We start from the raw sequence: 115,343 nt of genomic DNA, 5'->3' as shown, positions 1-115,343 counted from the left end.
TGCTCGAAGAGGAGGCCGTGGTGCAGCGTGAAGCGCTGGAGGCCGCCCAGGAATCGCTGCGTTTGATCGAAAACCAGTACCGGGCCGGCATGGTCGACTTCCTGAGCGTCGCCACGGTCCAAACCACCGCACTGAACAACGAGCGCACCAATCTGACTCTGTTGGGTGATCGGTTGACCGCCAGTGTGTTGCTGATCGCCGCGCTGGGTGGTGGCTGGGACAGCCAGCAGCTGGACTTGGAGCCAGTGGTTTCGACGACGCCGAACAGGCCCTGAGCTGCATCCAGCCCAACGAAAAAGCCCCGCCGAATTGGCGGGGCTTTTTCGTTGATGCCGAAGTGTGCCGCTTAGTTGTGTTGCTTGCGGTTGACGGTTTCGGCAGCGTTGACAATGTCCGCGCCGATGACAGGTTCAAACTCTTTCCAGACTGGGCGCATCGCCTCGCGCCAGCGCTGGCGCTCTTCGGGCGTCAGCGTGATGATCTCCGATGTGCCAGCCTGACGAATTCGCTCGCGATCAGCCTTGTTCAGCTCCTCGGCCTCCTGGTTAACCATGAAGGTGACCTCGTCGATGATGGCTTCGAGCTCGGAACGAACCCTGTGTGGCATGCCCATCCAGAAGCGGGTGTTGCTGACCAGCATGTAGTCGACGACACCGTGACCACTTTCGATGATGTACGGCTGCACCGTATGCATCTTCTTGCTAAAGATGTTCGACCAGGGGTTCTCCGCACCTTGCACCGTACCGGAGCGCAGCGCGTCGTAGACATTGGCGAATGGAATTTGCTGGGTGGAAGCGCCTATCGCTCCAAATTGCGCTTCGAGCACCGCCGAAGGTTGGATTCTGAAGGTCAATCCAGATGCATCGCTCGGTTGGCGCAGCATGCGTGTCGCCGATAGCTGCTTCATGCCGTTGTGCCAATAGGCCAGGCCGGTGATGTTCTTGTCTTCCATCGCGCGCAGCAGCTGGCGCCCCTTGGAGCGTTTCTGGAAGCGATCGACTGCGTCGAGATCGTCGAACAGGAAGGGCAGGTCGAATACTTGCAGCTGTTTGGTGTACTGCTCGAATTTTGCCAGCGAGGGAGCTAGCAGTTGAACTTCATCGTTGCGTAGCGCTTCAAGTTCGTTGGCGTCGCCGAACAGCGTGGAGTTAGGGTAAACCTCTACGCGCACCTGCCCAGGCAGACGCTCTTCCGCGAGGCGCTTGAACATCAGCGCGCCCTTGCCCTTCGGGGTGTCTTCGGCCACTACGTGGGAAAACTTGATGACGATGGGCTCCGCATGGGCACATGCGCTGGCGACCGCCAGCACAAGCCCAGCAAGAGTAATGATCGGCTTCATGAAAGACTCTTTGTTCTGGTTGGGTTGGCAGTGCATCCATGCGGACCGACCGCGAGGATACTTCTAGGCTTTCAGCCGCTCCTTATGCCAAAGATAGGTGACGACTGAAAGCGCTTTCCCGAACCAACCCAACGGGAGCAAGACCGTGTCACATTTTTGCCTGGCGAACCTCCGACCGGACCGGCGCTACGCCAGCGGTGCGCGACGTCTGCGCCGGCACTTCCCAACCACCGCCGAGGGCCTTGTACAGGGCGACAACACCCTGATAGAGCTCGACTTCGGCCTGTGCCTGGGCGTCCTCAGCCACTAGCCGCTCGCGTTCCGCATCCAGCAGTACGAGGAAGTCAGCGGTACCCTCGCGATAGCGAATCCCCGCCTGTTGTGCCGCTGCGCGACTGGCCGTGGACTGACGCAGCAGCGATAGCAGGCGCTGCTGGGCGTTGGCGTAGTCGCTGAAGGCGTTCTCGGACTCTTCCAATGCCAGCAACACCTGTTGTTCATAACTGGCCAGTGCGGCATCGGCATCGGCTTCGGCGCCACGCAGGCGGGCCCGGACGCTGCCCATATCGAACGCGGCCCAGCTGATGCTCGGCGCCACGCCCCAGGCTTGCGCCGCGCTGGACCCGATCTGCGACCCGCGTCCGGCGACGAAACCAAGGAATCCCGACAAGCTCACCCGTGGAAACAGATCGGCCGTTGCCACACCGACGTCTGCGGTGGCCGCTGCCAGCTGACGTTCAGCCGCGCGTATATCCGGACGGCGGCGCAACAGTTCGCCGGGATCGCCAATGGGTAGTGCCTTGGCAATTGCCGGCAAATCTCTTGGAGATAGGTCGATGGCCAGCTGATCAGCACGCTGGCCGAGGAGGGTGGCGATACGGTTGCGGGCGCGCGTCTGCTGGGCCTGTAACTGAGGCAGGCTGGCTTCGGTTGCTGCCAGGCGCGCGTCGGCACGCAGCACGTCCAGCTCGCTGCCTACTCCGGCCTCGCGTAGCTGTTCGGTCAGTTCGTGGGAGTCGCGCTGAGTGGCCAGGTTGTCGCGAGCTATACGCTCGCGAAGCTGGGCGCCGCGCAGCTGTCCATAGGCGTCCACCAGTTCGGCAATCAGGCTGACCTGCAGCTGGTATAGATCGGCCTCGGCAGCGTCGGCTTGTGCCTCACTGGCCTCCAGGCTTCGCTGGATGCGGCCGAACAGGTCCAGCTCCCAAGCCATATCGAGTCCCAAGTCGTAGCGCTCGGCATTGACACGCTGCTCGGTCACACCCGGCTGCTGAGCTTTGCCGATGTCGGCGCTGGCGCCTGCGGTAACGGTAGGCATGCGGTCGTTGCTGACGTCATCGCGGATTGCGCGCGCTGCCCGCAGGCGTGCATAAGCGATGCGCAACTCGCGGTTTTCCGCCAGTGCTTCGCCGACCAGAGCATCAAGCGTCGAGTCTTCGAATTGTCGCCACCAGGCCGCTTCGAAGCGCGAGCGGTCGTAGTCGCTACCGGACGCATTGCTGATACGCGCCGGTTCCGGCTGCGGTGCCCGGTAATCCGGGCCTACCGCACAGGCGCTCAGTGCCAGAGTGAGCAGGGAAAGGGCGAAGAACTTCATGCGCGGGCCTCCTTGTAAACCGCTTTGCGGGCTTCCCGCTTCTCGACGAAGGCACGAATCACCAGATAGAACACCGGGGTCAGCAGCAGGCCGAAGAAGGTCACCCCGAGCATGCCGCTGAACACCGCGACACCCATGGCATGGCGCATCTCCGCACCGGCGCCGCTGGAGAGCACCAGCGGCACCACACCCATGATGAAGGCGAAGCTGGTCATCAGGATCGGTCGCAGACGCAGGCGGCAGGCTTCTAGGATCGCGGCCAGCCGGTCCATGCCTTCTTCCTGTTTATCCTTGGCGAACTCGACGATGAGGATGGCGTTCTTGCACGCCAGGCCCACCAGCACGATGAGGCCGATCTGGGTAAACACGTTGTTGTCGCTACCGGCCAGGATCACCCCGGTGATCGCCGAGAGCAGCGTCATCGGTACGATCAGGATCACCGCCAGCGGCAGGCTCCAGCTCTCGTACTGCGCGGCCAGCACCAGGAAAGCCAGCAGCACGCAAAGCGGGAAAACGAATATCGCGGTATTGCCGGCGAGGATCTGCTGATAGGTCAGCTCGGTCCATTCGTAGCTCATGCCGTTCGGCAGTTCGGCCTTGAGCAGTCGCTCCATGGCGGCCTCGGCCTGACCGGAGCTGTAGCCCGGTGCGGCTGCGCCGTTGATCTCGGCGGTGAGGAAGCCGTTGTAATGCATCACCCGGTCCGGACCAGCGCTGTCGGTGACGTTGACGAAGGTCGACAGCGGAACCATCTCCCCACGGTTGTTGCGCACCTTCAGTTGGCCTATCTGCTCGGGCGCCAGGCGAAACTTCTGATCAGCCTGGACGTTGACCTGATAGGTACGGCCGAAGCGGTTGAAGTCGTTGGCATACAGGGAGCCCAGATAGACCTGCATGGTGTCGAAGATCTCGTCGATCGGCACACCGTGGGTCTTGGCCTTTTCGCGGTCGATATCGGCATCCACCTGCGGCACGTTGACCTGGTAACTGGTGAACAGGCCGGCCAGTTCTGGGTAGTCGGCGCTCTTGGCGATGACGTTCTGCACCTGGTTGTAGAGCTCCTCGTAGCCGAGGTTGCCGCGGTCCTGCACCTGTAGGCGGAAGCCGCCGATGGTGCCCAACCCTTGTACCGGGGGTGGCGGGAAAATCGCGAGATACGCTTCCTGAATACCGCTGAACTGGCCGTTGAGCTCGGCGGCTATCGCCCCGGCGGACATGCTCTCGTCCTTACGCTGGCCGAAGTCTTTCAGGGCGACGAAGACGATGCCGCTATTCGGACTGTTGGTGAAACCGTTAATTGACAGCCCAGGGAAGGCGATGGTGTTTTCCACGCCCGGGTGCTTGCCGGCGATTTCGGACATTTTCTTGATCACATCCTCAGTGCGATCCAGCGTGGCCGCATCGGGCAGTTGAGCAAATGCGACCAGATACTGTTTGTCTTGCGGCGGCACGAAACCGGTCGGCGTGCTGGCGAAGCCCATGTAACCCAGGCCGACCAGTCCGACATAGACCACCAGGGCAATGCCGCTACCGCGCAAGATGCGTCGTACCAGACCGACGTAGCCGTGGCTGGCGCGGTCGAACATGCGATTGAACGGGGCGAACAGCCAGCCGCCAAAAATTCGATCGAGTAGACGCGAGAAGCCGTCTTTGGGCGCGTCGTGCGACCTGAGGAGCGCGGCAGCCAGTGCCGGCGAGAGGGTCAGCGAATTGAACGCCGAGATAACGGTGGAGATGGCGATCGTAAGCGCAAACTGTTGGTAGAACTGCCCGGTGAGGCCGGAAATGAACGCGGTCGGGATAAACACCGCGCAGAGCACCAAAGCCGTGGCGATGATCGGCCCGGTCACTTCCTTCATGGCCTGACGGGTCGCTTCCTCCGGCGACTTGCCGAGGCCGATGTTGCGCTCGACGTTTTCCACCACGACGATGGCATCGTCCACCACGATGCCGATGGCCAGTACCAGGCCGAAAAGCGACAGCGCGTTCAGCGAAAAACCGAGCATATGCATGACCGCAAACGTACCGATCAGCGACACCGGAACGGCAGCCAGCGGGATGATCGAGGCGCGCCAGGTCTGCAGGAACAGGATCACCACCAGCACAACCAGTACGATGGCTTCCAGCAGGGTGTGCACCACCGCTTCGATGGAGCCACGTACGAAGATGGTCGGGTCGTAGACGATTTCGTAATCCACGCCTTCCGGGAAGTCGCGCTTGAGCTCAGCCATGCGTGCCCGTACCGAATCGGAGATTTCGATGGCGTTCGAACCGGGGCGCTGGAATACCGGAATGGCGACGGCGGGTTGGTTGTTCAACAGCGAACGCAGCGCGTACTGACTGGAACCCAGCTCGACACGGGCGATGTCCCGCAGGCGGGTGATCGAGCCGTCTTCACCGGCGCGGATGATGATGTTCTCGAATTCTTCCTCGGTGACCAGCCGGCCCTGGGTGTTGATCGACAGCTGGAAGTCCGTCGCGCCCGGTGCTGGCGGTGCGCCCAACGAGCCCGCGGCAACCTGGCGGTTCTGCTCGCGGATCGCGTTGACCACGTCCGATGCGGTGAGGTTGCGCGAGGCGACCTTCTCCGGATCGAGCCAGACGCGCAACGAGTAATCGCCCATGCCGAATAGCTGCACATCACCGATGCCGTCCAGTCGCGCCAGCTCGTCCTTGACGTTGAGTGCGGCGTAGTTGGACAGGTAGAGCATGTCGTAGCGCTGATCCGGCGAGGTCAGGTGGACCACCATGGTCAGGTCCGGCGAGGCCTTGTCCACGGTCACACCGAGGCGCTGTACCTCGGTCGGCAAGGTCGGCATGGTCCGAGTAACCCTGTTTTGCACCTGCACCTGGGCGTTGTCCAGGTCAGTACCCAGTCCAAAAGTGATGGTCAGGGTCAGCTTGCCGTCGGCGGTCGCCTGGGACGACATATAGAGCATGCCTTCTACGCCGGTGATGGCCTGTTCCAGCGGCGAGGCGACGGTTTCGCCGATTACCTTGGGGTTGGCACCGGGGAAGTTGGCACGCACCACCACGGTCGGCGGGACGACTTCGGGGTACTCACTGATCGGCAGCTGGAACAGCGAGATGGCCCCGCCAATGAGGATCACCAGCGACAGCACGGCGGCGAAAATCGGCCGTTTGATGAAGAATTGCGAGAAATTCATGACGCACTCCGGGGTAGGACGCGTTAGCGCCCTGACGGATCGATCGGATTGGCGCGGCTGGCGCGCCGGAGTTCAGGACAGGTGGGTGGTAATGCTTAGCTGCTCGGGCGCTGGGCTACTGAGCGCTCGACGACCTGCGGCTTCATCGCTTCGCTGATGGCACGGTTCTGCTGGCGCAATGTGGCCAGCGTCTCCGCGTCGGCCATCGGTACCGACTCCGGCTGCACCTGGCTGCCCGGGCGCACGCGCTGCAGGCCATTGACGACGATGCTTTCGCCCTTGGCCAGGCCGCTGCGGACGATGCGCAAGCCTTCGAGCTTGGGGCCCAGTTCGACCGGGCGGTAGGCGACAGTGCCGTCTTCGGCCAGTACCAGGACGAATTTCTTGCCCAGATCCGTGCCGACGGCGACGTCCTTGATCAGCACGGCGTCGTAGGTAGCGCTGCCGACCAGCTTGAGCCGGGCATACAGGCCAGGGGTGAAGCTGCCGCCGCGGTTGTCGAATACAGCGCGGCCGCGGATGGTGCCGGTGCGCGGGTCCACCTGGTTGTCGACGAAGTTCATGCGGCCCAAATGCGGGTGGCCATCTTCGCTGGACAAGCCGAGGTAGACCGGCGTCGTCTCGCCACGATCACCGCTGCGCGCCAGATCGCGGTACTTGAGGTAGGTGCGCTCGTCCGCTTCGAAATAGGCATAGACCTTGTCGGTGGATACCAGCGTGGTCAGCAGCGCCTCGCCAGCGTTCACCAGGTTGCCAGCGGTGATTAGTGCCCGGCCGACGCGACCGTCGATAGGGGCGGTGACACGCGTGAAGGAGAGGTCCAGCTGGGCGCGATCCAGCTGCGCCTGGATCGCCGCGGTCGCCGAACGGGCCTCGCTGGCAGCGCTGACACGGGCATCAGCAAGTTCGGCCGAAATCGCATTCTTCCTTCTGCCGCAGGCGCTCCCCGCGTTCGGCTTCGGCGACGGTACGCTGTTGAGTGGCGCGGGCCTGCTGCAACTGCGCCTGCAGGCGCTTGACCTCGGCCTGGAAGGGGCGCGGATCGATTTGGAACAGTAGGTCACCTTTGTTCACCAGCGCGCCTTCCTCGAAGGCGACCTTATCGATGAAGCCAGACACGCGCGGGCGTATCTCCACCGATTCCGGCGCTTCCAGGCGACCGGTGAGTTCGTCCCATTCGGTCACCTGCTGTTCGATGACCTCCGCGACGCTGACGGCGGGCGGTGGCATTCCCGACTGGGTGGCCTCCGGTGCCTTGCCACAGGCGGCGGTGATTAGCACCGTCAGGGCAATAAGGGGAAAACGCAAGGCGTTGAAAGAACGTTCCATGCTTGACTCCGCAAGTCGGATTTGTTGATGGCAGGAGTCTGCGTGGTCAAGCCGTTCAGCAAAAATCGAACGAGGCGAAGGTGAATATCACCCGCGATGATGTTGCCGCAGGTTTCATCGATGGGACATGTGGCGAGGCGTAATGCGATGGCAATGGGAGGCGGAGTGTGCCGACCAATCAGGCTGAAAATAAGTGCGGCAGAGCACACCCCGCTCTCAGTTCGAGTTTTCGCGAGGTAAAGGTTTAGAGAAAACTTGTTAGTGCAGTGAACGGTCGTCATCAAGCCAGGCCCGGTCTCCCGGGTATCAAGGAAACCTGTAGTGAGCAGGCAAGCCCGTTCACTACAATGCTCAGGGCTGCACACCCCGTACGCGCCCGATCAACCACTGCAACCCCGCATCCCCCCCACGCCGCGCATGCCAGGCCAATTCGAACGCAAACGATGGGATATGAAACGGCGGCGGCACCGCCAACAGGTGCTGAAGATCGATATTGAGCACGCCTCGGGACGAGACGGTGAGGATCAGGTCGGTGCCTTGAATCAACTGCGGCGCCACGCCCCAATGCGGCAGGCTGACCGCCACATGCCGCCGCTCACGAATCGCCGTCAACGCCCGCTCGATTTCCGGCGTGCCGCTGCCGCGCATTTCCAGCAATACATGGGGGCGTGACACGTAAGTCGGCAGATCCAGCGTGCCACTTGCCGGTAGGCTGTTGCGGTCCACCAGGCAGGTGTAGTGCTCTTCGAACAGCGGCGTCGTGCGCAACTCGGCAGGCATGTCGGGGAAAACCCCCGCCGCTAGGTCGAGGTCGCCATTGAGCACACCATCCACCATGCCTTCACGGCTGGCCTGGATAACTTGCAGATCGATACCCGGCGCTTCATTGCGCAAAGTACGCACAAGGCCGGGCAGGAAAATCGCCGCACTGTAGTCAGACATCGCCAAACGAAATCTGCGCTTGGCTGAAGCAGGATCAAAGCGATTCGGTGCTAGCAAGGCTTGCACCTGGGCCAGGGCTTCAGCCAGTGGCGCGGCCAGTTCCAGTGCGCGAGCGGTCGGCACTAGGCTACCGCCCTGACGCACCAAAAGCGGATCGCCAAGCAGGTCACGCAAACGCGCCAGGGCGTGGCTGACCGCAGGCTGGCTCAGGTGCAGACGCTCGGCAGCGCGGGTGACGTGTTGCTCGCTGAGCAGGGCGTCGAGGATCACCAGTAAGTTGAGGTCGATGCGGCGCAGATCATTCATCAGCTGCATACTTAGCATAAGAACTTGGAATTTAAATTTGCGTGACGAATAACCTAGAGTCCAGCAAAACCTCTGGGAGATCTGAAATGACGACGTTGCATTGGGTGGGCTTTCTGACGCTGGCGATCATCGCCGGGGTGGTGGTGCCATTTCAGAGTGCGATCAACGCTAACCTCGGGCGCGGGCTTGGCCATCCGTTATGGGCCACCCTGGCGTCGCTGCTGGTGAGCATCATCGTATTGCTGCCGGTGATCCTGGCGCTACGCTTGCCGTTGCCGAACCTGACCTTTATCACCCAGGCACCGCTGTGGATGTGGGCGGGGGGCGCGTTTGGCGTGTGCTTTATTTCCTTGGCGTTGATGTTGCTGCCCAAGCTGGGCGCTTCAGGCTTTATCGCCCTGGCCATGGCCGGGCAGATCATGGCGTCGCTGGTGCTGGATCATTTCGGCCTGTTCGGCTTGGCTGAGCGCCAACTCACAACGCCCCGGGTGCTGGGTGCGTTGTTGTTGATCGGCGGGGTGGTGTTGATTCAGTTCAGCGCCTCCTCTGCACGTGTCCTGGCAACGGCGAGCTAATCAGCTTTTGTCGAGTTGCGGCAACCCAATTGTTGGCAGACGAACTGTGCGATCACGCCCGCATCGGCACGCCCGCGGAAGCGGCGGACTACGGTGACGTCATCCTGCTGACCGTGCCCTACGGGGCGACGCCGCAGGTCGGACGGGATCACGGCGCCCTGATGGCGGGCAAGATCGTGCTGAATGCCGGTAGCCCTCGACCGGAACGCGATAGCGGAGGAAGCGCGCTCGCTCGGCTCGGGCCTGGTCTCGCAACGTTTCTTGCCCGGGGCCCGGCTGGTCAAGGCCTTCAATGCCATATCGGCCTATCGCTTGCGTAGCGAGGCGCACCGGGAAGGAGACCGGCAGGCCAATCCCTCTCGCCTCGGACGACGAGCAGGCGATCAAGGTGGCCGCGCAGTTGGTAGAGGATGCCGGTTTCGATCCGGTCATCGTCGGTCCGCTCGCCAGCGCCAAACGCTTCGACTTCCAGACAGGCATCTCCACCCGGGCCTTCGGCCCACAACTACGCGAAACGCTTGGGCTCTGACGCGTCCATGGGGCGACGTCCATTCGGCTTCCTGAGTCCGCGAATTAGCGTCGGGTGAATGCAGGTGTGGCGCTTAGATGAGGGCGGCAAGCAGGACGCCCTCATGCCAGGCTTCATTCGAATCTCGTGCAGGGCCGAACTTGTTCGCCTTGGGCCGCGGTTCAGCGAACCGGTCTAACGTAGGGCCGCAGTCCTAGAGACTGTCTGGATCGCCGACGAACATCTGGATGCGCGAACGCAGCCAGCGCTCGGCGGGGTCGTTGTCCTGGGCGCCGCGCCAGGCCATGGACAGCTCGAAATCCTGGCTGGTCTGAAATGGCAGCGACTCAGCCCGCACGCCACCGTTGGCCGCCAGCGCGGCCGCGGCGTAATCCGGGACGGTGGCGATGATATCGGTTCCGGCAAGCAGGCTGGCCAGGCCGTTGAACTGTGGCACCGCCAGCACCACCTTGCGCTTGCAGCCGTGCAGGGCCAGTTCCTCGTCGATGTAACCGTTTAGATCGCCAGCGAAGGACACCATGGCATGCGGGCGGCTGCAGTAATCCTCCATGCTCAGCCGGCCAGGAATGCTGTCGGCACGTAGCAGCATGGGCTTGGGCCGACGCAGCACCTTGCGCTTGGCATTGGCTGGCAGTTCTTCGGTGTAACAGACCCCAACTGAGATCTCGCCGGAGGTGAGCAGCCCCGGCATCAGCAGATAGTTGGCGCGACGTACCACCAGCACTACGTCCGGCGCTTCTGCGCGCAGGCGGCGCAGCAGAGGGGGCAACAGCGCGAATTCCACCTCGTCGGTCAGGCCGATGCGAAACACCTGGGTGCTCGTGGCCGGGTCGAAGGTCGAGGCACGGCTGACGGCGGTGGAGATCGAATCCAGTGCCGGCGACAGCAGCTGGGCGATTTCCAGGGCGCGGGCTGTTGGCTCCATGCTGCGGCCGGTACGCACGAACAGCGGGTCATCGAATAGCGTGCGCAGTCGCGCCAGGGCAGCACTGATCGCCGGCTGGCCGAGAAACAGCTTTTCCGCGGCGCGCGTGACGCTGCGTTCGTGCATCAGCGTTTCGAAGACAATCAGCAGATTGAGGTCAACACGGCGAAGGTCGTTGCGATTCATACCTGGTTCACGTCGAGCCTGCAGCCGGAACGAGAGGCGTCCAGCTCTGGAGGTGTTGGCATTCTAGACAGCTTCGGCTGACAACGGCATGCCCGATCACGCTTTCAAAATGCACAAAGCTGCAATACGCCGCCAAGGATACATACGCAGTTCCATCATTACCGCGCATGGGAACTATCGATGGGAATCCGCGCCGTTAGCTGGAGTTGTGACGATACTGACGATAGAGTCCGTTTGCACAGTAGTAAGTGAGGGGTCGAAATGTCCCGCATCATCCGTTTTCATCAGTTCGGTCCGGCCGACGTGTTGCGCCACGAGGAGCGCGCGGTGCCGGTTGCCGGCCCTGGCGAGGTGCTGATCGGTGTTCGCGCCATCGGTGTCAGCTGGAATGACGTGCTTTGGCGCCAGGATCTTGCGCCACGCCACGCGCGTCTGCCTGCCGGGCTCGGCAGCGAAGTGGCAGGCGAGGTGCTGGCGGTGGGTGAGGGCGTCCAGGGGTTCGGCGTCGGCGATCATGTGGCCGGCTTTCCGGCTCACGACCTCAATCAGTATCCGCTCTATGCCGAACACGCATTGCTGCCGCAACAGGCTCTGGTGCACTACCCGGACATGCTCAGCGCCAGCGAGGCGGCGATCCATTACACGCCGATGCTGGTCAGCTACTTCGCGCTGGTCGAACTGGCGCAGTTGGAACCCGGCCAGTACGTGCTGATCAACCAGGCCGCGCATTGCACCGGGCCGGCAGCCGTGCAGCTGGCCAAAGCGCTTGGCGGGCGGGTGATCGCCACCTGCGATACCGCCGTGGACCGCGACTATTTACGCGAGCTGGGTGCCGAGACGGTGATCGTTACCGAGGAAGAGGACCTGGTAGGGCGTCTGCAGAAGGTCACTGACGGCCGCGGCGTGGACGTGGTGCTCGATGCCTGTGGCGGTTCGCAGATGAAGCTGCTCGGGGATGTGATAGCGCCGTTGGGCAAGCTGATTCTTTACGGCATGAACGGTGGCAACGAGACGGCGCTGCCGGTCTGTGCGGCGTTCAAGAAGAACTTCAAGTTCTTCCTGCACTGCCTGTGCGACTTCACCGGGCAGCCGGAGCTTGGTATCGAGCAGAACCGTGAAGCCGTGGAGCGTGCGTTGCAGCATATCAATCAGCTCACTGCAGACCGGCTAATCTGGCCACAGCTCGACCGGCAGTTTCCGTTCGAGCAGGCCGTTGAAGCCCACCAGTATGTAGAAAGCGGTGTACCCCGCGGGCGCGTCGTAATGACCCTGACCTGACCGCCAAGGGCCCTGCACGGGGCCCTCTCATCGCCCCGCAGAAACTTTTCTCGCGCCGTTCCAGTCCTCCGAATACAGGCTAATAACCTTGACGGAGGATTTTCCCATGGCCGAAGACAATCAGACCCTACCGCCTCAGGAGCAGCCCGAGCCCGGCAAGGAAGGGCTGATGAACCCACGCCCGGAGTACCGTGGCGAGGACTACAAGGCGGCAGGCAAGCTCGAAGGCAAGACCGCCATCATCACGGGTGGCGATAGCGGCATCGGTCGCTCAGTGGCGGTGCTGTTCGCCCGCGAGGGTGCCGATGTGGCGATTCTCTATCTCGACCAGCATCAGGACGCCGAAGAAACCCGCAAGGTGGTCGAGCAATATGGCCGCCGTTGCCTGACCTTCGCCGGTGACGTGGCCGATCGCGAAGTTTGCCGCAAGGTCATCGACGACACCCTCGCCGCGTTTGGCAAGCTCGACATTCTGGTCAACAACGCTGCCGAACAGCACCCGCAGGAAAAGCTCGAAGACATCAGCGAGGAACAGTGGGAGAAGACCTTCCGCACCAATATCTTCGGCATCTTTCAGATGACCAAGGCGGCGCTGCCGCACCTCGGCAAGGGCGCCTCGATCATCAACACCACCTCTGTGACCGCCTACAAGGGTAGCCCGCAGCTGCTGGATTATTCGGCAACCAAGGGCGCGATCACCGCATTCACCCGCTCACTGTCGATGAACCTCGCGGAGCGTGGCATTCGCGTCAATGGCGTCGCGCCAGGGCCTATCTGGACGCCCTTGATTCCGTCGACCTTCGACGCCGATGAGGTCGCCGAATTCGGCTCCAACACGCCGATGAAGCGTCCCGGCCAGCCCGACGAAGTGGCGCCGGCCTACGTCTATCTGGCGAGCAGCGATGCGGCCTACGTCAGCGGTCAGGTCATCCACGTCAACGGCGGCACCGTGGTCAACGGCTGACCCATTGCCGGGCCGCAGCACGGCCCGGCCACATCAACGCTTGGAGAACGACCATGCCACGCACGATCTGGAAAGGCGCTGTCAGTTTCGGACTGGTACATATTCCGGTAGCTCTGGTTCCGGCCACCACCCGCCAGGGCATCGACTTCGACTGGCTGGACAAACGCAGCATGGACCGGGTCGGCTACAAGCGAATCAACAAGACCACTGGCGACGATATCGAGAGCGAAAACATCGTCAAGGGCGTCGAGTACGAGAAGGGTCACTACGTCGTGATCAGCGATGACGAGATCAAAGGCGCCCACCCCAAGGCGACCCAGACCGTAGATATCGTCGCCTTCGTCGATGCCAAGGATATCTCCTTTCTCTACATCGACACGCCGTACTACCTGACGCCGGACCGCCGCGGCGAAAAAGTCTACGCGCTGCTGCGCGAAACGCTGATTCAGACCGGCAAGGTAGGCATCGCCAATGTGGTGCTGCGCAACAAGCAGCATCTGGCGGTGGTGATGCCGCTGGGCAAGGCGCTGGTGATGAACACCCTGCGCTGGGCAGACGAGGTGCGCGGCGTTGAGTACCTGGAGCTGAAGGACGAAGCGCTCGATCCTGACTTGGCCGATCGGGAGCTGGATATGGCCAAGCGGCTGGTCGAAGACATGACCGAGAAATGGAAGCCGGAACAGTACAAGGACACCTTCCAGGATCAGATTATGGATCTGGTCGAGAAGAAGGCCCGTGAAGGTAAGTTGGAAGCCGTCGGCGGGCCGGAAGAGGCGGTGGATCGGCGTTCAGCGGATGTCATTGACCTTACGGAACTGCTCAAACGCAGCCTCGCCGGCAAGCCCGCCAAGTCGCCTGCGGCCAGTACGGACGAGAAAGCCGACGACACGCCCGAAAAGGCACCGGCCAAACCGAAGACGGCTGCAAGCAAGGCCAAAACCAGCAAATCGACCACATCATCCTCGCGTACGCGCAAGGCACCGGCTGCAGCTAGCAAATCCAAGAAAGCCAGTTGATCGAGGTTGCGATGGCGACGCAGCGCAAAAGCGCCGAACGGCCGCTGGTAGGCGGCATTGGCATAAGCAGCCCGCAGCGGGTGATCGATGAGGCCAGTGGCGTTACCAAGCTGGCCTTGGCCGAGTACTACCTGTCCGTCGCCTCCTGGCTTGTGCCTCATCTGGCCGGGCGTCCGCTATCCATCGTTCGCGCACCAGAAGGCGTTGGCGGCGAGAGCTTCTTTCAACGTCATTGTGGTCGCCTGAAGATGCCGCATATGCATACATTGCCGAAGAGTCTCGACCCGGAGCATGCACGTCTGATCCAGGCGGACGACATCGGTGCCGTCATCGAGGCGGTGCAGATGGGCACCGTGGAATTTCACACCTGGAATGCACGCAGCGACCGCATCGAGCGGCCGGATCGAGTGATCTTCGATCTTGATCCCGACCCTGCGCTGCCCTGGTCGAGCATGGTCGAGGCCACCGAACTGACCTTGAACCTGCTTGAGCAGCTAGGGCTGCAGGTGTTTCTCAAGACCAGCGGCGGACGCGGCATGCATGTCGTGGTGCCGATCGATCGCCGACACGACTGGGAGCTGGTACGCCAGTTCTCCCGCTCCGTAACCGAGCGACTGGCGCGCAACGCACCCGAGCTGATCGTTGACAAGATGGGGCCGAAGAATCGGGTCGGGCGCATTTTCGTGGACTATCTGCGCAACCAGCGCGGCGCCAGCACCGTTGTTGCTTATTCCGTCCGGGCGCGTCCCGGACTCGCTGTATCCGTGCCACTCGGACGAGAAGAGCTCGCACAGATCAATGGTGCCGACCGTTGGAACACTCGCAACTTGCGTGAGCGTTTGGCTGCGCTGCGCAGTGACCCATGGGCGCGTTATGGCGCGGTTCGCCAAGGCCTCAACCGGGCGGTGTTCAAGCGGTTGGAGAAAGAATGATGTGGCTGTCGTCTGTGTGATGGCGCATCTGGATAGTTTCTGAATAGCGAGGCTGCTGATTCGGTAGCGGCAGCCGTCGCGCATCGAGCTCAGTACGGGCGGTCCGGCCGTCGGCGCCTGTGGCGAGTGGTGGCAGCCGGCCTGGCTGCGATCGGTTGCTGCCTCGAGCGCCCAATACTCGGGAACTTAACGATTCCACTCGGCTTAGCCCGACCGGCCGCCGGAAGGGCCCGCTAACGGCCGTCCAGGGCTGAACTTTCCAGGGTCCCTTGGCTCGGAAGATAGAGCCGACGAAAACTGAACCGGTCGCCTCCCGAACCGCACGTTGACGCGTCCAGAGGCGGCTCGGGCAGACCGAACCCATGCCCCAGGAGCCCCTTTCGATGAGTGATGCACAGCCTACCGCGATGATTCACCCTCGACTCGAAGAAGCCCTGCAGATGCCGCGCATAGCCATCGAATCCACCTTGCCGGTGTTGGATGAGGGGCGCTTTGCTGCCAAGGCGGTCATCGGCCATCCGGTAGTTGTGACCAGCAAGATTTTTGCTGACGGGCATGACCAGCTAGCGGCTGCCGTATGCTGGCGCGAGAAAGGTGAAACCAGCTGGCGTCGCGCGCGCCTCAAGCTGCTTGGCAACGACGCTTGGCAAGGCCAGTTCACCCCGACCCAGGTTGCCGAGCACGAGTTCGTCATCGAAGCCTGGTGGGACGTTTTCGAAACCTATCGCTACGAACTGTCCAAAAAGCACACGGCAGGCGTCCCGGTTCATCTGGAACTGGAAGAGGGTCGACTGTTGCTGGAAAAGGCCACGGCCCGCGCCCAGGGCGAGAACCGCGCTGTGCTCGACGATCTGGTGCACCGACTCGGTATGACGCACACCGACGACGAGCGCGTTTCGCTCCTGCTTGCGCCAGAAACGGCTGCGGCGATGGCCACGGCTGATCCGCGCGAGCATTGCAGTCGCAGCGCCGTGTATCCGCTGGATGTGGAGCGCCCGCTGGCGCAGTTCGCCAGCTGGTACGAGCTGTTTCCGCGCTCGGAGACCGACGACCCGAATCGGCACGGCACCTTCCGTGATGTACACAAACGCTTGCCGTCTATTCGCGACATGGGCTTCGACGTGCTGTATTTCCCGCCGATCCACCCGATTGGCCGCCAGCATCGGAAAGGGCCGAACAACAGCCTGCAGGCAGGGCCGAATGACCCGGGCAGTCCGTACGCCATTGGCGGTGAGGAGGGTGGCCACGACGCTATCCATCCTGAGCTGGGTACCCTGGATGATTTCCGTGAGCTGGTTGCGGCGGCGCGTGAGCATGGCCTGGAGATCGCTCTCGATTTCGCCATTCAGTGTTCGCAGGACCATCCCTGGCTGAAGGAACATCCAGGCTGGTTCTCCTGGCGTCCGGACGGCACCATCAAATACGCGGAGAACCCGCCGAAGAAGTATCAGGACATCGTCAACGTCGACTTCTATGCCGAAGACGCCAAGCCTAGCCTGTGGCTAGCGCTGCGTGATGTGGTCTGGCACTGGGTGGAGCAAGGCGTGAAGATCTTCCGGGTCGACAACCCCCACACCAAACCGCTGCCGTTCTGGGAATGGCTGATTGCCGATATCCGCGAGCGTGACCGCGATGTGATGTTCCTTTCCGAAGCGTTCACCCGCCCGGGAATGATGGCGCGCCTGGGCAAGGTCGGCTACAGCCAGAGCTACACCTACTTCACCTGGCGCAACACCAAGGCCGAGCTGAGCGAGTACCTGACGGAACTGAACGAACCGCCGCTGCGTGACTGCTACCGGCCGAACTTCTTCGTCAACACGCCGGACATCAACCCGTTCTTCCTGCAGGATTCTGGCCGTGCCGGCTTCCTGATTCGCGCCGCACTAGCGACCATGGGGTCGGGACTGTGGGGCATGTACTCGGGCTTCGAGCTGTGCGAGTCGGCTGCCATTCCGGGCAAGGAAGAGTATCTGGACTCCGAGAAGTACCAGATCCGTGTTCGCGACTATCACGCACCGGGCAACATCGTCGCCGAGATCGCCCAGCTCAATCGCATCCGCCGGATGAACCCGGCGCTACAGACGCACCTCGGGTTCAAGGCGTATGTGGCCTGGAACGACAATATCCTCTACTTCGGCAAGCGCACACCGGACCTGTCCAACTTCATTCTGGTCGCTATCAGCCTCGATCCGCACAACGCTCAGGAAGCGCACTTCGAGCTGCCGCTATGGGAGCTCGGCTTGCCGGATGATGCCCATACCCAGGGCGAGGACCTCATGAATGGCCATCGTTGGACCTGGTATGGCAAGACCCAATGGATGCGCATCGATCCGGCACACCTGCCGTTCGGGATCTGGCGTCTAACGGCTCAGCAGCCCGATCCGGACCTCAAGTAAATTCTAGGCTGCAGCTGTTAATTCATATAACTCAATTAGTTATGTGATCTTCCTAATGTGGATTCAGCTGTGGCCCCGCCGTTGCCCGCCGATCGAGTGCGGGGCTTCACACCGCTACAGGAATGAAGAACATGGCAAAGCCGCGCAAACCTGCCGCCTTTATCAAGGACCCGCTCTGGTACAAGGATGCGGTGGTATATCAGGTACACCTGAAGTCCTTCTATGACTCGAACAACGATGGGGTCGGCGACTTCGTCGGGCTGATCGAAAAGCTGGATTACATTGCCGATCTCGGCGTGAATACCATCTGGCTTTTGCCGTTCTATCCGTCCCCTCGACGCGACGACGGTTATGACATCGCCGATTACCGAGGCGTACATCCCGACTACGGAAATATGGCTGACGCTCGGCGTTTCATAGCCGAGGCGCACAAGCGCGGGTTGCGGGTGATCACCGAGTTGGTCATCAATCACACGTCGGACCAGCATCCATGGTTTCAGCGTGCGCGTAAGGCGAAGAAGGGTTCTGCGGCCCGAGACTTCTACGTTTGGTCGGATACCGACAAGAAGTACGATGGCACCCGGATTATCTTCCTCGATACCGAAAGCTCCAACTGGACCTGGGACCCGGTCGCCAAGCAGTATTTCTGGCACCGTTTTTATTCTCATCAACCGGATTTGAATTTCGACAATCCGCAAGTGATGAAGGCCGTGCTGGCGGTGATGCGCTACTGGCTGGACATGGGCATCGATGGGCTTCGACTGGATGCCATTCCTTACCTTGTCGAGCGCGACGGTACCAATAACGAGAATCTGCCAGAAACTCACGCGGTGCTTAAAGCCATCCGCGCCGAGATCGACGCCAATTACCCTGATCGCATGCTGCTCGCCGAGGCCAACCAGTGGCCGGAAGACACCCAGCTGTACTTCGGTGGTGAGAACGGCGGGCCGGGTGACGAGTGCCATATGGCCTTTCACTTCCCGCTGATGCCTCGCATGTACATGGCCATCGCCCAGGAAGATCGCTTCCCGATCACTGACATTCTGCGCCAAACCCCGGAAATTCCGGAGAACTGCCAGTGGGCGATTTTCCTGCGAAATCACGACGAGCTGACGCTTGAAATGGTGACCGATAGGGAGCGCGACTACCTATGGAATTACTACGCCTCGGACAAGCGCGCTCGTATCAATCTAGGCATTCGCCGCCGCCTGGCGCCGCTGTTGGAGCGCGATCGCCGACGCATCGAGTTGCTCAACTGTCTGTTGTTGTCGATGCCAGGTACGCCGGTGATCTATTACGGTGACGAGATAGGTATGGGTGACAACATCTTTCTCGGCGATCGCGACGGTGTACGCACGCCAATGCAGTGGTCGGTCGACCGTAACGGTGGATTCTCCCGTGCCGACCCGCCGAACCTGGTGCTGCCACCGGTAATGGATCCGCTTTACGGCTACTACACCATCAACGTCGAAGCCCAGCAGCGCGACCCGCACTCGCTGCTCAACTGGACACGGCGGATGCTGACCATCCGCAAGCAGTTCAAGGCGTTCGGTCGTGGCACGCTGAAAATGCTCGCGCCGAGCAACCGCCGCATTCTTGCCTACATGCGCGAGTTCACCGCGGAGAACGGCGACACCGAGATCATCTTTTGTGTGGCTAACGTCTCGCGCTCGGCGCAGGCCGCTGAGCTGGAAATGTCTCAGTACGCCGGGATGGTGCCGGTGGAGATGGTCGGCGGCAGTGCATTTCCACCGATAGGGCAGTTGCCGTATCTACTGACGTTGCCGCCGTACGGCTTTTACTGGTTCCAGCTGGCGCCAACCAACCAGATGCCGAGCTGGCACCAGGAGCCGGTGGATACCATGCCGGACTTCCAGACGCTGGTGCTCAAGCGCCTGGATACCCTGACTGCTGCCAACCGGCGCATTCTGGAAACCGAATCGCTGCCGGCTTACCTCCCCAAACGGCGCTGGTTCGCCGCCAAGGATGTGGCGATCGAGTCGGTCCGTATCAGCTACTGCGTGCCATTCGGCGATCCGAACCGCCCGGTATTGCTCAGCGAGCTGTGCGTGGAATCCGCCGGGCGCAGCGATCTTTACCAGCTGCCGCTGGGCTTTCTTGCCGAGACCGACTTCGAAGCTGCTTTGCCGCAGCAACTGGCTCTGGCCCGTGTGCGGCGGGGACCGCAGGTCGGCTTGATGACCGATGCGTTTGCACTGGAGCAATTCAGCGGCGCAGTCATCCAGGGTTTGCGCGACGAATTGGTACTGCCGTGCAACGACGGTGAGATTCGCTTCATCCCAATGCCTCAGCTGGCCGATTTGCAACTGTCGGCCAATCCGGAAGTGCGTTTCATCTCTGCTGAGCAATCCAACAGCTCGGCGATCATCGACAACTCGGTGATGATCAAATTGCTCCGCCGCGTGGCACCGGGCATTCACCCTGAACTGGAAATGGGCGGCTTCCTGACGGAACGAGGCTTTAACCACATCTCCGGCATGCTTGGTCAGGTCAGCCGTATAAACAAGCAGGGGGAGCCCGTCGCGCTGATGGTGGTTCAGCACTTCCTCGATAGTCAGGGTGATGCGTGGGTCTGGACGCTCAACAACCTGGATCGCGCAGTGCGTGACGAAATCGCCGGCGGCGTGTCGATGCACGAGAATCAGTTCAGTGCGCTGGACGAATTGCAGTCGTTCAACCGATTGCTCGGCCAGCGGCTTGGAGAAATGCACGTGGCCCTCGCTGCGCAGACCGAAGATCCGGCCTTCGCCCACGAGAGCACCAGCAAAGCGAACGCCGAGCAGTGGGCGCAGAGTGTCAGCGCTCAATTGGAGCAGGCCCTGCAAAGACTCGAGGAACACCGCGCAAGCTTTGAGCGTAAGGATGCTACGGCCCTTGGCCAGCTGCTCCCTCGTCGTGACAAGCTCGTCGAACAAGTGAAACGTCTGGCTGCTAAAACCGTTGGCGGCCTGCGAACTCGCGTGCACGGTGACTTGCACCTCGGGCAAGTGCTGGTGGTGCAGGGCGATGCTTATTTCATCGACTTCGAAGGTGAGCCGGCCCGCTCGCTGGATGAGCGGCGTGCCAAGCACAGCCCGTTCAAAGATGTTTCCGGCCTGCTGCGCTCGTTCGAGTACGCCGCAGCCATGACCATCCGCGGCGCGCAGGTCAGTGACAGTACGCCCGAAGCGCACCAGGCTCGTCAGCGCATCGCGGCCAGTTACCAGACCACCGCTCAGACTGTGTTCCTCGACGCCTATCGAGAGGCGACGGCGGAAATGCCGCATGCCTGGCGCAGCGAGGATGGCGCGAATGCTGCACTGTTGTTGTTCAGCCTTGAAAAATGCGCCTACGAGATCGTTTACGAAGCGGAGAACCGCCCAGCCTGGTTGGCCGTCCCATTACAGGGATTGCTGACTCTGGCACAACAGATTTTTGATGGAGGTTCCAATGATTGATCGCCCGGTTCTGACCATGCCAGGGGAAACCCTGATGCCCAGCGACACCGATGTAGACGCCTTGGTGCGAGCCGAACATGGCAACCCGTTTTCAGTGCTTGGGCCACACCCGGATGGCGAGGGCGTGGTGATACGCGCCTATCTGCCCAATGCGTTGGGTGCCGAGGTGCTTGACCGTGACGAGCAGCTGCTGGCTGTGATGGAACAAGGGCAGGTGCCGGGTTTCTTTTTTACCCGACTTCCGCATGCGCAACCCTACCTGCTGAAAATTCGCTGGGCGGGAGGCGAGCAGATTACCGAAGACCCCTACAGTTTCGGCCCACAACTGGGCGAGCTGGACATGCACCTGTTCTCCGAAGGCAACCACCGACAGATCGGTCGGGTGTTTGGCTCACAGGTGCTGGAAGTCGACGGCGTGCAGGGGGTTCGCTTCGCCGTGTGGGCGCCCAATGCCCGACGTGTTTCGGTGGTCGGCAGCTTCAACGGCTGGGACGGGCGCCGACATCCGATGCGGCTGCGCTTTCCCTCGGGGGTGTGGGAGCTGTTCATCCCCCGATTGCAGCCTGGCGACACCTACAAGTACGAGATTCTTGGTCCCAACGGCATCGTACCGCTTAAGGCTGACCCGATCGCGCTTGCTACGGAGCATCCGCCGGGCACCGCGTCGATCGTCGCACGGCCGCTGGATTACCAATGGAAAGACCATGGCTGGATGCAGCAGCGTACATCCCGTCAGGCCGTCAACGCCCCGATGAGCATCTACGAGTTGCATGTAGGGTCCTGGCGCCGCGACGGCGGTGATCATGGTCGCTTGTACGACTGGCACGAGCTGGCCGAGCGGCTGATTCCCTATGTAGTGGATATGGGCTTCACCCATATCGAGCTGATGCCGATCATGGAGCACCCGTTCGGGGGCTCCTGGGGCTATCAGTTGCTCTCGCAATTTGCCCCGAGTGCCCGTTACGGCAATGCCCATGATTTCGCCGCGTTCGTCGACGCCTGCCACAATGCTGGCATCGGCGTGATACTTGACTGGGTGCCGGCACACTTTCCAACTGACGCCCATGGCCTTGGTGAATTCGACGGTACGGCTCTGTACGAATACGCGCACCCGTTCGAGGGCTTCCATCAAGACTGGGACACCTACATCTACAACCTCGGCCGCACGGAGGTGCACGGCTTCATGCTGGCATCGGCCCTGCATTGGCTGCGTGAGTTTCACGTCGATGCGCTGCGGGTAGATGCTGTCGCTTCGATGCTGTATCGCGATTACTCGCGTAAAGATGGCGAGTGGATTCCGAACCGTCACGGTGGCCGCGAGAACCTAGAGGCAATCGACTTCCTGCGCCATCTGAATGACGTGGTAGCCACTGAAACCCCGGGTGCCTTGGTGATCGCCGAAGAGTCGACTGCCTTCCCTGGGGTGAGCAAGCCCACCAGCGAGGGCGGCCTCGGGTTTTCCTACAAGTGGAACATGGGCTGGATGCACGACTCGCTGGAGTACATCCAGGAAGACCCGATCAACCGGCAGTACCACCATGACAAGATGACCTTCAGCATGGTGTACGCCTATTCCGAGCACTTCGTTCTGCCGATTTCCCACGATGAAGTGGTGCATGGCAAAGGCTCGCTGGTCGACAAGATGCCGGGTGACCGCTGGCAGAAGTTCGCCAACTTGCGTGCCTACCTGTCGTTCATGTGGACGCACCCGGGCAAGAAGTTGCTATTCATGGGCAGCGAGTTCGCCCAGTGGCGTGAGTGGAACCACGACCGCGAGCTGGACTGGCATCTCCTCGAAGAGGCGGATCACCGGGGCATACAGAACGTCGTGCGCGACTTGAATCGTCTGTACAGCCAGGAGCCAGCCCTGCACGAACTGGACAGTGACCCGCAGGGCTTCCAGTGGCTGATTGGTGATGACCGCGCCAACAGCGTATTCGCCTGGCTACGCCGAAGCGCCACCGGACACCCGCTATTGGTGGTCGCTAACTTCACACCGGTAGTGCGCGAGGCCTATCGGATCGGTGTGCCGGTGGATACCAAGTGGTTGGAGGTGTTCAACAGCGATGCAGGTTGCTACGGCGGCTCCAATACCGGCAACGGCGGTGGCATGCTCGCCGAGCCGATCGAGAGTCATGGTGAAAAGGTATCGTTGTCGTTGACCTTGCCACCGCTGGGTGTGCTCGTGTTGCGGCCGCAGGTATAGAGGGGCGAACTGGAAGACCAAAAGACGCCGCCCGGGTAATCCGAGCGGCGTCTTTTGCATGTGCGGAAGAACTTTGGTGCGCAGACGTCCCACGGCATGGGTGTCGCTTGGTCAGAAAACACAGCCGTGCAATAGCGACTCACCTCCCTGAATCGCGTGCCCGAATCGGTGGGCTGAAGCCCACCCTACAGGGGCAACGTCGTGGGGCTAGACGGTTTGTAGGGGCTTCAGTCGGCTAAACGTGCACATTCGCTCTCGCCCAGTAGCAAACGTAGGGTGGGCTTTTAGCCCACCAAAGGCGCTGACTACGTTGGAGCAGGCTCCGTAATCCATTCCTCGTTCAACCCGCTTCCTGCGACGCGGGTTGCTGCTCATCTGTCTGGTTGCCGCTGCGCAGCTTCTTCGCGCGCGCTTCGAGAAGGATGTAGACCAGGGTCGCCAGCAGTAGCGGTATGAGGAAGTAGACGACCCGATAGCCGATCAGGCCGCCGACGATGGCTCCCTTGCTCATCTGGTCGGCGAGCATCGCGACGAACACCGCTTCGATGACGCCGAGGCCAGCAGGAATGTGGGTGACCACGCCAGCGATGCTGCTGATCATCAGAATTCCAAGGACCTCTGGGTAGTCCGCCTTCTGCGAAAGCATGAAGTACACCACCAGCGCCATCAGCGACCAGTTCGCGGCCCCAAGCACCAGTTGTACGAGGGCCAGTCGAAGCGATGGCAGGTGTATTTCATGACCGCGCACGGTCCAGAATCGCTGCTTGGAGAACCCGCAAAGCCCGAGGTACACCACGCATGCCAAGAGCAGACCAGCACCTACCACACGTAGTGCGGTAAAGCCGATCTCCCAGCTTGCAGGCGGCTTGATCCAGCCCATCGCGAAGATCATGCCGGCGAGCCACATGTAGCCCAGCCAGTTTGTCAGGATGCTCAAGGTGAACACCCGAGTGATTTGCGAGGGCTTCAGACCGAGACGCGAATAGAGGCGAAAGCGCAAGGCAATGCCGCCAACCCAGGCACTCAGGTTGAGGTTGAAGGCATAGCAGACGAACGTCACCGGCAGGATCTGCCTGATAGGCAGGTCATGCCGTGCATAACCCTTACCCAGCACGTCGAAGAAGCAGTACACCAGGTAGCTGCCCGCGGCAGCCGCGCCGGCCATCCAAAGCGTCTGCGCTTTATAGTTGCGCAAGGTGCTGTAGACCTCCTGCCAGTCGAGGTTACGCGCCAGGCCAATCAGCAAACCGATGACGAGGGCGAAGAAGACGTAGGTCAGAATCTTCTTGATCAGCGGCCAGCGCCGACGCCAGGCACTTTTCGGCTCGCCGTTGGAAGTCTCACTCATTGTTGATCTCGCTGCATGGGGGTGGGCACCGTATCGAGATTCGTCGTGTCGCAGTCGAGCAGTTCGAGACGCGGCTTGTGCTCGGGGAACAGGCTCACAAGTCCCGGGAAGTGCCGAAGGAAGTGAAAAATCAGAAAGGCCAGAGGGGCGCGCCACCAGAAGCCCCGGATGATTCGCTCAAGTGGAATGCGCCGGCAATCGGTCTGCAGCAGGTGGTCAAGTCGCTCGTGCAAGTGCCTATTGAAGACGTGATCACGAATGATCAGGTTGGCCTCCAGATTGAGTGACAGGCTCAGCGGATCGAGGTTGCTCGAACCCACCGTGGACCACTCGTAATCTGCCAGGGCTACCTTGCCGTGCAACGGCCGACGGCAGTATTCGTGAATCTCCACGCCGTCGCGCATCAGGTAGTTGTAGAGCATGCGAGCGCCGAACTTGGCGATGGGCATGTCGGGCTCGCCCTGAAGTATCAACCGTACCCGTACACCGCGCCGGGCCGCATTGCGAATTTCCCGCAATACGCGATAACCGGGAAAGAAGTAAGCGTTAGCAATCAATAGCCTGGAGCGTGCATCTCGAATCGCTTGCAGGTAGTGCTCTTCGATGTCATTGCGGTGTTGATCGTTGTCACGGGTGACGAACAATGCCCGTGCTTCACCACGACTGACGCCGCCGTATCCAGGTGCCTGCTGGCGCATCCGGCGGCGCCACCAGCGATGCGGTGGTTTGTCCGGTGCGATCTGGGCCAGCGCGAAGTGATGAATGTCGCGCACGACCGGGCCTTCGATCTGTAGCGCGTAATCCTGCTTGGCGCCCGGGCCGAAGTCGCCCAGATGATCGGCAGAAAAGTTGATGCCGCCAATGAAGGCCGTCTCGCCATCGACCACAACGATCTTTCGATGCATACGGCGGAAGACATTGAGCCGACGGCCCAGCAAGCGCTTGCCCGGATCGAACATGTGAATGCGCACGCCGGCCTGGGTCATGGCAGTGACGAATTCGCCGCAAAGGTCCGCCGAGCCGTAACCATCGACGGTGATATCGACGCTGGCACCGTTTTCGGCCGCTGTGATCAGCGCTTTCTGCAGCTCTGCGCCAACCTTGTCCTGAAACAGGATGAAGGTTTCCAGCAGCACCTCTTTCTTGGCCTGGGCGATGAACTCGAATACTCGAGGAAAGAACTCTTCACCGTTTTCCAGTAACTGAAGGCGATTACCGTCTCTCCAGTGGTAGCTCATATATGTATCTCCACCGCTAGGGGCAGATGATCGGACAAGTGCGTCCAGGGTTTGTTACCAAGTATTTGTGGATTGTGGCTACTGGCATTGCGCACATAAATGCGGTCTAGCCGCAGCAGCGGCCAGCGCGCTGGGAAGGTTTTTGCTACTTGGCCCTGAGACACAGCGAACACTTCGTGCAGCCCTGCACAGCGATCCAAAGTCTGCGTGGCCTTCAGCCGCCAGTCGTTGAAGTCACCAGCGACCACCACGGGTGCGCCTTTCGGAAGCGAGTCGATCAGGTCGCAGAGCAGCGCCAACTGCTGCTGGCGATGCGACTCGCGCAAGCCGAGATGCACGCAAATGGCATGAAACTCATCGTGCCCAGGCACCTGTAGCACGCTGTGCAGCAGGCCTCGCCGTTCAGGCCCGGCGATTGAGATGTCGAGGTTTTCATAGCGAATGATCGGGAATTTGGAGAGCAGGGCGTTGCCGTGGTCGCCGTCGGGGTAAACCGCGTTACGGCCGTAGGCGAAGTCGGTCCAGATGCTGTCGGCCAGAAATTCGTACTGCGGTGTGGCCGGCCAGTTGTGAAAGCGCATTGCATGCTTGTCGTGTGTACCGAGCACTTCTTGTAGAAACACGACGTCCGCTGCCACGCTACGTACGGCCTCGCGCAACTCAGGCAGGATGAACCGGCGGTTCAAGGGGGTGAAGCCCTTGTGAGTGTTCACCGTGAGAAGGCGGATAGAGTTGACCGCCGTCGCCATGTGGGCATCGAGATCGGCGCTTTCGATGGGATGGTCTTTGTCCAGAGTCAAACTTCAGCTCCTTCTAGTTGGCCGGGAGTGGCCTGCAGGTGTTTATCCAGGCCGAGCCGGTACAGCAGTTGCCGTGCGTCATAGGGCGCGCGGACCTTCACGTCGTTGTCGAAATAGCAGTAAACCTCTCGCGAACCACGTGCCCGTGGCTTTTTCGTGCTGATCAGGCGGGCATCCTTCGGCTGGCCGCCTTCGCTCCAGCTCTGGATTCGTCGGCTCCAGGCATCCAAAGCTTCATCGGTGTAACCGCTGGTATAGAGCTCTTCGGCGCCGTGCAGGCGGATGTAGATGAAGTCGCTGGTGAGGTCTTCATTGTGCGGCCACTTACCGGCGGTATCGGCCACTACCAGCGCAACCCGATATTTGCGCAGCAGGTCGATGAACTCGGGATCTACGAAACTTGCATTGCGAATCTCCACGGCGTGGCGCATGCGCCGCTTGCGGTCGATAGACAGGCAGCTGCGACCTTCCATGCGCGGCTCGCACTGTTTGGCGATCGCCAGTGCCGCCTCGGTGTCGTGGGGTAGCTGACGGAGAAACGCCTCGAACAATTCTGCATCGAACTTGAAGGACGGCGGAAACTGCCAGAGGATCGGTCCGAGTTTCTCCTTGAGCTGGAAAATCCCGGAGGCGAAAAAGTTGGCAATCGGCTTCTCCACCTCGCGCAGCCTTCGCACATGGGTGATATAGCGAGGCCCCTTGATGCTGAAGACGAAACCCTTAGGGGTGTCTGCGTACCAGTCGGCATAGCGTTCGGGGGTTTGCAGCGAATAAAACGAGCCATTGATTTCGATGCTGCTTACCGCTCGCGAAGCGAAACGCAGTTCTTTCTTCTGCGTCAGCCCTTTGGGGTAGAAGTCGCCGCGCCATGGCGCGTAGCGCCAGCCTGATATGCCGATATGAATACTCGCCATTTGCCGCCTACCTGACGATCTGCTTGGTAAGAGGGGCGTTTGCCGCTGCGTCTTTTCCTTTAAGAAAAACGAGGTTGACCGCGTTCATAAACACTCCAAATCGCCCATGCCCCGGGCTTCAATCAAAACGCCCCATGAACAGCGGGAGCCCGATAAAGCGCGGCAACATTGCCTACGCGCCCATCTGTTCCGACTTTTCCGCGCTGTAGCGGTTCATCTTTTCTCTGAAGGCAGGGGAGATTTGGAGCGCAGGGCGCGGGTGCAATGAAGGTCACGAGGGTGCTGAGTCGCACCCTGCAGGGCGGGGGAAATAGCTAGCCTGCTGGCAGGGTCCACGGCAGGTCACCAGAAAAGGCGTCGACCAGATAATCGATCATCACCCTGACCTTGGCTGGTGGACGGCGATCGGGCGGGTAGACCACGTGAATCCCACCGAGCTCGACGCAAGGCTGGTCCAGCTCAAGGGCAACCAGCTCACCACGGCGCAGGGCATTGGCGACAATGAACTGCGGCTTGTAGATCACGCCCTGGCCACCGACTGCGGCAGCCACCAGGGCTTCGCCGTTATTGGCAACGAGGTCGCCGCTGACTGCGATCCGCACCTCGCCGTTGCGACCAAAGGGCCAGACCTTGCCTGCGGCGAGGTTCGGCAGGCTGTAACCCAGGCAGTTGTGCTGACCCAGATCGGCTACGCTGCGCGGCACTCCACGTTCGTCTAGGTAGCGCGGCGAGGCACAGACCAGCAACGGGCAGTCTGCAAGCCGCCGTGCCTGCATGGAGCTGTCCTGCAGCTGGCCAATGCGAACGGCCATGTCCCAGCCGCCATCGATCAGGTCAACCCGGCTGTCGGTCAGACCGAGCTCCACTTTCACTGCCGGATGGCGGCGACTGAACTCTGGAATGAGTGGGGCGATGAAGTGCGTGCCGAACGTCAGGGGCACATTCATGCGCAGCAGTCCGGTGGCCTCGATCCGCTGCGACGCAACGCTGGCTTCGGCTTCCTCGATCTCCGGCAGTATCCGCTGACAGGCCTCCAGATAGTTGCTACCGGCCTCGGTAAGACTCAGGCGGCGCGTGCTACGGTGAAATAGCTTGACGCCCAGTCGGCTCTCCAGCGCATCGACATGCTTGCTGGCCATGGCCGGCGACATGTCCAGATGCCGCGCCGCCGCCGATAGGCTGCCGGCAGTAGCGGCGCGGACGAATACGCGCATGCCGGTGATTCGATCGAGCATCGTGGCTCCTACTTCGAGTAAAAACTGTCTGTGCTTTGTAATGGGTTCTCGCACCGCCAAGTGTAGGTCATGCTTTGCCGCATGTCCTTCCCGGAGCCCGATCATGTCTGCCAGTGCCCCAGCCGCCGACCGAACCATGCCGACGCTGTTCGTGCCTCATGGCGCCGGGCCTTGCTTCTTCATGGACTGGAACCCGCCGGATGCCTGGAACGCCATCGCTGATTTTCTCAAGGGGATTGCCGCGACACTACCGACGAAGCCCACGGCCATCGTGCTGGTATCCGGCCACTGGCTGCAGCCGACTTTCAGCGTGACCAGCGCTGCGCGGCCTGGGCTGATCTACGACTATCACGGCTTTCCAGCGCATACCTATGAACTGAGTTACCCGGCACCCGGCGATCCTCAGCTTGCTGCGCGCATTACCGCGTTGCTGGACGGCGCTTCGCTCAGTAGCCACGCAGACTCTCAGCGTGGTTTCGATCACGGCATGTTCGTCCCGCTGAAACTCATGTTTCCCAATGCGGACATCCCGGTGGTGCAGTTCTCGTTGCGCAGCGATCTCGACTCGCTCGCGCATATCCAGGCTGGCCGCGCGCTGCAATCCCTACGCGACGAAGGCGTACTGATCGTCGGTAGCGGCATGAGCTTTCACAACATGCGCGGCTATGGCGATCCACGCTTCGCTTCGATTTCCGATGAGTTCGACAATTGGCTGACCGCAGCGGTGGAATCCACCCCGCAACAGCGTGATTACGCGCTGCAGCACTGGGAAGAAGCATCCGCGGCGCGGTTATGCCATCCGCCGCGTGCTGAGGAACATCTGATCCCGCTGCTCGTGGTTGCGGGCGCGGCGACGAATTCGCAAGGGCGCAAGGTGTTCAGCGATCGTGTCATGCATACCACGCTGTCGGCCTATAGGTTTGGCTGAGGCGTACCCATTGAACAGGAGAGATGACCTATGTATCAGTCCCACGCCCGTATTACTGCGCAAGACCCCGAACGGCTGATCAAGCGGCTGTGTAACCACTGGCGGCACAAGTTTCCGGTACAGCTGGACGAGCAGGGAGGGGTAATCGAACTCCCGCTCGGTCACTGCAATCTGCAAGCGCGCCAAGGCTGGCTGGATGCGAATCTGGAATCACCTGATCAGGAGCAATTGCAGCAGCTACAAAACGTTGCCGCCGACCATCTCATTCGCATGGCTGGTGATGAGCCGTTAACCATCAACTGGCAACAGTGAGCTTTACAGCGCACTCGAAAAGGGAGACAGAAATGATCAACGACTCGCGGCAAAAATACGGCAGCGTTTCGCGGGTATTTCACTGGCTGATGGCGCTGCTGATCGTCTGGCAATTCCTCAAGCTGGGTGACCGTATCGCCGAGGGCGAGCACTGGGTCGGCCAGACATTGGTGCCCTGGCACGTCTCGCTGGGTGCTTTGCTGATGGGTCTGGTACTGCTGCGGATTGTCTGGTCAGCGACCCAGCTCAAGCAGCGCCCGTTGCATGATCCGGCCACGGCATGGCTGGTGAAGGGTGGTCACCTGGCGTTGTATGCCTGCATGGTGCTGATGCCGGTCACGGGTGTGCTGTATCTGATCGGCAATGGCTACGGAGTGAAGGTGTTTGGTATGCAACTGGTGGAAAAAGGTCCGGAAATCAGCTGGGCTGGCACAGTCGGTGGCCTGCACTCGCCGCTTGCCTGGCTGACCGTGTTGCTGGTGGTCGGCCATATCGGAGCGGCGTTGTATCACCGCCTGGTAAAACGCGATGAGATCATGCAACGCATGCTCTGACGCTGATCGCTTCGCCTATTGGCTGCTCAGCGCAAAGTTGGGCAGCGATTCCACCGGCTGGGTGAAGCGGAAGGGGATCGAGACCATGGCGTTGCCGTAGGACTTCTGCACCACGAAATGCAGGTGCGGGCCGGTACTGCGACCGGTATTGCCCGACTTGCCGAGCAGCGTGCCGACTTCGACCTTCTGCCCCGGACGCACCCGTACCGAGCCGCGACTCAGGTGCAGGTAGGCGCTGTGCGTGCCGTCATCGTGTTCAATTCGTACATAGTTGCCAGCCGGGTCGGGCAACCGCCCACCCTGGCCATCGCGGATCTTCACCACGGTACCCGCTCGGGCCGCCACGATAGGCGTGCCAGCTGGCATGGCAATGTCCACCGCATAGCGGCCGCTGGGCGAGTTGTGGCTGAAGTCACCGCCCGCCCCCTGGGATATCCGGAACGGCCCACCTTGCCAGGGCAGCGCATAGGCCGGCCCGGCTACCGAGCCGGGCCGGTTCGGTTCTGGCGAGAAGATCAGCGCGTAGCTGAACGAGTGCTTGAACATGATCGGCCCGCCAGACTGGCGCTTGCTGAGCGTTGCCACTCGGACTCGGCTGTTGGCAGGCACTGTTTTGCGGATAACCCCTTTACCGACCCCAGCGACGTTCACCATTCGTGTCAGGTGCAAGGTGACTTCCACGGGGACTTCAAGGGTGTTGCTGACGTCCATTGCTTTGCCACTGCCGGCGCGGTTGATCAACAGACGCACTGATCCTGGCTTGTCAGCGGCTTTCGCCTGGTTGCCAGAGGCGAAGGTAGACGTCAGAGGGGCAAGCCCGATCAGCAACAAAAGGGGATAGATGAGCGGTCGCAGATAGAGCATGACGTGTGATCCATCACGGAAAAGACAGGGCTGCCGGCGACGAGCAGAACGAATCCGTTGGTTGATTAAGGGGCCGCGCTGGTTTTGGGACTTGAGTCACGCGCCGAGGTTCACCGCCGCGTGTCTTTTTTTGCGAGAAGCCACCATCCCGCACCGCGGCATTGCACCGGGCGCGGGTGTTCGATCAGGTCATTCTTCCGACTTGATCAACTCAAGCAGTAGCAAGGATCGCCCGGTTACGGCGTATTCATCATTGAAGTCGAAACGCTCGGGCCGCGCGGTTGGGTGGTTGGTGTCGATCAAGCGGTTCCAGTAGATGCCTTGCGGCACTTCCGGCAGCGTGAAATTCACCAGGTCGTGGTGGGCATTGACGATCAGCAGCAAGGTAGCGTCGGACCCCGCGCGCTTGATTCCCGTTGGCTGAGCACGCCCGTCCAGCAGCATGCCCATGCAACGGTTGTGCGCGTCTTCCCACTGCTCGATGGACAGCTCCTCGGCATTTGGCGCCAGCCAGGTCACATCCTTTACACCCAGCTCTTCGTTGTAGGCGCCAACCAGGAAGCGGCTGCGGCGCAGCATCGGGTAGCGCTGCCGCAGACGGATGAGCTTGCGGGTGAAGCCCAGCAGGCCGTAGCTGTCCTCGCTGATGTCCCAGTTGACCCAGCCGATCGGGCCGTCCTGGCAATAGGCGTTGTTGTTGCCGTGCTGTGTGCGAGCAAACTCGTCGCCGGCGACGATCATCGGCGTGCCTTGTGAGAACAGTAGCGTGGCGAGGAAGTTTCGCATCTGCCGATAACGCAGATCGATAATCTCCGGGTCGTCGCTGGGGCCCTCGACGCCACAGTTCCATGACAGGTTGTTGTCACTGCCGTCGCGATTGCCCTCGTCGTTGTCCTTGTTGTGCTTCTCGTTATAGGACACCAGGTCCTTGAGGGTGAAGCCATCATGGGCGGTGATGAAGTTGATCGAGCTGAACGGCCGCCGTCCCCGCTGGTTGAACAGATCGCCAGAGCCAGTCAGGCGACTGGCGAAGTCGGCGAGCTGTCCGTCATCGCCTTTCCAGAAGGCGCGCGTGGTGTCACGGAACTGGTCGTTCCATTCCGCCCAGCCGGGCGGGAAGCCCCCGACCTGATAACCGCCGGGGCCACAGTCCCAGGGCTCGGAAATCAGCTTGGTCTTGGCCAGCACCGGGTCCTGGCGACAGGCGACGAGGAAGCCATGGCGCTCGTCAAAACCATCGTGCTCACGGCCGAGAATGGTCGCCAGATCGAAGCGGAAGCCATCCACATGCATCTCGGTGGCCCAGTAACGCAGCGAGTCGGTGACCATCTGCAGTACGCAGGGGTGGCTCATGTCCAGCGTGTTGCCGGTGCCCGAATCGTTGATGTAGTAGCGCTTGTCGTCCGGCATCAGGCGATAGTAGGAGGCGTTGTCGATGCCGCGCATCGACAGGGTCGGGCCACGCTCGTTGCCTTCGGCGGTGTGGTTGTAGACCACATCGAGAATGACCTCGAGGTCGGCGTTGTGCAGGTGCGCGACCATCTCCTTGAACTCGGTGATCTTGCCGCTGGCCAGATACTTGGGATGCGGCGCGAAGAACGCGATGCTGTTGTAACCCCAGTAGTTGGCCATGCCTTTCTCCAGCAAGTGCTGGTCCTGAACGAAGGCATGGATCGGCAGGAACTCGATCGACGAAACACCGAGCTTGCGGATGTAGTCGATCACTTCCGGGGTCTTGAATCCGGCAAACGTACCGCGTACGTCATTCGCAACGGCCGGATGCTCCATGGTGAACCCACGCACATGGGTCTCATAGATGATCGTCTGGTCCCATGGCACCTGCACCGGATGATCGCGACCCCAGGTGAATGCCGGGTCGATGATTTTGCACTTGGGCACGAATGGCGCGCTGTCGCGCTCATCGAAGCTGAGATCGCCATCAGGGTGGCCAATGGTGTAGCCGAACAGGGCTTCGGACCATTTCAGCTCGCCCACCAATTGCTTGGCGTAGGGATCGATCAGCAGTTTGTTGGGGTTGAAACGATGGCCATTTTCCGGATCGTACGGGCCATGTACGCGATACCCGTATATCTGGCCAGGATGCGCATCCGGCAGGTAACCGTGCCAGATCTCATCGGTGTACTCAGGCAGCTCGATACGCTCGAGCTCGATTTCCCCACTGGGGTCGAACAGGCACAGCTCCACCTTGGTGGCGTGGGCGGAGAAAATGGCGAAATTCACACCCAGACCGTCCCAGGTTGCCCCGAGAGGGAAGGGCGAGCCTTCACGAATCCTGGAGGGGGAAGTGACCTGTGGCGCTTGGGGCTTTTTCTTACTCATGAAATCTCCATGGGCGGATTCTGCAAGGCGTGCCGATACGAGTGTCGGCGCGGACGGTCATTCGACCGATCCAACGCCGACAAGATGCTTGCCGCCGGTCAGCTTTCTTTCTTCTTAGCACGCGGGGCGCGTGTCTTCTTGATGGCTTCGGGTGTACCTGCCTTGGCATCAGTGCCGGCCTTCGGTGCAGCACGGCTGGTGCGGGGCTTGGCGGCAGGTGCCTCTTTGGCCTCGGCTTTGGGTGTTGCGTCGGTGGGTTTGGTAGCAGCCTTGCGCGGACGGCTGGCGGGCTTGGCCGTCGCGGCACCATATTCGGCCTCGACCAGCTTGCGGGCCATCGCCCAATGGCGCTCTTCTTCGCCTTCCGGGCAACCCTCGGATTGCCAGATTTGGTAAGCGAACTCTCGGATACGTTGCTCTTCTGAACTCATTGTTGGGATTCTCCTGTTGCTTTGGTAAACGTATGCAGGACGGCCACCGACAGCCGATCCAGAACGTGCGCAGCCTCAAGGCTGGCTTGTTGGGATGTGACTGTCCCGCCGTCGAAAAGTCGCTCGAACTCACTACCGTCCAGCGCCTCGGGCAAGGCGATCCGTGTGTCGCCCCAGCGTTGTGCTGGCACCCTCGGTACGTCGCTATCGCCCAATAGCGCTGCTGCCAAGCGCGGTACCACCACGACCAGCCATTCGCCCTCCAGCTCGCGTGCGAAGGCGAGCAGGTGCTGCGCTTGTTCACCGCTTACGGCTAACGGCAGATAACGGCCCTCGCTGAATAGACGCGGGTGGCGGCGACGTAGCTGCAGTGTGCGGCTGATCAATGCCTGTTTGATGCGACCGTCGTGCCAGCTTTGCAGAAGCTGGTCAGCTGTGGCGGCGTCATCGAGGCTGGCCTGGCGGGCAGTGAAATCCACCGGGCGCCGGTTATCTGGATCGACCAGGCTGTAATCCCAGTACTCGGTGCCCTGATAGAGGTCGGGTACGCCGGGCGTGGTCATGCGCAGTAGACTTTGAACCAGGCCATTCAGCGCACCGGCGGGTGCCAAGTCGGCAGCTGCCGATGCAATTTCGTTCCGTAGTGGTGCGCCCTGACTACCAAGCAGCAGCGCTTCGACGTACCCACGGCATGCCCCTTCGTAATCGCTGTTGGGATCGCTCCAAGTGGTACGCAACTTGGCTTCACGGACGGCTTTTTCCTGCCATTGCTTGATACGAGCGCAGTACTGCTCCATCGCCGCCGTATCATCGGCGCGCAGATCGAGTGGCCAGCTGCCAAGCAGAATTTGAAAGAGCATCAGCTCATCGGCGGGAGAGGGCGCAGGTCCGTCGTCCAGCTGTTGCACGGCACTGCCTGCCAGGTCTCGCCAATGCCGGACCTTGGCGGCGAACCACTCGGCGCGCTCGCTGATTACAGCCAATCGCGCACGGGTGTCTTCACCCCGCTTATGGTCATGGGTAGCGGTGGTCAGCAGGTTGAGCGGGAAATGCTCGGCCCGCTGCGAGCACTCGTCGTGAAAGGCTTGCAGGGGTGCGCTGAAGTGCTGCGGATCGAAACCGACGTCATTGCGCGACAACAGCACGCCCGAGCGATAGCAGGCGGTGTCCTCCACGGCCTTGGCTGCAGCCGGCGAAGTCAGCTGTTGGAAGCGTGTGCAGGCATAACGACGCAGCTTGCGCAACGGCCCGCGCGGTAGTTTGCGCAGGCTTTCGCCGCCGAGCCACCGTTGCAGCTGATCGAGCAGCGGCCAATCCGCTTCGCCCAGCGTTGTGCGCGCGCCCTCCAGGGCCTGCTGGAAGAACGGCTCATCGGCCTCGCGACGACCTGGCGTAGCAATGTAGGTGCGATACACCGGGAAGTGGATAATCAGCTCCAACAATGCCCGGCGGATCGCGCCGAGGGTGATGTCGCGGGTCATCACATCGCCGCGCGCAACCTGAAGCAAGGCTTGGGCGACGGTTTCGAAGTCTCCGGCCAGTGGGCCGGTCAGTACCAGTTGGCGTGCTTGTCGGGCTTCTTCCAGGAAGTCGGTGGTGCGTCCGCTGGTTTCACTCCATAGTTCGCACAGCACTGCTTCACCAGCTGGATCGTGCTGCAGCAGCGACACCTGGTTCATGAACTCGTAACCGGTGGTGCCATCCACGCCCCAGTCATCGTGCAGGCGCTCACCACCGGCGAGGATCTTCTCGACATAGATCGGCACATGATCCTGCACGGCGTCCGCTGGGCGCCCGGCGTTCAGCCGGTCGACTCGCCGACGCAGGCGTCGGCAATAGCCGCGCGGATCAGCCAGGCCGTCGATATGGTCGATGCGCAGGCCGTCCACCAGCCCGTCGCCGATCAGCTCGAAGATCTTTGCGTGGGTTTCCTCGAACACCACCGGACGCTCGACGCGTAGGCCTCCTAACTCGTTGATGTCGAAGAAGCGCCGCCAGTTGATGTCATCGCCAGCGGTCCGCCAGCTGGCCAACCGGTAATGCTGTCGTTCGAGCAGGCTGTGCAGGCGACGGAAGCCATCTTCGGTCGTGGAGTCGTAACTGCTCAACGCCTGCTCCAGCGCTTGTCGGGTGCTGGCGTCTTCCAGCTGTTGGGCCAGCTCCGCGCGCAGCAGGCGAGCAGCCTGGTAGGGCGCCGGTTCCGTTTTCAGTGCGTCGAAATGCTGTGCCAGAGATCGCAGCTGCGGATGATCGGCCGTGCGCAACACCTCGCCGTAGCTCGGCGGGGTAATCGGGAAGCGATGCTCGTAGTGCTCGGCGTATAGCGAGCCGTTGTCGATATCCAGGCGCAGCTTGATGGTGCCTTGCTGCAATGCCTCGCCGTAGTCGCTACCGAGGAAAGGCACCAGTAACTGGCCTTCAAGCAGCGGGTCGGGTGAATTCCATTCGATATCGAAGAACTGTGCGTAGGGGCTGCGGCGGCCCCATTCGAGCACGTCGAGCCACCAGGCATTGCCGGCGCCGCCGACGGCCATGTGATTGGAGACGATATCGAGGATCAGCCCCATGCCTTTTGCGCGCAAAGCGTCGACGAGGCGCTGCAGCGCGGGTTCGCCACCCAGCTCCGGGTTGATGCGGGTGGGGTCGATCACGTCGTAGCCGTGCATCGAGCCGGGGCGTGCGGTCAGCAGCGGCGATGCATAAATGTGGCTGATGCCAAGTTCGGCGAAGTAGTCCACCAGCGCGGTGGCATCGTCGAGAGTGAAATCGCGGTGAAATTGCAGTCGCAGCGTTGCGGTAAGGGCTTTCATCGGTGCGAAGCTCCACGATGGTTACGGCGGGCTTGCGCAAATGACTCCAGGCGCCGGCGGCTAGCCGGGCTATCAAGCAGCGTTGCACTGTCGCCGGGGTAACGGCGACGCCAGTTGGGATGGGTTTCAACGATGCCGGGCATGTTGGTCTGCTCTTCCAGCCCGAGTGCATCCTCGACCGGCAGCAGCACCAGCGGCGCGGGGGTGTGGGCAAGGAAGCAGACAGCAGCATCGACTGCCTGCTCGGCGCTTAGGAGGTGTCCTGGGTTCTTGCCACTGTCTTCGCACAGGGCCTGGTTCAGTCCGGCACGTTCCTTCTCGCGTGCCTTCCATTGCTGCTCGCGATCCGATTCCTGCACCTGACCGACCTTGATGCGCCAGTCGATATCGTGGCCCTGCCACCAACCCGCGAGTGTGGGAATGTCATGCGTGGTGCTGGTTGCCAAGGCCTGAGCGGGGTACTGCGCCGCGCGCTGGAAATTTCCGTCATGGTGCTCGAACAACAGTACGCGCATGCCAAGAATGCCCCGCGCGGCAAGGACGTCACGAAAACCGGGGGGAATCGTGCCGAGGTCCTCACCAAGAATCACTGCCTGATGCCGCCAGGCTTCCAAACAGAGCAACCGCAACATGTCGTCGAACGGGAAATTGAGGTAGACGCCATGCTTCGGATTGGCTCCAGCAGGCATCACCCAGAGCCGCTTCAGACCCAGAACATGGTCGATACGCATACCGCCAGCGTGTGCAAGGTTGGCGCGTAGCATCTCGATGTAGGCGCGGAAACCATGCTGACGAAGGCCCCAAGGCGAGAATGCGGAAATACCCCAGTTCTGCCCGTCGCGGTTCATGACGTCCGGCGGTGCACCGACACTGAGCGAAGCGAGCAGCTCGGCTTGCCGACTCCAGGCTTGGCTACCGCCGCCATCGGCACCGACTGCCAGGTCCGAGATCAGGCCGATGCGCATCCCGGCGCTGCGCGCAGCGACCTGGGCGCGCTCCAAGCCGCGGGCCATCAGCCACTGGCCAAAGGCGTGGTAGCTAACCTCGTCGGCATGCTCACGGGCGAACGCTTCTACTGCTGGGCTTTCAGGAGTGCGGTAAGCCTCCGGCCAATCGTTCCAATGCTGCGTGTGGCCTTGCGCGTCACGAAGGTGCGTGTGCAGTGCTTCGAAGCGGCAGTGGTTTTCCAGCGCCTCACCGCCGCTTGCTCGAAAACTGTCGAAATCGGCCTGCAGTGCATTGCCACCCGTTTTGAAATCGTCGAACAGCTGCCGCAACAGCTGATGGCGCGACTGAGCCACTGCGGGCCAGTCGATCAGATCGAGTTGCTCCAGGCGCTGCAACTCCTCGCCGAGCCCGCAGGTTTCGATGGCCTGGCGCAGTGGCCGCTCACCCAGAATCGAGCCAGGTGCCGCATGCAGCACGTTGAAGAACAACCGGCTGGAAGGTGAGTACGGGCTGTACTGGTTGATATGCGCACCGAACATGGCATGCACCGGGCTGATGCCAAGCGCGTCGGCGCCATGGGTAGCCGCGTTGCGCACCAATGTCTCCAGGGCCTGGGTATCGCCAAGGCCGCCGTCGTTGGCCCGGCGCAGGCCATATAGCTGCACGGTCAGGCCCCAGGCGTCGGCACCGGCGATTTCTGCAACTGTCGGGCAGGAGCAGGGAGCGATGGCGATGGTCAGCTGATATTTGTCGATAGTCAGCTGGTAGTAGCCGGGCGTATCGACAGCCGGCAAATGCGCCTGCTCATCGAGCATGCCGTGCTGGACGTTGCCATCCTCCGACGTCAGCTGGAATCGACTCAGCGGAGGAAAATAGCCACCCAGGTCCAATGCCGCATGTTGGTCGCATGTCAGAAGCGGAGGGACACCGCCATGGTTGTTCTTGTGCGCAAGGATTTCCAGGCTGGCATCGATATCTTCGTCGGTTTCCGCGGCCAGCCCAAGGCAAGCTAGCACCTCGCGCAGCACAGCAGGTTCGACCCGTTGCTCGCGGTTATCGGCGTCGATCCAGTCGATGGACAGCCCGGCGGCTTCTGCCAGGCGGATTAGGGATTCGTCGCTCATGTGGCTTTCTCCAGATACAGCTTGGCCATACGAGGCGCCAACTGGTTATGCGTGTCGCCGACCGTCTCACGGCTTGCGAACAGCAGCTCGGCGGTGGCGGACGAGGCGGGAAGTGGTGCGGGTTGCCCACCAAGATTGAGCTCCAGCCGCAGCCGGCAGCCGTCGGCTAATCGCCAGTGAACGAGCACTGCCGCATCGGCCAGAACGCGTGCATCGAGGAATTGTGAGCCGGCCAGACGCGGCACGATCTCCGCATGGCGAATGCGTAGCAGCTGGCGATACAGCGCATGCCATTCGGCATGTTCCGGCTGGTGACGTGCTTCGAAGTCCGGCCGCGAATCCTCGAACGTGGACACTGCGTTCGGATCTGGAATCCGTTCGCGCGTGGCCTCGTCGGCGAATTCGGCAAACTCTGCGAATTCGTTTCGGCGGCCTTCACGCACCGCATCGGCGAGCTCGCCGTGATGGCTGGTGAAGAACAGGAAGGGCTGGCGCGAGCCCCATTCTTCGCCCATGAACAATAGTGGAACCATGGGCGATAGCAGCAATACCGCGGTTGCCGCGCGCAGTGCTTGCGGATCGGCAAGGCTGGCCAGGCGTTCGCCGAACGCTCGGTTGCCGGTCTGATCATGGTTTTGCAGGAACAGCACGAATGATGTCGGCGAGAGATGCCCGCTCGGTTCGCCCCGAGCTTCGCCGCGGCGGTTGTTCTGCCCCTGATAGATGAAGCCTTCGCCGAGAAAACGCGCCAGTTTGGCGGTTGCGTCCTGGTTGTAATCGGCGTAGTAGCCCTGGCTTTCATCGGTCAGCAGGGTGTGCAGCACGTTATGGCCGTCATCGTTCCACTGCGCAGTGAAACCCTGGGTGAGCAGAGTCGAGCGGTTATCCTCGTTCTCCAGTACCAGATGCGCATGACGCCCGGGCTCTACCGTTGCGTGCACACGCTCGGCAAGCTCAGTCAGGAAGCTGCGATCGGGGATGGCATGCACTGCATCGAAACGCAGGCCGTCGAAGCGGTAGTCCATCAGCCACATCAGCGTGTTGTCGATAAAGAAATCGCGCACTTCGCGGCGGCGGAAGTCTATGCCGTCGCCCCACGGCGTTTGCTGGTCGTGGCGGAAAAAGTGTTTGGCATAGCGGCCGAGATAATTGCCGTCCGGGCCGAAGTGGTTGTAGACCACGTCGAGGAAGACCATAAGGCCCAGCCCGTGTGCAGTATCGATGAGATGCTTGAGCTCTTCGGGGCTGCCATAGGCCGCCTCTGGCGCATAAGGCAGTACACCGTCGTAACCCCAGTTGCGGTCGCCGGGAAACTCGGCGATGGGCATCAGTTCGATTGCGGTGACGCCTAGATCGGCAAGATCAGCCAGATGCTGTTCCATTGCTGCGAAGCCGCCATAAAGGCCGACGTGCATTTCGTACAGCACGGTCTCGTGCCATGGACGACCTTGCCACTGGGTGTTGCGCCACAGGTAATTGTTGTGAGTGTCGACTACCAGGCTCGGTGCATGAATGTCGCCGGCCTGCGCGCGCGAGGCCGGGTCAGGGACATGCAGGTCGTCGTCGATAAGGAACCGATACAACGTACCGGCGCCATACGGGGCGTCGATGCTGTACCAGCCTTCTTCTGTTGCGGTCATCGGCAGCGTTTGTGCGCCTACAACGATCAGACTGACGTTTTGCGCATCGGGCGCCCAGAGTCGGAAGCGGGTAGTTCCGTCATCCAGCAACTCCGGACCGTGATGCCCTATATGGGCACGCTGCTTCTGCATTGAACAACCTCTTCAGATTAAATGACGAACCTCGCGGCGCTCACCGAGCAACTGCCGGTAGAGCACGTCGTAAGGTTCGATGGCATGGCGCCAGAAAAAGCCTGTCGCCATTGCCCGGCAGCGCATGGCGCCGAGCAGCTGCGGATGCTGATGAATCGCCAGCGCCCGCTGAACCGCTTGGTGGTAGCTGGCGGTATTGGGTTCGTTGAACAGGAAGCCGGTGACGCCGTCCTCGATGGAATCGGCCAACCCGCCTGTGCGGCGTGCAATTGGCAAAGAGGCGTAACGCTGGGCATACATCTGGCTCAGGCCGCACGGCTCGTAGCGCGACGGCATTAGCAGGAAGTCGCTGCCGGCGAACAGCCGACGCGCATCGGTTTCGTTGAATCCGATATGGGCCGCGACACGTCCAGGGTACTGGGCAGCCAGTTGACGAACCTGGTTCTCGATGTAGTGATCGCCTTGACCCAGAATCGCCAGCTGACCGCCGCCTGCGACGATGGCGTGGGCCACATCGAGCGTCAGATCCACGCCTTTTTGATGAACCAGGCGCGAAACCACGGCGAACAGGGGCGCCCCGCACTGTTCGAGGCCGAAGGATTCACGGATATAAGCGGCGTTCGCCTCCTTGCCAGTCCAGCGGCGCGCGCTGAAACCGCTTACCAGATAGGGGTCGGTTTCCGGTTCCCAGCTCTCGTCGATGCCATTGAGTAATCCACTGAGTAGCCCCTGGCGGGCTTTCATGCTGAGGAACCCCTCCATGCCACAGCCGAATTCCGGCGTGGTGATTTCCTCTGCGTAGGTAGCGCTTACGGTGGTCACTCGGTTGGCATAGGCGATACCGGCCTTGAGCAGCGAAAGCTTGCCGTAGAACTCCATGCGTTCGGGGTCGCATGCGTCCGCTGGTATGCCCAGCTGGCGCCGCTGCGACATATCGATGTTGCCCTGATAGGCCAGGTTGTGAATGGTGAAAACGCTCGGCGTATTCAGCCCACGCCAGCGCATATATGCAGGAGTCAACCCGGCTGGCCAGTCGTGAGCATGAACCAGCTCTGGTGCCCAACTGATGCAGGCGGTGCCTGCGGCAATCTCCGCCGCAGCAAGGCCCAGACGGGCGAAGCGAATCGGATTGTCCGGCCAGTCATTGCCGTGGTTATCGCCGTAGGGCGAGCCGTCGCGCTCATAAAGCTCAGGGCAGATCAGCACGTAGATGATCAGGCCGTCAGGCATGTCCATCCGCCCAATGCGGCAACCGGGTATCTCGGCATAGCCGTTGAGCGAACCGACCGTGCGAATGGCGTGCCCACTGTTTATCACTTGCGAATAACCCGGGATCAGCACGCGTACGTCATGCCGTGCGCCAAGTGCGCGGGGCAGGGCTGCAGATACATCGGCGAGACCGCCGGTCTTGACCAGATCGGTCAGCTCGGAAGTGACAAAAAGGATTTTGCGTTTGTCATCGTGGCTACTGCGAATCTGCAGGGCAGGGCGGGTAACCGGGGGTGCAACAAGTTGGGCCTTCGGTATTCCGATAGGCCGGGCGTTCACAGCGGCAATACTCATCTCGATCTCCCCAGAGCCCCGGCGTTCCAGGTGCCGGCGCCACTTACGAGCATATTTCTCCTATGCAACGATCTGATGACCGCCGCATACCATGAACACGACCAGGCTGAACTTAAGTTCTTATTTGAACTGCCACGAGGGCATGTAGGGCTGCACTGGCCCTACCAAAAACCAGACCCAGCGTCGCGGTAGAAGTTCTTAAAATCCGATCAACAGCCGCCCTGGAACTCGTACCTAGCCAACTTGTTCGGAATATAGAGCCGTTAGGCGATGACCCTCGAAATTGGCGGAGCAAGAACCATGCAAGAGATTGAGAACATCGTTGCGTTTCTCCAGCGCGAAGCGCTTGTACTGGCCACCGCCGAATCCTGTACCTGTGGGCTGATGGCATCCCTGCTAGGTGACATTCCTGGGTGCGGAAAGGTGCTCGAATGCGGTTTCGTGGTGTATTCGCCGGAGGCCAAGAACCGCTTGCTAGAGGTGAATTTCGACACCATCGAGGAGTTCGGCCTTACCAGCGAGGAGGTGGCCCGCGAGATGGCCGTAGGCGCCCTTCGTGCCGCCAGCAGCGCCAACATGGCGATCGCCAATACCGGTGTTGCGGACGATGACCAGGAGGACGAAGGAGGTACTCAGTGCTATGCGTATGCACTGAAGCGGGGCGAACGGGTGTTGGTGATGAGCGAAACGGTGCAGTTCGAGGGTGGCCGTGTGGAAATACGCAAGCAGGCCGCATGGCACGGGTTGATCCGATTGCCGGAGATGTACGTAGGGCTGCTGAAGAAGCTGCACGGTACTGCTAGCGCCTAGGTTTTACACAGGTGGTTGGCGCTCGGGCTCGACGTGCTCCGGCGGTGACATATCGACACGCTGTTTGTGCCCGACGCTTAGGTCTGCCCGAACCTGCGGCAGCGAGTGCGGGTATTGGCGCTGGATGAAGCCGAGCAGGTTCTCGCGAATGTGGCAGCGTAGATCCCAGTTGCGAGACGAATCCGGTGAGCTAACCAAAGCACGCAGCTGGATTGATTTCTCGCTGGTATCGGTCACCTGCAGCACGCAGACCCTGCCGTCCCACAGCTCCGGGACTTCCTTGCAAAGGCGCCGCAACTCTTCGCGTAGCGGCTCGAGCGGCAGCGAATAATCGGCCCAGAGAAATACCGTGCCGATCAGGCTGGAGCCACGGCGCGTCCAGTTTTGAAAGGGCTTTTCGATGAAGTACTGCAGCGGCACGACCAGCCGGCGGTCGTCCCAAATGCGGACGACTACATAGGTCCCGGTTATTTCCTCAATACGGCCCCATTCGCTCTCGACGATGACTACGTCATCGAGTCGGATCGGTTGGGTCATCGCGATCTGCAGTCCGGCAATTAGATTGGCCAGTACCGGCCTTGCCGCAAAGCCCACTGCCAGGCCTGCAAGACCCGCAGAGGCCAGCAGACTCGCGCCGAATTGGCGGGCACCGGGGAACGTCATCAGCATTGCCGCCGCGCCGATCAGCAGGACGAAGAACGTCAAGGTTCGCAGCAGGACGCGTGACTGCGTCTGGATCTGCCTAGCGCGCAGGTTGTCGACCACATTCACCGGGTTTCTAAGCTCGATGAACTGCTGCAGACCGCGCAACAGGCGCATCACTAGCCATGTCAGCGCGGCGATGATCAGCAGGGTCGTTATCTGCCGTGCTGCGTTGATCAGCAGTAAATCATTCGGAGCGGACGTCCAGACGCCTTGCAGCCCAACCAATGGCAGCAACACCCGAATGGGTTTCTCCAGGTGCTCAGACAGCTCGCGTGTGAACAGGAAAAGCCGCGCTAGGCGCAGCATGAGCGCCGTTAGCAGGCGCCCAAATAGGCTCAGTACCAGGACAACGACCAATGCGGCGATCAGCGTGCGCAGTGCTGGTTGGCTGATGTACTGATCCCATTGCAGAAGGAGGGCAGGAAGTTCGATAGCAAGGGCTCCGGTTCGCCGTTCGTCAGGGCCAGTGACCGACGACGCATGACAAAAGTTCAGGGCGTTTCCTGGCTCGGCACGCCGGACGGGTGGGCGGAACTCTTGTCGGCCAGGTCTTTCACAAAATACGAGCAGGCCGAAAAGGCGGCCCAACTTCCAGACCTAGAGGAGTAGAACCATGCAGAGTGCACAGACCGGCAACGATGTACGCGTTGAGCGCCTTGTCGAATGGCTTCGCGATGCCCATGCGATGGAAGCCCAGGCGGAAACGATGTTGAACAAGCAGGCAAGTCGTATCGAACACTACCCAGAACTCAAGGCGCGGATCGAACAGCACATAACTGAAACTCAGAACCAGGCGAAGCTGATCGAAGGATGCCTGCAGCGTTATGACAAGTCCTACTCGGGCCTCAAGGACCTGGGAGGCAAGATGATGGCGATGGGGCAGGCAATGGGCGGCATGATGGTAAATGACGAAATCGTCAAAGGCGCACAGATGGGTAACGTATTCGAGAACCTGGAGATTGCTTCCTACACCATCCTTATTGCCGCGGCCGAAGCGGTGGGTGACATGCAAACCAAGGAAGTCTGCGAACGGATTCTCTTGGAGGAGATCGCAATGGCTGATTGGCTGCGCGACCACCTGCCGGAGCTGACGCAGGCCTACCTGACCCGCGCACTAGAGCCGAACGTAGAAGCCAAGCGTTAAGCGCGAACTGCCCGGCTGATAAGAAGCCGGGCATTCCTTAACCATATTCTCGGCGCAATCAAAATCCGATGCACTGCTGGAATTGACCAATGAAACCAAGACCACTCGTCAAAACCCTGACCTTCGCTGTTCTGCATTTCGCTACAGCGTTCATCGTTGTCTACGCCCTGACTGGCAGCGTGGTACTGGGCGGTGCGGTAGCCCTTATAGAGCCGTTGTGTAATACGGTGGTTTTTTATTTTCATGAACGCGCATGGCAGCGTTTCGGTAGACAGAAGCCTGTAACGTCCCACAGCTACGGTCACGATGTATTTTTGAAATACATAGGCCGCGGCCAGGCGTCCAGCGGTCGAGTCGTTCGCACGCCACGATAAGTGTCCTCATTTACCCGGTTCGGGCGAATCGGCTTCAGGCAATGTACTGCGGGTCGCGAACATTTCAATACGCAGCTCTTGTGCCAAGCGCACCAGATTGGCGGCATCGCGACATTGATCGTAGGAAATACCTAGAACAGTGAGCTCTTCGTCCGGTGGCTCGTGGAACAGGCGCACGCTAAGCGAGCTGTCCGCATCACGGCACTCACACTGAAACGGGCGCAGATAGGTGTGCAGAATGGCTTCGATTTTGAACAGTGGAAGACGCGTATTCATAAATCCTCCCTAATGTAAGGAAGGTGACTAGAGCGCAGAACAAACCTCCACTGCGCACCCTGTTTTCCCGACGTCATTCAACCGTAGCAGTGCTGATCCGGATGTAAATGCGTCGATATGTCCATCCGGCAGATTAAGTCTTGCAAGCCCTCTACGCTGCTGGATTCAGCAATCACCGCTTGTCGGAAGGTGTCGGACAGCTGGATTCCTCTTCGCTGAACTTCATACCAGCAGGGGATGACCAAATTAAGTACGTCCTCTCGCGGAGACCCGATATGAAAAGACTGATGCTCACGTCAATCCTGAGCGCTCTGATTGCGCTCCCGGTCATGGCCCAGTTCCCCGCCGGTACCCCACGTGATGATACGGGGTCGCGGCCCAGCACCATGGGCAATCCCACTCCACAGGAAGAAGTGGAAACTAGAAAGGACCATGAAGGGCGGACGGTTATCGAAGACGGCCGGCCAGTAGCGCCACCCATGGGTGAAGACGAGAAGTCCACCGATCCCACACGCCATTCGGCACCAGGCGGTCCTAATGACACCTCCACCGATGCCGGCAAGCTGGAGTAACGGCTAGGCATCATCAGGAGATAGCCATGGCGCTCGATGACTACCAGCGCATGCGCGACTTCGCCGCCACACCTGAGCCGTCCGGCAAAGCGCGCGCGAAACCTCGCAAGGTCAAGGCGCTGCAATACTGCATCCAGAAGCACGACGCCTCACGTCTGCATTACGACTTTCGCCTGGAACTGAACGGTACGTTGAAGAGCTGGGCCATCCCCAAAGGTCCGAGCTTGGACCCTAGCGCGCGCCGGCTAGCTGTTCACGTGGAGGACCATCCGCTGGAATACGCCACGTTCGAGGGCAGCATTCCACCGGGTCATTATGGCGCTGGCGATGTGATCGTCTGGGACCGGGGCGTCTGGATACCTCAGGGCGATCCCGATGAGGCGTATCGCAAAGGCAAGCTTAAATTCACCCTGGAAGGGGAGAAACTCGCGGGCAGCTGGAATCTGGTGCGCACGCACATGGATGGCAAGAAGGAGCAGTGGTTTCTAATCAAGTCCCGTGACGAGGCGGCACGCGAGGAGGATGACTATGACGTAGTCGCGGCCGAGCCGAACAGCGTGCTCAGCGACCGCACGCTGGTCCCGCGCAACCGCGGCGCGGTCAAGCCCCGAGTGGCGGAGTCGCCGGCCAAGGCTGTCAAGGCGCCAGCCAAAAAACGAGAGCCACGCCAGCAGAGCGCAGCGGTCACGCTAGCAGGTGCTGTCCCGGCCGAGTTGCCGGAGCGCTTCAAGCCGCAGCTGGCCACACTGGTCGATTCGGTTCCAACCGGAGACTGGCGCTACGAGATCAAGTTTGACGGTTACCGCATGCTTGCCCGCATCGACGCCGGCAAGGTCGGGGTATTCACCCGCAATGGCCACGACTGGACCGCGAAAATGCCGCAGCAAGCGGCAGCTTTAGCCGCTTTGGGGTTGGAGTCTGGCTGGCTGGACGGAGAGGTGGTGGTGCCGAACGAGGAGGGCGCGCCAGACTTTCAGGCGTTGCAGAATGCGTTTGAAGCAGGGCGCAGTGGCAGCATTCTTTATTACCTGTTCGACATGCCCTATCTGAATGGCATGGATCTTCGCGAAGTCCCGTTGGAGCAGCGCCGCGTTGCGTTGCGCGAAGTGCTAGAACGAAGTGACAGCGGGCTGCTGCGTTACTCCGAGGATTTCACCGAACAGGCGGACAGCATTCTTGAAAGCGCCTGCCAGATGAAGCTGGAAGGGCTGATTGGCAAGCGCGTTGGCAGCGCTTACGTTTCCCGGCGGAGCAATAGCTGGGTGAAGATCAAGTGCAGTAATCGCCAGGAGTTCATCATCGTCGGCTACACCCAGCCAAAAGGCACACGGAGCGGTTTTGGCGCGCTGTTGCTGGGTCTGCATGACGAAAACGGGAAGCTGCTTTACGCGGGTAAGGTCGGCACCGGTTTCAATCACGCAACGCTGCAGAGCCTGCACAGGCAACTGAAAAAGCTGGAAACCGATAAAAGCCCATTGGCCAAGGCCGCACCTGCGGCTGATGTGCGCGGCGCGCAATGGCTCAAGCCGGAACTGATGTGCGAAGTCGCCTATGCGGAGATGACCCGTCAAGGCGTAGTCCGCCATTCGGTGTTTCATGGCTTGCGCTCGGATAAACCTGCCGAAGCCATCACCCGCGAGCGAGCCAAGCCCGCCAGCCGTGGCAGCTCAGCTTCTTCGAGTAGCACTTCAGCTGCGAAACGCAAAGCCGATCCCATCGGCAGCGGACTGATCAAGATTTCCAATCCAGAACGGGTCATCGACCCCAGCAGCGGCACGACCAAAATTGAGCTGGCGCGCTTTTACGCTCAGGTCGCCCCATGGACCTTGCCGCAACTGCGTGCGCGCCCGTTGGCGTTGGTCCGCGCCCCGGAAGGCATTGGTGGTGAGCTGTTCTTCCAAAAACATGCGGATAAGTTGGCGATACCGCACATCACCCAGCTGGACCCGGCCCTAGATCCTAAACACGGCGCACTTATGGTGATCGACAACGTCGAGGCGCTGGTTGGAGCTGCGCAGATGGGCACCATTGAACTGCACTGCTGGAATGCGGTGGCGCCGGAGCTGGAGCATCCAGACCGCTTTGTGCTCGACCTCGACCCCGATCCGGCGTTGCCCTGGAAACGCATGGTCGAAGCGACTCACCTGACCCAGACACTGTTGGACGAGATTGGCTTAACCTCGTTTCTCAAGACCAGCGGTGGCAAGGGTTTACATATTGTCGTACCCCTTGACCCCGTACACGACTGGGGCGAAGTAAAGAGTTTCAGCCAGGCCATCGCCAAGTACCTCGCCAAGTTGCTGCCAACGCATTTTTCTGCCGTGAGCGGGCCAAAGAACCGGGTCGGCCGCATCTTCATCGACTACCTGCGTAACAGCCGCGGCGCCAGCACCGTAGCGGCATACTCGGCGCGTACTCGAGAAGGATTGCCGGTATCCGTGCCCATCTTCCGGGAGGAGCTTGTGGAGCTGAGGGGCGCGAATCTGTGGACGGTTCGCAATCTGCTGGAACGGCTGGACGAGCTTGGCACTGACGATCCATGGGTGGACATCGCGCAGACCTCCCAGCGAATCACCGCGCAGATGCGCAAGCAGCTGGGCATGCGCTAGCTGCCGCCGCACTTTTCCCCCACCGCATCGCGACCCCGCAATACGCACTTCTGCCCGGCCAGACATCATGTCGCAGGAAAAGCAGCTGGGCAGGTAACAGCCTAAAGTCTACGATTGCCATATACCCCCATGGGTATATAGTGGCAGTGCGAGTAGTTGTCCCGCTGTGTTGCGGTACCACGCGCGATGACTGGCGTTTGAGATCCCGCCGGCTCGAAACCCGATTGCGCCCTTAGAACGACGGAGAAACAACGGTGAAAAAATTCCTAGTGGCAGCTGCCTTGTCCAGCTTTGCATCATTAGCCTTGGCAGAAAGCCAGGCTGTTACAGTCATCCTCAGTGATGCCAGCAATATGACCCAGGGAATGGCCATGGTATTGGCCAACCAGATGCAGGCCCAGGGTGCCCAGGTTGACATCCTGTTGTGTGACCAAGGAGGCGATCTAGCGCTCAAGGATGCTGGCGGCGAAGCCCTGAAGCCCAATGACGTGACGCCGGCGCAGCTGCTAGGCGCCGCCATGAAAAAGGGCGCAACTGCCTCGGTTTGTGCGTTGTACCTGCCCAACACCGGTCATGCCCCGGAGCAACTCAAGGACGGTGTCGCCGTTGCCAAGCCTGACGCCATGGCGCGTGCCATGCTGGAACCGCAGCGCAAAGTCTTCAGTTTCTAACGCTGGTGATGCGAGTAGCGCTCTACTCGCATCATTCACTCATCGAGTGAATGATGGATTCTCAGTCGTTGGCGCTTGAGTGAAGGCACGGCAATTTGGATTTGCTATGCGGCTAGCAACTGTTCCAACCGTAGGCCGACTTGCTTTGCCTGCGCAGACAGTTCGGCTATCAACTCTATGAATCGGCCCAGGGCCGCCACTTCTGCAGCTGGCAGATGCGCCTCCAACGAGATCAGTTTTATCGAAGCCTCGTCTCGACGTTGTCTGGACGAGTGTTCGATATTTATCAGTTCGTCAATCAGCGTCTGGACCAATACGGCTTCACGACCGCGGAAACGGCTCTCGAGGAGTTCATCCAGCTTCTCCATGACGGCCATAACGTGAGTGACTGTGTCTACGGCTCGCAGAAGGTGAACCCGCAGCTCGTCCTGCAACGCTATTGGGATCGTCATTTTTCGTAGTGATACAAGGCGAGCGGCTTCTCTGCTGCAGTTCGCCAGCCCACATTGCACGTGAAGCAGGTCGATGATGTCGCTGCGCGGTATCGGCATGAACAATGTGGTCGGTAGATGCAGGCAAATATCCCTGGCAATTCTCTCGCCCTCCTGGCCCAAGTCCTGGATCTGCCGTTCTGCCTTCTGGACTGCTTCCCAATCCTTATCCAGCGCGCTTCGCAGCAGCGGTAGGAGCAATTTAACGGCGGTGTGGAGCTGGGCGAAATGATAGCGCAGCTGCTTGAAAGGGGAACGGGCTATAAGTCCGCACAAAGCGTTATCAGGCATACAAGACTCCCGGTAATCGAGCACGATGGTGCGTGATCCGATTGAGGCCCTGTCCTATTGCAATTGAATGACATCAGCACCCACTGGCAGCAATAGTCGTTACGACGGCCGTGGCGGCACCGCATGCCGACGGCAACCTCATCTAGCTCCACCCTCGCCGGGCTCAGTTATTTCGCTATCGGGTAGATGCGTGAAGCCGTGCGCATCGACTTGTCAGGAACGTTGCAGGTGCCGGGGTAGGGCCGAATGGCCGCGCAGGAGGCTCCAGGCGGACCTGCATCTGGGTGACGCCTGTTAAGCACTGGGCAACACCGTCTCAGGAGTTGAGAGGTTGCGCTGGCTGCTTCGCTCGGCCATGATCGGCGGCCGCCTTAATAAGGCCTGCGTTCCCAGTTGCCAAAAGTCGAGTACAACCCTTGTAGAAACCAGCCAATGCGCTTCTCCACACCTCGGCTGCACCGAGGCTTGAGCGCGTCGTTTCCTGCAAAGCGCTGGATGCGTCGCGTGTTTACATGGACATGGTTTTTCTATGAGTTCTGGAAAGTACCGATTTCTTCCTTCTTGCCTGTCTGCCATCGCTCTTGCGGCTGTCTTCACCAGCGCTTGGTGGTTTTATCCTGATCGACCTGTCTCTGGGTTCGTTGTGTACTCAAACGACGGGCTGGTCGATGCTTCCGCACCGTTCTACAGCACTCGTTTCGCATCCTCTGATCTGAATGAGTTCGTGCACGCGTCTTCGGTGACTTCCTTGCCGGACGGTGGACTGATGGCTGTCTGGTTTGCAGGCTCAAGAGAGGGCGCGGCGGATGTGCAGATTCGGAGTGCCCGGTACGATGCGACTGCGCAAGAGTGGGGCAGCGAGCTGATCCTGGCCACGCGGGAGTCGACTCAGGAGGCGACCCAGAAGCACATACGCAAGCTGGGAAATCCCGTCATTGCGCTGGCTCCGGATAACAAGTTGTGGCTTTTCTACGTGTCAGTATCGATTGGCGGTTGGGCTGGAAGCGCTATCAACGCGATGTACTCGGACGATCTTGGCGAAACCTGGTCGATACCGAAGCAACTGATCACCACCCCATTCCTGAATATCAGCACACTCGTACGCAACGCTCCGGTATTCCATCGCGACGGAACAATCGGGCTGCCTGTTTACCATGAGTTTCTGGGCAAGTTTGCCGAGTATCTCTACATCAGCCCGGCCGGCGACGTCATTGGGAAAAGTCGAATCAGCAAGGGTACGGATTCGCTGCAGCCCACAGTAGTGCCGATGGATGAGCAAAGAGCCATCGCGATGTTGCGGTATGCAGGCGCCTCCCACCACAAAGTACTCGCCAGTCGTACCGAGGACGCAGGGCGAACCTGGAGCGAGCCTTATCCTATTGATCCCTCCAATCCGAACTCTGCGCTCGCAGCTGTAGCCACACCAAGTCATGGACTGCTGGTCGCGCTGAACGATCTCGAGGATGGGCGCTTCCGCCTCCGCTTGATGGAAACCAACTCCGGCCTAGAGCTCTGGAAGCCGGTATTCAACCTTGACGAATCGCCGGATCCGGAGGGCAACCCGTTCAGCCCACAGGCATACCGGGAAATCATCGGTGACAAGTTCCGCCTCTCCAGCGGAGCTCAACGCCTGCCGCTGGTAGACGAATTTCTGGCCAATCTGGATAGACGAGTTTGTAGCGCCCACGGCTGCGATTTCGAGTACGAGTATCCGTACTTCATTCGCAGCGCTGACGGCCTCTACCATCTCGTCTATTCCTAGAATAACACCTTCATCAAACACGTCAGCTTCAATGATGCCTGGCTTGAGGAGCAGCTCTAATGCCTGAGCTTTGGCAAGCGCATCTCACCTTTGCGTTACTCGCGTTCGTCGTCCTTCCTGATTTCGGTCTGAGCCGGTTTTTCAAAGGGACTGGCCTGGCGTTGCTTCTCGCGGCCAGCTTCATTCCCGTCGATGGTCTGGCGCTGGCTGCGTACATGCGCAGTTTCACCGATGACGTAGCTATTACGACCCTGGTCGCGCTGGTGTTTTTCGCAGCGGTGCGTATGCGCTTGGTGGCACCGCCAAGCCAAAGTGCGCGCGTTCAACTGTTGCTGTTGATGGGCGGGCTGTCGCTCTTTCTCTATCCGGCGACAATGGGCATGGCCTACTTTGATCCTTATCAGCTCGGTTACAGCCCACGCCCTCTGATTTTGCTTATAGGTGTGGCTGCTTTGGGCTTGTTGGCGCTGAAGAACTGGTTGGGGGTATGCATGCTGGGCCTGGCAACACTGGCTTTCAGTCTGGGTCTCAAGCCTTCCCCTAATTATTGGGACTATCTGCTTGACCCCTTTATCGCATTGTTCAGCCTAGGTGCACTGGCTGTTTATGCCGCCAAGATGCTTCTGCGCCAGCTCAGTGCACAGCAGGATTCCAAAAAGCCGGTGCGCCTCTGAGGCGGGCTTGCAATATTTGACGATTCAATAAATTGAGGTTTCGGATAATGGGTTGGCTCCACTCGCGGCGCTTGCACTACTGGTTTGGCGCGGTAGCAATTCTGTTCGTTGCGCTTGCAGTGTTGCGCGGAATTTTCTTCGTTGGCTTCTCTGGGTTTGAAACCAGCGCGCTAAGCGAAATCGAAGCCGTATCGGAGACGCTCGGAATCGGTCTGCGTTTCGACCTTCGTCTGGCCATCCTGCTGATGTTGCCTATCGCACTGCTGGCATGGCTCCCCGTATGGAACCTGACCCGCTCGCGTGCAGTTCGCTGGCTCGCACGTCTCTACCTGGCGTTGGCACTTGGTGCGGTGTTGCTGGTTTACATCATTGACTTCGGGCATTACGCCTATCTTGGCGTGCGTATCAATGCCACGGTTTTGCGCTTTCTCGAAGACGCGCAGATCTCTACCGACATGGTCTGGCAAACCTATCCGGTGGTGTGGATCACGCTCGCTTGGGTAGCGGCCACGGCTCTGGTTTGGTCGCTACTGGTACGCTTTGAACGGGTCACGCTGGATCGCCCCGCCAAACCGATCAGTCGCCTTTCGCTGACCTGGGGAAGTGCGGCAATGGTTGTGGTTGTTTTCATGGGCATCCTCGGTCGGACCGAGAACCTCAACCTAGAAAACCCCGTACCGCTACGCTGGAGCGACGCCTTCTTCTCTGGCGACAACCAGATTGCAGCGCTTGGTCTGAATCCCGTGATCTTCCTCTATGACACGCTCAAGGTGCCCAACCAACCATATGACCGGGAGCAGGTCGAGGCCCATTACGACATCGTCAGCCGTTACCTTGGCGTCGACCACCCCGATGCCGGTACGCTGAATTTCAGCCGGGAGGAGGGCGCTCAGCCGTATGCGATTGCCGGCGACCAACGTCCGAACGTCGTCTTCGTCATGCTTGAGTCGCTGGGAACCAGCGCAGTCGGCGCCTACGGTAATCCACTAAATCCAACTCCCAACATTGATCGGCTGGCCAAGCAAAGTTGGTTCTTCAAGAGCTTCTACGTTCCCGTTACCGGCACTGCGAAAACCGTCTGGGCCAGTATTTCCGGAGTACCGGATGTTTCACGGCAGGAAACCGCGACCCGCAACCCGCTGATCACTCGCCAACATAGCCTGGTGAATGCCCTGCAGGGCTATGACAAGTACTACATGATTGGTGGCAACTCCGGCTGGGCCAATATGAACGCCTTGATCCGCCAGAGCATCGACGATGTCCAGTTGCTCGAAGAGCGACACTGGAAATCGCCCATGGTGGATGTGTGGGGAGTCTCCGATTTGGATCTGTTCAAGGAGAGCGACCGCATATTACGGGCGCAAGAGGAGGGCAAGCCGTTTTTTGCCTATATCCAGACTGCTGGCAATCATCGACCGTTCACCATCCCCAAGCAGAACGATGGCTTCGAAGTGCTCGATCTCCCGCTTGAGACGGTGCAGGGCGCAGGTTCTCGTAGCGTGGCGCAATACAATGCGGTCCGCCTGCTGGACTTCAATATCGGGCGGCTGATGGAAATCGCGCAGGAAGGCGGCTGGTATGACAACACCATCTTCGTCATGTTTGGCGACCACAACACCCGTATCAGCCAGATCCCTCACATGCCACCAGCATTCGAGAAGCTCGGGCTTGAGAGTAATCATGTCCCGTTACTGATCCATGCGCCCAAGTTGCTGGAGCCGAAAGTAATAGAAGAAGCCGTGGGCCTGGTCGACTTGCTGCCGAGCGTGCTCGGCATGGCTGGAATGGAGTATCGCAATGGTGCCATGGGGCGCGACATCCAGCAGCCGGCTCCCGAAGGCGAGCGAGTGGTTCCGCTGGTTCTCAGGGAGGGAACGTTTCCTCTGATCGGCGGAGTGACCAAGGATTTTCTACTACAGATGCAGCACGATGGCAGCCAGCCGACCCTGCACGACCTCGCTTCGCAGGAGCCCTTGGAGAACGTTGCCGACCAGCATCCGGTGGAGTTCAAGCGCTTGGAAGCGTTGACACGTGGCTTACATGAAACCTCGCGGCTCATGCTCTATCAAAACGTCAGAAAAGACTGAACATCCTGCCGGGTACATCCTTGCAGGTTCCTTTCGTTCTCTTTGCGTGGAATCTCCCAGGCGCCATGCACTACCTGACGATGCTATAGCTCAAGTCCGCATCCCTGATGAACCGGTATGGCGCACATCAGTTCAACGTTGGTCGCTGTCGGCAGTTAATCGGAGTGACCCGGAACAGGGCAAAGCCGTATTCGGCCTGAGCTGTAGCCAATCGCCAGCACCTTGTCGTCATGGCTCCAGGCCATCGTGGTTACCCCGGAGTCGTCAAGTAGCCCCGCCAGGGGAACGCCTTGCTGGAGGTCGAATATATATACCAGTCCATCTTCTCCACCGCTGGCAACACGGGTATCGGCGTGACTGAAGCGCACCGAGCTGATGGGCTTGGAGTGCACCGGTAGCACGGCTGGCTCCTTACTTTGCGGCCCTTTTCCGGCGCAGTCCCAGATGATCAGGTCCTGCCCGCCGCCCGTTGCGAAGAAACGACCGTCGGCGCTCCAGCTCAGATGTTTGACCTTGGTCGGATAGCCACTCATTTGAAAATCTTCGCCGCTCTGCAGGTACCAGAGATGGATCGAGCTGTCCTGGCAGCCTGCCGCTATGAACCGGTTATCCGGGCTGACCGAGAGACTCAGCAGCGAATCCTTCCATGGAAAGAACCGAGTGGGTGACGTCCGCTCTAGGGACCAGCTGTTGACCACGCCGTAACAGCTGCTCATCAGGGTGCCGTCAGGCAGCCATCGCAGTCCGGTCACGGTGCTTCCGGTTGGATCTAAAGCATGGCGAAGCGAGCCTTCGCAGTCCCACAGTTGGATCTGTCGGCCGGCAGCAGACGCCAGGAGTCCTTCATCGGACCAGCAGAGAAATTCCACCCAGCTACGACCGCTATCGAGCGTACGCAAGGTATCGCCCGTCTGCGGGTCCCATAAGCGGATGCCTCCCTGCTGCCCACCACTAGCGAGCAGCGCGCCATCCGGCGACCACGCCATCGCGCTGGTGCCCAACCCGTGAACGCACTGACGCCATATGAGGCTTCCATCGAGTGTGTCGAAGACGGCAACCGAACCGTCGGCATAGGCCGCGGCGAGCAATGTATCGTCCGGCGACCAGCACAGGCTGTTCAGATGCTCTTCGCCCTCGGCTTGCCACAAGCTTTGCAGGCGATGTACCGGTACCGAATCATTCATACCAGGCAACCCTTCAGTCCCGCCGTCAGCTCGTCCCGATCAAGGTTACGGCCGATGAAGACAATTTCCGTTTGGCGTTTTTCATTGGACTGCCAAGGGCGATCCGGCCCGCCGTCCAGCAGCATATGCACCGCCTGGAAGACGAAACGTCTGTTGTCCTTGGCAATATTAAGGATGCCTTTTGTGCGCAGGATGTCCTGGCCCTTGGAGGCCAGCAGCGGGCCGAGCCAGCGGTTAACTTTCTCTTCCGACAGAGCCCCTTCAAGCGTAATGCCGACTGATGTGATCTCGTCGTCGTGGCTATGGGCCGCAGCGAACTCCCGATGCTTGCTCGGCTCAAGGCGAGCGCCAGACTTCTGCAGCCTCAGGCCAAATTCCTCTGGGCTATGTTCGGTGAACAGCGCGTAGAAGCCATCTGTCGGGACCAGCAGCGTTACGGTTCTTTCGCCGGTTTCAGGAACCTTGAGATTCACGACTCGACGATCCGGCACCCATTTCGCTCCGGCGGTTGCGCGCTTGCCTTCGCGACCGAAGGCTAGCTCGGCAATGCTGATCGCCTTTTCCAGGTCGGCGTCAGAGTCGCTGCTCAGCGGTATTAGCATCGCGCCGATGAAGGGATCCGGACCCTCACCGTAGGAAAGCTCGACGGCGCCTGCTGGCAAGTGCCAGGCCCCGACCCATTCGAACGGATATTCCTTCTGCAAGAAATCCGGACGTTGCTCCAGGACCCGGTCCAGATCGAAGCCACCCAGATCCATGACCGTGGGGATGTCGATATCGGCGTTGACGGTGCGGTGTATCTGCGCCAGGGCATTCATTTTGCGAATGCGTGCTTCCAGCTCCTCGAGCTGACTTGGCTCAACGAGGTCGGATTTGTTTAGCAGGATGACGTCAGCAAAAGCGATCTGTTCGCGGACTTCATTGCTCTGCTCAAGGTGCAATAGGACATGGTGGGCATCCACAACCGTGACGATGCCGTCCAGTTTCAGCATTTCGCGAATTTCGTCGTCGACGAAAAAGGTCTGCGCGACTGGCCCGGGATCGGCCATGCCGGTGGTCTCGACGAGGATGTGGTCGAACTTGTCCCGGCGGCGCATCAGGTTGCCGAGGATGCGGATGAGGTCGCCGCGCACGGTGCAGCAGATGCACCCGTTATTCATTTCAAAGACTTCTTCGTCGGCATTGATAACCAACGCGTCGTCGATGCCTATTTCACCGAATTCGTTCTCGATCACGCCAATGCGCATGCCGTGCTGCTTGCTTAGAATGTGATTGAGCAGGGTTGTTTTACCAGCGCCTAGAAAGCCGGTGAGGATAGTGACAGGCACTTTGTCGACTGATGTCATGGTGCGTCTCCGAAAGAAAGTTTCGGTTACGATATAACATTGGCGTGTCGATCGTTAACGGTTCGTTGCTTGTCGGCCCTGTCTTGCCCCGCATGTTGGGGGACGGGATAGAGCCCATGAGGTGTCGGTGCCCAGTGAAACTCTGTATCAAACGCACGTTCAAGGCTGCCGGACGCGCGAATTGATCGAGGCGTGCCGACATCAAGTAGATGCCCCCCGGCAATCACGGCAATGCGGTCGGCAAAACGCATCGCCAGGCCTAGGTCATGCAGCACCAGCAACATCGAACAGGCGGGCGACAATCTGCGCAAGTAATGCATCAGGCTAAGCTGATGACCGATATCCAGTGCCGCCGTCGGCTCATCGGCTAGCAGAATCGGCGACCTTGCGGCCAGCGCCCATCCTATTGCCGCTCGAGCATGTTCTCCGCCTGAGAGCTGCGACAGTCGTCGCGTCAGCAGCCGGTCTATATCCAGCGAGGCTGTCAGCTCGTCGTCCACTGTTATCGATGCGACTGACCGTTGCGCGGCAAAGCCGCGGCTGGCACCAAGGCGTAACAGTTCACCAACGTCGAGGTCCCATTGGCTGCGGAATGCTTGCGGCAGGTAGGCGAGCAGGCGCGCGCGTTGCAGTGGGTCGACCTCAGGTATCAGCCGCCCGTCCAGATGTACCTTTCCGGCACTAGGCTTGAGCAATCCAGCCATACATTGCAGGGCCGTGCTCTTTCCCGATCCGTTCGGCCCAACCAAGACCAAAAGCTCCCCAGCCTGCAACTGCAGCCGGAAGTCTTCCAGCACCACTCGGCCCGACCGTTCTACAAAAAGGCCATCGGCTAACAAACGGCACGCTGGTTTCATGGCGAAGGCCTCGCGCGGACTAACAGCAATATGAAGAACGGGGCGCCCAGCAGAGCCGTTAGCAAGCCCAGGGGGATTTCGGCAGGGGGCAATAGGGCTCTCGCCAGGCCGTCCAGTAGCGCCAGCAAGGCACCAGAGACCAAGGCGCTTGCCAACAGGAGATGCCGGTGCGCAGGCCCGAGAATCCAGCGAACCGCATGGGGCGCGACCAATCCGACAAATCCGACCAGGCCGCCCCAGGACACTGCCAGGGCCGTTATCGCCGCTGCGAGCATCAGGGCTCGGTTAACGAAGGCCCGTGGGTTGAGCCCCATGCTTTGCGCAACCTGATCGCCCAGACCGAGTAGATCGAGGCCATGGGCCAGGCGGAGAGCCAGCACCACAGACACTGCCGTCAGTGAGGCCAGCAGGGCCAGTGACGACCAATCCGGCGTGTGGATTCCGCCGAGGGTCCAGCTCAGCACAACCTGAAGATTCACCGTTTCGTCGGCGAGTGCCAGCAACATCAGGCTGCGTACCGCTCCGAGCAAAGCGGCTACGGCAATGCCTGCCAGCAACAGGCCGCTGGTATCAGTGATGCGCGTTAATCTCGTGATCGAAAGGACCAAGAGCGTTGCACCCCAAGCACCAAGGAAGGCGAGCAATGGCAAGGAGAGGGCGACTGACAGGGGTAGCGGCACCAATAGTGCAATCGCCGCCCCGACAGCCGCGCCGGGCGCGCTTCCGAGCAGATAGGGTTCGGCTAGCGGGTTGCGAAATACCCCTTGGAACAACACCCCGGCCAATCCCAGGCAGGCGCCGACGCAAAACGCTGCGAGTACCCGAGGAAGACGCCAGTGCACAAGCAGCAGGCTGAATGGTGAATCTGCCGCACCCAATAGTTGTGCGAGGTCGACAGGATTGATCAGCTCAGGCCCGAGCCATAACCCCATGGCAATTGCGGGCAGAGGCAGCAGGCAGATCAGGCGGTAGCGCTGGTCGCGGGTCATGGTCGTGGACTCGGCGTGGTTTGCTTGCCGAAGGCGTCTGGGTGCAGTTGGCGGGCGAGTTGTTCGACGCCGTCGACCACTCGCGGCCCAGGAATCAACAGCAGGGCGCTGGGCATCGCGGAAACCTTGCCGTCTCGAACCGCGTCGATGGTTTCCCACCCAGGCCGTTTGGCCAGGGTATCAATACGCTCTGGCGGGCCTGCCAGAATGATATGCGCCGGTGCTGCGCGTAGTACCGATTCGCCGCCCACCTGGCTGAGCGTACTGCCGGCAAGAGCGTTCTTGCCGCCTGCCAGGCGTAGGATGTCCGCGGTATAGGTCCCGTCGCGTACGCTCAAGTAGGTGCCGCGATCGCTCGCGGCGGTTTCCAGATAGACCCGTACCGGGGAGCGCCGTTGAAGCCTTTGGCGAACCGCCGCAATCCGCGACTCCAGGCCGGCGATCAGTTGCGCGGCCTCGCTCTCGTTGCCGGTCGCTGTGCCGAGCAGGCGAATATTTTCCATCACCATATTCAGGTCACGATGATTCAACACCAAGGCCGGGATGCCGATGCGCTGAAGCGGGTCGACCATGTTTGCGGCTTGACGAGCGGGCGTCATCACCACCAGATCCGCCTTGAGCCGGGCAATCGCTTCGATGGAAAACCCCAGTCGTCCGCCCACTTTGGCGCGCTCGGCAATGTGTGGCGGATAGCGCGTGAAGGACTCGACGCCTACGATTCGGTCGCCCGCGCCGATGCCATCGAGAATCTCCACGTTGCTGGCGAAAATCGCCACGATCCGCTGTGGCCTCGCCGGGATTTCGACCTGGCGCCCGAGCGCGTCCGCGACTGTTCTCGGGAATCCATCGTCGGCGTATCCCGGAACGACGAACAGGATCCCCAGCAGAGCGGGTACGACAATCCAGATGCGCACCGTCAGAACCGGTAGTTCGCGCCGAGGTATAACTCGCGTCCAGGATTGCTGTTACCCAGCCCGCCGTTCGATGCGTTTGGGTCGGCGATCGAAGAGTTGTTTCCATTGGCAATGAAGAGCGAGCTACGGTCGATGTCGAACAGGTTGTTTACTCCGGAAAAGAGCGCCAGGTCGGGGGTCAGTTGGTAGTTACCGCCCAGGTTGAAAACCCAGAAGGAATCCTTGCGATGCACATAGTTGGCATTCGGCTGGCCTGCCGGTATCAGCAGTTTTTCCTCGGTGCGGTAGTAGATTGGCCCTCTCAGAATCGCCGTCAGCCCCAGATCCCAAAGGTCGTGCTTGCCATAGGTCATCCCAAGGCTGGCTTGATGTCTGTACATGCGCTGAATCTCATCACGGTGAGTGCCGGTGAGGTTGGGCGAAGCACCTTCGTCTTTCATATTCCAGTTCCAGACACCGCTGGCATTCAGCCGCAGTAGCTGGTCGCCCTGCAGGGCCAGTGCGCTAGCAAGGTCGTATTGCCACTGTGCTTCAACGCCGCGGATCACCGCGTCACCGTCACCATTGCTGTACTGGCCGACCGTGCTGGTCAGCGGGCGGGTGACAATGCGGTCACGGATTCGGTTCTGGAACACCGCCAGGTCAAAGAAGTGGTCGCTACCGGTAAGGGTTAAACCGGTTTCGAACTGCAGGCTGGTTTCTGCCTTCAGGTTGGCGTTGCCCAGCGTCTGGTTGCCACTGGTGGTGGTGAAGTCCGCCGCCAGCTCGCCGGCCAGCGGTGCACGAAAACCGGTGGATACACCTGCCCTTAGCTTCAGCCAGGGCTGGGCCTGAAAAGCGGCGCCAAGGCTGTAGGTCGTCTCATCGAAACTGCGCGTGCTCTCATCGAGCAGCGGCAAATATTGGGTCGCGACAGTGGCTGAGCGACCGTAGCTGTACCGCGCACCAGCTCGCAACGTAAGCCGGTCGTCCATCAGACGCTGGATCAGCTCCGCGTAGAGAGCGGCAGAAAGGTCGTCCGAGTTGATGTCGTAAGGGGCGGCCTGGCTGGTGGTCGCACCGTTGACCGACACGCGGAAGCGGTCGTTGCGCAATTTGCTCTTTTCGAGATCCAAGCCCAGCAACAGGTCGGTGCTCGGTCCCAGCAACAGTTGTGGCGTCAGCTTGAGGCCATAGCCGGTCAGCTTGCGCTCGATGTTGTCCTTGCTGAAGCCGGGGGCTCCGCTGCTGAGCCGCTCTGAACCCCAATGCAGATCGTCGACATCGCGGAAAGCGTACCCCTGCGCCGCCCAGTTCATCCAGTCACCGACCGCCGCCGTCCAGCTCGCTTCGATGGACTGGTTGTAGCGGTTGTCGTAGTTGTCGTAATCCCACTGCGAGCCTCTGAAGCCAGCATCATAGATGCCGTCCGAGCGCAGCGTGAGTTCCAGGCGTTGGTCTGAGTCAGTATCGAAGCCCAGCGCGAGCAATCCGCCCCGGCGCTTCCAGGCAGTATTCTGCTGGGTACCGTCCTTGCTGCGGTAATCGTCACGCCGACCCGCGTCGACCCCTATGTAGTAGTCCATCGCGCCGAACATACCACTGCTGTAAACCGAGCCCTGGCCAAGCCCCCAGGAGCCGGTCTGCAAGGTGGCGCCATTGCCGCTGACGTTCTGGCCGTCGCGGGTAATGATGTTGATCACGCCTCCTATGGCCTGGCTGCCATAGATCACCGAAGCCGGCCCGCGAATGATCTCGATGCGTGAGACCTGCGCTGGCGATAGCTTGGAAATGTTGGCTGTGCCCGAGCGGCGGCCGTTCACCAGCACAGTGACCTGGCTGCGGAAGTCCCGTCCCTGGCCATCGGTGGAGCCGCCTCGAATGTTGATGGAGGTCTGGCCGGGCGTCCACTCGCTGAAAAAGCCAACCGCATTCTCGGCAAGCAAATCGGTAAGGCTGCGCGCCGATGAGCGTTGGATCTGCTCACTGTCGATGACTTGCACTGTTGAGGTGATGTCGGCAATCGATTCGTTGGCACGGGGCGCGCTGACTACTGCCGAGTCGAGTTTAAGTACATTCCCATTGTCCGCCAGAGCCATGATTGTCGTGCCGAGCAGAGCAAGGGCGGTGGAGGTAAGGCGCACAGCACGCATTTCATTATTCCTGGGGCTTTGGATTTTCGAATCAGTTTTGCCAGATGAGGCTTGCGGCGACTTTTGGCGCACGGGCCAGCCAGCCGTTGCCAACTTCCTTCAGATGCTCGTTCAGATATGCCTCGAGCTCTTCCCGACGTGCTTCGTCAAGCGGGGGCAGTTTTTCGAGGAAATGTGCCAGCGCATCGGCATAGGTCGGAAAGATCGTGGAGAAATGCCATTGAGTGAAGTGAACGGCGTCCGGACGCAGCCGCTCACCCAACTCTTCGAGTGCCAGCAAATACCCCGGCGTGCAATCACTGCCATGCAGAGAGGGTGGTAAGAACCCAGAGAGGCAATAAGTGCGAGGTCCTTGCTGGGCGGGCAGATTCCAGATCAGCGTGCGTTTGGCCAGTGGTCGCGTGGCTTCGACAAACGCGACGGCTTGCCCCGAATCGACGGGAATGTTGGCGCACAACACCACGTCAGCCGGTGGAAGCATCAGGGTGGGGATGTCTTGCCAAAGGTCGGAGTGCAAGGTGAGGCGCACAGAAGGCGACTGCGCCGCTAGCGTCTGGATACAGCCACGCATGTAGGCATTGGGCTCCAAAGCTCTCCAATGGCCGCCATCATTTACGAGTGATCGGCCAAGCAAACCCGATCCAGCGCCGACGTCTATCAGGTGGTCAGTGAGGCCCACTTGGCGACGGAGCGTATCGCCCACGGTGGTCAGGTAATCGGACGCCGCGAGGTGTTGGGCATAGAAGGCGGCATCGCGATTATTCCAAACTGGAGCCGTTTGGGTGGAAACACCAAGCACAGCAGTAGACTCCTCGCCGTAATCGCGCCTGATGCTGGAGTTGTCTTCGAATGAGGCGAAAGTTGTACTCATAAATGCAGCTTTACCATGGCCGGACTCGTTGCCACTGTGTGCCACGACGGCGTTATACAGGGCAGTGAAGAGGCTCTGAACGGGCCGGTGGGTTTTGTTATATGGATGTTATAACATAACAATATGAATGACTAGCTTAGTGTGGCCTCGTTGTACCGGCAGAGGAATCGATTCCTGACTGCCCGGCGGCAGCGTATTGCGCCTGTTGCTAGCGCGCTGCGCTATAGGCAGCTCTCACGAGCGCATGGGGATGCGAATGAACGAATTTCTGATCTTGGAACAGTCGTTATTGGGCGTGAGACGGCCGCTGAAGCAAGTACTCGATGCGGTGCCCTGGAACGAGGCGGGGCTCATCGCCGCCGTGGCGCAACAGCACGGCACTGGTGATGTGCTCATGCTGGCCTGGATGAATCGCACGGCGCTCGAGGACACCCTGGCCAGTGGCTGGGTGTGTTATTGGTCCCGCTCTCGGCAAGCGCTATGGCGCAAAGGGGAGACGTCGGGGCATCGCCAGCGGCTGCTTGAGGCGCGACTCGATTGTGATGGTGATGCGGTATTACTGTTGGTGGACCAGAGCGGGCCTGCCTGTCACACCGGTCGTCCCAATTGCTTCTATAACGCCATTCGCCAAGGCAACGTAGAAGTCGTTACGGCGCCGGTTAATACCACACCAGCAGGCAGCCGCAATGAGGGTTGAGTCGTTAGGTAGGCGCGTTTGCTTGGGTGCAACCTGGGCAGACAGCACCAATCTCCATCACGCTCCGATCCAGACGATAGCCGGCTAATGCCAACGCTTCGTTCAGCGCGTGCGAGGCTGCATCGTCGTGCAACTCTTTGACGCTATGGCAGTGTGGGCAGACCAGGAACACGCCGACATCGTTTTGTGGGTGCTGACTTCGATCACACGCGATGAACATGTTCATGCAGCTGATCTTGTGCGCCAGGCCATGAGCCACCAGATAGTTCAGCGCGCGGTAGACCGTTGGTGGCGCCGCGTTGGGCTTCAGGGTTCGGATAATGGCGAGCAGATGGTAGGCCTTGATCCCTTCCGGGTGCCGCTGCAACAGCATCAGCACTTGGCGTCGAATTGGCGTAAGCGCGACGTTTTGCGCGAGCCGGTCATCTGCTGCGTCGTCGAGCGCGACCTGCTCGGTCTGGCGTTCGCCCACCATTCTGTGCCTTTGCCTGTTCATGCAATGATCCGTATAGATATACGTTACAATATAACATACCATTTAAATGGTGATGCCGCAGCACTAAGCGGTGCGCCTGAAAACCAAGAGCCGACACGCAGCCTTGCCCGATTTGACTGAGATTTACGACCATGAGCATTCTGCTACCCGACGTAGCCATGACCGAACGGTCCGCAACCCATGCTTCACTGGAGTGGGTAGGGATGGCCGCGATCGATTTACCGATCATGTTGGACGAGCCCGGCGTGTCGTATCCGCTGAATGCTCAAGCGGACGTTCAGGTCAACCTGCCCGATCCAACCATCAAGGGCATACACATGTCGCGGTTGTACCGGCTCCTGGACGATTTCGCGGCACGGGAGAGGCTGAATCCGAGCGCATTGGCCGGATTGCTGGAGCGCATGGTGGGCAGCCATGCGGACTGCCATTCCAGCCGTGCGCGGCTCGGTTTGACCTTTTCGTTGCTGTGCCGGCGTCCGGCATTGCTGACCGAAGGCCTCAGTGGCTGGAAGTCCTATCCGGTTGTCGTCAACGCTGTCTGGGCGGCTCAGCAGCTGTCGCTGGAGGTGTCAGTCCAAGTGGCTTATTCCTCGACATGTCCATGCTCCGCGGCCTTGACCAGGCAGCTGATCGAACAGGCATTTCTCGACAGCTTCGGTTGCGAAGCGACCGTCACTCCTGCAGAAGTCGCCGCCTGGCTGCAGCGCAATGCAACGCTCGCCACGCCCCATAGTCAGCGCAGCGTGGCGGAGGTCCGTGTACGCATCGCGGGCGATGTAGAGCGCCTGGATCTGCTGCGGTTGATCGACCGTATCGAAGCCGCCCTCGGTACGCCGGTGCAGACCGCCGTCAAGCGCGCTGATGAGCAGGCGTTTGCGCGACTAAACGGGCAGAACCTGATGTATGTCGAGGATGCCGCTCGGCGCATCGAGAAAGCCGTGGCTGAGGACTACCCGCATCACAGCGTGAGCGTGCGGCACCTTGAAAGTTTGCATCCTCATGATGCAGTGGCGAGCAGTTCAAGCATGCCGGTTAGTTGAGTGAGGCGGCTTTTGGCTACTTCCGCGCCTGTGCGGCGCGCATTTGATCGATAAACGGAGGCATTGTCATGACGGTGGCCGGCCAGATCGAGCCAATCCAGTTGTACAACACCCTGGCGCGGGGCAAGCAGCCTTTCGTGCCCGCTAACCCGGAGCGGGTAACCCTGTACGTCTGCGGGCCCACGGTCTACAACTTCGCTCATATCGGCAACGCTCGCCCTGCCGTGGTATTCGACATGTTGGCGCGGCTATTGCGCCATCGGCATGGCCGTTTGGTCTATGCGCGCAATTTCACCGACGTGGATGACAAGATCAACGCGGCGGCGCAGGAGGCGGGCGTGCCGATCAGCGTCATCACCGACCGCTACATCGACGCCTACCATACCGACATGCGAGCACTTTGCGTCGCTGAACCGGATCTGGAACCGCGAGTCACCGAGCACATTCCAGACATCATCAGTTTGGTCTCGAAACTCATCGAGCGCGGCCACGCCTATGAAGCCGAGGGGCACGTGCTTTTTCACGTGGCTTCGTACGCAGGTTACGGAGCCCTTTCCGGACGGCGGCCTGAGGACATGCTTGCCGGCGCACGTGTAGAGGTGGCGCCCTACAAGCGCGACCCATTGGATTTTGTGCTCTGGAAGCCATCCGACGCCGAGCAGCCTGGCTGGGACAGCCCTTGGGGCAGAGGCCGTCCGGGTTGGCACATCGAATGTTCGGCGATGGTGGAGCGGCACCTGGGGCGCACCATCGATATCCACGGCGGCGGTCAGGATCTGATCTTTCCGCATCACGAAAACGAAATTGCCCAGGGCACCTGTGCCCATGACGGCGAGCCGTACTGTCACACGTGGGTCCACAACAGCTTTGTCACGGTGGATGGACAGAAGATGTCCAAGTCGTTGGGTAATGTGCTGCTGGTGCGTGACCTGCTTGCGCAGGCGCCCGGCGAGGCGATCCGCCTGGCGCTGCTCTCGACCCACTATCGTCAGCCGCTGGACTGGAACGACGAGCGCCTGGAGGCGTCCAGGCGGGTTCTGCTGCGCTTCTATAAAAGCCTGGCGCAGGTGGACGCCATATCCACGGCACAGACACCACCAGACGCCGTGGTCGTCGCTGCTCTTGGTAACGATTTGAACGTTTCTGCAGCCCTGGCAAGGCTCCATCAGCTTGCCGGGCAGCTGGACGCCAGCTGCGTGGAAGACGAACGCCGCGAGTTGAAGTCGACCCTTCTGGCATCCGCTGCACTGCTCGGCCTGTTGCAGCAGGAACCCGCCCAGGCCATAGCGGAGCTGGCGAGCAAGCGCGAGTCTGCGCCGATAGACGCCGCCTGGGTGGACGCGCTGATTGCCCAGCGCAACCAGGCGCGAGGTCGTAGAGAGTTCGAGCGCGCTGATGATCTGCGCGACCAACTACTGCGTGCTGGCATCCTCCTTGAGGACAAGCCCGACGGCACACACTGGTACAGCCAAAGTGAGCAACTGTCATGAAGCACTGGCCAAGAAAACTGGCCAAGGGGTTGATACGCGCCTACCAGTACCTGATCAGCCCACTGCTCGGCCCGCGCTGCCGTTTTTATCCCACGTGTTCGGAGTACGCCCTGGAAGCGCTCAATCAACATGGGTTTGCGCGCGGTTCACTGTTGTCGCTGCGCCGCCTGCTGCGTTGTCACCCTTGGCATCCGGGAGGCTATGACCCAGTGCCAGGCCGCTGCGACAACCATGCACACCATGAACAGGACCGTCACTGATGATTCGCAGGAACCCCTCTGGCCATCTTCCGGTAATTGCCGAGTCAGCCTATATCGACAAGACCGCCATCATCTGCGGGAAGGTGATCATCAAGGACAACGTGTTCGTTGGTCCCTACGCGGTGATTCGCGCCGATGAGGTCGACGCCAGTGGCGACATGGAGCCGATCGTGATCGGTGCCAATTCCAATATCCAGGACGGTGTGGTCATTCACTCCAAATCCGGGGCCGCCGTGGTGATTGGCGAGTACAGTTCCATTGCCCATCGTTCCATTGTGCATGGTCCCTGTGTCGTGGGTGATCGCGTTTTCATAGGGTTCAACAGCGTGTTGTTCAACTGTCGGGTGGGCGACGGCTGCGTGGTGCGGCACAACTCGGTCGTCGATGGCCGCGATCTGCCGGAAAATTTCTACGTGCCGCCGACTGAGCACATTGGCCCGCATACGGACCTCGATCGTTACCCTCCGGTGAGCATTTCCGCGTCTGAATTTTCAGAAGATGTCGCTCGCGCCAACATTGATCTGGTTCGGGGCTACAAGGCCCTGCAGAACGAGTTTTGACAGATGACTGACATCCTTATCCGCAACGCTCGATTGGTGAACGAAGGGCGTGAATTCGAGAGCGACGTGCTGGTTGCCCACGGACGAATTGAGAAAATCGCCACTAGCATCGAGGGCATACGTGCGCGTGTCGAAATCGACGCCGCCGGGCAGTGGCTGATGCCGGGAATGATCGACGATCAAGTTCACTTTCGCGAGCCGGGCGCGCCGCACAAGGGCTGCATCGCCAGCGAGTCGCGCGCGGCCGTGGCCGGTGGTATCACCAGCTTCATGGACATGCCCAATACTGCGCCTCCAACCCTGACGCTGGACGCACTGGCCGATAAAAAACGCCGGGCGGCTGCAGGCGCAAAGGCCAACTATGCGTTCCACTTCGGCGTCAGTCGCGACAACCTCGACACCGTTGCCGCGCTCGACCCAGCCGCGGTTGGCGGAGTAAAGGTGTTCATGGGCGCGTCGACAGGCGACATGCTGGTGGACGATCCTGAGATATTGGAGCGTTTGTTCAGCTGCGTGCCGACGATTCTGCTCGCCCACTGTGAGCACACCCCCAGCATCCTGGCCAATGAGGCTCGCCTGCGAGAGCTTCATGGCGATCACATTCCGCCCTCGGCGCATCCGTTGATACGCGATGCCGAAGCCTGCTATCGATCGTCCAGTTTCGCCGTGGACCTGGCAAGACGCTGCGGTACTCGCCTGCACGTGCTGCACCTGACCACGGCGCGGGAGTTAGCGCTGTTCACTCCCGGCCCGCTAGCCGGCAAGCGCATCACCGCCGAAGTTTGCGCTCATCATCTGCTGTTCGATGACAGCGACTATGCCGCGCTGGGCAACCTGATCAAGTGCAACCCGGCGATCAAAACTCGCGCTGATCGTGATGCCCTGCGGCAGGCACTGCTCTGTGACCGTATCGATGTAATCGGCACCGACCATGCGCCCCACACGCTCGAAGAGAAAAGCCGTGCTTACGCTCAGGCACCTTCAGGCCTGCCCCTGGTGCAGCACGCCTTGCCTGCGCTGTTGGAGTTGGTGGAGGAGGGCGCGCTGCCGTTAACGCACCTGGTGCGCAAGACCAGTCATGCCGTGGCCGAGCTGTTCGGCATACGTGAACGCGGTTATCTGCGTGAAGGCTATTGGGCTGACTTGACTCTCGTGGAGCGCCTGGCAGTGCCACAACCGGTGGACGAACAGCCCGTACTCGCCCATTGCGGCTGGACACCCTTCAAGGGCCGCAGCTTTCGTCATGCTGTGCGTACCACCGTGGTGTCTGGGCAGCTGGCCTGGCATCAGGGACGCGTGCAGGACGACTGCGAAGGCTTGCCGCTCAGTTTCAACCGTTGATTCGCACAGGACATCCAATGATCGACATCACTCTCCCCGACGCGAGCGTTCGTCGCTACGCCGAACCGGTTTTCGTACAGCAGGTTGCGGCCGATATTGGCGCGGGGCTTGCCAAAGCAACCATCGCCGGCAAGGTCGATGGCACTTTGGTCGACGCGTGCGACCTGATCGATCACGACGCCCACTTGCAGATCATCACAGCCAAGGATGCGGAAGGCATCGAGATCATTCGCCATTCCTGTGCGCACCTGGTGGGGCATGCCGTGAAACAGCTGTATCCGACTGCACGGATGGTTATCGGCCCTGTCATCGAGGACGGCTTTTATTACGACATCGCTTTCGAGCGGCCTTTTACGCCCTATGACCTGGCCATGATCGAACAACGCATGCGCGAGCTGATCGACAAGGAATACGACGTCATCAAGCAGGTGACGCCACGTGATGAAGTCATTGCCGTTTTTCGCGCGCGTAATGAGGAGTACAAGCTACGCCTGATTGAGGACATGCCCGACGAACAAGCCATGGGCCTGTACTTCCATGAAGAGTACGTGGACATGTGCCGTGGTCCACACGTGCCCAATACGCGTTTTCTAAAAGCGTTTCGCCTGACCAAACTATCGGGCGCCTACTGGCGCGGCGACTCCAAGAACGAGCAACTACAGCGGATTTACGGTACGGCGTGGGCAGACAAGAAACAGTTGGCTGCCTACCTGCAGCGAATCGAAGAGGCGGAAAAGCGCGACCATCGCAAACTCGGCGCGCATCTGGACCTGTTTCATTTCGACGACATGGCCCCGGGGTCGGTGTTCTGGCATCCCAAAGGCTGGACGCTCTTTCAAACACTGCTTGGCTACATGCGCCAGCGCCAAGAGGTGGCGGGCTATGTCGAGGTCAACACGCCGGACGTCATGGACCGCGGCCTGTGGGAGACCTCCGGGCACTGGTTCAACTACCGCGAGAACATGTTTACGACCAGCACCGAGGATGAACGTGTATTCGCCCTCAAACCGATGAACTGCCCTGGCGCGGTGTCGTTGTATGCACGCGGCATCAAGAGCTACCGCGATCTGCCGCTGCGCATGGCCGAGTTCGGCAAAGTGCATCGTTACGAGCCGTCGGGTGCGTTGCATGGGCTGCTGCGGGTAAGACACTTCACCCAGGACGATGCGCACATATTCTGTACGCCTGAACAGATGGAACAGGAGTGTGCCGACACCATCGAACTGGTGTTCGACATCTACCGTGATTTTGGCTTCGAAGACGTCGCGGTCAAACTGTCGACGCGGCCGGCCAATCGCATTGGTACTGACGGAACCTGGGACAAGCTGGAAGGCGCGCTGTCCGGTGCGCTGCACCGTATCGGCGTGGACTACCAACTCAATCCGGGCGAGGGCGCCTTCTACGGACCGAAGCTCGAGTTCGTGCTGCGCGATGCCATTGGCCGCGACTGGCAATGCGGCACGTTGCAGGTAGACCTCAATCTGCCGGAACGCTTCGACATCCACTACATCGACGAGCAGGGCGAGCGGCAACGGCCGGTAATGCTGCATCGCGCCTTGTTTGGCTCGCTGGAACGTTTCATCGGTATTCTCATCGAGCAATACAGCGGTGCTTTCCCGTTGTGGTTGGCGCCCCAGCAGGCGGTCGTGCTGAATATCAGCGAGGCGCAGGATGATTACGCACGTGAAGTCGCCAGCCGGCTAAAACGCAATGGCTTGCGAGTGACGGCGGATCTTCGCAACGAGAAGATCGGCTACAAGATCCGCGAGTACACCTTGCAAAAGGTGCCCTATCTGTTGGTGGTGGGCGATAAGGAAAAGCAGGATCGCCACGTTTCCGTACGCATGCTGCGCGGCGAGGATCTGGGCTCGATGCCGCTGGATGCCTTGGCGACGCTGCTGTTCGACCAGGCAAAGCTGGCTCGCCATCACGAAGCAGCCGAGGCGCTACCGTGCTGATTCGCAAACTGTTCAAGTTCGAGAGTGCGCATATCGTCCGCAATTGCACCACGCGACGTTGCTCGCGCTCCCTGCATGGCCACTCCTACAAGGTCGAGGTGCTTCTTGAGGCGGACGCGCTCGACCAGGGCCAGATGGTCTACGACTTCGGCCTGCTCAAAGGATCGGTAGCCGATTTCATTGATGCATTCGATCACGCCGTGACCTTCTGGCAGGGCGACGATCCAGACTATATCGCCCAGTGCCAGCGCTTTTCCGAGCGCTGGGTCGGTCTGCCGGTGTCGCCCAGTGCCGAGCAGTTCTCGCGGGTATTTTTCCGCCTGATCGATGCGGTGCTTGCCAATACTCAGATGGCCAACGGTGAGTCGGGCGTGCGGCTGCATTCGGTCATCGCCCATGAGACCGATACGGGCTACGCCCAGTGCTTTCGTGAGGATGCGTTCAACCAGAGGATGGGCGAGATTCGCCTCAAGGCGATCGAATTTTCGCCCAGGGTTCGAGCGGAATGGTGTAATCCGGACATGTTCAGCCAGTTGCTGGAAGGAGAGCCGTTTATTAACCAGGCTCCCTGACTCAGCAATGCGCTAGAGGGATGACATTCCATGACGGATAGCAAGATTGCTGCCGCCTGCCAAGGCGGCTGAGGTTCAGTGGTTCAGTGGTTCAGCGCGCGGAACAGCTTTTCGATCGTCTCGCGTTCCAGATCGCGGGTGATGAACACCAGACGCGAGCGGCGATCGTCGCTTGGCCAAACCGGCAGCGTCGCTAGGGGGTGGAGCATATGCTGCACGCCGTGAATGACCACCGGTTTCTCGTTGCCTTCGATGTTCAGGATGCCTTTAAGACGCAGCAGATTGCTTCCAGCAAAGCTGGTCAGCGTTTCTAGCCAAGCCTCCAGCAAGTCGTGCGAAATCGGTGTGTCGATGTAGTAGCAGAATGCACGAATGTGGCTGCCGTGCCGATTGATGTGGTGGTGGTGGTGGTGGTGGTGGTGGTGGTGAGTCTCAGCATGCCCATGTTCATGCCCATGTTCATGTTCATGTTCATGTTCAGAGTGATCATGTCCAGGCGCGGTGTACGCTTCCTCACGTAGCCAGCGCTCCACGTTCGGCCCTTTGCCTTCGGTGGAGAACAGGCCAAGGTCGAGCAGCTTCGAGGCATCAATCTCACCCTGGCTCACCATCCAGCGCGGCGCCGCCGGATTTATAGGGTCGAGGCGGCGCATCATGTCGTTCAGCTGCTCGGTGGTTGCCAGGTCGGCTTTGGTCAGCAACAGACAGTCCGCCATTGCCGCTTGCTTGGTCGCTTCGATTTCTCGATCCAGGGTATTCGAACCTATCGCCAGATCGACCGTGGCGACGATACCGTCGAGGCGGTAGCGCGAAGCGATCATCGGGTGCGTCATCAGGGTATGGATGATCGGTGCGGGATCGGCAAGCCCGGTAGTTTCAATCAGTACTCGCCGGAACTGCCGTTGGCCTTCGCGGGCAAAGCGCCAGGTAATGTCGCGCAGTGTCTGCACCAGATCGCCGCGTATGGTGCAGCACAGGCATCCGCTGCTCATCTCCATTACCAGATTCTCGGTGCTGTGCGCGACTAAGGCATGGTCGAGGGGGATCTCGCCGAACTCGTTGATGATGACCAAGGCATCGGCCAGGGCAGGTTGCCGAACCAGGTTGTTCAAAAGCGTGGTTTTGCCGCTGCCAAGAAAGCCCGTCAAAAGGGTGACAGGTATAAGCGCATGTTTGGGGGCGTCACTCAATTTTTAGGTCCTCGGGTGCGGCGGCGAGAGGGTGTCCTGGCTTGTGCCGCACAACAATCAGTGATGGCGTGCAGGTTGCGATAGATACCCAGGTGGGGAGCGTAAGCACTTGAAGCACTCTGCAGTAGCGGTATCAGGTGAGCGCATTACGTGCTTGGGCGTCCAGGGCAGCCCGTTGGTACCAGGCCAGCACGGCTTGTAGGTGTCCAGGCCCGTACACCTCGGCAAAGCGCTGCGTCTCATACTCCTTGGGATTGGTCAGTACAGCCAGCCGCCGCTGGACGAATTCGGTGGTCAGGGGGATGCCGCACTCAACGGTGATGCAGTGTCGCCACGCGACGTAGCTGTCAGGTATCGCAGGGGTGTCTTTCATAGTTGATCCTCAACGCTTGCACGGTCTGCCTCAGTAGGGTTCGCTTGTTCACAAAGATGTTATAACGTAACTTTATCTTTTTCCTATACCGATAGGCATAGGTCTCCATGTCTGCTTCTTGATGCGAACAATAAAATGACCCATACGAATGGCTTCGGTCGGCGTTTGAAAGTTGTCGGTGCGATTTCACTTTGTGCTTTGGCCGCTAATGCTCAAGCCAAGCCCGATCCCATAGAGCTGGACGCTACGGAAGTGGTTGGCACCCGCGAGCAGGGCTATCGCGCCACGGTTGCGCCCACCGCGAACAAGAGCGATACACCGGTCAAGCAAACGCCTTTTTCAATCCAAACCGTGACCCGCGAACTGATCGAGGATCGCGGCGTAACGACGTTTGGTGAGGCCATCCGCACGGTGCCCGGCATCACCAATCAGGTCGGGTTCGGCGGGGTAAATGATCGTTTTCGGCTGCGCGGGTTCGGCACCGAAGCCAACCTGAAAAATGGTGTACGACGCGCCAATTTCGTGGCCATTGATGACCTCGTCAACATCGAGCAGATCGAGGTCCTTAAGGGCCCATCATCGGCGCTTTATGGGCGTTTCGAGCCTGGTGGCGTGGTCAATCTGGTAACTAAGAAACCATTGGCCGAGCAGCGTACGCAGGTTGACTTCAGCGCAGGGCGTTACGATTTCTACCGATCAACGCTGGATACCTCCGGCCCGCTGGGCGACAACCTGGGCTATCGCCTGACTGCAGCCTGGCAGGACAACGGCAGCTTCCGTGACTTCGTCGATAACGAGAGCCAGTTCATCTCACCGGTGCTGACCTGGCAACTGGCGCCTGAGACGGCCCTGACCTTCGAATTTGAATATGCACGCAAGGTCGCGGATATGGACCGCGGTTTCGGCAACAACGAGCTGTATCTGAGTGCGCCCATCGAGCGAAACTTTGCCGAGCCTCACACGCGCGCCAGTGCGATCAGCAAGCTGGCTTCGGTGACCTTGGATCATGCGCTTGATGACAACTGGGACCTGCATACGGCTCTGCAGGTCTCCGATGCGCGGCTCGACGCATCCTGGTATTCGTATGGTTTCTTTAACGGCGGCATCGGGGGGACGCCTGAGAATCCGACCGTGTCGCGACGCCCTCAGCTCAACCATGATCGACAGATTGATGCCACGGGGCTTGCCGAGGTCAGCCGGCGCTTCAGCACTGGCGCTATCGGCCATCGCATCCTGCTGGGCACCGAATACAGTCGCGATTGGTGGGACTATGACGCAGCCGTTGGCTCGACCAGCTTCATCGACTTCAACAACCCGGTGTATGGCACGCCGCCGTCGGCACTTTCGCCCGCTGGGGAGGGGCGCTTTATCAACGATTCGTGGGCGCTCTATGCACAGGACGAGCTGACCTTTGGTGTCGAAGAGCGTTGGCGTCTGCTGCTTGGTGGCCGCTTCGATCATATAGAGGCATCGGCAATCGATGATTTCTACGGTCTCGACGAGCCTGCAGAAAAGAGCTTCAGCGCCTTTTCACCACGGGTGGGGCTGACCTGGACGCCGGTGGACCCGCTATCGCTCTACGCCAGCTGGTCGCGTTCGATGCGTACTGAGCTGAACAACGGCATCCTGCAGGGCGGCGAACTGCCGTCACCAGTGAAGGGTGAACAGTATGAGGTCGGCGCCAAGTTCAGCCTGCTAGACGGTCGTCTGACACCGACGCTGGCGTACTTCGACATCCGTCGCAAAGACGGGCTGGTGTCGGACCCCAATGACCCGACGTTCACTTACAGCATTCAGGTGGGTGAGCAACGCAGTAAAGGCTGGGAAATCGATCTTCCATTTATGATCACGCCCAACTGGCGCCTGCTGGCCAGCTACACCCGTCTGAACGCCACTATCAGTGACGATACCGACGCGGGGCTGGAGGGCAATCGGCTGGCCAACACCCCTCAGACCAATGCCAGCTTATGGACCAGCTACGACCTGGTCGGAATCGCTCCGGGGCTCAGCGTTGGCGTGGGTGCCAATTACGTAGGCGAGCGGGAGGCGAACAACAGCAACACCTTTACGTTGCCGTCTTATACGCGCTGGGACGCCAACCTGATGTACCGATTCGGACAGGCGCAGAGCTATCGCGTGCAACTCAACGTACAGAACCTCTTCGACAAGCGTTACTACGATTCGGGCGGCAGTTTCGTGCCGACTTATCCGGGCGCGCCACGTACCGCGGTGCTGACCCTTGGGGCAACGTTCTAGGCATGTTGCGCAGCGAATCGTTGTGCGTCGGCTACGCAGGGCAGACGCTTATAGGTCCCCTGGATCTGCAGCTTGGTGCTGGGCGTCTGGTGTGTTTGCTGGGTGCCAATGGTGCCGGCAAGTCCACCTTGATCCGCACCCTTACCGGTATGCAGCCAGCCACAGGTGGCCGCGTGCTGCTGGATGGTGTTGAGCTGCATACGCTTGGCGCAGGCGAAAGGGCCCGGCAACTTGCCGTGGTGCTGACCGACCGGGTCGAGGCGGGACTTTTGACCGGCTTCGAACTGGCTGCCCTTGGGCGTTATCCGCACCTGGGCTGGAGTGGCCGATTGGGGCCGGATGACCGAAGGCAGGTCTGCCGGGCGCTGGAGGCGGTCGACGCCATGGCGCTTGCCGGCAAAGCGGTGGCGGCCATGTCGGATGGCGAGCGGCAGCGAGTCATGCTCGCCAGAGCCCTGGCGCAAGAACCCAAGGTGCTGGTGCTGGATGAGATCACCGCATTTCTGGATCTACCCAGGCGCATTGAGGTGCTTCATCTGCTGCAGCGTCTTGCACGTGAGCAGCAGCTTGCCGTGCTGCTGTGCTGTCATGACCTGGATCTTGCCCTGCGTTGCGCCGACGTACTCTGGCTGTTGGACCACCGGCGCAACCTGCATGTCGGCGCGCCGGAAGATCTGGTGCTCGACGGAAGCCTGGCGGAAGCCTTCTCCTCGTCCGGCCTGCGGTTCGATACCGAGCGTGGCGAATGGGGCATGTCCCGGGCGACGGGCAAGCCCGTGCGGCTGACTGGTGAAGGTGCAGCTCATACTTGGGCCTTGCGTGCATTGGAACGGGTCGGCTTCCACGAGGCGGCTGCGGCGGACCTGGCGGTGCATGCCGAGCTTGGGAATTACCGCCTGCTGAGTGCGGACCGTGAACAGGTCTTCGCTCGACTTGGCGAGCTGGTCGAAGCGGTCGAGGCGTTACGGTGAGGTGCAGGGTTGTGCTGTTAAGCCTGATGCTGCTCAGCGGTTGCGAGCGCATGGACACACCGGTGCTTGAGTATTACCCGTCGCAGGTGGTGGGCGAGAAACCCGGGCACAATCTGGATGCAGCCTGCGTATCCGACTTCCGCGACGACGTTGATTACTTCCCCGAACGCAGCCAATTCGACTGGTCCGATCAGCTTTCAGTCGAGTATTCAGGGCATTTCAAACGGGTGCGCTTCAGGCCAAGTGTGACTACGGGGGAGACGCTGGAGATTCTGCTGGTGCAATGCGGCACGCCAGTGCCCGAGCACGAGGCCAGCACTGTGGTGGTTCAGGTGCCAATCCGTCGCCTGGCTACGGGCAACTCGGCGATGCTCGGTGCGGCTGACGAGTTGGCAATCGTTGATCGGCTGGTGGGCATCGAAAATACCCGGACCCCAACCGTCGAAAGCGTACGCCGACGCATCGCAGCAGGCGGCATTCAGGAGTTGTGGGGCTACGCGCACGCCAACATCGAGCCGATCATGGCGGTTCGGCCTGACGTCTACCTGAGCTTCTATTCCGCCTATCCGCAGTTCAACTTGCACCCCCAGCTGCAGCGGGTCGGTGTCCGTGCGTTGCCTCAGGCCGACCACCTGGAAGGCCACCCCTTGGGGCGCGCTGAGTGGCTCAAGTTCTTGGCGTTGTTGGTCAACCGCGAGGCCAAAGCCAATCAGCAGTTCGCCCAGGTTGAGCACGAGTATCTGCACTGGCGGGACCTGGCCACACAGGCGCGGCAGCGGCCTGCGGTGATGGCTGGCTTTCCTTCTGGTCGGGACAGTTTCGAAGTCTTTGGTGCCTTGAATCAGCGCGCTCAATTACTCGCCGATGCGGGCGGGGATTACGTGCTGTCGGGTCTGCGCAAGCACGGCAGCCTGTTACAGGTGGGCTTTGAGGAGGCCTATCTAGCCGGTGCCGAGGCGCCCGTGTGGATTGGCGTGCAGTCGGGCCACGCCTCGCTGGCGCAGATGCTAGAAATAACGCCTCGCGCCGCCTGGTTTGCCGCCGCCAGGGCAGGGCAGGTCTACGCCTTCGATAAAGGCTACATCGGTACCTGGGCATCGCCAGCGCATGACAACGGCATGACTCGACCGCACCTGGCACTCGCCGAGCTGGTACAAGTTCTTCACCCCGAGCTGCTGCAAACCTCGGTACCTCCAACTTTTCTGCGGCGTCTTCCATGACTGACCTCACTGCCGAGTTTCACCACCCGTCAACACGAAAGTCCGGATGGGCCTATGCCGGGCTCGGTATATGTGTCGCCCTGTTATTCGTGGCCGAGCTCAGCATTGGCGCGGTGGCCGTTCCGTTAAAGGCCGTGCTGGGTGCGCTGCTGGGGCAGGATGTCGGCGAGGTTTGGCGCAATATCCTGTTTGATTTCCGCCTGCCTCGAGCACTCAATGCGATGTGTTCAGGGGCTGCGCTCGGGGCCGCCGGCTTGCTGTTGCAAACCCTGTTTCGCAACCCGCTGGCCGACCCATTCGTGCTGGGCATCGTGCACAGCGCGCGGTTGGGTGCGGCAGTACTGGTCACCTTCGCAGGCGTCGCTGGCAACGCACTGCTCGTACGCTTTGGCCTGCTTGGCGATGTCGGCCTGGCGCTTGCGTCGGTAGCGGGCTCGACACTGCTGCTTAGCCTGTTGGCCGTGCTCTCGAGCCGACTGAACTCAATCACGTTGCTGATATGCGGGCTGATGCTGGGTTATCTCGCCGTTGGACTGATCAGCGTATTGATGCACTTCATCGATGAAAATCAGGCTCGTGCGTTCAAGGCCTGGGACGATGCCAGCTTCGCCGGCGCGACGGTGGACCAGTTGCGGCTGTTGATCCCAGGCGTGGCCTTAGGGCTACTGGCGTTGGCGGCATTGATAAAACCGTTGAACGCTCTGCTGCTTGGCGAGCGATATGCGGCGTCTATGGGCATGCCGGTCCAGCGGGTTCGGCGCTGCGCCCTGTTTGTTGCCGCGTGGCTATGCGGCCTGGTTACTGCCTTCTGCGGACCGGTGGCGTTCCTTGGACTCGTCGCAGCGCAGGTGACCCGAGGGATTTTCTCCAGCGCCGATCACCGGGTGCTATTGCCCGGCGTTGTACTGACAGGGGCTGTTCTGGGTTTGGCCGCAGATTTGGTTACTCACCTGCCATGGAGCCGGCATGTACTCCATTTGAATGCCGTAATTGGACTGGTCGGCGCGCCTGTGGCGCTTTATGTACTATTGCGGCGCAAGCATTCCCAGGGGCTGTAAAGTCGACGCTTCGTATGCACGAACAGACTAGTGCCCTGGCTCAGCAGGGCGTTGCACTGGCCAGGCAAACATCGCCGCTGGCGCCGAGGATGCCGATCAGCATGCTGGCACCTGCGCTTTCAGGCGCCAGCCACCGGCGCGTTGGCGATCGTGCCAGAACCCGGCATAGCGGCCATTTCTGGCCAGCAGCTGGGCGTGGGTGCCCGCTTCGATCAGGCGGCCCTGATCGAGCACCAGAATCTGATCGGCGGCCATGATGGTCGGCAAGCGATGGGCAATCACCAATACCGTGGAGTGTTGTATCAGGCTCCCGATGACCCTCTGCACATAGGCCTCGTTTTGCGGATCCAGAGCGGCGGTAGCTTCATCGAGCAATACGATGGGCGCGCGTTTGAGCAAGGCCCTGGCCAGGGACACCCGCTGGCGTTCGCCGCCGGACAATGCAGCGCCCCCTTCACCCACCGGGGTGTTCCAGCCTTGCGGCAGGCGCGCGACGATTTCATCGATCCCGGCCAGTCGCGCCGCTTCTGCCACCTGCTCGGCACTGGCGTGCGGGCTGCCGACGCGGATATTGGCCTGCAGGCTGTCGTCGAACAGGTAGACGTCCTGCATCACCAAGGACAGTTGAGCCATCAAGGCTTCGTTGGACAGCTCGCGCACATCCACACCACCGACTTTGACGCTGCCTTCGGTGGCATCGAAGAAGCGCATCAGCAGCCGGGTGACGGTGGTTTTGCCCGAGCCCGAGGCGCCGACGATGGCCGTCATCGAACGGGGCGGTACATGGAAGCTCAGGTCGCGTAACCCCGTTGGGCCGCCGGGGTAAGCGAAACTGACCTGCTCGAAGGCCAGGCTGCCGGGGGCGCACAGCGAGCGGCTGATCGCGGGCTGCGCAAGCGGCGGCTCGCGCAGGATGCTCGCCAGATGCTCCAGGTCATTGCCAGCCATGCGTAATAAACCGCTGCGGGCTGCCGCCTCGGCCAGTGGGCCGACGAAGCGCGCCGCCAGGGCCAGCAAGGCGATCAGCTCGATTTCGTCGATCTGGCCGTTGACGGTTAAGGCGATCCCCACTCCCACCAGCAGGGCAAACGCCAGCTGTACGCTCAAGCCGCCGGCCAGAAGCTTGGGGAAAGTGTGCGCCAGCATCGAGCCGCTAGCTTCCTGCTGAGCCTGGTTGGCGGCTTGCAGCGGTGGATAACCGTCCTGGGTTCGGCCAAAGGCACGCAGCACCTGCTGGTAACGGGCGAACTCCACCACCCGATTGCCGGCCAGGGTGGCGGCGGCTTCGACGCGCTCATCGTTACTGCCGATGGCGGTGGCCGACCACCGATGGGCCAAGTAGATCAGTGGCGCGCAGAGTAGCGCCGTCAGGCCCAATCGCCAGTCGAAGACAAACAGGGTCAAGGCCACGGTGGCGGGCACCACCACCCCGCACACTACCGGGCCCAGGTAATGGGCGAACATGCCGGTGACCATCAGCGTGCCGCTGGTGGCGCTGCGGGACAGCCGTCCGACTTTTTCCGAGTTGAACCAGCCCAGCGGCAGGCTAACCAGGTGCTGACCAAGGCGATCATGCAAGGTGCTCAGTACGACCAGGGCCAAGGCAAAGCCTTTCATGGCCTGTTGGTAATGAGCGATGCAGGTCAGCGTTACCAGAGCCGCCAGGCCTGCCAGCCAGGCCATGGCGGTGGTCAGGTCATCGGCGAACAGTGCGCGCAGGATCGGTACCAGCAACGTCACGGCCAAACCTTGCAGCACGGCGCTGGCCACCAGCCAGGCGAGATAGCGGTAGAGGCGTGCGCTATGGGCCGGGCCCAGCAATGTGAAAAGACTGCGGATCACAGGGACATTTCCAGGTTGGGGGCGGTGGTCCCGGCATGGGCGCGCCATAGCCGGGCATAGGCGCCGTTCGCTTCGAGCAGTTGCTCGTGGCGGCCGCGCTCTACAACCCGTCCCTGATCGAGGACGACGATCTGGTCCACGCCGCGGATGCTCGCCAGACGGTGGGCGATCACCAGTACCGTGCGTCCCTGGGCGAGGGTCGACAGGGCGTCTTGGATCAGCGCCTCGGATTCGGGGTCGGCGTGTGAGGTGGCTTCATCGAGGATCAGTACCGGCGTATCGGCCAGCAGGGTGCGGGCGATGGACAGCCGTTGCGCTTCGCCGCCGGAGAAAATCGCGTCCTCGCCGATCACCGACTGGTAACCCCGCGGCAGGGCCTGGATGCGCTGATGGATCTGCGCCGATTTGGCCGCTGCCTGCACCTCGTCATCGCTGGCCTCGGGTCGTCCCAGGCGCAGGTTGGCGGCGACGCTGCCGCGCACCAGTTGCGCGTCCTGCAACACGAAACCGACGTGTCGATACAGCTGGCGCGGGTCTATTTCCCGCACATCGGCACCGCCGATCCGAACGCTGCCGGCGTTGACGTCGTGAAAACGCGGCACCAGCTTGGCCAGGGTCGATTTGCCGGCGCCGGAAGCACCGACCAGCGCGGTTATGCTGCCTGCCGGGCAATGCAGATCGACGCCGTCGAGAATCGGATGCTCGGGGGCGTAGCCAAATCGCACTCGATCAAAGGTGATGTCGCTGCCTTGGGGCTGCACGCAGACCTTGGGCGTGGGCAGCTCTTCGACGTCGAGCAGGGCCTCGATCCGTCCCGCAGCGGCCAGGGCCGTGCGTTGGGCGGTCAGGCTCTGGTTGATCACCAGCAGCGACTGCGGGATGAGCACTGCCACCAAGATCTCGGCGAACAACTGCAGCGGGGTGATCCAGCCCTTGGCCAATAACAGACTGCCCACTCCCAGGCTCGCCAGTAGAATCACCGGCACGCTCAGGGCCATGGAGGAAAACGCCTCCAGGCGCAGCAACGGCCGGACCCATCCGGCGTACTGCTCGCCGAACTGGCTGACCGCCTGTTGATAGCTGCGATGAGCCTGGCCCGCCTGGCCGAAGGCTTTTACCACCGCGATGCCATGGACGAACTCGACGATGGCGGCGCTGACCCGGGTCATGCTCTTGTCCAGCAACTGCATCTTGCTGCCGAACCCGCGCATCATCAGCGCGTAGGCCACGGCATAGATGGGCAAGGTCAACACTGCCAGCAGCGGCAGGCGCCAGTTCAGCGTGGCCAGCCAGGCCAGACCGGCCAGCGGCGTGACGATGGCGGCGGTGAGCTCCACCGCGTGGTGGGCGACGAGGTGGTGCAGGTCTTCGAGATCGTCCTGCACTACCTTGCGCACGGCGCCGGAGGTGGTGTCGCTGTACCAGCCCAGCGGCACTAGCCCCAATTTGCTGACCATGGCCTCGCGCAGGCTGGTTTGCAGGCGATGGTCCGCCAGGTGGGTCAGCCACAGGGCCAGCCCATTGGCCACCCAGCCCAGGCTCAAGCCGAGCACCACCAGCGCAGCCCACCGCCACAACGAATGGAGGGCGTTGTCGCCCGCCAGCAACAAACGACCCAGTTCGGTCAGCGCGATGAAGGGCAGCAGGTTGACTAGCGCTCCGACGGCGGCGCACGCCACGCCGAGTCGAATAAGAGGCTGGACCGGCCGTTTGAGGGTCTGCAGAGCGGATGCCATGAGTTTTTCCGTAGGGCCTCGAGCAGAAGCGGGGTGAAGGTATGTACGTGCGGTGGCTCGGCGACGCTGAGTGGTTGCCGGGGACGTCGATCGACTCGAAGCGCCCGAGGCACACGCCTTCCCAGAATGGCGCGGGGAGGTGGCCGACGTTGGATCAAGCAGATGCGTGGGAAGATGCTAGCCATTCTCATTCTGGCGACTACCCGGATCGAATCGTTTTTGCCCCGCATCCGTTTGCTGACAGTGCGGTCGAGGTCGGCTGGGCCTGGGGGGAAGCCCGCAGATGTGGCGCGATACGGTTGGAAAATGACTTGAATCGGGTAGAGCCGCTGTTCCGTCCTTGTCTACCGTCGCCCGCTGTCCTGCCAACAGGGCATGTCTAGTTCCCCAAAAAGCGCCTTCCGCCAGGCTCGGTTTGCCTCGTGATGCCCGGCATTGGCGTGTCGATCATGGAGTTGCTGATGTCGATGGATATGGGTTTACAGGTTCGCGGCCTGCATAAGTGCTACGCCAACGGCGTCCAGGCGCTGCGCGGTGTGGAGCTGAATATCGGCCCAGGCATGTATGGGTTGCTGGGCCCCAACGGCGCCGGCAAGAGCAGCCTGATGCGCACGCTCGCCACCCTGCAGCAGCCGGACGCCGGCAGCATTCATCTGGACGGTGTGGATGTGCTGGCCGACTCCGATCACTTGCGTCGCCGCCTGGGCTATCTGCCGCAGCAACTGGGGGCCTATCCGGGCGTCAGCGCGCGGGACCTGCTGGATCGTTTCGCCTGGCTCAAGGGGCGCACCGACGCGCGCCTGCGTCGGCAGGAGATCGAAGGCTTGCTGGCGAAAGTCAACCTCACGGAGGCGGCGCATCGCGCCCTGGCGACCTATTCGGGCGGCATGCTGCGCCGGTTCGGCATCGCCATGGCGCTGGTTGGTTCGCCGCGGCTGTTGATCGTCGACGAACCCACTGCGGGTCTGGATCCGGCGGAGCGCAATCGCTTTCATCGCGTGCTGGCCGACGTTGCCGCCGAGTCCATCGTGCTGCTGTCGACCCATATCGTCGAGGACGTCGAGAACCTGTGCAGCCGCCTGGCAGTGCTGGCGGGCGGGCGGACCATCGTCGAAGGGCGTCCGGCGGATTTGCTCCGTGCCGAGCAGGGGAGGTTGTGGGAGGCCTCGTTCGGTCGCGGCGAACCCCTGCCCAATGCGCTGCACGTAGCGGCCAGCCCCGAGGGCAGTCGAGTCATCGTGCACGGCGATCGGCCGGCCGATCCGCGCTTCACGCCCCACGCACCACGCCTGGAAGACATCTATTATCTGGCGCTGGCCCAGGCCGGCGAGGCGCCTGACGCATGAATACCTTCGCTTTGCTGATGCGCGAGGCCGGGGTCGAGGTGCGCGCCGGACTGCGTAGCGGCATTCCCTTGCTGGTGTTTCTCGGCCTCACCGGTTACCTGCTGATGGCCCTGACCAACGCCGACTATGTGCAGAAGATGGGCGCCAGCGAAGTCGCCCGCAACGCCCCCAGCCTGATCTACCTGATGTCCAGTGGCTGCATGTTCTTCCTGTTCTTCGCCTGGGCCTGGGTCTTTGCCCAGCCGGCGCTGAGGGATCGCAAGGCGCAGTTGGAAGAGGTCCTGCTGGCGTTGCCGTTGTCGCTGCCGACCCTGTTGTGGGGGCGCTTCATCGGCGCCTCGGTGGTCGGCGGTCTGCTCGCCAGCTCGTTGATCGTCGGATTCATCCTCAGCCCGGTATTGGGCTGGCTGGGCTGGGTCCCGGCGGCGAGTATCGGCGCACCGGCCTGGTCGGCGCTGGGCTTTGCCTGGGTGGCCTTGCTCTTGCCGGTCAGTAGTGGAATCGGCGCGCTGTACTATCTGCTGGCCTTGCGTAGCCGCGGTCTGGCCGCGCCGTTCGGCCTGGCGACGGTGCTGATGCTGTTGTGGATGTTCGCGGTGGTGGTTCTCAAGGGGGGCGATATCAACCCGTTGCTGGCCGCCAGCCTCGATCCCTCGCTATTTACCTTTGCCCATGCCCAGGTGGAAACCTGGACGGCGGCGCAAAAATCGCAATCGCTGTTGGCATTGACTCCGGGGTTCTGGCTGAACCGAGCGTTGTGGTGCGTGCTGCCATTGCTGCTGCTCGCCGTGGTGCTGGCGCGCACCAGCCGGCAGGGCTTGATGGGGCGTCGTGCCGGTGCGTTGTTGGCCGAACCGCCGATGCGTTTGGCCGGTGGTACCCGCTTGCCCGGCCCGCTGCTGGCCAGCCATTGGCCGCAGGCCTTGTGGCAGGAGACGCGCTGGCAGATCCGCCAGATAGTCGCCCGCAAGATCTGCTGGGTGGCCCTCGGGTTGTTGCTGATGATGGGCATGCTCAGTGGCTTCGTTCATGTGGTGTGGCATGTCCGCGGGCCCATGGTGCCACGGGCGGATCTGACGCTGCCGCTGCTGTCCAGCGCGTTGTTTCTGGTGATCGCCTTCATCGTCGCGGCGTTGGTCGGCCTGATCTGCCGACGCGACGACGTCGAAGGCCTGGGAGAAATGTTAGAGGCCACGCCGGCGCCGGTATGGCTGCGTTTGTTGGCGTGGGTGGGCTGTGTGTCGCTGGCGACGCTGTTGTTGGCCCTGGTGCCGGGCGTGGCGAGTCTGCTGATCAGTGCCATCGCCGCCCCAGGCAGCCTCGCACCGGGGTTTGTGCTGATCTACCAACTGTTGGTTTTCGCGCCGCCCCTGCTGGAGTTGGCGCTGCTGGCGCTGCTGGTTCACGCCCTGATACGACACGGCGGCCTGGCCTATGCGGCCTCAATGCTGCTGACGTTCTTTCTGGTGCTCAATCATGAACTGGGCCTGGTCAGCTACCCAGCCTATGAAATGGCGATCCCGGTGCATGTGGCCTTGTCCAGCATGACCGGCTGGGCGCCTTGGTGGCCGTATCTGGTCACCCTGACGAGCTGGAAACTGGCCGGCTGCATGGTGCTGGTGGCGGTGGCTGCCCTGGGTCTGCCGCGCGGCCCGGAACGCCGGCGCATTGCGCAGGTACGCATGCGTCTGCAGGGAGTGCCTGGCGTGCTGCTGGCGGTAGGCATCATGGGCATGCTTGCTAGCGGGGTGTGGCTCCATCGGCATCTGGTGGAGCAGGGCGATTACCAGTCTCCGAGTCAGGAGCGTGCCGAGCGCGCCGCCTGGGAACAGCGCTGGCTGGCCGGTGCCGGAGCCTGGCAAGTAGCCGGTGGGAGCCTGCAGCTGAATATCAATAGCCTGACCCGTCAGGTCGAGGGGCAGTGGCGCCTGGATAAGGTCGTCGCCGACAGTCGCCAGTTGGACGCAGAACTGCCGCAAGGCTTGCGGGTAACGGCTGCCCGCGTCATGGGCCAGGCGGTGACGGTTGAACAGGGCATGCAACACCTGCGCGTGCCCTTGGGTGAGTGTGCGGTGTCCGGCTGTACGGTGGAGCTGCACTGGACCCTGAGTGCAACGGGGTGGCCGGGCGAAGGTGAGAACTTCTGGCTGGGGCCTCATGGCGTCTGGCTGGAGGCGCGCCGGGTCATTCCACGTCTGGGCTTCGATAGCGAGCGCTGGTTGCGTGTGCCCGCCCATCGGGTCGACGCCGGATTGGCCGCGCAGGTACCGCTGTTGCCGGAGGACTCGGCCGTTGCCGCGCAAGCCGTGGCACCCGCCGGCGTATGGGAATGGCGGATCACGCTGGACGGACAGTCCGTCAGCGCCAGCAGCGCAGCTCCATTGGACTTCGCTTATGCCTGGCCGACCGCAACGTCAGCGACAGAACTCGATGGCGTGTACGTGCTGGCTGATGGCAGCCGGGTGCAAACCAGCCTGGAAGTGCGCGAAGACCTGGAGGTCATGGCTGCCTGTGTCGCACGGCGCTTGGGCAGCAGTCCGAGGGTCGATGCCTTGAGCCAGTGGCCGACCGAGATGGGGCCCAGCCGCTTGAGCAACGGGCATCTGCTGCTCGCTCAATCGCCCGCTTGGGACGTCGCAGCGCAGGGCGTCGGTCGTTGGGCTCGGCGCGAACATATCGCCGAGGTGCTGGCGCGCCGGGTACTGCTCGATGCCAGCGATCTGCGTCAACAGCCCGGATACCAGTGGCTCAGCCATGGAGTGGCCGGCGCCATCGGCTTGCTGTGCGTGGACGATGCGGAGGGTCCGCAAGCGCGGTCGGTACTGGTCAAGCTCAAGGCTGACGACCTGACCTTGGCCCTAGGGCGCGACGGCGAGCCGCTCGGCACACTGTCCGAGGCTCGGGAGCAGAGCTGGGCCGCCTTCTACGCGCCCTTGGCCAGCCTGGACTGGGTAGCCAGGCAACCCCCCGCAGAACTGATGGCACTAACCGCGGAGCCCCGGGTCGCTCAGCAGTGGCCGGCCACTGTCCAGAGCCTGCTGGGGGCACCCTCAGAGCAAACCATAGCCGAGGCGCTCAGGCGCTGGGGCACGCCGTGATGAACTTTATTCATTCTCCCTTCCTGGAGTCTTTGTCCATGCCATCTCGAAGTTCTTTCAAACCGCAGCGCCATCCCGTCGGCTGGCGGCTCAACGCGCTGACACAGGCCTTGGCCTTGGCCCTGTCCAGCCAGATAGGCACGGCCTTTGCCGCGGACGATCATGCTGCTGCAGCCAGCGGTGGCGATGTGGTCGAGCTGGCCCCGCTCACCGTAAGCGCCCGGTTGAGCCAGGAGAGCGCCAGGGACATCCCCTTCGGCCTTTCGGTGATCGATGGGCAGATCCTGGAAACGCGCCGTCTGCGCACCCTCGAGGACGCGCTGCGCACCACGCCGGGGGTGGATGTCAATTCCTGGGGTGGCGCCAATGACGCCAACGTACGCATCCGTGGGGTCGGCTCGCTGAATCAGATGAGCATGGATGACGGCTCGGTGGTGCTGAATATCGACGGTGTACCCATGTCGGTGCGCAATGCCGCGCTGGCGACCTTGGATGTGCAGCAAGTGGAGGTGCTGAAGGGCCCGCAAGGCACGTTGTTCGGCCGCAACAGCGAGGCCGGGGCGATCAACGTCACCACCCGCAAACCGACCCGCCACGTGGAAGGCTACGTGCGCGGCGAAGTGGGCAATCAGGGTCAGTTCATGACCGAAGGCGCGGTGGGCGGGCCATTGACGGAAACCTTGGCCGGAAGGGTCGCGGTGCGACGCAGCGGCTTCGACAACTGGGTCGACTCCCAGCAGGACGGCGACCCCATGACCAAACCAAGGGATCTGGCCTTGCGCGGCAGCATGCTCTGGGACAACGACCAGGGCACTACGGGCCTGCTGACCGCCGAACGGCAACGGGCCGACCACTACGCCGGCCTGGAAATGCTCAGGCCCTTTGGCAACAGGCCGTCCCTCGATTACACCCCGGGAGTGTTCGATGACAATCAGAAGACCAACGAGCGTTATTCCTTCGAGCTGAATCATGATCTGGCCCAGGCTCGGATCACGTCCATCAGCGCCTACACCAGCACCGATTTGAATGCAGTCAAAGGCTATGACCGCAATATCACCCGCGAGCTGTTCGGCTCGCCGTTCGAGTACCTGATCGAGGACTCGGCCCAGGAGCGGGTATGGAGTCAGGATCTACGCCTGGGCTCCTTGGTGAGCGCCGATGTGTTCTGGGTTACCGGGCTCAATCTGTCGCGCTCGGAGCGCAGTTTCGACTCCGACGATTTCACCAGTGGCGCGCAGCAGAAGCGCGATTTCAGCTCCAACAGCTACGCCGCTTATGGTGAGGTCACCTATCCGATCGCCCAGGACTGGAAACTCACTGCCGGTCTGCGACATACCTGGGATCGCAAGACCTACGCTGCCGATTACCTCAGCCCCGGCAGCGCGGCCAGCGACCGCCGTCGCCTGCACGACAACTACAGCACCGGGCGCGGCGCGCTGTCCTATGCGCTGACGGAGCAAACCAGCCTGTATATGGTGCTCTCCCGAGGTTACAAGTCGGCGGGCTTCAATGATTACGCCACCTCGGCCAGGGACAGCGAGCCCTATAAGGCGGCCAAGGTCAACGCTGCCGAGCTGGGCTTCAAGCATGAAAGCAGCGGCGGTGCCCTGAGCCTCGAAGGCGCACTGTTCTTCACCCGCGTCCAGGACGACCACCTGCTGGGTTACGACTTCAATACCCTGGCGGTCAGCGCGGTGAATGCCGATACCCGCAGCAAGGGCGCCGAGCTTTCCAGCACCTGGCACCTCAACGATGAGTTCACCTTGAGCGGCGCGGTGAGCTACACCAACGCAGTGGTGACTTCCGATGCGCCAGGGGTATCGGGCGGGGACGTGACGGCGGGCAATCGAGTACCGGACGTGCCGTTGTGGAGTGGCAATTTCAGCGTCGCCTGGCAGAAGAATCTGCCGGATTTTCTCGGTTTGACCGCGCCGCGCTTGAACTCCTTGGTCAACTATCGGGTACAGAAAAACCGCCCGGCTGATCCGCAAAATCATTACGACCTCAAGGGTTACGCCAAGCTGGATCTACATCTGGGTGTGGAAGTGGGCGGTTCGGAAGTGTATCTGTGGGGGGACAACCTGCTGGATGCTCGGTACGACCTGTACGGCTCGTATTCCACCGACCAGGTGCTGACCGGGATGCCCGGCCGCGGGCGTTCGGCGGGTGTTGGCTATAGCTACTCGTTCTGATAACGCATAGCGGCAGGCGGGCGTACCGCCCATCAGACGCCAGTCTGTAACAGATGTGACAGACTGGCGGTTCTGCACGTGGGGGCTGCTTCGCTGAGCAACTCACCGAGATAGCTACAGCGCTGCTGTGAGCTGTTGCACGGCTGAACAGCGTACCAAGCTTGCGCACTCGTTACGCGACGGGCAGCAGTCGCCCCGAATGGCGTCCATCGGCATCCGTTACCGCCAAGAATCCAGACGAATCGGTTCACTGGACGGCTCGAGGTTGCCTGGTGATTTCCTGCTTTGACGCTAACGGAGCAGGGGCCTGGTCGCTATGCGGCCTGCGAGCCTCATCCGAGGAGCGCTCCAGTATTCAACTAAAGTAAAATGTTATGTTATAACCCGGTGTAAAGCCGCCTCAGAATGGTCGCGCTGGGGTGCATTCCTGCGGCGCGCGAGCTAGGCGTGAATCGCTAGTGATTATCAATTGCATTCATCTATCCCGGTATGATCTGATTCGAGCCGTACCCGGTCACTAAGGAGCTGCAGAATGTCAGCCGTCGAAGAGGGGGCAATGGGCTCAATGCCAATCTCGCGCCTCATTACCGATGGTTATGGGGCGGATTCCAGTTCCGGAGCGCCGTGTCGGGTAACACGGGTAGCGCTGCAGGAAGGGCTGGAGATCGTGCGGTGGCAAAGCGCTTTCGAACAGCCAGTGCAAATTCCGCTGCATGATGACAGCGGATGCATTCACTTCAGTTTTACCAGCGTGCTCAAGGGCAAGGCGGCCTGCAGTTTCCACGATGGCCGCCGGCAACGACGCTTCGCCATCGAGGAAGGCTCAGGAAACATAAGCTTCGGACGTTACCGGCATGGCTTCTATCACCAGCATGGAGAGATCGATAACGTCACCGTCATGATCCGTCCTGAACTGCTGTCACAGTGGGGGCTGGAAATCGATACCACCCTGCACAAGGCGTTGGCCTGCAATCATTGTTTCTTGGAAGGTCACCGTAGCGGCGAAATGAGCGCGACGGCGCATATGCTCTGTAGTGCGATGGAGCCGGGGCTCAATGCACGCAGCAGCTTGTGGCTATATGGGCAAAGCGTGACCTTGGTCAGCCTGTTCATGGAGGCGCGCAGGAACACGGGATGTCTTTGCCGGGTCGGCCCTGTTGATCGTCAACGCCTGCGGCGTGCTCGAGAGCGCTTGCTGGAAGACCTGGGCAAAGCGCCCAGCCTGCCGGAATTGGCCCGGGAAGCCGGGATGAGCCTGCCCAAGCTGACCCGAGGTTTTCGCCAGGTTTTTGGCAATAGCGTCTACGGGGTTTTTCAGCAGGCGCGGATGGCACAGGCCCGCAGTCGGCTACTGGCTGGTGAGGTATCGGTGATGCGTGTCGCGTCTGATCTGGGGTATGCCAATGCCAGCCATTTCGCCACGGCGTTCCGCAAACAGTTTGGGATCAATCCCTCTGAGGCCAGGCCGCGAGGTCGAGAGGCTTCAATTCAATCATCACCGGAATCACGACCAATGGGCTGAAAGCAGTACGTCCAGTAACACGTCACTCATCAGCGAAGTCGTCAAGATATCTAATTTGAGAGGGAAGCCGAGGAAGCGCTTGTGCTGCGATCAAAATTTCTGGTGAGTCTCTATCGTTTCCGCATGTCTTAGCACCGGTAATCTGTATTACCGGCTAGGCTAAGCAGCAGCGGCACCGGGCGACATGGCGGAGCCAGGTGTACGGGGGCGCTAGCTGCAACTGTCCCTGATATTTCAGATACCCATAGCATTTTGAGGAGCTACCCCATGCCTGACAGATTTGATCCGGCAGGGACCCGGTTATCTGCCAAGGTCGCCGTCAAGATTCCCGCCAACCGATTGCTCGTCAGCCTTTGAGCATGTCACCAGCTCGAACCCCTGACCAACCGCCCGACCTTTAGACTGGTCGCTACGCATAATCTATATTATGTTAAATGATCGATATTGATCTGCGGATAACCCAATGCGTTGCTCTGCTTACCTGCTGGTCAGGCATTGTCCTCGTGGCCCTATCTCGTCCCAATAAATGACGGCCACAGTGGTTGGCATGCAGCGATTGCCAATACCTACGGCCGATGACGTTACGCCTCGTCGCGCTGTGGGCCTACAGCGGCGTAATATGGCGGAATCTAAACAGGACTGGAGTTCTATCATGCTGCTTCGCTTACTGGCCGCCGCTACTCTCGCGGCGCTCTGTCTGCCTGCCGTTGCGCAGGAACATAATCACGACCATGCCCCGGTGCAAGCAGCTGCCGCTGATTTGGCGGTCAGCCAGGCCTGGTCGCGCGCAATGCCGCCCAGCGCGCCGACCGGCGCGGTGTATTTCGTTCTGGAGAATCGCGGTGAGCAGCCGCAACGCCTGATTGGGGCGCAGACGTCACGTGCTGAGAAGACCGAGCTGCATACCCACGTGCATGAGGGCGACATGATGAAGATGCAGCAGATCGAGGCGGTCGATGTACCTGCGGCCGGCAAGGTGGAATTCAAGCCGGGCGGAAACCACGTGATGTTGTTTGGGCTCAAGCAACCGCTAGTGGCTGGCGAGAGTTTTCCGGTTACGTTGCAGTTCGAGGGTGGCGGCGAGATCACTACTGAGGTCAGCATTGAAGTAGACGCCCCGGCTGCCAGCGGTGCTGCATCGGGGCATCATCACTGATTCATCTGGCGTGCCACCTGGTCGGCACGCCCTTCCCGTCTTCAGATCGCTGCAGGCGTACGCATGGTGACGAACTCTTCGGCGGCCGTTGGGTGAATGCCCAGCGTGTCGTCGAACACTTGCTTGGTCGCGCCAGCCTTTAGCGCCACGCCCAACCCTTGCATGATTTCGCCTGCGTCCGGTCCGGCCATGTGACAGCCCAGTACGCGGTCGGTCTCGGAATCGACCACCAGCTTCATCAGGCTGCGCTCGAGACTATCGGTCATGGTCAGTTTCATCGGCCGGAAACGGCTTTCGAAGATCGTCACCTTGTAGCCTTGCTCGCGTGCTTCTTCTTCGGTCAACCCGACAGTCGCCATGTTCGGCAAACTGAACACCGCGGTCGGAATGGTCGTGTAGTCGACCTTGCGGTACTGCTCCGGTTTGAATAGCCGCCGCGCCACCGCCATGCCCTCGGCGAGAGCAACGGGTGTCAGCTGTACGCGTCCGATCACGTCACCGATAGCCAGAATGGAAGACACCGAGGTGCGGTACTCATCATCGACGGCGATGAAGCCGCGGGCATCCAGCGCTACACCGGCCTGCTCCAGCCCCAAATTGTCGAGCATCGGGCGGCGCCCCGTTGCGTAAAATATGCAATCTGCTTCCAGAATGCGGCCGTCTTCCAGCGTGGCGAGCAGGCTGCCATCGGCCTGCTTGTCGATATGCACGATATCGGCATTGAACTGCAGGTCCACGCCCTTCTTGATCATCTCGTCCTTCAAGTGGTCGCGTAGTGAACCGTCGAAACCGCGCAGGAACAGCTCGCCACGATAGAGCAGCTTCGTATCGGCGCCGCAGCCATGGAAGATAGAGGCGAACTCGACTGCGATATAGCCACCGCCCACCACCAGCACACGACGCGGAAGCGATTCGAGGTAGAAAGCTTCATTGGACGTGATGGCGTGTTCGCGACCGGGAATCTTCGGTACGTGGGGCCAGCCGCCGGTGGCAATCAAAATATGCTCGGCGCTGTACTGCCTGCCGTCGACTTCGACGGTATGGGCATCCACCAGGCGGGCGTGTGCTTGCAGAAGCGTCACGCCACTATCCACCAGAATGCTGCGGTAGATGTCGTTCAGCCGCTGGATTTCGCGGTCCTTGTTGCTGATCAGCGTCTTCCAGTCGAAGGTCGCGCCGTCGATGGTCCAGCCGTAGCCCTGTGCCTGGCCAATGTCCTCGGCGTAATGGGCGCCGTAGACCAGCAGCTTCTTCGGTACGCAACCGACGTTAACGCAGGTGCCGCCCAGATAACGGCTTTCCGCGACCGCCACTTTTGCGCCGAACCCTGCGGCGAAGCGCGCCGCACGCACGCCACCGGAACCTGCGCCGATGACGAATAGATCGAAGTCGTAAGCCATGTAATGTTGTCTCCTTCTGTAGCGAACAGCATAACCCAGGCATTCGGCCTGAATCACCGAAGGAGTGCCACATGCGCCCTACCCTCACCCATCTGGCTCTGCATGTGCCGGATCTTGATGCCTGTATCGAATTCTATGCACGATTTTGTGGCATGGATGTATTTCACGAGCGCGCCGGAAAGGGCTCGCGAATCGTCTGGATGGCAGAGCCTGGGAAAGAGCGTGAGTTCATATTCGTGATCATGCCCGGTGGCAAAGATCGATCACTGGGGACGGATGACTACAGTCATTTCGGCTTCGCGCTAGCCAGTCGAGAGCAAGTCGATGCAATTGCCGAGCGTGCTCGCGAAGACGGCTGTCTGATATGGGAACCGCGTGACGAACCCTATCCGGTCGGCTATTACTGCGGTCTGCGTGACCCGGCCGGCAACTATGTCGAGTTCAGTTACGGCCAACCACTGGGACCCGGCGCCGAAGGCATTCCGTCACCCTGAAACGTAAAAAGCCACCCGCAGGTGGCTTTTTACGTGGGCCTGGGGCCGTAGGGCAGCCTCCTTGCGCTACAGGAAGCGGAGCGAAGGGTTCAAACCCGCCCTACAACAAACGTCAGGTACTGGGATCAGAACGCCTTACCGGTGAGGTAGAAGTGCTCGTAGCAGAAGTTGGTCGCAGCGATGTAGCCCTCGGCGCTACCGCAGTCGAAGCGCTGGCCCTTGAACTTATACGCCAGTACGCAGCCATCCTGAGCCTGGCGCATCAGCGCATCGGTGATCTGGATTTCGCCGCCCTTGCCTGGCTCGGTCTGCTCGATCAGATCGAAGATGTCCGGCGTGAGGATGTAGCGGCCAATGATCGCCAGGTTAGATGGCGCGTCTTCCGGCTTGGGCTTCTCGACCATGTGGCTTACGCGGAAGATATCGTCGCGGATCATCTCGCCGGCGATTACGCCGTACTTGCTGGTCTCTTCCGGCGGGACTTCCTGTATCGCCACGATCGAACAGCGGAACTGGTTGTAAAGCTTGACCATCTGCGCCAGCACGGGGTCGCCGTTTAGGTTGATGCACAGGTCGTCTGCCAGTACGACGGCAAAAGGCTCGTCACCGATCAATGGGCGACCACTGAGGATGGCGTGGCCAAGGCCCTTCATCTCCACCTGGCGGGTATAAGAGAAGCTACATTCGTCGATCAGGCGGCGAATACCGACCAGATATTTTTCCTTGTCGGTGTTACGGATCTGGTGTTCCAGCTCGTAGCTGATATCGAAATGGTCTTCCAGCGAACGCTTGCCACGTCCGGTAACGATCGCGATCTGGTTGAGTCCAGCCTCCAGTGCCTCTTCAACCCCGTACTGAATCAGGGGCTTGTTCACCACCGGCAGCATTTCCTTGGGCATGGCTTTGGTTGCAGGAAGAAAACGTGTGCCATATCCGGCAGCGGGAAAAAGGCATTTCTTGATCATGTGAGTCCTTGAAATAAAGGTTCCAGTCGATGCACTGCCATCGAGAACAGCAGCTGCCTTGCAGTGTTGCCCGTTCTTGCCGGCGTAGAGCCTACGACCATTTTTTTCTACAGGGGTTCGCAGCAAGCGCAACGGACGAATGCAGAAAATATGCCCGCCTCTCTGCGCGTTCGGTAAAGACCATTCAGACAGCGCGGCAACGCTAATCGGGCTTTGACATTCTGTAAAGCTATGCCGCCACCATTACCTGATAAAGGTCCACGATGACGCAGGACTGTAGACATATAGCACTACCAGCCGGCCATTAGGCTTTGATCGAGACGTGCGTGCTCTGATGACCTAAATCAGTAAAACCAGTGATAGCGCTGTTATTGGTCGCTGGAATGCTCACCTGCTTGCGGAAAGCAATACCATGACGCGCCTCATAATGGCGCATGGCTATCACTCGCATGGCTTCAAGAATTCGTGTGGCCGGCCGATAGGATCATCAGCTGGTTCGTTGCCGCTGCATTGATGAGAACTCGTAAACGATAGAGCGTAATGACCGCTACCTCCGCGTGGCAGTAGTACTAAGGAAAACCATGAACAACAGTTCCGCTTCTCGACAAATGTCCGTGCAGACCAAGATCAACCTGGCCTTGGTACTGGTGCTGGTAGCGATCATGTCCGCCTCGCTGTTCTTCGCGGCCAGTACGGAGAAGCGACTTGTGCTGCAGGTAGTCGAGCAGCAGACTAAAGATGCCGCCGACTCCTATTTCGATAGCATCAACACCATGATGCTCACCGGCACCATGGCGCAGCGTGAGGTTTTGCGGAACAAGATCCTTGCACGGCCAGGCGTCATTGATGCCCGAATTATCCGCGGCGATGAAATCACCAAAGTGTTCGGGCCGGGCTACGACCATCAGGCCCCGGTCGATGCGCTGGACCGCCGTGCGTTGGGCGGGGAAGAGATCGTTGAGGTCGAGAAGCGCGATGGCAACCGTGTGCTCACAGTGATCAATCCAATCCTTGCGCATGCGGATTACCGTGGCACCAACTGCATGACCTGCCACCAGAGCGCAGAAAATGCGGTTATGGGAGCGGTACGCATAAGCTACGACCTGAAAGCTCTTGATGAGGAAGTCGACCGCAACATTATTATCAGCGCGGGGATTCAGTTGCTGTTGCTGGTCATCGGTGTCGTCGTCATGTGTCTGACCGTGCGCCATGTGATCATCCGTCGCATCAATGCCATGCGCCACACCATGGACTCAATGGCCAAAGATGAAGACCTCAGCCGTAGCGTAGCAATAGGCGCGAAGGATGAAATCGGCGCCATGGGCGACGCTTTCAATCACATGATCGGCAAGTTCCGCCACAGCCTGGAGGCCGTCACGGGCGTGACTCGTCAGCTCAGTGATGTATCCGAAAGGGTTTCCCATGTTGCCGAGAAGACGCTGGCTGCCGTGAATGAGCAGCGTAGCGAAACCGACATGGTTGCCTCGGCGATGAACGAGATGAGTGCAACAGTGCAGGAAGTAGCGCGTAATGCCAGCCAGACGGCTACTGCATCGGCCGGCGCGGACAGCGAATCCAAAGCCGGAGTGAAGGTTGCGACCGAGGCCCTCGACGGCATTGAAGTGCTGATCGCCGAAATCGAGAAAGCGGCCCAAGTCATCCAGCGTGTCGAAAGCGACAGTGCCAGCATCGACATGGTGCTCGGTGTGATCAACGGCATCGCGGAGCAGACTAACCTGCTCGCACTGAATGCCGCGATCGAAGCGGCACGCGCCGGTGAACAGGGTCGTGGCTTCGCGGTAGTTGCCGATGAAGTGCGCACATTGGCCTCGCGTACGCAGAAGTCCACCGAAGAAATCCAAGCGATGATCGAGCAACTGCAAAGCGGTGTACGCAATGCAGTGCAGGCGATGAAGGAAGCACAATTGCGTGCTCGCTCAGGTTCGGCATGCGTCGAGAAAGCCGCGCAAAGTCTGGGTGTGATTGCCGACGAAGTAGGTACGATCAACGAGATGAACACCCAGATCGCAACGGCGGCCGAGCAGCAAAGCGCGGTAGCAGAAGAAATCAATCGCAATATCTCGACAATCAGCCGTATTGCCGATACGACCTCGGCAGACGCGACGCAAACCTCGCAGATCAGTGATGAGTTGGTGCGTTTGGCAACCGAACTGAATCGCTTGGTTGGCCAGTTCAAACTTTGACTCACACATCGCGAGGCGGGCCCGTCCCCCGGTCGGCCACAGCTGCGGTGCGCACCAATGGTGCGTACCGCAGTAGCGCTGGCGCGCTATTCTTGATCTGAGACAGTCGGCGCACAGGAGTGAATCGTCCATAATCCGCGCCCATGACCTGCCTGAACCGGACACGCCCGAGGGTGACACACCGCGTTCCGTGCCTGACTCCGAATTCAATCCTTAGGTGAAAACGAACATGGACCAACTGCCGAGCTTCGACCGGGCCCTGGTCGAGAAATACGACCGTCCCGGTCCGCGCTACACCTCCTACCCCACTGCCCCGCAGTTCCACCAGGCGTTCGCCCAGGATGATTACCGCGCCGCCGCCGCACGCAGTAATCAGGCGCAACCGCCCAAGCCGCTGTCGGTGTACATCCACATTCCGTTCTGCAAGAGCCTTTGTTACTACTGCGCTTGCAACAAGATCATTACCCACAAGACCGATCGCGCGGTCGAATATCTCGAATACCTCAAGCGCGAAATCGCCATGCAGGGCGAGCTATTCGACCGCTCGCGCAAACTGACTCAACTGCATCTGGGGGGCGGTACGCCCACCTACTTTACCAGTGAGCAGCTGGCTGACCTGATGGCTAGCCTGCATCAGGCCTTCAACATGGATGACAGCGATAACCACGAGTTCTCGCTGGAGGTCGACCCGCGCACCGTCACGCCCGAGCAGATCCATGGCCTGCGCAAGCTGGGCTTCAACCGGCTGAGCTTTGGCGTGCAGGACTTCGACGAACAGGTGCAGATCGCCGTCAACCGCATTCAGACCGAGGAGCAGACCCGCGAGCTGGTCCAGGCTGCCCGTGACGCACACTTCAAGTCCATTAGCGTCGACCTGATCTATGGTCTGCCGCTGCAGACGGTGGCCAGCTTCGATACCACGTTAGACAAGATCATCGACATCCGCCCCGATCGTATCGCGGCCTACAGCTACGCTCACTTGCCCGAACTGGTCCGGGCGCAAAAACTGATTCGCCCGGAGGACATGCCGCCGCCTGAGCGCAAGCTCGAACTGCTGGAGCTGACTATCCAGCGCCTGACCGCGGCCGGTTACATCTATATCGGCATGGATCATTTCTCCTTGCCGGATGACGAGCTCGCCCTCGCCCGTGCCAATGGCACCCTGCAGCGCAACTTCCAGGGCTATTCGACCCATGCAGATTGCGATCTGATCGGCCTGGGCATCTCCTCCATCGGCAAAGTCGCCGACAGCTACAGCCAGAACGTCAAGGAACTCTCGCAGTATTACGCGCGACTCAACGAAGGCATGCTCCCGGTTCATCGTGGCTACAAGCTGAGCGACGACGACTGCCTGCGCCGTGATGTGATCGTCTCGCTCATGTGCCATAGCCGTGTCGACTACCTCAAGATCGAGCAAAAACATGGCATCAACTTCCGTGAGTACTTCGCCGAGTCGTTGGCGAAACTGACCGAACCCGTTGCCGACGGGCTGGTGGAGTTGCACGACGATGCGCTGGTTCTGTTGCCGCAAGGGCAACTGATGATGCGTAACGTCGCCATGGCCTTCGACGCGTACCTCGGCGGCGAGCAGCGCGGGCGTTTTTCGCGTACAGTCTGATCCGCAACCGACCTTCGCAGCAGGCGGTCCCAGCCGCCTGCTTTTAGGGCCTGAAATCAGGCCCGCTGATCACCGAGCAATTGCCAAAACGCATTCAAACTGTATAAATAGACAGTCTTTGAATGGGCCGCCCGCGCCCCAGCTTTCAGCGGATGTGCCATGCGTCAGGCTCTCGAAAACCCCTTCTACTATCTCGACAACTTTCAGCAGGTCTTGGCCTGGGTGGGTCGTCACCACAGTGATCTGCTGGATGAAGCCGAGCTGGCGTTTATCGATCACTTCTCCCACCTGCCCCAGGCTTCCCAGGCGCTATTGGTGCGCATGGTCATGCGCAAGGGCATGCTGTTCCGGGCTAGCAAGCTGCGCTATCAGGAAATTGGTTGTGCGCGCCATGCGGTTCTGCCGCTGATTGAACATGGATGGGTCGATGCGTCCAGCTCTCTAACCCTGGAGCAGCTGTTCGCGCTGCTGACCAAAGGTGAGTTGCTGCAGGTGTTCGGAGCAACAGCATCGGCCAGCTTGCGTAAGGCCGAGTTGCTGGACAATCTGCGTGCGATCCACGATGGGGCCAAGCCATTCCAGGATTGGTGCAGTCAGATCGAGGATTCGGTGTTCGCACTTTGCATCGACGAGCTTTGTGAGCGCCTGCGCTTGCTGTTCTTTGGCAATATTCATCAGGACTGGTCGGAGTTCGTGCTGGCCGATCTGGGTATCTATCGTTACGAGCAAGTCGCCTTCTCCCCAACCTCCCGCGCTTTCACCTGCCGCACCGATCTGGACGCATATCTGCATCTGCATCGCTGTCGGGAGCGCTTCGACGCAGGTGAACCCCTACCCGACGTCTTGATCGACGTGCCACTTACGCCGTATGCCAATGCCTGGCTGGAAAGCCGCCGCGGCAAGCTGTTGCTGCGTATCGGCCAGCAGTTCGAACGGCTCGGAGAACTACCGGAGGCGCTGCGTTTGCACGCCGCCAACCCCTATCCAGGTGCGCGCGAACGCGCGATCAGGGTGCTCGAACGCTGCGGTCACCCTGCTGCAGCCCTGGAGTTACTGCTTCAGGCGCAAGCCGCGCCGCAAAGTGAACATGAACTGCAGCAGCTGCAACGCATTCTGCCGCGCCTGCAACGCTGCCTGGGCCTGCCAGCGATACGACATCGTAGCCGTGAACCAGAGCTGCTCGATATCGTGCTGCCACGCTCTGCGAGCAGCGTTGAGCACGCGGTGCGCGAACACCTGTCGACGCCAGAGGCTCCTGTCTATTATGTCGAGAATGCCCTGGTCGGCTCGTTGTTCGGGTTGCTTTGCTGGGAGGCTATTTTCGCGCCGCTGCCCGGTGCCTTCTTCCATCCATTTCACTGGGCACCGGCTGATCTGAATCGAACGGACTTTCATCAGCGCCGTGCCGACCTGTTTACCGCCTGCCTGGCCTGTCTGGACAGTGACGACTACCGCGACTGCATCTGGCGCACCTTTCAGGCAAAGCTCGGCATACATAACGCGTTCGTCACCTGGGGGCTGCTCGACGAAGAGCTGCTGACCCATGCTCTGGCGTGCATTCCCGCCGCGCATCTGAAACTGATGTTCCAGCGCATCCTCGCCGATGTTTGCGGCAATCGTACTGGCCTGCCGGACCTCATCCAGCTGTGGCCCGAAGCGCGCCGCTACCGGATGATCGAGGTGAAAGGCCCGGGCGATCGCCTGCAAGACAACCAGAAGCGCTGGATCGACTACGCTCACCAGCATGAGTTGCCCATCGCGGTCTGTCATGTGCGCTGGACCGAGGTTGCACCATGAGCTATCGGGTCGCAGTGCGCGCGCTCTGCGAGTTCACCGCCAAGGTCGGCGATCTGGACTTGCGCTTCACGCCCTCGCCCACCGCGCAGGAAGGTATCGCCGGCCATGCTCAGGTCACCGCCAGGCGCGCTGAAGGCTACGAACGTGAAGTCCCGCTGCAAGGCCAATATGGGCAGCTGACGGTGCGCGGCCGTGCCGATGGCTATGATCCGGTGCGCAACCGCCTGGAAGAGATCAAGACCTTTCGCGGCGGTCTGGAACGCCAACCAAGCAACCATCGGCAGTTGCATTGGGCGCAGGTGAAGATCTACGGCTGGCTGCTATGTCAGGTGCGCCAACTCGCCGATGTCGAGCTGGCACTGGTCTACTTCGATATCGTCAGTCACAAGGAGACTCTGTTCATCGAGCGTCACACTGCGCAGACTTTGCGAAGTTTTTTTGAAATCCAGTGCCGCGCGTTCATTGACTGGGCTGAGCAGGAACTGGCCCATCGGGCCGCACGCGATCAGATGCTCGTGGCCCTGCGCTTTCCTCACGCCGACTTCCGCTCTGGCCAGCGCCAACTCGCCGAAGCGGTGTACAAGGCGGCCTGCACCGGCACCACGCTCATGGCCCAGGCGCCGACCGGCATCGGCAAGACACTTGGCACGCTGTTTCCACAGCTCAAAGCCTTCCCCAGCCAGCAGTTGGACAAGCTGTTCTTTCTCGCCGCGAAGACCTCCGGCCGCCAGCTGGCGCTCGATGCACTGCAAACGCTGCAGCGCAACGGCGCCGGCAGCTTGCGTGTGCTGGAGCTTATTGCGCGCGACAAGGCCTGCGAGCACCCGGACAAGGCCTGCCATGGCGATTCTTGTCCCTTGGCGAAGGGCTTTTATGATCGTTTGCCAGCGGCTCGCGCAGCGGCACTGCAGCACTGCATGCTCGATCAGGCGACACTTCGCGACGTCGCCCTGGCCCATCAGGTTTGCCCCTACTACCTCAGCCAGGAACTGGCACGCTGGGTGGATGCGGTGGTGGGCGACTACAACTATTACTTCGATCTCAGTGCTCTACTCTACGGCCTGACACTCAACAACGACTGGCGTGTTGGCGTGCTGGTGGACGAGGCGCACAACCTGCTCGAGCGGGCGCGCGGCATGTACAGCGCGGAACTCGATCAGCGTGCCTTTGCCGCTCTCGGGAGCAAGGCGCCGCAATCCTTGAAGCGCCCGCTGGGGCGGGTCCAGCGCTGCTGGAACGAGCTGCATCGAGAGCAGATAGCGGTCTATCAGGTGCAACCCGAGCTGCCGATCAAGCTGATTGGCGCGCTACAGCAAGCCGTCAGTGCCATCACCGATTACCTCAGCGAGCAGCCTGCTGGATTGGATGCTGAGCTGCAACGAGCCTACTTCGACGCTATGCATTTTTGCCGGGTTGCCGAGCTGTTCGGTGAGCACTCGCTGTTCGATGTCAGTCTGTTGCCCGCGGCTGGCCGCAGCAAAACCAAACGCTCGATCCTGTGCCTGCGCAATGTGGTTCCCGGGCCATTTCTCGCGCCCCGGCTGGAACAAGCCCGTTCGAACGTCCTGTTTTCGGCCACATTGAACCCACGAAGATTCTACGCCGACACGCTGGGGCTGCCGGCAGGTAGCGCCTGGATCGAGGTCGAATCGCCGTTCCAGAGTGATCAGCTGCGGGTATGTCTGGCCAAGGATGTATCGACCCGCTACCAGCATCGCCATGCTTCACTCGGTGCCGTCGTCGAACTCATCGCTCAGCAATACTGCGATCATCCCGGCAACTACCTGGCCTTTTTCAGCAGCTTCGATTACCTGCAGCAGGTGACTGCCCTGCTACGCGAGCAATATCCGGAAGTGCCTTTCTGGGAACAGACCCGTGGCATGCAGGAGGCGGCCCGCAGCGCATTTCTCGATCGCTTCACCGAGCACAGCCAAGGTATCGGTTTCGCGGTGCTCGGAGGCGCCTTTGCCGAAGGCATTGACCTGCCGGGCAAACGCTTGATCGGTGCGTTTATAGCAACTCTGGGGCTACCGCAGGTCAATCCAGTCAACGAGCAGTTCAAACAGCGCCTGGATCAGCTGTTCGGCCGTGGTATGGGTTACGACTACACATACCTCTACCCCGGCCTGCAGAAGGTCGTCCAGGCTGCGGGGCGAGTTATCCGTACACAGAGCGATGAAGGTGTCGTGCACCTGATTGACGACCGTTTCGGCCGGCCTCAGGTGCGCCGCCTGCTGCCGAACTGGTGGACGTTTACCGCCGATTCCAGCAACTGAGACCCGCAAAGTGGCGCCGTTCGGGTTGCGTGGTGCACGGAGGCTCGCTATAGTCCTGCGCCGCCGATTCCCCATCGGCACACTGCTACGCAGCCTCCGCCCGGATGGCGAAATTGGTATACGCAAGGGACTTAAAATCCCTCATCCGAAAGGGTATGCGGGTTCGACCCCCGCTCCGGGCACCAGTCTTCACGCGGCTTTCAGCCTTCCAACATCCGTTCTGTCATTTGCGCATTGTTCATTTTTGCAATTGGCGCGAGCGCTCCTGTCACGACCGCAGCACCTGGCGACGTCTTATCTATTGAACGCGATTTACCGCCTTGTTGTTGGCTGAAGTTCATATCGAACTAACCGGCACCGCGCTGTTGCTCTTATCAATGTCCAGAAAGATAGTTCGCGCGTATTTGTGTCTACAGATACATATAGTGCTATGCTGACTCCATGGAACTAATCGAGCAATTGCCATGACTGTGACTCTTCAGGCTCCCGCGTTTACCAAAGACCAGTGCGCCGCCGGCCTCAGGACCGCGGTGAATATCCTCGAAAAATGGCAGGCATCCACTGAGCAGGCATGCCGGATACTGCGTATTTCCCGCAGTACCCATGCACGAGCCAAACTGCGTAATTCGGATTGGTCGGTCAGCCTGGACCCGGACCAGATGCAGCGTGTCAGTTTCATTCTCAATATTCATGCGGCGCTGCGGCTGATCTTCGATAACCCGGAGAACACTTATGGATTCCCAGCGATGGCCAATCACAACGAGTTCTTCAACGGGCGTTCGCCGCTGGAGGTGATGGCCCAGGGCGACATGATTTCCCTCTACGAGTCGTTCCGCCGCATCGATAGCTTGCGAGGCGCACAGTGGTAGTGCCGCAACGGCTGCCCGTACGGGCTGATGCTCGGTTACAGGCTTACCGACTGGTCAATTCCAAGTTTCCGCCCATCGATCTATTTGACGATGTGGCAGACGCCGGGGAGTTCGAGATCTTGTATCAACTCCAGGCCCTGACGAATCCGAGGCTGCATAATGAGACCGGCAGGCTTGAGCTGATTCCCCGCGATCAGATCCCGTTTGGCATTCCTGGCTGCTCCTATGCGACCGCGCCCTTCACACATGTTAACCCCGCCGGTTCGCGTTTCAGCGATGGCAGTTACGGCGTGCTCTATCTAGGCGACAGCATGGAAACGGCGCTTGCCGAGGTTAGGCATCATCAGGAACTGTACTGGTCCCATGTTGAAGGTTTGAACTTCGAACGCTTCGTTTTTCGCGGACTGTCGTGTCAGTTCAACGAGGCGGGTCTGCTCGACGCCACAACCGTAGCAATGACAGACCCCATCTATGACGCCGAGGATTACTGCCACTCTCGCCAGTTCGGCCATCTGGTCAGGCAGGGTGGATTTCCTGGGCTGCGTTATCATTCGGTACGCAACCCTGGCCAACATTGCTGGGCGCTCATGACGCCTCGGAGCGTACTGTCCATCATTCAAACGGCACATTACGAAATGATTTGGAACGCGGGCATCACCAGCGTCAGCGCCATTGCCGAAGTGTGATCGCTCCAGTGCGGTAGCCGGCCTTCTTCAATCTTTACCGGCCGTCAGACTGAGCCCCCGCTGCCAAACCGCTGTAACAATGATCGCGCATTGTCTGCTCATGGACTCCCCATGGCGCAAGGACGCTCCACCGAACTCACCACGTGAGGACGCGAACATGAGCAAGCGGTCACTCGAAGAACTGGTTACCCGATCGGATATCAGTGCACTCCAGCCGATGGCGCACTGGCGTCGCGGGCGTCGTAGCGGTCACGACAAGTCGGGCCCGAGCGCCGCTGCCCTGATTCAGCGCGCCGCACACGATATCGGCATGCTAAGAACAGCTGTACATAGCTAGACGCAAGGGCTTGAACTCTGGAACGGGCCGTAAGGCGCTTTCCAGAGGCATTTTTTTGGTCTTGACGGCTGTCAATGGCAAAAATAGTAAGCAGCCTATCGTTCGCTCCGATGTCAACCAAGGAGCGGCACATGAAGAACCTGCATCCCCATCATCTGACCCCTTACCTACTGAGCGCCGGACTGTTATGCAGCCCTACGATCTTCGCTCAGGAGAATTTCAGTACTTTATTCACTGATGCTAAGCCGATCCTCGACGTGCGCTATCGCTACGAGCATGTCGACCAGGACAATGCGCTGAAGCACGCCAACGCCCAAACGGTGCGCACCCGCGTCGGTTTTCAGACCGGCAAGTGGTACGGTTTGTCGGCCCTGGTCGAGGCAGACAACGTAAGTCGTTTGGGTGATGCCGCCTACAACAGCACCCGCAACGGCCAGACCGACTACTCGGCAGTACCCGACCCTGACGGCAGCGAAATCAACCAGGCGCTGTTGCGTTACGACCATGCGTTCGGCAGCGCCATTGCTGGCCGCCAGCGCATCAATCTGGACAATCAACGTTTCGTAGGTGGCGTCGGTTGGCGGCAGAACGAACAAACCTACGACGGCGTGCTGGGCCAGCTGCAACCGCTCGACAAGCTGACGCTGACTTACGCCTACATCGATAACATCAACACAATCTTCGGCCCGGGCGACAACCGTTTCGACAATCGCGCCAATCCGGCCAATATCGAAGGCCACAGCCATCTGTTCAACGCCCGCTACGCGCACTCACCGGAGCTGACGGTCACTGCGTACAGCTATCTACTGGGTCTCGACAACATTGCCACTGCACCCGCTGCGGCGCTGGGGTCCCTATCCAGCAAGACCACAGGTCTGCGCCTGAACGGTGCCGTTCAGGGCGTCAGCTACGCACTTGAATATGCACGTCAGCAGGACTACGCAGGCAATCCGCAGGAGCTGAGCAGCGAGTACTACTTGGCCGAACTGGGTTATGCATTGCGAGGCGCCACGTTGAAAGCGGGAATGGAAGTGCTGGGTGGTGATTCCGGACCAGGCAATCGTGCGTTTCAGACGCCTCTTGCCACCAAGCACGCCTTTCAGGGCTGGGCCGACACCTTTCTGCTGACACCAGCAGATGGCGTGCAGGATGTCTATCTCGGGGGCACACTGCCGTTGTTCGGCGGCACACTGCAAGCCTGGTATCACGACTTCCGCGCCGAGCGCGGCAGTCAGCAGTACGGCGAAGAGATCAACGTTGGCTACAGCCGCGCAATCCCGCTAGTCAAGGGATTGGTTGCAACGGTCAAGTACGCCAGCTATGACGCCGACGACTACTCGGTGGATACGGACAAGCTCTGGGCACAGCTGCAGTACACGTACTGAGTAGTGCAGGTCGGGCGCCACCGCGCCCGGCCTGCCTGCCCTGCACAACTAGTGTGCGTGGCGAGGTAGTCGCAGCGAGATGAGCGCGGCAAGCAGCACGAACGATGATGAGACCCACAAGCAGGCCTGCAGCCCATAGGCCTGGAACACCCAGCCGGAGAGTAAGGTGCCGATCAACCGGCCCATGGCGTTGGACATGTAGTAGAAGCCCACGTCCAGCGAGACGCCATCTTCCTTGGCGTAGCTGACGATCAGATAGCTGTGCAGTGATGAGTTCACCGCGAACAGTGCGCCGAACAGCAGCAGGCCCCCGATCAGCACCCACTGGGGCGAAGCATCGGTTGTCAGGCCTATCGCGATCGCCGCGGGCAACGCTGCGAGCAATGCCGCCCAGATGAATGCTGCGCGCCCATCTGGCACTTGGCCGCTGCGCTTGCCGGTAATGGCTGGCGCTATTGACTGGACGATGCCGTAGCCGATAACCCAGCAGGCCAAAAAGCCTCCGACCATCCAGAAACTCCAGCCAAACACGGTGCTCAGGTACACCGGTAATGCAATAACGAACCACACGTCTCGCGCGCCGAAGAGAAACAATCGCGCCGCAGACAGCACATTGATCGCCCGGCTTTTGGAGAGGATGTCCCTGAATTTCGGCTTGGCCTTCGCCTTGCCAAGATCCTTTTTCAGCAGCACCAGGCTGCCCAGCCAGATCACCGCCAGCACCGCAGCCATCGCCAGGACTGCTCCGGCGAAGCCCAGCAGCGTGAGCAGCGCGCCCCCCAGGAAGAATCCTACGCCCTTGAGCGCATTTTTCGAGCCGGTGAGAATAGCCACCCACTTATACAGCGTGCCCTGCTGGCTGTCGGGCACCAGAAGCTTGATCGAGCTCTTGGCCGACATCTTGTTCAGATCCTTGGCAATGCCGGACAGCGCTTGCGCGCCCATCACCCAGGGCACTGTCAGCCATATGGCTGGCACCGTGAGCATCAGCAGAGCCACTACCTGCATCGCCAGCCCAAGGTTCATCGTCCGGTTCAGGCCGAGTCGCGCCCCAAGATAGCCGCCAATCAGGTTGGTGATGACGCCGAACACCTCGTAGAACAGAAACAGGGCCGCGATCTGCAGCGGTGAATACCCCAGCGAATGGAAGTGCAACACCACCAGCATGCGCAGGGCACCGTCGGTGAGCGTGAAGGCCCAGTAATTACCGGTGACGATCAGGTACTGACGCACCTCGGGGGACAGTCGGGCAAGGGCTTGCATGGCAGGTTCCGGTTTGATTAATCAGGTGTGCTGCGTAGCGATGAGCGATGGGGTAAAGCCCACCCGTCGAGCCACGGATTGGCCGCGGGTGGGCTTCAGCCCACCACCACCCTGCCGTGTTTCATAACCCGCACCGCTAGCGAAATCGCGAACGGCGCCTCACACTGCCAACCCCACCTTGCGTGCCAGTTCGACAGTGCGGTTGGCGTAGCCCCACTCGTTGTCGTACCAGGCATAGATCTTCACTTGCGTCCCATTGACCACCATGGTCGACAGCGCATCGATGATCGACGAGCGCGGATCGGTGCGGTAATCAATGGAAACCAAAGGCCGTTCCTCGTACCCGAGAATCCCCTTTAACTCGCCATCGGCCGCGGCTTTGAGCAGCTGATTAACCTCGGCAGCATCGGTTGCTCGCTCCACCTCGAACACGCAATCGGTCAGCGACGCATTGGCCAGCGGCACGCGCACGGCATGGCCATTCAGCTTGCCGCGAAGTTCGGGAAATATCTCCGCGATCGCCGTCGCCGAGCCGGTGGTGGTGGGAATCAGGCTCATGCCGGATGCCCGCGCGCGGCGCAGGTCCTTGTGCGGCTGGTCGAGAATGCTCTGGGTGTTGGTCAGGTCGTGAATCGTGGTGATCGAGCCGTGGCGGATGCCGAGCTGCTCGTGGATGACTTTGACCACCGGCGCCAGGCAGTTGGTGGTGCAAGAAGCCGCAGTCACGATGCGATGCTTGGCCGGATCGAACAGACCGTCGTTGACGCCCATGACGACGTTCAATGCACCCGGCTCCTTCACCGGCGCGCTGACAACCACCCGCTTCACGCCTTGATCCAGATATTGCTGTAGCACCGCCACGGTCTTCATCTTGCCGCTGGCCTCAATGACCAGATCGCAAGGCGACCAGTCGGTTTCGGCAATCGTCTTGTTGGCGCTGACCTTGACCCGCTGACCGTCGATTACCAGGCAGTCGCCTTCGGCGCCCGCCTCGTGCTGCCAGCGGCCATGGATGGAATCGAAGTTCAGCAGGTGAGCATGGGTTGCGGCATCGCCCGCCGGATCATTGATTTGTACGAATTCCAGCTCTGGCCAATCCCACGCGGCACGCAATGCCAGACGTCCGATGCGGCCGAAGCCGTTAATGCCCACTTTGATACTCATGGAAGACTCGCTTTCGAGATGTGAATCAGGGGGTTCGTGGCGCAAACATGATGATCGCCATGCCCAACATGGCCACGGCGCAGCCAAGCAGGTCCCACCAAGTCGGGCGAACGCCGTCGACCAGCCACAGCCAGACCAGCGCGACACCGACATACACGCCGCCGTAAGCGGCGTACACACGCCCTGCGGCGGTGGGATGCAATGAAAGCAACCAGGCGAATAGCGCCAGGGAAAACGCCGCCGGCACCAATAACCAGATACTCCTGCCTTGTTTCAGCCAGAGGTACGGCAGGTAGCAGCCGACGATTTCTGCGACCGCGGTTATCACGAACAGGCCAAGCGTATTCAGCATGCAAGCCTCGTTATTCGCCGAAGCGCTCAATCCAGCCGATATGCGCCGGATGCTGGATTGCTTTGGGACGCAGCGCCTGGACGCTGGCGATGGCAGTTTCGCGCGGCACTTCCCGGTCTATGAGAATGCGCGCGGCGATCAGCCCGGTACGCCCAGAGCCACCCTTGCAGTGAATGGCAACGCTTTTTCCGGCACTCAGCAATTCACTGATGCGGGCAACGGACTCTCCCCAGGCGTCATCGAAATCCGCCAGCGGCACCTGCTCGTCGGCGACTGGCAGATGGAACCACTCAAGATCGCGTTCGGCACATAGCTGCGGCAGCTGCGTCGCTTCGTTACAGGCCAGCTCTTCAGCGGGCATCAAGGTGATCAGCGCCTCGGCACCAGCCGCTTGCAGCGTAGTAAGTGCCTCGCTGACGCTAGTGCCCTTGCTACCGGGGCACGGAGTGAGGATCAGCTGACCGGCGCAGCCGGGCACATTGAGGATGTCGTAGGGATGAGACACGCGGGCGATTCCTGGAGGTCAGATGGAGCGTTGATTGACGCGGCGGGACAGCGCTTCAGCCGACTCCTTGCGTTCCGAATAGCGATCGACCAGATAGTCGGCCCGACCGCGTACCAGTAGGGTGAACTTGATCAGCTCCTCCATCACATCCACCACGCGGTCGTAGTAGGCCGAGGGCTTCATCCGGCCGGCATCGTCAAACTCCAGAAAGGCTTTGGCCACTGAGGATTGATTGGGGATGGTGACCATGCGCATCCAGCGACCGAGTACGCGCATCTGGTTCAGCGCGTTGAACGATTGCGAACCGCCACTGACCTGCATGATCGCCAGCGTCTTGCCCTGGGTCGGCCGCACCGCCCCCATGGCTAGCGGCACCCAGTCGATCTGCGCCTTGAACACCGCGCTCATCGAGCCGTGACGTTCAGGCGAACACCACACCTGCCCTTCCGACCACTGCATCAACTCGCGCAGCTCCTGAACCTTCGGGTGGCTGTCCGGCGCATCGTCGGGGAGCGGCAACCCTGCCGGATTGAAGATGCGCGTCTCGGCGCCGAAACGCTCGAGCAGGCGTGCAGCTTCCTGTACCAGCAGACGACTGTAGGAGCGCTCCCGGTTGGAACCATAGAGCAGCAGGATACGTGGTCTGTGTTCCGGACCTGCTGGCGAAGCAAGCTTGTCCAGGTCAGGCATATCCAGTAGATCTGGGTCGATATTGGGCAGATCGTCGTTCATTAGGCATGGCCTGCAATGTTCAAAGTGTGCCAATGCGCGCCAGCTCAGTTCTCAGCGTAGCGGCATCCAGTTGTGCGAGCGGTAGCGCTAGAAACGCGGTGAAACGTAGCTTGAGCCTGGCCAGCGTGGCATCGAACGTCGCCTCGATTTCGTCGGGACTACCGACGCTCTCGGAAGGATCGACAAGCCCCCAGTGCGCCTTTGTGGCCGGGCCGAAATGCACCGGGCACGCTTCGCCAGCGGCCTTGTCGCAGACGGTAATGACGAAGTCGGGATTCAGCGCCTGATGCGCATCGCTGCTCTTGCTATACAAGCCATCAGCCGCAATGCCGGCCCGCGCCAGCGCCTCAAGCGTCAGTGGATTGATTTCGCCTCTTGGCTCGCTGCCGGCGCTGAACGCGCGCATGCCGACCGGCGCAAGGTGATTGAACAGCGCCTCGGCCAGAATGCTGCGGCAACTGTTCGCGGTGCAGAGAAAGAGAATCTTCATAGTCATCCTTGCTTCAGGCACATGAACTGGCGCGTTCGGGGCGGTTGCGCATGCTTTCGAGGCGCTGCACGTTGTCGCTCAACCAGTTCTTGTTCGCGGCCAGGATCGGCTGCAGCATGTCGGTCACCCAGTCAGGCAGGTGCGGATGGAGCCGGTAATAAACCCATTGGCCTTGACGGCGATCTTCCAGTATTCCGCAGCCGCGCAGCAGCGCCAGATGCCGCGAGATCTTCGGCTGGCTTTCATCCAGCGCGCAGGTCAACTCGCAAACGCACAACTCGCCTTCACGAGCAACGAGCAGTGCGATTCGCACCCGTGTCTCGTCTGCAAGGCATTTGAATACGGCGGTAGGTGTCAGGTGCTCAACCACGGGAATACCTTCTCAGCGCTTGTTCTTCACCAGAACGAACATCTTGATCCGCTCGTGTATCTCGTGGAGCGTATGCCGGTACGGCTCCGAATGCTCACTGACCGCGGGGTCTTCGAAATTCCAGGCGATATATTCGCCGGCGCCCGGCAATGCATGGCATTCCAGCGATGATTTGTCACACAACGTGATTACGTAATCGAACTGCTGCCGGTCCAGCTCCGCCAGCGACTTGCTGCGCAACCCTTCAGATGGCACGCCGAGCTGCTCCAGCGCTGCCAGTGCGCGGGCGTCAACCTGAGTGGGAGCAGTACCAGCACTGAAGGCTTCGAAATGCACCGAGTCGGTATGCCGCAGTAGCGCCTCGGCGAGTTGAGAACGTGCCGAATTGGCAACGCAAACGAACAAAACGCTCGCTTTGTAGGACATGAAGCCGCTCTCCAGTAGGTATGCATAAGCGAATATATTGTTTGCCGTATAAGCAAGTAAAGCACATATTGCCGACGCCTATGCCATGTCAAAATAGGATTATTCCAAGGTTTGCATAGAGCAATGGAGGAGGCGTATATTCTTTAATTCGTATATATCCATAAACGAATAAATCTACTTTCCCGAAGAGAGGCTGTTGATGACAGCATCCAACGTCGTCGATGTCATCGTCATCGGTGCAGGGCAATCCGCCCTGGCGACCGCCTACTTCCTGCGTCGTACTTCGTTGTCATATCTGCTGCTCGATGAGCAGTCCAGCCCTGGCGGCGCCTGGTTGCACACCTGGGCATCGCTGCGGCTATTCTCACCTGCTGCCTGGAGTTCGATTGCCGGCTGGCCAATGCCCGCTCAGTCCGAGCCAGGCACCCCTACGCGCAACGACGTTATCGATTATTTACGACGTTACGAAGACCGCTATCGATTTCCGATCCAGCGGCCAGTTCGCGTCGACACGGTCAGTCACCGCGACGATCTCTGGCAGGTGCAAGCCGGCCACCAGCAATGGCTCGCGCGGGCAGTAATCAGCGCGACCGGTACCTGGAGCAAACCAATTATCCCGCCTTATGAGGGCCGCGAGCGCTTTCAGGGAATTCAGCTTCATTCGGCTAACTACCATGATCCGACCCCCTTCTCGGGTAAGCGGGTCATGGTGGTGGGTGGCGGCAACTCTGGGGCACAGATTCTGGCCGAGGTTTCCAAAGTCAGCGAAACGCTATGGATCACAAAGGACACGCCAGCATTTCTGCCCGATGACGTAGACGGCCGCGTGCTGTTCGAACGCGCCACCGAGCGTTGGAGGGCGCAGCAAGAGGGTCGCAGCATCGACGAGCCGGCGGGCGGTTTCGGTGACATCGTGATGGTGCCGCCGGTACGTGAGGCCCGAGCGCGCGGAGTACTGGTGGCTGAACGGCCTTTCGTACGCTTCACCGAAAGCGGTATCGAATGGGACGACGGTCGTCATGTCGCGCTCGATGCGGTGATCTGGTGCACTGGGTTCAGTCCGGCGCTGGATCACCTTCGTGAGCTGGACGTCATCGAGGCTGATGGCAAGGTTCAGGTAGAGGGCACGCGCGTCGTGAAACAGCCCAAGCTTTGGCTGGTGGGCTACGGCGACTGGACTGGCGCGGCGTCCGCCACGCTGATCGGGGTCACCCGCACTGCGCGAAGTACCGTCGACGAGGTCGTCCAAACGCTTGCCTCGACGCCGACGCAGCGCCCGAAATAAGCAACATACGTAATCCCGATCATCTTGCGAGAAGGTTAGATACCGATGTCCAGTCAATGTGAAGTGGTCGGCAAGAAAGCCGCCGGCGCCCCACTCGGCTTTTTCGAGCGTTATCTGACGCTTTGGGTGTTCCTCTGCATCATTGCCGGCACCCTCCTCGGCCTGGGCATGCCCGCCGCTGCACAAGCGGTCGGTGCGCTGGAAATCGCCCACGTGAACATCCCTGTCGGTCTGCTGATCTGGGTGATGATCATCCCAATGCTAATGAAGATCGATTTCTCGGCACTACGGGAGGTCTATGCGCAACGGGCGAGCATGGGCATCACCCTGTTCGTCAACTGGGCGGTCAAGCCATTTACCATGGCCCTGCTTGGCTGGATATTCATCAAGCATGTTTTCGCCCCGTGGCTCCCGGCTTCCGAGCTCGATAGCTACATGGCCGGCCTGATCCTTCTCGGCGCCGCACCCTGCACGGCGATGGTCTTCGTCTGGAGTAATCTCTGTAACGGCAACGCCAACTTCACCCTGACCCAGGTGGCGCTCAACGACGTGGTGATGGTGTTCGCTTTTGCGCCAATCGTCGCGCTGCTGCTCGGCGTGTCCTCGATCCCGGTGCCCTGGGACACCCTGCTGCTCTCGGTGGTGATGTACATCGTAATTCCGCTGGCCATCGCCCAGTTCATTCGCGGCCGGCTGATGAAGCGCGGTGAACAGGCCTTCCAGGCGGCACTGGCGAAGGTCCAGCCGTTCTCCATCGTGGCGCTACTGGCAACCCTGGTGCTTCTGTTCTCCTTCCAGGGCGAAGCGATCGTTGCTCAGCCGTTGATCATCGCCATGCTAGCGGTACCGATCCTGCTGCAAACACTGTTCATCGCCGGGCTCGGCTATTGGCTCAACCGTCGCTTTCTGGTTCGCCATGATGTCGCCGGCCCTTCGGCGATGATCGGTGCCTCGAACTTCTTCGAACTGGCGGTTGCCGTTGCCATCGTGCTCTATGGTTTCAATTCCGGTGCAGCCCTTGCGACCGTTGTGGGCGTGTTAATCGAGGTGCCGGTCATGCTCTGGCTGGTGCGCAGCATCAACCACAGTCGTGACTGGTATAACCGCGCACTGCCTGCTGATTGAGAGAGGAACACTGACCCGCGCTTGATCCTGATCAGCAGGGCTGCGTACAGGCTGGCTACCATCAATGCAGTCTAATGAGGACCATCGACATGGACAGCCCCGCACAAGAGCAGCCCGCACCTGGCAGTGATTTGCCGGCTTCGTTGAGTGCGCATCTAAGGAGCTTCTGGCGGGGTCATGCTATCGAAGCCAAGGTGCTTCTCGGGATGTGTGCGGCGTTCCTGTTGATCTTTTTTCTGCCACTGGGGCAGCCGCGCTTCGAGAACGCGGTGCTCGAAGGCCTGCGCCTGACCCAGTGGTACGCTCGTGAGCATGTGATTCTTTGCCTGTTACCGGCATTTGTCATAGCCGGGGCGATGGCGGTCTACATCAGCCAGGGTGCGGTAATGAAGCACTTAGGCCCGGCCTCGCCGAAGCCGGTTGCTTTTGGTGTGGCGTCCGTCGCCGGTACGCTGTTGGCTGTATGTTCATGCACCGTGCTGCCGCTGTTCGGCGGCATCTACAAACGCGGCGCGGGCCTGGGCGCGGCGATCAATGTCATGGCCATCGTGGTCACCGCCAAGATACTGGGTGCTGAACTTGGCATTGCTCGTGCTGTGGGCGCCATTGTCTTCGCTCTCGTGATCGGCGCCATCATGCATTTGCTCTACCGCCATGAGGAGGCTGCGCGTGCAGCCAAGGGAGCACGTGGCTTCGCCGATGACGACGATGGGCACCCAATTGGTGACATCGTGGCGTTGTTCAGCTTGATGATAGGCATCTTGGTATTCGCCAACTGGGCGAGCGCCGATAGCGCGACCTGGATGGTGATTCACGCGTGGAAATGGCCAATCACCGCGCTCCTCGCGATATTGCTGGCAACACTACTGGTACGCCGTTGGAAGTGGTCGGTTAAGCCACTGCTAGCTATTGGCGCGCTGGTCGCGGTGAGCGCTCTGCTTGCGCCGCAATGGCCAGAACTGGCGATGGTTATTGGCATCGCCGGGCTTATGCTTCAAGCCAGTCGCGAGAATGCGGCAGGTCAGGAATGGGTTGGGCAGAGCTGGGACTTCACCAAGCAGATCATGCCGTTGCTGCTTGGCGGAGTACTGATCGCCGGCATGCTGCTCGGCCGCCCTGGCCATGAAGGGCTGATCCCCGGCGAATGGGTAGTCTGGGCTGTCGGCGATAACAGTTTCACCTCCACCCTCCTCGCCTCGGTATTGGGCGCGTTCATGTATTTTTCCACCCTGACCGAGGTGCCCATTGTCGAAGGCCTGCTGGGCGCGGGTATGGGTAAGGGCCCGGCGCTGGCGATCCTGTTGGCGGGTCCTGCATTGTCGCTACCGAACATGCTGGTGATTCGCACCGTGCTCGGCACCCAGAAAACGATCGTGTACTGCTCGCTGGTGGTGGTTATGGCCACGCTCAGCGGCTATCTCTATGGGCAACTGATGTGAGAAAGACGCTGAAACTGACTGTTTATGGATCCGGCTGCGCCAAGTGCCAACAACTCACCGCCAATGCCGAGGTAGCCGCGCGGAGACTCGGGCTGGATTTCGAGGTTGAGAAAGTCTCCGACGTCAACGCCATCATCGATGCGGGCATCATGCGCACCCCGGCGCTCGCAGTGGACGACGACATAGTCGTGGAGGGTAAGGTGCCCAGCAGCGATGAGCTTCAGCAGCTGCTCGGCTGAGCGATCGTCTCGACGTTGTGCGGCAAATGCGGCACGGCCCTCGCCGAACGGAACCGTCCTGTGCAGTTCACGGCCTCATAAGTGAACCGTCAGGAGTGTGAGAAGTGTCCGATTCGACAACGTACCTCGCCATTGCGGCAGCAGTGGTGCTCATAGCACTGAATTTGCTAGCGGTAATCAGCGTCTTCAAAAGTGAGCGAACCGTAGGCGCAAAGGCGCTCTGGGCGATTGGCATCGCCGTCTTCCCGGTGCTGGGCCTACTGTTCTGGCTGCTGGTGGGGCTACGCCGAGCGCATTGATCAGGGCTTCAGGCCCAACAGATACAGCGCCCTACCGAGCACCCGCACCGAGTCAGCGTGCTTGCCCTCCTGATGCAGCTGCTCACCCTCGGCACGCAACTCGCGCACCTGTTGCAGCGTCGTTGCATCTTTCGGCGGATTGGTCTTTAGCTGCTCGTCGATCT

General features: G+C 60.6%; 97 protein-coding genes, 1 tRNA gene and 1 pseudogene (2 of these 99 cut by a window edge). 54 read left to right on the top strand and 45 right to left on the bottom strand.

Annotated features, from left to right (window positions below; translation table 11 throughout):
• On the top strand, positions 1-275 hold the end of the coding sequence (locus CXK91_RS02750) for an efflux transporter outer membrane subunit (RefSeq protein WP_103454850.1). 1,198 nt of this gene lie to the left of the window's left edge; the window shows 275 of its 1,473 coding nt (coding positions 1,199-1,473); its start codon lies beyond the left edge, outside the window; it ends in the stop codon at positions 273-275.
• Positions 276-346: 71 nt separating this feature from the next.
• Here the strand turns inward: CXK91_RS02750 and CXK91_RS02745 are convergent, their stop codons facing one another.
• The 5 genes and pseudogenes from CXK91_RS02745 to CXK91_RS02725 form a co-directional block, all read right to left on the bottom strand.
• Entirely contained in the window at positions 347-1,339 is a 993-nt protein-coding gene (locus CXK91_RS02745) for a TRAP transporter substrate-binding protein (protein ID WP_103454849.1), read from the bottom strand.
• Positions 1,340-1,487: 148 nt separating this feature from the next.
• Positions 1,488-2,936 (bottom strand): efflux transporter outer membrane subunit, encoded by a 1,449-nt coding sequence (locus tag CXK91_RS02740; RefSeq protein ID WP_103454848.1) that lies wholly within the window; start codon positions 2,934-2,936, stop codon positions 1,488-1,490.
• Positions 2,933-6,103, bottom strand: a complete 3,171-nt coding sequence (locus CXK91_RS02735; RefSeq protein WP_103454847.1) for an efflux RND transporter permease subunit — start codon at positions 6,101-6,103, stop codon at positions 2,933-2,935. The genes CXK91_RS02740 and CXK91_RS02735 overlap by 4 nt, the downstream gene beginning before the upstream one ends.
• Before the next feature lie 95 nt (positions 6,104-6,198).
• Positions 6,199-7,432: pseudogene (mexE, locus tag CXK91_RS02730) on the bottom strand (multidrug efflux RND transporter periplasmic adaptor subunit MexE).
• Between the two features lie 351 nt (positions 7,433-7,783).
• Complete coding sequence (locus tag CXK91_RS02725; RefSeq protein ID WP_423833503.1) at positions 7,784-8,689, bottom strand: LysR family transcriptional regulator; 906 nt, start codon at positions 8,687-8,689, stop codon at positions 7,784-7,786.
• A gap of 77 nt (positions 8,690-8,766) precedes the next feature.
• Here CXK91_RS02725 and CXK91_RS02720 point away from each other — a divergent pair, with 77 nt between their 5' ends.
• Positions 8,767-9,255, top strand: a complete 489-nt coding sequence (locus CXK91_RS02720; protein ID WP_103454845.1) for a DMT family transporter — start codon at positions 8,767-8,769, stop codon at positions 9,253-9,255.
• A 292-nt stretch (positions 9,256-9,547) separates the two neighbouring features.
• A complete protein-coding gene (locus CXK91_RS22545) occupies positions 9,548-9,784 on the top strand; it encodes a hypothetical protein (protein WP_146048115.1) in 237 nt (78 codons plus the stop codon).
• 193 nt (positions 9,785-9,977) lie between these two features.
• Here CXK91_RS22545 and CXK91_RS02710 read toward each other — a convergent pair whose 3' ends face one another.
• Positions 9,978-10,895 carry a LysR substrate-binding domain-containing protein gene (locus tag CXK91_RS02710; protein ID WP_103454843.1) on the bottom strand — a complete coding sequence of 306 codons (918 nt, stop codon included), beginning with the start codon at positions 10,893-10,895 and terminating at the stop codon, positions 9,978-9,980.
• Positions 10,896-11,156: 261 nt separating this feature from the next.
• On the opposite strand from CXK91_RS02710, the gene CXK91_RS02705 reads away from it, so the two are divergent.
• The 7 genes from CXK91_RS02705 (at position 11,157) to glgB (ending at position 23,145) form a co-directional block, all read left to right on the top strand.
• Positions 11,157-12,173, top strand: coding sequence for a zinc-dependent alcohol dehydrogenase family protein (locus CXK91_RS02705; RefSeq protein ID WP_103454842.1), 1,017 nt, complete (start codon positions 11,157-11,159; stop codon positions 12,171-12,173).
• A 106-nt stretch (positions 12,174-12,279) separates the two neighbouring features.
• Positions 12,280-13,137: an SDR family oxidoreductase gene (locus CXK91_RS02700; protein WP_103454841.1), complete on the top strand. Its 858-nt coding sequence runs from the start codon at positions 12,280-12,282 to the stop codon at positions 13,135-13,137.
• A 53-nt stretch (positions 13,138-13,190) separates the two neighbouring features.
• Positions 13,191-14,153: a Ku protein gene (locus CXK91_RS02695; protein ID WP_103454840.1), complete on the top strand. Its 963-nt coding sequence runs from the start codon at positions 13,191-13,193 to the stop codon at positions 14,151-14,153.
• 11 nt (positions 14,154-14,164) lie between these two features.
• Positions 14,165-15,085, top strand: coding sequence for a non-homologous end-joining DNA ligase (gene ligD / locus CXK91_RS02690; protein WP_103455006.1), 921 nt, complete (start codon positions 14,165-14,167; stop codon positions 15,083-15,085).
• 383 nt (positions 15,086-15,468) lie between these two features.
• A complete protein-coding gene (locus tag CXK91_RS02685; protein WP_103454839.1) occupies positions 15,469-17,481 on the top strand; it encodes an alpha-1,4-glucan--maltose-1-phosphate maltosyltransferase in 2,013 nt (670 codons plus the stop codon).
• Between the two features lie 131 nt (positions 17,482-17,612).
• Positions 17,613-20,939, top strand: coding sequence for a maltose alpha-D-glucosyltransferase (gene treS / locus CXK91_RS02680; protein WP_103454838.1), 3,327 nt, complete (start codon positions 17,613-17,615; stop codon positions 20,937-20,939).
• Positions 20,932-23,145, top strand: coding sequence for a 1,4-alpha-glucan branching protein GlgB (gene glgB, locus CXK91_RS02675; RefSeq protein ID WP_103454837.1), 2,214 nt, complete (start codon positions 20,932-20,934; stop codon positions 23,143-23,145). The genes treS and glgB overlap by 8 nt, the downstream gene beginning before the upstream one ends.
• A gap of 340 nt (positions 23,146-23,485) precedes the next feature.
• Here glgB and CXK91_RS02670 read toward each other — a convergent pair whose 3' ends face one another.
• The 5 genes from CXK91_RS02670 to CXK91_RS02650 all read right to left on the bottom strand — a co-directional run bounded on the left by CXK91_RS02670 (position 23,486) and on the right by CXK91_RS02650 (position 28,680).
• Positions 23,486-24,493: a lysylphosphatidylglycerol synthase domain-containing protein gene (locus CXK91_RS02670; RefSeq protein WP_103454836.1), complete on the bottom strand. Its 1,008-nt coding sequence runs from the start codon at positions 24,491-24,493 to the stop codon at positions 23,486-23,488.
• Positions 24,490-25,731, bottom strand: a complete 1,242-nt coding sequence (gene clsB / locus CXK91_RS02665; RefSeq protein WP_103454835.1) for a cardiolipin synthase ClsB — start codon at positions 25,729-25,731, stop codon at positions 24,490-24,492. The genes CXK91_RS02670 and clsB overlap by 4 nt, the downstream gene beginning before the upstream one ends.
• On the bottom strand, positions 25,728-26,531 hold the full coding sequence (locus CXK91_RS02660) for an endonuclease/exonuclease/phosphatase family protein (protein WP_103454834.1): 804 nt from the start codon (positions 26,529-26,531) through the stop codon (positions 25,728-25,730). The genes clsB and CXK91_RS02660 overlap by 4 nt, the downstream gene beginning before the upstream one ends.
• A complete protein-coding gene (locus CXK91_RS02655; RefSeq protein ID WP_103454833.1) occupies positions 26,528-27,445 on the bottom strand; it encodes a DUF72 domain-containing protein in 918 nt (305 codons plus the stop codon). Before CXK91_RS02655 ends, CXK91_RS02660 begins: the two co-directional genes overlap by 4 nt.
• Before the next feature lie 314 nt (positions 27,446-27,759).
• A complete protein-coding gene (locus CXK91_RS02650) occupies positions 27,760-28,680 on the bottom strand; it encodes a LysR family transcriptional regulator (protein ID WP_103454832.1) in 921 nt (306 codons plus the stop codon).
• A 103-nt stretch (positions 28,681-28,783) separates the two neighbouring features.
• On the opposite strand from CXK91_RS02650, the gene CXK91_RS02645 reads away from it, so the two are divergent.
• The 3 genes from CXK91_RS02645 to CXK91_RS02635 are packed head-to-tail and all read left to right on the top strand — an operon-like array spanning position 28,784 to position 30,474.
• Positions 28,784-29,608 carry a DODA-type extradiol aromatic ring-opening family dioxygenase gene (locus CXK91_RS02645; protein WP_103454831.1) on the top strand — a complete coding sequence of 275 codons (825 nt, stop codon included), beginning with the start codon at positions 28,784-28,786 and terminating at the stop codon, positions 29,606-29,608.
• A 30-nt stretch (positions 29,609-29,638) separates the two neighbouring features.
• Complete coding sequence (locus CXK91_RS02640) at positions 29,639-29,920, top strand: DUF2218 domain-containing protein (RefSeq protein WP_103454830.1); 282 nt, start codon at positions 29,639-29,641, stop codon at positions 29,918-29,920.
• Positions 29,921-29,952: 32 nt separating this feature from the next.
• Complete coding sequence (locus CXK91_RS02635) at positions 29,953-30,474, top strand: cytochrome b (protein WP_103454829.1); 522 nt, start codon at positions 29,953-29,955, stop codon at positions 30,472-30,474.
• Positions 30,475-30,489: 15 nt separating this feature from the next.
• Here the strand turns inward: CXK91_RS02635 and CXK91_RS02630 are convergent, their stop codons facing one another.
• From CXK91_RS02630 to glgA, 7 genes are all read right to left on the bottom strand, one after another.
• A complete protein-coding gene (locus CXK91_RS02630) occupies positions 30,490-31,338 on the bottom strand; it encodes a M23 family metallopeptidase (RefSeq protein ID WP_103454828.1) in 849 nt (282 codons plus the stop codon).
• A 189-nt stretch (positions 31,339-31,527) separates the two neighbouring features.
• On the bottom strand, positions 31,528-33,678 hold the full coding sequence (glgX, locus tag CXK91_RS02625) for a glycogen debranching protein GlgX (protein WP_103454827.1): 2,151 nt from the start codon (positions 33,676-33,678) through the stop codon (positions 31,528-31,530).
• A 98-nt stretch (positions 33,679-33,776) separates the two neighbouring features.
• Entirely contained in the window at positions 33,777-34,109 is a 333-nt protein-coding gene (locus CXK91_RS02620; RefSeq protein WP_103454826.1) for a DUF2934 domain-containing protein, read from the bottom strand.
• Positions 34,106-36,919: a malto-oligosyltrehalose synthase gene (locus CXK91_RS02615; RefSeq protein WP_103454825.1), complete on the bottom strand. Its 2,814-nt coding sequence runs from the start codon at positions 36,917-36,919 to the stop codon at positions 34,106-34,108. The genes CXK91_RS02620 and CXK91_RS02615 overlap by 4 nt, the downstream gene beginning before the upstream one ends.
• The gene (gene malQ, locus CXK91_RS02610; protein ID WP_103454824.1) at positions 36,916-38,991 is read right to left on the bottom strand and encodes a 4-alpha-glucanotransferase; all 2,076 of its coding nucleotides are present in this window, start codon (positions 38,989-38,991) and stop codon (positions 36,916-36,918) included. Before malQ ends, CXK91_RS02615 begins: the two co-directional genes overlap by 4 nt.
• Complete coding sequence (gene treZ, locus CXK91_RS02605) at positions 38,988-40,763, bottom strand: malto-oligosyltrehalose trehalohydrolase (RefSeq protein ID WP_103454823.1); 1,776 nt, start codon at positions 40,761-40,763, stop codon at positions 38,988-38,990. Before treZ ends, malQ begins: the two co-directional genes overlap by 4 nt.
• A gap of 12 nt (positions 40,764-40,775) precedes the next feature.
• The gene (gene glgA, locus CXK91_RS02600) at positions 40,776-42,326 is read right to left on the bottom strand and encodes a glycogen synthase GlgA (protein WP_103454822.1); all 1,551 of its coding nucleotides are present in this window, start codon (positions 42,324-42,326) and stop codon (positions 40,776-40,778) included.
• Positions 42,327-42,626: 300 nt separating this feature from the next.
• Here glgA and CXK91_RS02595 point away from each other — a divergent pair, with 300 nt between their 5' ends.
• Positions 42,627-43,136, top strand: coding sequence for a CinA family protein (locus tag CXK91_RS02595; RefSeq protein WP_103454821.1), 510 nt, complete (start codon positions 42,627-42,629; stop codon positions 43,134-43,136).
• A gap of 3 nt (positions 43,137-43,139) precedes the next feature.
• Here CXK91_RS02595 and CXK91_RS02590 read toward each other — a convergent pair whose 3' ends face one another.
• On the bottom strand, positions 43,140-44,252 hold the full coding sequence (locus tag CXK91_RS02590) for a mechanosensitive ion channel family protein (RefSeq protein WP_103455005.1): 1,113 nt from the start codon (positions 44,250-44,252) through the stop codon (positions 43,140-43,142).
• A gap of 202 nt (positions 44,253-44,454) precedes the next feature.
• On the opposite strand from CXK91_RS02590, the gene CXK91_RS02585 reads away from it, so the two are divergent.
• On the top strand, positions 44,455-44,985 hold the full coding sequence (locus CXK91_RS02585; protein WP_103454820.1) for a ferritin-like domain-containing protein: 531 nt from the start codon (positions 44,455-44,457) through the stop codon (positions 44,983-44,985).
• Positions 44,986-45,074: 89 nt separating this feature from the next.
• Entirely contained in the window at positions 45,075-45,359 is a 285-nt protein-coding gene (locus tag CXK91_RS02580) for a DUF2061 domain-containing protein (RefSeq protein WP_103454819.1), read from the top strand.
• A gap of 6 nt (positions 45,360-45,365) precedes the next feature.
• Here CXK91_RS02580 and CXK91_RS02575 read toward each other — a convergent pair whose 3' ends face one another.
• Positions 45,366-45,635, bottom strand: a complete 270-nt coding sequence (locus CXK91_RS02575) for a DUF1652 domain-containing protein (RefSeq protein ID WP_103454818.1) — start codon at positions 45,633-45,635, stop codon at positions 45,366-45,368.
• 275 nt (positions 45,636-45,910) lie between these two features.
• Here CXK91_RS02575 and CXK91_RS02570 point away from each other — a divergent pair, with 275 nt between their 5' ends.
• The 3 genes from CXK91_RS02570 to CXK91_RS02560 all read left to right on the top strand — a co-directional run bounded on the left by CXK91_RS02570 (position 45,911) and on the right by CXK91_RS02560 (position 49,487).
• Complete coding sequence (locus tag CXK91_RS02570; RefSeq protein WP_103454817.1) at positions 45,911-46,207, top strand: hypothetical protein; 297 nt, start codon at positions 45,911-45,913, stop codon at positions 46,205-46,207.
• Between the two features lie 26 nt (positions 46,208-46,233).
• Positions 46,234-48,816 (top strand): DNA ligase D, encoded by a 2,583-nt coding sequence (gene ligD / locus CXK91_RS02565; protein ID WP_103454816.1) that lies wholly within the window; start codon positions 46,234-46,236, stop codon positions 48,814-48,816.
• A gap of 254 nt (positions 48,817-49,070) precedes the next feature.
• Complete coding sequence (locus CXK91_RS02560; protein ID WP_103454815.1) at positions 49,071-49,487, top strand: DsrE family protein; 417 nt, start codon at positions 49,071-49,073, stop codon at positions 49,485-49,487.
• A 104-nt stretch (positions 49,488-49,591) separates the two neighbouring features.
• Here CXK91_RS02560 and CXK91_RS02555 read toward each other — a convergent pair whose 3' ends face one another.
• Entirely contained in the window at positions 49,592-50,269 is a 678-nt protein-coding gene (locus CXK91_RS02555) for a DUF47 family protein (protein WP_103454814.1), read from the bottom strand.
• A 529-nt stretch (positions 50,270-50,798) separates the two neighbouring features.
• Here CXK91_RS02555 and CXK91_RS02550 point away from each other — a divergent pair.
• The 3 genes from CXK91_RS02550 to CXK91_RS02540 are packed head-to-tail and all read left to right on the top strand — an operon-like array spanning position 50,799 to position 54,792.
• A complete protein-coding gene (locus tag CXK91_RS02550; RefSeq protein WP_181003902.1) occupies positions 50,799-52,031 on the top strand; it encodes a sialidase family protein in 1,233 nt (410 codons plus the stop codon).
• 59 nt (positions 52,032-52,090) lie between these two features.
• Positions 52,091-52,705 carry a hypothetical protein gene (locus CXK91_RS02545; RefSeq protein WP_103454813.1) on the top strand — a complete coding sequence of 205 codons (615 nt, stop codon included), beginning with the start codon at positions 52,091-52,093 and terminating at the stop codon, positions 52,703-52,705.
• A 47-nt stretch (positions 52,706-52,752) separates the two neighbouring features.
• Positions 52,753-54,792: an LTA synthase family protein gene (locus tag CXK91_RS02540; RefSeq protein ID WP_103454812.1), complete on the top strand. Its 2,040-nt coding sequence runs from the start codon at positions 52,753-52,755 to the stop codon at positions 54,790-54,792.
• A 155-nt stretch (positions 54,793-54,947) separates the two neighbouring features.
• Here the strand turns inward: CXK91_RS02540 and CXK91_RS02535 are convergent, their stop codons facing one another.
• Genes CXK91_RS02535 through CXK91_RS02505 form a run of 7 tightly spaced genes read right to left on the bottom strand, consistent with a single transcriptional unit; the run spans position 54,948 to position 63,085 of the window.
• The gene (locus CXK91_RS02535) at positions 54,948-55,976 is read right to left on the bottom strand and encodes a WD40 repeat domain-containing protein (RefSeq protein WP_103454811.1); all 1,029 of its coding nucleotides are present in this window, start codon (positions 55,974-55,976) and stop codon (positions 54,948-54,950) included.
• Positions 55,973-57,322 (bottom strand): CobW family GTP-binding protein, encoded by a 1,350-nt coding sequence (locus CXK91_RS02530; RefSeq protein WP_103454810.1) that lies wholly within the window; start codon positions 57,320-57,322, stop codon positions 55,973-55,975. The genes CXK91_RS02535 and CXK91_RS02530 overlap by 4 nt, the downstream gene beginning before the upstream one ends.
• Positions 57,323-57,348: 26 nt before the next feature.
• A complete protein-coding gene (locus CXK91_RS02525; protein ID WP_181003901.1) occupies positions 57,349-58,122 on the bottom strand; it encodes an ABC transporter ATP-binding protein in 774 nt (257 codons plus the stop codon).
• A 53-nt stretch (positions 58,123-58,175) separates the two neighbouring features.
• Entirely contained in the window at positions 58,176-59,168 is a 993-nt protein-coding gene (locus tag CXK91_RS02520; protein WP_103454808.1) for a FecCD family ABC transporter permease, read from the bottom strand.
• Positions 59,165-60,082 carry an ABC transporter substrate-binding protein gene (locus CXK91_RS02515; RefSeq protein WP_256055668.1) on the bottom strand — a complete coding sequence of 306 codons (918 nt, stop codon included), beginning with the start codon at positions 60,080-60,082 and terminating at the stop codon, positions 59,165-59,167. The genes CXK91_RS02520 and CXK91_RS02515 overlap by 4 nt, the downstream gene beginning before the upstream one ends.
• A 2-nt stretch (positions 60,083-60,084) precedes the next feature.
• A complete protein-coding gene (locus CXK91_RS02510; RefSeq protein WP_103454807.1) occupies positions 60,085-62,214 on the bottom strand; it encodes a TonB-dependent receptor in 2,130 nt (709 codons plus the stop codon).
• Positions 62,215-62,245: 31 nt separating this feature from the next.
• Entirely contained in the window at positions 62,246-63,085 is an 840-nt protein-coding gene (locus CXK91_RS02505; RefSeq protein WP_256055666.1) for a YebG family protein, read from the bottom strand.
• Positions 63,086-63,341: 256 nt separating this feature from the next.
• Here CXK91_RS02505 and hisI point away from each other — a divergent pair, with 256 nt between their 5' ends.
• The gene (gene hisI / locus CXK91_RS02500) at positions 63,342-63,782 is read left to right on the top strand and encodes a phosphoribosyl-AMP cyclohydrolase (RefSeq protein ID WP_256055664.1); all 441 of its coding nucleotides are present in this window, start codon (positions 63,342-63,344) and stop codon (positions 63,780-63,782) included.
• 4 nt (positions 63,783-63,786) lie between these two features.
• Here hisI and CXK91_RS02495 read toward each other — a convergent pair whose 3' ends face one another.
• Positions 63,787-64,257: a transcriptional repressor gene (locus CXK91_RS02495; RefSeq protein WP_181003900.1), complete on the bottom strand. Its 471-nt coding sequence runs from the start codon at positions 64,255-64,257 to the stop codon at positions 63,787-63,789.
• Positions 64,258-64,409: 152 nt separating this feature from the next.
• Between CXK91_RS02495 and folE2 the strand changes: the two genes are divergently transcribed.
• The 7 genes from folE2 (at position 64,410) to CXK91_RS02460 (ending at position 71,499) form a co-directional block, all read left to right on the top strand.
• On the top strand, positions 64,410-65,318 hold the full coding sequence (gene folE2, locus CXK91_RS02490) for a GTP cyclohydrolase FolE2 (protein WP_103454804.1): 909 nt from the start codon (positions 64,410-64,412) through the stop codon (positions 65,316-65,318).
• A gap of 68 nt (positions 65,319-65,386) precedes the next feature.
• Positions 65,387-66,808, top strand: a complete 1,422-nt coding sequence (gene cysS / locus CXK91_RS02485) for a cysteine--tRNA ligase (RefSeq protein ID WP_103454803.1) — start codon at positions 65,387-65,389, stop codon at positions 66,806-66,808.
• Positions 66,805-67,068 carry a membrane protein insertion efficiency factor YidD gene (yidD, locus tag CXK91_RS02480; RefSeq protein ID WP_103454802.1) on the top strand — a complete coding sequence of 88 codons (264 nt, stop codon included), beginning with the start codon at positions 66,805-66,807 and terminating at the stop codon, positions 67,066-67,068. The genes cysS and yidD overlap by 4 nt, the downstream gene beginning before the upstream one ends.
• A complete protein-coding gene (locus CXK91_RS02475; protein ID WP_103454801.1) occupies positions 67,068-67,628 on the top strand; it encodes a carbonate dehydratase in 561 nt (186 codons plus the stop codon). The genes yidD and CXK91_RS02475 overlap by 1 nt, the downstream gene beginning before the upstream one ends.
• Positions 67,629-67,631: 3 nt before the next feature.
• Entirely contained in the window at positions 67,632-68,969 is a 1,338-nt protein-coding gene (locus CXK91_RS02470) for a dihydroorotase (protein WP_103454800.1), read from the top strand.
• A 17-nt stretch (positions 68,970-68,986) separates the two neighbouring features.
• The gene (gene thrS, locus CXK91_RS02465) at positions 68,987-70,927 is read left to right on the top strand and encodes a threonine--tRNA ligase (RefSeq protein ID WP_103454799.1); all 1,941 of its coding nucleotides are present in this window, start codon (positions 68,987-68,989) and stop codon (positions 70,925-70,927) included.
• Positions 70,921-71,499 (top strand): 6-pyruvoyl trahydropterin synthase family protein, encoded by a 579-nt coding sequence (locus tag CXK91_RS02460; protein WP_103454798.1) that lies wholly within the window; start codon positions 70,921-70,923, stop codon positions 71,497-71,499. The genes thrS and CXK91_RS02460 overlap by 7 nt, the downstream gene beginning before the upstream one ends.
• A gap of 83 nt (positions 71,500-71,582) precedes the next feature.
• Here CXK91_RS02460 and CXK91_RS22860 read toward each other — a convergent pair whose 3' ends face one another.
• Both CXK91_RS22860 and CXK91_RS02450 read right to left on the bottom strand, forming a co-directional pair.
• Positions 71,583-72,689: a CobW family GTP-binding protein gene (locus CXK91_RS22860; protein WP_103454797.1), complete on the bottom strand. Its 1,107-nt coding sequence runs from the start codon at positions 72,687-72,689 to the stop codon at positions 71,583-71,585.
• 133 nt (positions 72,690-72,822) lie between these two features.
• Positions 72,823-73,062 (bottom strand): hypothetical protein, encoded by a 240-nt coding sequence (locus CXK91_RS02450; protein WP_103454796.1) that lies wholly within the window; start codon positions 73,060-73,062, stop codon positions 72,823-72,825.
• Between the two features lie 135 nt (positions 73,063-73,197).
• Between CXK91_RS02450 and CXK91_RS02445 the strand changes: the two genes are divergently transcribed.
• From CXK91_RS02445 to CXK91_RS02430, 4 genes are read left to right on the top strand one after another with little or no spacing between them, the layout of a single operon-like run.
• On the top strand, positions 73,198-75,318 hold the full coding sequence (locus tag CXK91_RS02445) for a TonB-dependent siderophore receptor (protein ID WP_103454795.1): 2,121 nt from the start codon (positions 73,198-73,200) through the stop codon (positions 75,316-75,318).
• 2 nt (positions 75,319-75,320) lie between these two features.
• The gene (locus CXK91_RS02440) at positions 75,321-76,289 is read left to right on the top strand and encodes an ABC transporter ATP-binding protein (protein WP_103454794.1); all 969 of its coding nucleotides are present in this window, start codon (positions 75,321-75,323) and stop codon (positions 76,287-76,289) included.
• An 11-nt stretch (positions 76,290-76,300) separates the two neighbouring features.
• The gene (locus tag CXK91_RS02435; protein WP_103454793.1) at positions 76,301-77,509 is read left to right on the top strand and encodes an ABC transporter substrate-binding protein; all 1,209 of its coding nucleotides are present in this window, start codon (positions 76,301-76,303) and stop codon (positions 77,507-77,509) included.
• On the top strand, positions 77,506-78,567 hold the full coding sequence (locus CXK91_RS02430) for a FecCD family ABC transporter permease (RefSeq protein ID WP_103454792.1): 1,062 nt from the start codon (positions 77,506-77,508) through the stop codon (positions 78,565-78,567). Before CXK91_RS02435 ends, CXK91_RS02430 begins: the two co-directional genes overlap by 4 nt.
• A gap of 96 nt (positions 78,568-78,663) precedes the next feature.
• On the opposite strand, the gene CXK91_RS02425 is transcribed toward CXK91_RS02430, so the two are convergent.
• Both CXK91_RS02425 and CXK91_RS02420 read right to left on the bottom strand, forming a co-directional pair.
• Positions 78,664-80,409: an ABC transporter ATP-binding protein gene (locus CXK91_RS02425; protein WP_103454791.1), complete on the bottom strand. Its 1,746-nt coding sequence runs from the start codon at positions 80,407-80,409 to the stop codon at positions 78,664-78,666.
• Positions 80,406-82,145, bottom strand: coding sequence for an ABC transporter ATP-binding protein (locus CXK91_RS02420; RefSeq protein ID WP_103454790.1), 1,740 nt, complete (start codon positions 82,143-82,145; stop codon positions 80,406-80,408). Before CXK91_RS02420 ends, CXK91_RS02425 begins: the two co-directional genes overlap by 4 nt.
• Before the next feature lie 461 nt (positions 82,146-82,606).
• Here CXK91_RS02420 and CXK91_RS02415 point away from each other — a divergent pair, with 461 nt between their 5' ends.
• From CXK91_RS02415 to CXK91_RS02395, 5 genes are all read left to right on the top strand, one after another.
• Positions 82,607-83,491: an ABC transporter ATP-binding protein gene (locus tag CXK91_RS02415; RefSeq protein ID WP_103455001.1), complete on the top strand. Its 885-nt coding sequence runs from the start codon at positions 82,607-82,609 to the stop codon at positions 83,489-83,491.
• Positions 83,488-86,589 (top strand): hypothetical protein, encoded by a 3,102-nt coding sequence (locus CXK91_RS02410; protein WP_103454789.1) that lies wholly within the window; start codon positions 83,488-83,490, stop codon positions 86,587-86,589. The genes CXK91_RS02415 and CXK91_RS02410 overlap by 4 nt, the downstream gene beginning before the upstream one ends.
• A gap of 38 nt (positions 86,590-86,627) precedes the next feature.
• Positions 86,628-88,781: a TonB-dependent receptor gene (locus CXK91_RS02405; RefSeq protein ID WP_103454788.1), complete on the top strand. Its 2,154-nt coding sequence runs from the start codon at positions 86,628-86,630 to the stop codon at positions 88,779-88,781.
• 532 nt (positions 88,782-89,313) lie between these two features.
• Positions 89,314-90,303, top strand: coding sequence for a helix-turn-helix transcriptional regulator (locus CXK91_RS02400; protein ID WP_256055655.1), 990 nt, complete (start codon positions 89,314-89,316; stop codon positions 90,301-90,303).
• A gap of 652 nt (positions 90,304-90,955) precedes the next feature.
• On the top strand, positions 90,956-91,459 hold the full coding sequence (locus tag CXK91_RS02395) for a copper chaperone PCu(A)C (protein ID WP_103454787.1): 504 nt from the start codon (positions 90,956-90,958) through the stop codon (positions 91,457-91,459).
• A gap of 41 nt (positions 91,460-91,500) precedes the next feature.
• Here CXK91_RS02395 and gorA read toward each other — a convergent pair whose 3' ends face one another.
• The gene (gene gorA / locus CXK91_RS02390) at positions 91,501-92,859 is read right to left on the bottom strand and encodes a glutathione-disulfide reductase (protein ID WP_103454786.1); all 1,359 of its coding nucleotides are present in this window, start codon (positions 92,857-92,859) and stop codon (positions 91,501-91,503) included.
• Positions 92,860-92,930: 71 nt separating this feature from the next.
• On the opposite strand from gorA, the gene CXK91_RS02385 reads away from it, so the two are divergent.
• Complete coding sequence (locus tag CXK91_RS02385; RefSeq protein WP_103454785.1) at positions 92,931-93,353, top strand: VOC family protein; 423 nt, start codon at positions 92,931-92,933, stop codon at positions 93,351-93,353.
• 125 nt (positions 93,354-93,478) lie between these two features.
• On the opposite strand, the gene galU is transcribed toward CXK91_RS02385, so the two are convergent.
• Positions 93,479-94,318: a UTP--glucose-1-phosphate uridylyltransferase GalU gene (galU, locus tag CXK91_RS02380; protein ID WP_103454784.1), complete on the bottom strand. Its 840-nt coding sequence runs from the start codon at positions 94,316-94,318 to the stop codon at positions 93,479-93,481.
• A 581-nt stretch (positions 94,319-94,899) separates the two neighbouring features.
• Here galU and CXK91_RS02375 point away from each other — a divergent pair.
• From CXK91_RS02375 to CXK91_RS02355, 5 genes are all read left to right on the top strand, one after another.
• Entirely contained in the window at positions 94,900-96,522 is a 1,623-nt protein-coding gene (locus tag CXK91_RS02375; protein ID WP_103454783.1) for a methyl-accepting chemotaxis protein, read from the top strand.
• Between the two features lie 229 nt (positions 96,523-96,751).
• On the top strand, positions 96,752-98,140 hold the full coding sequence (hemN, locus tag CXK91_RS02370) for an oxygen-independent coproporphyrinogen III oxidase (RefSeq protein ID WP_103454782.1): 1,389 nt from the start codon (positions 96,752-96,754) through the stop codon (positions 98,138-98,140).
• A gap of 159 nt (positions 98,141-98,299) precedes the next feature.
• Positions 98,300-99,937, top strand: a complete 1,638-nt coding sequence (locus tag CXK91_RS02365) for a VRR-NUC domain-containing protein (protein ID WP_103454781.1) — start codon at positions 98,300-98,302, stop codon at positions 99,935-99,937.
• Positions 99,934-102,213 (top strand): ATP-dependent DNA helicase, encoded by a 2,280-nt coding sequence (locus CXK91_RS02360; RefSeq protein ID WP_103454780.1) that lies wholly within the window; start codon positions 99,934-99,936, stop codon positions 102,211-102,213. The genes CXK91_RS02365 and CXK91_RS02360 overlap by 4 nt, the downstream gene beginning before the upstream one ends.
• A gap of 98 nt (positions 102,214-102,311) precedes the next feature.
• Positions 102,312-102,398 (top strand) — tRNA-Leu (locus tag CXK91_RS02355).
• Positions 102,399-102,413: 15 nt separating this feature from the next.
• Here the strand turns inward: CXK91_RS02355 and CXK91_RS22660 are convergent.
• Entirely contained in the window at positions 102,414-102,554 is a 141-nt protein-coding gene (locus tag CXK91_RS22660) for a hypothetical protein (RefSeq protein WP_181003899.1), read from the bottom strand.
• Between the two features lie 123 nt (positions 102,555-102,677).
• Here CXK91_RS22660 and CXK91_RS02350 point away from each other — a divergent pair, with 123 nt between their 5' ends.
• The 4 genes from CXK91_RS02350 to CXK91_RS02335 all read left to right on the top strand — a co-directional run bounded on the left by CXK91_RS02350 (position 102,678) and on the right by CXK91_RS02335 (position 105,490).
• Entirely contained in the window at positions 102,678-103,082 is a 405-nt protein-coding gene (locus tag CXK91_RS02350) for a hypothetical protein (protein WP_103454779.1), read from the top strand.
• A complete protein-coding gene (locus CXK91_RS02345; protein ID WP_103454778.1) occupies positions 103,082-103,768 on the top strand; it encodes an RES family NAD+ phosphorylase in 687 nt (228 codons plus the stop codon). Before CXK91_RS02350 ends, CXK91_RS02345 begins: the two co-directional genes overlap by 1 nt.
• 157 nt (positions 103,769-103,925) lie before the next feature.
• Complete coding sequence (locus tag CXK91_RS02340) at positions 103,926-104,105, top strand: hypothetical protein (protein ID WP_103454777.1); 180 nt, start codon at positions 103,926-103,928, stop codon at positions 104,103-104,105.
• A gap of 131 nt (positions 104,106-104,236) precedes the next feature.
• Complete coding sequence (locus CXK91_RS02335) at positions 104,237-105,490, top strand: alginate export family protein (RefSeq protein ID WP_103454776.1); 1,254 nt, start codon at positions 104,237-104,239, stop codon at positions 105,488-105,490.
• A gap of 48 nt (positions 105,491-105,538) precedes the next feature.
• Here CXK91_RS02335 and arsJ read toward each other — a convergent pair whose 3' ends face one another.
• The 8 genes from arsJ to CXK91_RS02295 form a co-directional block, all read right to left on the bottom strand.
• The gene (arsJ, locus tag CXK91_RS02330; protein ID WP_103454775.1) at positions 105,539-106,753 is read right to left on the bottom strand and encodes an organoarsenical effux MFS transporter ArsJ; all 1,215 of its coding nucleotides are present in this window, start codon (positions 106,751-106,753) and stop codon (positions 105,539-105,541) included.
• A gap of 159 nt (positions 106,754-106,912) precedes the next feature.
• Positions 106,913-107,917 carry an ArsJ-associated glyceraldehyde-3-phosphate dehydrogenase gene (locus CXK91_RS02325; RefSeq protein ID WP_103454774.1) on the bottom strand — a complete coding sequence of 335 codons (1,005 nt, stop codon included), beginning with the start codon at positions 107,915-107,917 and terminating at the stop codon, positions 106,913-106,915.
• 25 nt (positions 107,918-107,942) lie between these two features.
• Positions 107,943-108,269 carry a YnfA family protein gene (locus CXK91_RS02320; RefSeq protein WP_103454773.1) on the bottom strand — a complete coding sequence of 109 codons (327 nt, stop codon included), beginning with the start codon at positions 108,267-108,269 and terminating at the stop codon, positions 107,943-107,945.
• 10 nt (positions 108,270-108,279) lie between these two features.
• Positions 108,280-108,774 carry a cyclin-dependent kinase inhibitor 3 family protein gene (locus CXK91_RS02315; RefSeq protein ID WP_103454772.1) on the bottom strand — a complete coding sequence of 165 codons (495 nt, stop codon included), beginning with the start codon at positions 108,772-108,774 and terminating at the stop codon, positions 108,280-108,282.
• An 18-nt stretch (positions 108,775-108,792) separates the two neighbouring features.
• Positions 108,793-109,506, bottom strand: a complete 714-nt coding sequence (arsH, locus tag CXK91_RS02310) for an arsenical resistance protein ArsH (RefSeq protein WP_103454771.1) — start codon at positions 109,504-109,506, stop codon at positions 108,793-108,795.
• A gap of 19 nt (positions 109,507-109,525) precedes the next feature.
• Entirely contained in the window at positions 109,526-109,996 is a 471-nt protein-coding gene (locus CXK91_RS02305) for an arsenate reductase ArsC (protein WP_103454770.1), read from the bottom strand.
• Positions 109,997-110,009: 13 nt separating this feature from the next.
• Positions 110,010-110,366, bottom strand: coding sequence for a metalloregulator ArsR/SmtB family transcription factor (locus CXK91_RS02300; RefSeq protein WP_103454769.1), 357 nt, complete (start codon positions 110,364-110,366; stop codon positions 110,010-110,012).
• Positions 110,367-110,378: 12 nt separating this feature from the next.
• Positions 110,379-110,792 carry an arsenate reductase ArsC gene (locus CXK91_RS02295; RefSeq protein WP_103454768.1) on the bottom strand — a complete coding sequence of 138 codons (414 nt, stop codon included), beginning with the start codon at positions 110,790-110,792 and terminating at the stop codon, positions 110,379-110,381.
• 199 nt (positions 110,793-110,991) lie between these two features.
• Between CXK91_RS02295 and CXK91_RS02290 the strand changes: the two genes are divergently transcribed.
• The 5 genes from CXK91_RS02290 to CXK91_RS02270 all read left to right on the top strand — a co-directional run bounded on the left by CXK91_RS02290 (position 110,992) and on the right by CXK91_RS02270 (position 115,179).
• A complete protein-coding gene (locus tag CXK91_RS02290; protein ID WP_103454767.1) occupies positions 110,992-112,077 on the top strand; it encodes an ArsO family NAD(P)H-dependent flavin-containing monooxygenase in 1,086 nt (361 codons plus the stop codon).
• Between the two features lie 45 nt (positions 112,078-112,122).
• On the top strand, positions 112,123-113,202 hold the full coding sequence (arsB, locus tag CXK91_RS02285) for an ACR3 family arsenite efflux transporter (protein WP_103454766.1): 1,080 nt from the start codon (positions 112,123-112,125) through the stop codon (positions 113,200-113,202).
• 89 nt (positions 113,203-113,291) lie between these two features.
• Entirely contained in the window at positions 113,292-114,641 is a 1,350-nt protein-coding gene (locus tag CXK91_RS02280; RefSeq protein WP_103454765.1) for a permease, read from the top strand.
• Between the two features lie 8 nt (positions 114,642-114,649).
• Positions 114,650-114,880: a thioredoxin family protein gene (locus CXK91_RS02275; RefSeq protein ID WP_103454999.1), complete on the top strand. Its 231-nt coding sequence runs from the start codon at positions 114,650-114,652 to the stop codon at positions 114,878-114,880.
• Positions 114,881-114,984: 104 nt separating this feature from the next.
• Positions 114,985-115,179 carry a PLD nuclease N-terminal domain-containing protein gene (locus CXK91_RS02270; protein WP_103454764.1) on the top strand — a complete coding sequence of 65 codons (195 nt, stop codon included), beginning with the start codon at positions 114,985-114,987 and terminating at the stop codon, positions 115,177-115,179.
• On the opposite strand, the gene CXK91_RS02265 is transcribed toward CXK91_RS02270, so the two are convergent.
• Positions 115,180-115,343: the 3' portion of a hypothetical protein gene (locus tag CXK91_RS02265; RefSeq protein ID WP_103454763.1), read on the bottom strand. 82 nt of this gene lie beyond the right edge of the window; the window shows 164 of its 246 coding nt (coding positions 83-246); its start codon lies off the right edge, out of view — the gene reads right to left on this strand; its stop codon occupies positions 115,180-115,182.

The sequence above is a fragment of the Stutzerimonas stutzeri genome, assembly GCF_002909485.1.
Lineage (GTDB): Bacteria > Pseudomonadota > Gammaproteobacteria > Pseudomonadales > Pseudomonadaceae > Stutzerimonas > Stutzerimonas stutzeri_AH.
The sequence above is the reverse complement of the archived record's forward strand: the minus strand, read 5'-3'. Positions and strand labels throughout refer to the sequence as shown.

Excerpts from the sequence above, each read along its gene's own strand:
- yidD (WP_103454802.1), top strand. The coding sequence starts at position 66,805 with ATGAAGCACTGGCCAAGAAAACTGGCCAAGGGGTTGATACGCGCCTAC.
- CXK91_RS02415 (WP_103455001.1), top strand. The coding sequence starts at position 82,607 with ATGTCGATGGATATGGGTTTACAGGTTCGCGGCCTGCATAAGTGCTAC.
- CXK91_RS02375 (WP_103454783.1), top strand. The coding sequence starts at position 94,900 with ATGAACAACAGTTCCGCTTCTCGACAAATGTCCGTGCAGACCAAGATC.
- glgX (WP_103454827.1), bottom strand. The coding sequence starts at position 33,678 with ATGAGTAAGAAAAAGCCCCAAGCGCCACAGGTCACTTCCCCCTCCAGG.
- CXK91_RS02740 (WP_103454848.1), bottom strand. The coding sequence starts at position 2,936 with ATGAAGTTCTTCGCCCTTTCCCTGCTCACTCTGGCACTGAGCGCCTGT.
- thrS (WP_103454799.1), top strand. The coding sequence starts at position 68,987 with ATGATCGACATCACTCTCCCCGACGCGAGCGTTCGTCGCTACGCCGAA.
- CXK91_RS02520 (WP_103454808.1), bottom strand. The coding sequence starts at position 59,168 with ATGACCCGCGACCAGCGCTACCGCCTGATCTGCCTGCTGCCTCTGCCC.
- glgA (WP_103454822.1), bottom strand. The coding sequence starts at position 42,326 with ATGAGTATTGCCGCTGTGAACGCCCGGCCTATCGGAATACCGAAGGCC.
- CXK91_RS02705 (WP_103454842.1), top strand. The coding sequence starts at position 11,157 with ATGTCCCGCATCATCCGTTTTCATCAGTTCGGTCCGGCCGACGTGTTG.
- CXK91_RS02745 (WP_103454849.1), bottom strand. The coding sequence starts at position 1,339 with ATGAAGCCGATCATTACTCTTGCTGGGCTTGTGCTGGCGGTCGCCAGC.
- cysS (WP_103454803.1), top strand. The coding sequence starts at position 65,387 with ATGACGGTGGCCGGCCAGATCGAGCCAATCCAGTTGTACAACACCCTG.
- CXK91_RS02495 (WP_181003900.1), bottom strand. The coding sequence starts at position 64,257 with ATGGTGGGCGAACGCCAGACCGAGCAGGTCGCGCTCGACGACGCAGCA.
- CXK91_RS02540 (WP_103454812.1), top strand. The coding sequence starts at position 52,753 with ATGGGTTGGCTCCACTCGCGGCGCTTGCACTACTGGTTTGGCGCGGTA.
- CXK91_RS02295 (WP_103454768.1), bottom strand. The coding sequence starts at position 110,792 with ATGTCCTACAAAGCGAGCGTTTTGTTCGTTTGCGTTGCCAATTCGGCA.
- CXK91_RS02720 (WP_103454845.1), top strand. The coding sequence starts at position 8,767 with ATGACGACGTTGCATTGGGTGGGCTTTCTGACGCTGGCGATCATCGCC.
- CXK91_RS02350 (WP_103454779.1), top strand. The coding sequence starts at position 102,678 with ATGACTGTGACTCTTCAGGCTCCCGCGTTTACCAAAGACCAGTGCGCC.
- CXK91_RS02710 (WP_103454843.1), bottom strand. The coding sequence starts at position 10,895 with ATGAATCGCAACGACCTTCGCCGTGTTGACCTCAATCTGCTGATTGTC.
- ligD (WP_103455006.1), top strand. The coding sequence starts at position 14,165 with ATGGCGACGCAGCGCAAAAGCGCCGAACGGCCGCTGGTAGGCGGCATT.
- CXK91_RS02410 (WP_103454789.1), top strand. The coding sequence starts at position 83,488 with ATGAATACCTTCGCTTTGCTGATGCGCGAGGCCGGGGTCGAGGTGCGC.
- CXK91_RS02725 (WP_423833503.1), bottom strand. The coding sequence starts at position 8,689 with ATGCAGCTGATGAATGATCTGCGCCGCATCGACCTCAACTTACTGGTG.
- CXK91_RS02385 (WP_103454785.1), top strand. The coding sequence starts at position 92,931 with ATGCGCCCTACCCTCACCCATCTGGCTCTGCATGTGCCGGATCTTGAT.
- arsJ (WP_103454775.1), bottom strand. The coding sequence starts at position 106,753 with ATGCAAGCCCTTGCCCGACTGTCCCCCGAGGTGCGTCAGTACCTGATC.
- CXK91_RS02545 (WP_103454813.1), top strand. The coding sequence starts at position 52,091 with ATGCCTGAGCTTTGGCAAGCGCATCTCACCTTTGCGTTACTCGCGTTC.
- CXK91_RS02535 (WP_103454811.1), bottom strand. The coding sequence starts at position 55,976 with ATGAATGATTCGGTACCGGTACATCGCCTGCAAAGCTTGTGGCAAGCC.
- CXK91_RS22660 (WP_181003899.1), bottom strand. The coding sequence starts at position 102,554 with ATGAACTTCAGCCAACAACAAGGCGGTAAATCGCGTTCAATAGATAAG.
- CXK91_RS02430 (WP_103454792.1), top strand. The coding sequence starts at position 77,506 with ATGACTGACCTCACTGCCGAGTTTCACCACCCGTCAACACGAAAGTCC.
- ligD (WP_103454816.1), top strand. The coding sequence starts at position 46,234 with ATGGCGCTCGATGACTACCAGCGCATGCGCGACTTCGCCGCCACACCT.
- CXK91_RS02510 (WP_103454807.1), bottom strand. The coding sequence starts at position 62,214 with ATGCGTGCTGTGCGCCTTACCTCCACCGCCCTTGCTCTGCTCGGCACG.
- CXK91_RS02395 (WP_103454787.1), top strand. The coding sequence starts at position 90,956 with ATGCTGCTTCGCTTACTGGCCGCCGCTACTCTCGCGGCGCTCTGTCTG.
- CXK91_RS02555 (WP_103454814.1), bottom strand. The coding sequence starts at position 50,269 with ATGCCTGATAACGCTTTGTGCGGACTTATAGCCCGTTCCCCTTTCAAG.
- CXK91_RS02305 (WP_103454770.1), bottom strand. The coding sequence starts at position 109,996 with ATGAAGATTCTCTTTCTCTGCACCGCGAACAGTTGCCGCAGCATTCTG.
- CXK91_RS02360 (WP_103454780.1), top strand. The coding sequence starts at position 99,934 with ATGAGCTATCGGGTCGCAGTGCGCGCGCTCTGCGAGTTCACCGCCAAG.
- arsH (WP_103454771.1), bottom strand. The coding sequence starts at position 109,506 with ATGAACGACGATCTGCCCAATATCGACCCAGATCTACTGGATATGCCT.
- glgB (WP_103454837.1), top strand. The coding sequence starts at position 20,932 with ATGATTGATCGCCCGGTTCTGACCATGCCAGGGGAAACCCTGATGCCC.
- CXK91_RS02595 (WP_103454821.1), top strand. The coding sequence starts at position 42,627 with ATGCAAGAGATTGAGAACATCGTTGCGTTTCTCCAGCGCGAAGCGCTT.
- galU (WP_103454784.1), bottom strand. The coding sequence starts at position 94,318 with ATGATCAAGAAATGCCTTTTTCCCGCTGCCGGATATGGCACACGTTTT.
- hemN (WP_103454782.1), top strand. The coding sequence starts at position 96,752 with ATGGACCAACTGCCGAGCTTCGACCGGGCCCTGGTCGAGAAATACGAC.
- folE2 (WP_103454804.1), top strand. The coding sequence starts at position 64,410 with ATGAGCATTCTGCTACCCGACGTAGCCATGACCGAACGGTCCGCAACC.
- CXK91_RS02630 (WP_103454828.1), bottom strand. The coding sequence starts at position 31,338 with ATGCTCTATCTGCGACCGCTCATCTATCCCCTTTTGTTGCTGATCGGG.
- CXK91_RS02580 (WP_103454819.1), top strand. The coding sequence starts at position 45,075 with ATGAAACCAAGACCACTCGTCAAAACCCTGACCTTCGCTGTTCTGCAT.
- CXK91_RS02620 (WP_103454826.1), bottom strand. The coding sequence starts at position 34,109 with ATGAGTTCAGAAGAGCAACGTATCCGAGAGTTCGCTTACCAAATCTGG.
- CXK91_RS02420 (WP_103454790.1), bottom strand. The coding sequence starts at position 82,145 with ATGGCATCCGCTCTGCAGACCCTCAAACGGCCGGTCCAGCCTCTTATT.
- treS (WP_103454838.1), top strand. The coding sequence starts at position 17,613 with ATGGCAAAGCCGCGCAAACCTGCCGCCTTTATCAAGGACCCGCTCTGG.
- CXK91_RS02640 (WP_103454830.1), top strand. The coding sequence starts at position 29,639 with ATGTATCAGTCCCACGCCCGTATTACTGCGCAAGACCCCGAACGGCTG.
- malQ (WP_103454824.1), bottom strand. The coding sequence starts at position 38,991 with ATGAGCGACGAATCCCTAATCCGCCTGGCAGAAGCCGCCGGGCTGTCC.
- CXK91_RS02320 (WP_103454773.1), bottom strand. The coding sequence starts at position 108,269 with ATGCTGAATACGCTTGGCCTGTTCGTGATAACCGCGGTCGCAGAAATC.
- CXK91_RS02575 (WP_103454818.1), bottom strand. The coding sequence starts at position 45,635 with ATGAATACGCGTCTTCCACTGTTCAAAATCGAAGCCATTCTGCACACC.
- CXK91_RS02505 (WP_256055666.1), bottom strand. The coding sequence starts at position 63,085 with ATGAGTACAACTTTCGCCTCATTCGAAGACAACTCCAGCATCAGGCGC.
- treZ (WP_103454823.1), bottom strand. The coding sequence starts at position 40,763 with ATGCAGAAGCAGCGTGCCCATATAGGGCATCACGGTCCGGAGTTGCTG.
- arsB (WP_103454766.1), top strand. The coding sequence starts at position 112,123 with ATGTCCAGTCAATGTGAAGTGGTCGGCAAGAAAGCCGCCGGCGCCCCA.
- CXK91_RS02635 (WP_103454829.1), top strand. The coding sequence starts at position 29,953 with ATGATCAACGACTCGCGGCAAAAATACGGCAGCGTTTCGCGGGTATTT.
- CXK91_RS02645 (WP_103454831.1), top strand. The coding sequence starts at position 28,784 with ATGTCTGCCAGTGCCCCAGCCGCCGACCGAACCATGCCGACGCTGTTC.
- gorA (WP_103454786.1), bottom strand. The coding sequence starts at position 92,859 with ATGGCTTACGACTTCGATCTATTCGTCATCGGCGCAGGTTCCGGTGGC.
- CXK91_RS02290 (WP_103454767.1), top strand. The coding sequence starts at position 110,992 with ATGACAGCATCCAACGTCGTCGATGTCATCGTCATCGGTGCAGGGCAA.
- CXK91_RS02325 (WP_103454774.1), bottom strand. The coding sequence starts at position 107,917 with ATGAGTATCAAAGTGGGCATTAACGGCTTCGGCCGCATCGGACGTCTG.
- CXK91_RS02440 (WP_103454794.1), top strand. The coding sequence starts at position 75,321 with ATGTTGCGCAGCGAATCGTTGTGCGTCGGCTACGCAGGGCAGACGCTT.
- CXK91_RS02585 (WP_103454820.1), top strand. The coding sequence starts at position 44,455 with ATGCAGAGTGCACAGACCGGCAACGATGTACGCGTTGAGCGCCTTGTC.
- CXK91_RS02445 (WP_103454795.1), top strand. The coding sequence starts at position 73,198 with ATGACCCATACGAATGGCTTCGGTCGGCGTTTGAAAGTTGTCGGTGCG.
- CXK91_RS02670 (WP_103454836.1), bottom strand. The coding sequence starts at position 24,493 with ATGAGTGAGACTTCCAACGGCGAGCCGAAAAGTGCCTGGCGTCGGCGC.
- CXK91_RS02570 (WP_103454817.1), top strand. The coding sequence starts at position 45,911 with ATGAAAAGACTGATGCTCACGTCAATCCTGAGCGCTCTGATTGCGCTC.
- CXK91_RS02335 (WP_103454776.1), top strand. The coding sequence starts at position 104,237 with ATGAAGAACCTGCATCCCCATCATCTGACCCCTTACCTACTGAGCGCC.
- CXK91_RS02735 (WP_103454847.1), bottom strand. The coding sequence starts at position 6,103 with ATGAATTTCTCGCAATTCTTCATCAAACGGCCGATTTTCGCCGCCGTG.
- CXK91_RS22545 (WP_146048115.1), top strand. The coding sequence starts at position 9,548 with ATGCCATATCGGCCTATCGCTTGCGTAGCGAGGCGCACCGGGAAGGAG.
- CXK91_RS02470 (WP_103454800.1), top strand. The coding sequence starts at position 67,632 with ATGACTGACATCCTTATCCGCAACGCTCGATTGGTGAACGAAGGGCGT.
- CXK91_RS02550 (WP_181003902.1), top strand. The coding sequence starts at position 50,799 with ATGAGTTCTGGAAAGTACCGATTTCTTCCTTCTTGCCTGTCTGCCATC.
- CXK91_RS02700 (WP_103454841.1), top strand. The coding sequence starts at position 12,280 with ATGGCCGAAGACAATCAGACCCTACCGCCTCAGGAGCAGCCCGAGCCC.
- CXK91_RS02340 (WP_103454777.1), top strand. The coding sequence starts at position 103,926 with ATGAGCAAGCGGTCACTCGAAGAACTGGTTACCCGATCGGATATCAGT.
- CXK91_RS02650 (WP_103454832.1), bottom strand. The coding sequence starts at position 28,680 with ATGCTCGATCGAATCACCGGCATGCGCGTATTCGTCCGCGCCGCTACT.
- CXK91_RS02400 (WP_256055655.1), top strand. The coding sequence starts at position 89,314 with ATGTCAGCCGTCGAAGAGGGGGCAATGGGCTCAATGCCAATCTCGCGC.
- CXK91_RS02695 (WP_103454840.1), top strand. The coding sequence starts at position 13,191 with ATGCCACGCACGATCTGGAAAGGCGCTGTCAGTTTCGGACTGGTACAT.
- CXK91_RS02655 (WP_103454833.1), bottom strand. The coding sequence starts at position 27,445 with ATGGCGAGTATTCATATCGGCATATCAGGCTGGCGCTACGCGCCATGG.
- CXK91_RS02365 (WP_103454781.1), top strand. The coding sequence starts at position 98,300 with ATGCGTCAGGCTCTCGAAAACCCCTTCTACTATCTCGACAACTTTCAG.
- CXK91_RS02685 (WP_103454839.1), top strand. The coding sequence starts at position 15,469 with ATGAGTGATGCACAGCCTACCGCGATGATTCACCCTCGACTCGAAGAA.
- CXK91_RS02475 (WP_103454801.1), top strand. The coding sequence starts at position 67,068 with ATGATTCGCAGGAACCCCTCTGGCCATCTTCCGGTAATTGCCGAGTCA.
- hisI (WP_256055664.1), top strand. The coding sequence starts at position 63,342 with ATGAACGAATTTCTGATCTTGGAACAGTCGTTATTGGGCGTGAGACGG.
- CXK91_RS02280 (WP_103454765.1), top strand. The coding sequence starts at position 113,292 with ATGGACAGCCCCGCACAAGAGCAGCCCGCACCTGGCAGTGATTTGCCG.
- clsB (WP_103454835.1), bottom strand. The coding sequence starts at position 25,731 with ATGAGCTACCACTGGAGAGACGGTAATCGCCTTCAGTTACTGGAAAAC.
- CXK91_RS02450 (WP_103454796.1), bottom strand. The coding sequence starts at position 73,062 with ATGAAAGACACCCCTGCGATACCTGACAGCTACGTCGCGTGGCGACAC.
- CXK91_RS02615 (WP_103454825.1), bottom strand. The coding sequence starts at position 36,919 with ATGAAAGCCCTTACCGCAACGCTGCGACTGCAATTTCACCGCGATTTC.
- CXK91_RS02530 (WP_103454810.1), bottom strand. The coding sequence starts at position 57,322 with ATGACATCAGTCGACAAAGTGCCTGTCACTATCCTCACCGGCTTTCTA.
- CXK91_RS02405 (WP_103454788.1), top strand. The coding sequence starts at position 86,628 with ATGCCATCTCGAAGTTCTTTCAAACCGCAGCGCCATCCCGTCGGCTGG.